General features: G+C 60.0%; 110 protein-coding genes and 1 tRNA gene (2 of these 111 running past the window's edge). 56 read left to right on the top strand and 55 right to left on the bottom strand.

Features of this window, described 5'->3' with window-relative positions:
• A protein-coding gene (trmB, locus tag HW554_RS00250; protein WP_176906343.1) for a tRNA (guanosine(46)-N7)-methyltransferase TrmB crosses the window boundary here: on the top strand, positions 1 to 98 show its end. Its footprint begins 571 nt before the window's first position; the window shows 98 of its 669 coding nt (coding positions 572–669); the start codon falls outside the window, past its left edge; the stop codon is at positions 96 to 98.
• Between the two features lie 118 nt (positions 99 to 216).
• Here trmB and HW554_RS00255 read toward each other — a convergent pair whose 3' ends face one another.
• Positions 217 to 792, bottom strand: coding sequence for a beta/alpha barrel domain-containing protein (locus HW554_RS00255; protein ID WP_176906344.1), 576 nt, complete (start codon positions 790 to 792; stop codon positions 217 to 219).
• Positions 793 to 1048: 256 nt separating this feature from the next.
• On the opposite strand from HW554_RS00255, the gene mnmA reads away from it, so the two are divergent.
• From mnmA to HW554_RS00270, 3 genes are all read left to right on the top strand, one after another.
• Positions 1049 to 2191 (top strand): tRNA 2-thiouridine(34) synthase MnmA, encoded by a 1143-nt coding sequence (gene mnmA / locus HW554_RS00260; protein WP_176906345.1) that lies wholly within the window; start codon positions 1049 to 1051, stop codon positions 2189 to 2191.
• A gap of 69 nt (positions 2192 to 2260) precedes the next feature.
• On the top strand, positions 2261 to 3004 hold the full coding sequence (locus HW554_RS00265; protein WP_176906346.1) for a hypothetical protein: 744 nt from the start codon (positions 2261 to 2263) through the stop codon (positions 3002 to 3004).
• 104 nt (positions 3005 to 3108) lie between these two features.
• Positions 3109 to 4821, top strand: a complete 1713-nt coding sequence (locus HW554_RS00270) for a S8 family serine peptidase (protein WP_176906347.1) — start codon at positions 3109 to 3111, stop codon at positions 4819 to 4821.
• Between the two features lie 378 nt (positions 4822 to 5199).
• Here the strand turns inward: HW554_RS00270 and HW554_RS00275 are convergent, their stop codons facing one another.
• Positions 5200 to 6180: a PorP/SprF family type IX secretion system membrane protein gene (locus HW554_RS00275; RefSeq protein WP_176906348.1), complete on the bottom strand. Its 981-nt coding sequence runs from the start codon at positions 6178 to 6180 to the stop codon at positions 5200 to 5202.
• Between HW554_RS00275 and HW554_RS21055 the strand changes: the two genes are divergently transcribed.
• On the top strand, positions 6089 to 6313 hold the full coding sequence (locus HW554_RS21055) for a (2Fe-2S)-binding protein (RefSeq protein ID WP_394354297.1): 225 nt from the start codon (positions 6089 to 6091) through the stop codon (positions 6311 to 6313). The genes HW554_RS00275 and HW554_RS21055 overlap by 92 nt on opposite strands.
• Here the strand turns inward: HW554_RS21055 and HW554_RS00280 are convergent.
• Positions 6261 to 10295 (bottom strand): T9SS type B sorting domain-containing protein, encoded by a 4035-nt coding sequence (locus HW554_RS00280; RefSeq protein ID WP_176906349.1) that lies wholly within the window; start codon positions 10293 to 10295, stop codon positions 6261 to 6263. The genes HW554_RS21055 and HW554_RS00280 overlap by 53 nt on opposite strands.
• A 494-nt stretch (positions 10296 to 10789) precedes the next feature.
• On the opposite strand from HW554_RS00280, the gene HW554_RS00285 reads away from it, so the two are divergent.
• The 3 genes from HW554_RS00285 to HW554_RS00295 all read left to right on the top strand — a co-directional run bounded on the left by HW554_RS00285 (position 10790) and on the right by HW554_RS00295 (position 14560).
• Positions 10790 to 11101 carry a hypothetical protein gene (locus tag HW554_RS00285; RefSeq protein ID WP_176906350.1) on the top strand — a complete coding sequence of 104 codons (312 nt, stop codon included), beginning with the start codon at positions 10790 to 10792 and terminating at the stop codon, positions 11099 to 11101.
• A gap of 177 nt (positions 11102 to 11278) precedes the next feature.
• On the top strand, positions 11279 to 11977 hold the full coding sequence (gene rpe, locus HW554_RS00290) for a ribulose-phosphate 3-epimerase (protein WP_176906351.1): 699 nt from the start codon (positions 11279 to 11281) through the stop codon (positions 11975 to 11977).
• Positions 11978 to 11986: 9 nt separating this feature from the next.
• Complete coding sequence (locus HW554_RS00295) at positions 11987 to 14560, top strand: TonB-dependent receptor (protein ID WP_176906352.1); 2574 nt, start codon at positions 11987 to 11989, stop codon at positions 14558 to 14560.
• Positions 14561 to 14707: 147 nt separating this feature from the next.
• Here HW554_RS00295 and HW554_RS00300 read toward each other — a convergent pair whose 3' ends face one another.
• The 3 genes from HW554_RS00300 to HW554_RS00310 all read right to left on the bottom strand — a co-directional run bounded on the left by HW554_RS00300 (position 14708) and on the right by HW554_RS00310 (position 17242).
• Positions 14708 to 15436, bottom strand: a complete 729-nt coding sequence (locus tag HW554_RS00300) for a sterol desaturase family protein (protein WP_176906510.1) — start codon at positions 15434 to 15436, stop codon at positions 14708 to 14710.
• 167 nt (positions 15437 to 15603) lie between these two features.
• Positions 15604 to 16173 (bottom strand): Crp/Fnr family transcriptional regulator, encoded by a 570-nt coding sequence (locus HW554_RS00305; protein ID WP_176906353.1) that lies wholly within the window; start codon positions 16171 to 16173, stop codon positions 15604 to 15606.
• A 79-nt stretch (positions 16174 to 16252) separates the two neighbouring features.
• Positions 16253 to 17242: a DUF2911 domain-containing protein gene (locus tag HW554_RS00310; protein WP_176906354.1), complete on the bottom strand. Its 990-nt coding sequence runs from the start codon at positions 17240 to 17242 to the stop codon at positions 16253 to 16255.
• Positions 17243 to 17811: 569 nt separating this feature from the next.
• Here HW554_RS00310 and hisG point away from each other — a divergent pair.
• From hisG to hisIE, 9 genes are all read left to right on the top strand, one after another.
• Positions 17812 to 18663: an ATP phosphoribosyltransferase gene (gene hisG / locus HW554_RS00315; protein ID WP_176906355.1), complete on the top strand. Its 852-nt coding sequence runs from the start codon at positions 17812 to 17814 to the stop codon at positions 18661 to 18663.
• Between the two features lie 92 nt (positions 18664 to 18755).
• Entirely contained in the window at positions 18756 to 20063 is a 1308-nt protein-coding gene (gene hisD, locus HW554_RS00320) for a histidinol dehydrogenase (RefSeq protein ID WP_176906356.1), read from the top strand.
• Positions 20064 to 20230: 167 nt separating this feature from the next.
• On the top strand, positions 20231 to 21283 hold the full coding sequence (hisC, locus tag HW554_RS00325) for a histidinol-phosphate transaminase (protein ID WP_176906357.1): 1053 nt from the start codon (positions 20231 to 20233) through the stop codon (positions 21281 to 21283).
• Between the two features lie 4 nt (positions 21284 to 21287).
• Positions 21288 to 21716 carry an Imm50 family immunity protein gene (locus tag HW554_RS00330; protein ID WP_176906358.1) on the top strand — a complete coding sequence of 143 codons (429 nt, stop codon included), beginning with the start codon at positions 21288 to 21290 and terminating at the stop codon, positions 21714 to 21716.
• A 19-nt stretch (positions 21717 to 21735) separates the two neighbouring features.
• A complete protein-coding gene (gene hisB / locus HW554_RS00335) occupies positions 21736 to 22854 on the top strand; it encodes a bifunctional histidinol-phosphatase/imidazoleglycerol-phosphate dehydratase HisB (RefSeq protein WP_176906359.1) in 1119 nt (372 codons plus the stop codon).
• Between the two features lie 240 nt (positions 22855 to 23094).
• Positions 23095 to 23688 carry an imidazole glycerol phosphate synthase subunit HisH gene (gene hisH, locus HW554_RS00340; RefSeq protein WP_176906360.1) on the top strand — a complete coding sequence of 198 codons (594 nt, stop codon included), beginning with the start codon at positions 23095 to 23097 and terminating at the stop codon, positions 23686 to 23688.
• A gap of 138 nt (positions 23689 to 23826) precedes the next feature.
• Positions 23827 to 24543 (top strand): 1-(5-phosphoribosyl)-5-[(5-phosphoribosylamino)methylideneamino]imidazole-4-carboxamide isomerase, encoded by a 717-nt coding sequence (gene hisA / locus HW554_RS00345; protein WP_176906361.1) that lies wholly within the window; start codon positions 23827 to 23829, stop codon positions 24541 to 24543.
• Between the two features lie 173 nt (positions 24544 to 24716).
• Positions 24717 to 25475, top strand: a complete 759-nt coding sequence (gene hisF / locus HW554_RS00350) for an imidazole glycerol phosphate synthase subunit HisF (RefSeq protein ID WP_176906362.1) — start codon at positions 24717 to 24719, stop codon at positions 25473 to 25475.
• Positions 25476 to 25567: 92 nt separating this feature from the next.
• Complete coding sequence (gene hisIE / locus HW554_RS00355; RefSeq protein WP_176906363.1) at positions 25568 to 26206, top strand: bifunctional phosphoribosyl-AMP cyclohydrolase/phosphoribosyl-ATP diphosphatase HisIE; 639 nt, start codon at positions 25568 to 25570, stop codon at positions 26204 to 26206.
• A 60-nt stretch (positions 26207 to 26266) separates the two neighbouring features.
• Here the strand turns inward: hisIE and HW554_RS00360 are convergent, their stop codons facing one another.
• Positions 26267 to 26893, bottom strand: a complete 627-nt coding sequence (locus HW554_RS00360; RefSeq protein ID WP_176906364.1) for a hypothetical protein — start codon at positions 26891 to 26893, stop codon at positions 26267 to 26269.
• Positions 26894 to 27095: 202 nt separating this feature from the next.
• On the opposite strand from HW554_RS00360, the gene HW554_RS00365 reads away from it, so the two are divergent.
• Both HW554_RS00365 and HW554_RS00370 read left to right on the top strand, forming a co-directional pair.
• Positions 27096 to 27887, top strand: a complete 792-nt coding sequence (locus HW554_RS00365; RefSeq protein ID WP_176906365.1) for a glycosyltransferase — start codon at positions 27096 to 27098, stop codon at positions 27885 to 27887.
• A gap of 17 nt (positions 27888 to 27904) precedes the next feature.
• Entirely contained in the window at positions 27905 to 28597 is a 693-nt protein-coding gene (locus HW554_RS00370) for a lipid-A-disaccharide synthase N-terminal domain-containing protein (RefSeq protein ID WP_176906366.1), read from the top strand.
• A gap of 162 nt (positions 28598 to 28759) precedes the next feature.
• Here HW554_RS00370 and HW554_RS00375 read toward each other — a convergent pair whose 3' ends face one another.
• Entirely contained in the window at positions 28760 to 29737 is a 978-nt protein-coding gene (locus HW554_RS00375) for a GDP-mannose 4,6-dehydratase (RefSeq protein ID WP_176906367.1), read from the bottom strand.
• 341 nt (positions 29738 to 30078) lie between these two features.
• Between HW554_RS00375 and HW554_RS00380 the strand changes: the two genes are divergently transcribed.
• From HW554_RS00380 to HW554_RS00395, 4 genes are all read left to right on the top strand, one after another.
• Positions 30079 to 30975, top strand: a complete 897-nt coding sequence (locus tag HW554_RS00380; RefSeq protein WP_176906368.1) for a glycerophosphodiester phosphodiesterase — start codon at positions 30079 to 30081, stop codon at positions 30973 to 30975.
• A 76-nt stretch (positions 30976 to 31051) separates the two neighbouring features.
• Entirely contained in the window at positions 31052 to 31669 is a 618-nt protein-coding gene (locus tag HW554_RS00385) for an ArnT family glycosyltransferase (RefSeq protein ID WP_176906369.1), read from the top strand.
• A gap of 1316 nt (positions 31670 to 32985) precedes the next feature.
• The gene (locus HW554_RS00390) at positions 32986 to 33273 is read left to right on the top strand and encodes a transposase (RefSeq protein WP_176906370.1); all 288 of its coding nucleotides are present in this window, start codon (positions 32986 to 32988) and stop codon (positions 33271 to 33273) included.
• Positions 33273 to 33686 carry an IS3 family transposase gene (locus HW554_RS00395; RefSeq protein ID WP_176906371.1) on the top strand — a complete coding sequence of 138 codons (414 nt, stop codon included), beginning with the start codon at positions 33273 to 33275 and terminating at the stop codon, positions 33684 to 33686. Before HW554_RS00390 ends, HW554_RS00395 begins: the two co-directional genes overlap by 1 nt.
• A gap of 131 nt (positions 33687 to 33817) precedes the next feature.
• Here the strand turns inward: HW554_RS00395 and HW554_RS00400 are convergent, their stop codons facing one another.
• The 6 genes from HW554_RS00400 to HW554_RS00425 all read right to left on the bottom strand — a co-directional run bounded on the left by HW554_RS00400 (position 33818) and on the right by HW554_RS00425 (position 41948).
• The gene (locus HW554_RS00400; protein ID WP_176906372.1) at positions 33818 to 34837 is read right to left on the bottom strand and encodes a hypothetical protein; all 1020 of its coding nucleotides are present in this window, start codon (positions 34835 to 34837) and stop codon (positions 33818 to 33820) included.
• A 1285-nt stretch (positions 34838 to 36122) separates the two neighbouring features.
• Positions 36123 to 37262, bottom strand: a complete 1140-nt coding sequence (locus HW554_RS00405) for a tetratricopeptide repeat protein (RefSeq protein WP_176906373.1) — start codon at positions 37260 to 37262, stop codon at positions 36123 to 36125.
• Between the two features lie 96 nt (positions 37263 to 37358).
• Entirely contained in the window at positions 37359 to 39956 is a 2598-nt protein-coding gene (gene gyrA / locus HW554_RS00410) for a DNA gyrase subunit A (RefSeq protein WP_176906374.1), read from the bottom strand.
• A gap of 215 nt (positions 39957 to 40171) precedes the next feature.
• Entirely contained in the window at positions 40172 to 40423 is a 252-nt protein-coding gene (locus HW554_RS00415; RefSeq protein WP_176906375.1) for a hypothetical protein, read from the bottom strand.
• Between the two features lie 50 nt (positions 40424 to 40473).
• Positions 40474 to 41181, bottom strand: coding sequence for an HAD family hydrolase (locus HW554_RS00420; RefSeq protein ID WP_176906376.1), 708 nt, complete (start codon positions 41179 to 41181; stop codon positions 40474 to 40476).
• Between the two features lie 89 nt (positions 41182 to 41270).
• A complete protein-coding gene (locus tag HW554_RS00425; protein ID WP_176906377.1) occupies positions 41271 to 41948 on the bottom strand; it encodes an HD domain-containing protein in 678 nt (225 codons plus the stop codon).
• A gap of 143 nt (positions 41949 to 42091) precedes the next feature.
• On the opposite strand from HW554_RS00425, the gene parS reads away from it, so the two are divergent.
• The 4 genes from parS to HW554_RS00445 all read left to right on the top strand — a co-directional run bounded on the left by parS (position 42092) and on the right by HW554_RS00445 (position 44910).
• On the top strand, positions 42092 to 42538 hold the full coding sequence (gene parS / locus HW554_RS00430) for a type II RES/Xre toxin-antitoxin system antitoxin (RefSeq protein WP_246285016.1): 447 nt from the start codon (positions 42092 to 42094) through the stop codon (positions 42536 to 42538).
• A gap of 124 nt (positions 42539 to 42662) precedes the next feature.
• Entirely contained in the window at positions 42663 to 43115 is a 453-nt protein-coding gene (locus HW554_RS00435; RefSeq protein WP_176906379.1) for an RES family NAD+ phosphorylase, read from the top strand.
• A 389-nt stretch (positions 43116 to 43504) separates the two neighbouring features.
• Positions 43505 to 44077: a fasciclin domain-containing protein gene (locus HW554_RS00440; protein WP_176906380.1), complete on the top strand. Its 573-nt coding sequence runs from the start codon at positions 43505 to 43507 to the stop codon at positions 44075 to 44077.
• Positions 44078 to 44265: 188 nt separating this feature from the next.
• Positions 44266 to 44910 carry a flavin reductase family protein gene (locus HW554_RS00445; RefSeq protein ID WP_176906381.1) on the top strand — a complete coding sequence of 215 codons (645 nt, stop codon included), beginning with the start codon at positions 44266 to 44268 and terminating at the stop codon, positions 44908 to 44910.
• Positions 44911 to 44977: 67 nt separating this feature from the next.
• Here HW554_RS00445 and HW554_RS00450 read toward each other — a convergent pair whose 3' ends face one another.
• The 3 genes from HW554_RS00450 to pdxH all read right to left on the bottom strand — a co-directional run bounded on the left by HW554_RS00450 (position 44978) and on the right by pdxH (position 47721).
• Complete coding sequence (locus HW554_RS00450) at positions 44978 to 45586, bottom strand: Maf family nucleotide pyrophosphatase (protein WP_317170811.1); 609 nt, start codon at positions 45584 to 45586, stop codon at positions 44978 to 44980.
• Positions 45579 to 46901 (bottom strand): DUF1015 domain-containing protein, encoded by a 1323-nt coding sequence (locus tag HW554_RS00455; RefSeq protein ID WP_176906382.1) that lies wholly within the window; start codon positions 46899 to 46901, stop codon positions 45579 to 45581. Before HW554_RS00455 ends, HW554_RS00450 begins: the two co-directional genes overlap by 8 nt.
• Positions 46902 to 47067: 166 nt before the next feature.
• Positions 47068 to 47721, bottom strand: a complete 654-nt coding sequence (pdxH, locus tag HW554_RS00460; RefSeq protein WP_176906383.1) for a pyridoxamine 5'-phosphate oxidase — start codon at positions 47719 to 47721, stop codon at positions 47068 to 47070.
• A 172-nt stretch (positions 47722 to 47893) separates the two neighbouring features.
• Between pdxH and HW554_RS00465 the strand changes: the two genes are divergently transcribed.
• From HW554_RS00465 to HW554_RS00510, 10 genes are all read left to right on the top strand, one after another.
• Entirely contained in the window at positions 47894 to 48460 is a 567-nt protein-coding gene (locus tag HW554_RS00465; RefSeq protein ID WP_176906384.1) for a YqgE/AlgH family protein, read from the top strand.
• Positions 48461 to 48641: 181 nt separating this feature from the next.
• Positions 48642 to 50966 (top strand): DUF349 domain-containing protein, encoded by a 2325-nt coding sequence (locus tag HW554_RS00470; RefSeq protein WP_176906385.1) that lies wholly within the window; start codon positions 48642 to 48644, stop codon positions 50964 to 50966.
• 158 nt (positions 50967 to 51124) lie between these two features.
• Positions 51125 to 51197, top strand: a tRNA-Thr gene (locus HW554_RS00475).
• Between the two features lie 150 nt (positions 51198 to 51347).
• The gene (locus tag HW554_RS00480) at positions 51348 to 52661 is read left to right on the top strand and encodes a site-specific integrase (RefSeq protein ID WP_176906386.1); all 1314 of its coding nucleotides are present in this window, start codon (positions 51348 to 51350) and stop codon (positions 52659 to 52661) included.
• Positions 52662 to 52821: 160 nt separating this feature from the next.
• Positions 52822 to 53430 carry a thermonuclease family protein gene (locus HW554_RS00485; protein ID WP_246285017.1) on the top strand — a complete coding sequence of 203 codons (609 nt, stop codon included), beginning with the start codon at positions 52822 to 52824 and terminating at the stop codon, positions 53428 to 53430.
• A 50-nt stretch (positions 53431 to 53480) separates the two neighbouring features.
• The gene (locus tag HW554_RS00490) at positions 53481 to 54116 is read left to right on the top strand and encodes a DUF6266 family protein (protein ID WP_246285019.1); all 636 of its coding nucleotides are present in this window, start codon (positions 53481 to 53483) and stop codon (positions 54114 to 54116) included.
• Positions 54117 to 54291: 175 nt separating this feature from the next.
• Complete coding sequence (locus tag HW554_RS00495; RefSeq protein WP_176906387.1) at positions 54292 to 54963, top strand: hypothetical protein; 672 nt, start codon at positions 54292 to 54294, stop codon at positions 54961 to 54963.
• Between the two features lie 238 nt (positions 54964 to 55201).
• Positions 55202 to 56224 (top strand): hypothetical protein, encoded by a 1023-nt coding sequence (locus HW554_RS00500; protein ID WP_176906388.1) that lies wholly within the window; start codon positions 55202 to 55204, stop codon positions 56222 to 56224.
• Positions 56225 to 56319: 95 nt separating this feature from the next.
• A complete protein-coding gene (locus tag HW554_RS00505; RefSeq protein ID WP_176906389.1) occupies positions 56320 to 57036 on the top strand; it encodes an agmatine deiminase family protein in 717 nt (238 codons plus the stop codon).
• Between the two features lie 115 nt (positions 57037 to 57151).
• Positions 57152 to 58126, top strand: coding sequence for a GIY-YIG nuclease family protein (locus HW554_RS00510; protein WP_176906390.1), 975 nt, complete (start codon positions 57152 to 57154; stop codon positions 58124 to 58126).
• 66 nt (positions 58127 to 58192) lie between these two features.
• Here the strand turns inward: HW554_RS00510 and HW554_RS00515 are convergent, their stop codons facing one another.
• The 6 genes from HW554_RS00515 to HW554_RS00540 form a co-directional block, all read right to left on the bottom strand.
• On the bottom strand, positions 58193 to 58828 hold the full coding sequence (locus HW554_RS00515; RefSeq protein WP_176906391.1) for a hypothetical protein: 636 nt from the start codon (positions 58826 to 58828) through the stop codon (positions 58193 to 58195).
• Between the two features lie 114 nt (positions 58829 to 58942).
• Positions 58943 to 59647 (bottom strand): hypothetical protein, encoded by a 705-nt coding sequence (locus tag HW554_RS00520; protein WP_176906392.1) that lies wholly within the window; start codon positions 59645 to 59647, stop codon positions 58943 to 58945.
• Between the two features lie 116 nt (positions 59648 to 59763).
• Positions 59764 to 59994 carry a hypothetical protein gene (locus HW554_RS00525; protein WP_176906393.1) on the bottom strand — a complete coding sequence of 77 codons (231 nt, stop codon included), beginning with the start codon at positions 59992 to 59994 and terminating at the stop codon, positions 59764 to 59766.
• Positions 59995 to 60115: 121 nt separating this feature from the next.
• Positions 60116 to 60274 (bottom strand): hypothetical protein, encoded by a 159-nt coding sequence (locus tag HW554_RS00530; protein ID WP_176906394.1) that lies wholly within the window; start codon positions 60272 to 60274, stop codon positions 60116 to 60118.
• Between the two features lie 172 nt (positions 60275 to 60446).
• Positions 60447 to 60932 (bottom strand): hypothetical protein, encoded by a 486-nt coding sequence (locus HW554_RS00535; RefSeq protein ID WP_176906395.1) that lies wholly within the window; start codon positions 60930 to 60932, stop codon positions 60447 to 60449.
• A 78-nt stretch (positions 60933 to 61010) separates the two neighbouring features.
• The gene (locus HW554_RS00540) at positions 61011 to 61700 is read right to left on the bottom strand and encodes a hypothetical protein (RefSeq protein WP_176906396.1); all 690 of its coding nucleotides are present in this window, start codon (positions 61698 to 61700) and stop codon (positions 61011 to 61013) included.
• A 187-nt stretch (positions 61701 to 61887) separates the two neighbouring features.
• On the opposite strand from HW554_RS00540, the gene HW554_RS00545 reads away from it, so the two are divergent.
• Entirely contained in the window at positions 61888 to 62319 is a 432-nt protein-coding gene (locus HW554_RS00545; RefSeq protein WP_176906397.1) for a hypothetical protein, read from the top strand.
• Positions 62320 to 62530: 211 nt separating this feature from the next.
• Here HW554_RS00545 and HW554_RS00550 read toward each other — a convergent pair whose 3' ends face one another.
• Genes HW554_RS00550 through HW554_RS00580 form a run of 7 tightly spaced genes read right to left on the bottom strand, consistent with a single transcriptional unit; the run spans position 62531 to position 65458 of the window.
• Positions 62531 to 63217: a PD-(D/E)XK nuclease-like domain-containing protein gene (locus HW554_RS00550; protein ID WP_176906398.1), complete on the bottom strand. Its 687-nt coding sequence runs from the start codon at positions 63215 to 63217 to the stop codon at positions 62531 to 62533.
• A 54-nt stretch (positions 63218 to 63271) separates the two neighbouring features.
• Positions 63272 to 63988, bottom strand: coding sequence for a hypothetical protein (locus HW554_RS00555; protein WP_176906399.1), 717 nt, complete (start codon positions 63986 to 63988; stop codon positions 63272 to 63274).
• Positions 63989 to 64046: 58 nt separating this feature from the next.
• Positions 64047 to 64253 (bottom strand): hypothetical protein, encoded by a 207-nt coding sequence (locus HW554_RS00560; RefSeq protein WP_176906400.1) that lies wholly within the window; start codon positions 64251 to 64253, stop codon positions 64047 to 64049.
• Positions 64254 to 64301: 48 nt separating this feature from the next.
• Positions 64302 to 64610 carry a DUF3846 domain-containing protein gene (locus HW554_RS00565; RefSeq protein ID WP_176906401.1) on the bottom strand — a complete coding sequence of 103 codons (309 nt, stop codon included), beginning with the start codon at positions 64608 to 64610 and terminating at the stop codon, positions 64302 to 64304.
• 49 nt (positions 64611 to 64659) lie between these two features.
• On the bottom strand, positions 64660 to 64839 hold the full coding sequence (locus tag HW554_RS00570; RefSeq protein WP_176906402.1) for a SymE family type I addiction module toxin: 180 nt from the start codon (positions 64837 to 64839) through the stop codon (positions 64660 to 64662).
• Positions 64840 to 64848: 9 nt separating this feature from the next.
• A complete protein-coding gene (locus HW554_RS00575; RefSeq protein WP_176906403.1) occupies positions 64849 to 65112 on the bottom strand; it encodes a hypothetical protein in 264 nt (87 codons plus the stop codon).
• On the bottom strand, positions 65105 to 65458 hold the full coding sequence (locus HW554_RS00580) for a hypothetical protein (RefSeq protein WP_176906404.1): 354 nt from the start codon (positions 65456 to 65458) through the stop codon (positions 65105 to 65107). The genes HW554_RS00575 and HW554_RS00580 overlap by 8 nt, the downstream gene beginning before the upstream one ends.
• 189 nt (positions 65459 to 65647) lie before the next feature.
• Here HW554_RS00580 and HW554_RS00585 point away from each other — a divergent pair, with 189 nt between their 5' ends.
• The 5 genes from HW554_RS00585 to HW554_RS00605 all read left to right on the top strand — a co-directional run bounded on the left by HW554_RS00585 (position 65648) and on the right by HW554_RS00605 (position 68545).
• Complete coding sequence (locus HW554_RS00585) at positions 65648 to 66043, top strand: SLOG family protein (RefSeq protein ID WP_176906405.1); 396 nt, start codon at positions 65648 to 65650, stop codon at positions 66041 to 66043.
• 956 nt (positions 66044 to 66999) lie between these two features.
• Positions 67000 to 67488 (top strand): M15 family metallopeptidase, encoded by a 489-nt coding sequence (locus HW554_RS00590; protein WP_176906406.1) that lies wholly within the window; start codon positions 67000 to 67002, stop codon positions 67486 to 67488.
• Entirely contained in the window at positions 67475 to 67933 is a 459-nt protein-coding gene (locus HW554_RS00595) for a hypothetical protein (protein WP_176906407.1), read from the top strand. The genes HW554_RS00590 and HW554_RS00595 overlap by 14 nt, the downstream gene beginning before the upstream one ends.
• Positions 67934 to 68015: 82 nt before the next feature.
• Positions 68016 to 68318: a hypothetical protein gene (locus HW554_RS00600; RefSeq protein ID WP_176906408.1), complete on the top strand. Its 303-nt coding sequence runs from the start codon at positions 68016 to 68018 to the stop codon at positions 68316 to 68318.
• A 26-nt stretch (positions 68319 to 68344) separates the two neighbouring features.
• On the top strand, positions 68345 to 68545 hold the full coding sequence (locus HW554_RS00605) for a hypothetical protein (RefSeq protein WP_176906409.1): 201 nt from the start codon (positions 68345 to 68347) through the stop codon (positions 68543 to 68545).
• Positions 68546 to 68634: 89 nt separating this feature from the next.
• Here HW554_RS00605 and HW554_RS00610 read toward each other — a convergent pair whose 3' ends face one another.
• The 4 genes from HW554_RS00610 to HW554_RS00625 all read right to left on the bottom strand — a co-directional run bounded on the left by HW554_RS00610 (position 68635) and on the right by HW554_RS00625 (position 72141).
• Complete coding sequence (locus HW554_RS00610) at positions 68635 to 69807, bottom strand: serine hydrolase domain-containing protein (protein WP_176906410.1); 1173 nt, start codon at positions 69805 to 69807, stop codon at positions 68635 to 68637.
• 162 nt (positions 69808 to 69969) lie between these two features.
• Positions 69970 to 70164, bottom strand: a complete 195-nt coding sequence (locus HW554_RS00615) for a hypothetical protein (RefSeq protein ID WP_176906411.1) — start codon at positions 70162 to 70164, stop codon at positions 69970 to 69972.
• 18 nt (positions 70165 to 70182) lie between these two features.
• Entirely contained in the window at positions 70183 to 71262 is a 1080-nt protein-coding gene (locus HW554_RS00620; protein WP_176906412.1) for a nucleotidyltransferase domain-containing protein, read from the bottom strand.
• Between the two features lie 108 nt (positions 71263 to 71370).
• Positions 71371 to 72141 carry a nucleotidyltransferase domain-containing protein gene (locus HW554_RS00625; RefSeq protein WP_176906413.1) on the bottom strand — a complete coding sequence of 257 codons (771 nt, stop codon included), beginning with the start codon at positions 72139 to 72141 and terminating at the stop codon, positions 71371 to 71373.
• 46 nt (positions 72142 to 72187) lie between these two features.
• Between HW554_RS00625 and HW554_RS00630 the strand changes: the two genes are divergently transcribed.
• Together HW554_RS00630 and HW554_RS00635 are read left to right on the top strand one after the other, a co-directional pair.
• A complete protein-coding gene (locus HW554_RS00630; protein WP_176906414.1) occupies positions 72188 to 72529 on the top strand; it encodes a type II toxin-antitoxin system RelE/ParE family toxin in 342 nt (113 codons plus the stop codon).
• A 2-nt stretch (positions 72530 to 72531) separates the two neighbouring features.
• Positions 72532 to 72861: a helix-turn-helix transcriptional regulator gene (locus HW554_RS00635; RefSeq protein WP_176906415.1), complete on the top strand. Its 330-nt coding sequence runs from the start codon at positions 72532 to 72534 to the stop codon at positions 72859 to 72861.
• Between the two features lie 133 nt (positions 72862 to 72994).
• On the opposite strand, the gene HW554_RS00640 is transcribed toward HW554_RS00635, so the two are convergent.
• Positions 72995 to 75613, bottom strand: coding sequence for a polynucleotide kinase-phosphatase (locus tag HW554_RS00640; protein ID WP_176906416.1), 2619 nt, complete (start codon positions 75611 to 75613; stop codon positions 72995 to 72997).
• Positions 75614 to 75683: 70 nt separating this feature from the next.
• Here HW554_RS00640 and HW554_RS00645 point away from each other — a divergent pair, with 70 nt between their 5' ends.
• Positions 75684 to 76235: a hypothetical protein gene (locus HW554_RS00645; protein WP_176906417.1), complete on the top strand. Its 552-nt coding sequence runs from the start codon at positions 75684 to 75686 to the stop codon at positions 76233 to 76235.
• A gap of 12 nt (positions 76236 to 76247) precedes the next feature.
• Here the strand turns inward: HW554_RS00645 and HW554_RS00650 are convergent, their stop codons facing one another.
• From HW554_RS00650 to HW554_RS00685, 8 genes are all read right to left on the bottom strand, one after another.
• Positions 76248 to 77693 carry a 3' terminal RNA ribose 2'-O-methyltransferase Hen1 gene (locus HW554_RS00650; protein WP_176906418.1) on the bottom strand — a complete coding sequence of 482 codons (1446 nt, stop codon included), beginning with the start codon at positions 77691 to 77693 and terminating at the stop codon, positions 76248 to 76250.
• A gap of 358 nt (positions 77694 to 78051) precedes the next feature.
• Positions 78052 to 78882, bottom strand: a complete 831-nt coding sequence (locus tag HW554_RS00655) for an aldo/keto reductase (RefSeq protein ID WP_176906419.1) — start codon at positions 78880 to 78882, stop codon at positions 78052 to 78054.
• Between the two features lie 102 nt (positions 78883 to 78984).
• Positions 78985 to 79827 carry a DNA/RNA non-specific endonuclease gene (locus HW554_RS00660; protein ID WP_176906420.1) on the bottom strand — a complete coding sequence of 281 codons (843 nt, stop codon included), beginning with the start codon at positions 79825 to 79827 and terminating at the stop codon, positions 78985 to 78987.
• Between the two features lie 299 nt (positions 79828 to 80126).
• Positions 80127 to 81629, bottom strand: coding sequence for a T9SS type A sorting domain-containing protein (locus HW554_RS00665; protein WP_176906421.1), 1503 nt, complete (start codon positions 81627 to 81629; stop codon positions 80127 to 80129).
• Between the two features lie 155 nt (positions 81630 to 81784).
• On the bottom strand, positions 81785 to 81928 hold the full coding sequence (locus tag HW554_RS00670; protein ID WP_176906422.1) for a DUF4113 domain-containing protein: 144 nt from the start codon (positions 81926 to 81928) through the stop codon (positions 81785 to 81787).
• 141 nt (positions 81929 to 82069) lie between these two features.
• On the bottom strand, positions 82070 to 84736 hold the full coding sequence (locus HW554_RS00675; RefSeq protein WP_176906423.1) for a gliding motility-associated C-terminal domain-containing protein: 2667 nt from the start codon (positions 84734 to 84736) through the stop codon (positions 82070 to 82072).
• A 266-nt stretch (positions 84737 to 85002) separates the two neighbouring features.
• Complete coding sequence (locus HW554_RS00680; protein WP_176906424.1) at positions 85003 to 86325, bottom strand: Y-family DNA polymerase; 1323 nt, start codon at positions 86323 to 86325, stop codon at positions 85003 to 85005.
• Between the two features lie 108 nt (positions 86326 to 86433).
• On the bottom strand, positions 86434 to 86901 hold the full coding sequence (locus HW554_RS00685; RefSeq protein ID WP_176906425.1) for a LexA family protein: 468 nt from the start codon (positions 86899 to 86901) through the stop codon (positions 86434 to 86436).
• Positions 86902 to 87090: 189 nt separating this feature from the next.
• On the opposite strand from HW554_RS00685, the gene HW554_RS00690 reads away from it, so the two are divergent.
• Positions 87091 to 87423 carry a hypothetical protein gene (locus tag HW554_RS00690; RefSeq protein ID WP_246285020.1) on the top strand — a complete coding sequence of 111 codons (333 nt, stop codon included), beginning with the start codon at positions 87091 to 87093 and terminating at the stop codon, positions 87421 to 87423.
• Positions 87424 to 88235: 812 nt separating this feature from the next.
• Here HW554_RS00690 and HW554_RS00695 read toward each other — a convergent pair.
• The 3 genes from HW554_RS00695 to HW554_RS00705 form a co-directional block, all read right to left on the bottom strand.
• A complete protein-coding gene (locus HW554_RS00695) occupies positions 88236 to 89516 on the bottom strand; it encodes a hypothetical protein (RefSeq protein ID WP_176906426.1) in 1281 nt (426 codons plus the stop codon).
• Between the two features lie 168 nt (positions 89517 to 89684).
• Positions 89685 to 91727, bottom strand: a complete 2043-nt coding sequence (locus tag HW554_RS00700) for a hypothetical protein (protein WP_176906427.1) — start codon at positions 91725 to 91727, stop codon at positions 89685 to 89687.
• Between the two features lie 114 nt (positions 91728 to 91841).
• Positions 91842 to 93161 carry a hypothetical protein gene (locus HW554_RS00705; RefSeq protein WP_176906428.1) on the bottom strand — a complete coding sequence of 440 codons (1320 nt, stop codon included), beginning with the start codon at positions 93159 to 93161 and terminating at the stop codon, positions 91842 to 91844.
• 252 nt (positions 93162 to 93413) lie between these two features.
• Between HW554_RS00705 and HW554_RS00710 the strand changes: the two genes are divergently transcribed.
• The 6 genes from HW554_RS00710 (at position 93414) to HW554_RS00735 (ending at position 104148) form a co-directional block, all read left to right on the top strand.
• The gene (locus HW554_RS00710) at positions 93414 to 95537 is read left to right on the top strand and encodes a type I restriction-modification system subunit M (RefSeq protein ID WP_176906429.1); all 2124 of its coding nucleotides are present in this window, start codon (positions 93414 to 93416) and stop codon (positions 95535 to 95537) included.
• Positions 95534 to 96766, top strand: a complete 1233-nt coding sequence (locus tag HW554_RS00715; protein ID WP_176906430.1) for a restriction endonuclease subunit S — start codon at positions 95534 to 95536, stop codon at positions 96764 to 96766. Before HW554_RS00710 ends, HW554_RS00715 begins: the two co-directional genes overlap by 4 nt.
• An 18-nt stretch (positions 96767 to 96784) precedes the next feature.
• Positions 96785 to 100099, top strand: coding sequence for a type I restriction endonuclease subunit R (locus tag HW554_RS00720; protein WP_176906431.1), 3315 nt, complete (start codon positions 96785 to 96787; stop codon positions 100097 to 100099).
• A 70-nt stretch (positions 100100 to 100169) separates the two neighbouring features.
• Positions 100170 to 101054, top strand: a complete 885-nt coding sequence (locus HW554_RS00725; protein ID WP_176906432.1) for a hypothetical protein — start codon at positions 100170 to 100172, stop codon at positions 101052 to 101054.
• 7 nt (positions 101055 to 101061) lie between these two features.
• The gene (locus tag HW554_RS00730) at positions 101062 to 103275 is read left to right on the top strand and encodes a UvrD-helicase domain-containing protein (RefSeq protein WP_176906433.1); all 2214 of its coding nucleotides are present in this window, start codon (positions 101062 to 101064) and stop codon (positions 103273 to 103275) included.
• A gap of 87 nt (positions 103276 to 103362) precedes the next feature.
• Complete coding sequence (locus HW554_RS00735; RefSeq protein ID WP_176906434.1) at positions 103363 to 104148, top strand: hypothetical protein; 786 nt, start codon at positions 103363 to 103365, stop codon at positions 104146 to 104148.
• Here HW554_RS00735 and HW554_RS21060 read toward each other — a convergent pair.
• From HW554_RS21060 to HW554_RS00770, 7 genes are all read right to left on the bottom strand, one after another.
• Positions 104102 to 104674: a DUF488 domain-containing protein gene (locus HW554_RS21060; RefSeq protein WP_394354299.1), complete on the bottom strand. Its 573-nt coding sequence runs from the start codon at positions 104672 to 104674 to the stop codon at positions 104102 to 104104. The two genes, HW554_RS00735 and HW554_RS21060, sit on opposite strands and share 47 nt — an antisense overlap.
• Positions 104675 to 104740: 66 nt before the next feature.
• Complete coding sequence (locus HW554_RS00745) at positions 104741 to 105076, bottom strand: hypothetical protein (protein ID WP_176906436.1); 336 nt, start codon at positions 105074 to 105076, stop codon at positions 104741 to 104743.
• A 15-nt stretch (positions 105077 to 105091) separates the two neighbouring features.
• Entirely contained in the window at positions 105092 to 105835 is a 744-nt protein-coding gene (locus tag HW554_RS00750) for a hypothetical protein (RefSeq protein ID WP_176906437.1), read from the bottom strand.
• Positions 105828 to 106946 (bottom strand): hypothetical protein, encoded by a 1119-nt coding sequence (locus HW554_RS00755; RefSeq protein ID WP_176906438.1) that lies wholly within the window; start codon positions 106944 to 106946, stop codon positions 105828 to 105830. Before HW554_RS00755 ends, HW554_RS00750 begins: the two co-directional genes overlap by 8 nt.
• Positions 106943 to 107554: a hypothetical protein gene (locus HW554_RS00760; RefSeq protein ID WP_176906439.1), complete on the bottom strand. Its 612-nt coding sequence runs from the start codon at positions 107552 to 107554 to the stop codon at positions 106943 to 106945. The genes HW554_RS00755 and HW554_RS00760 overlap by 4 nt, the downstream gene beginning before the upstream one ends.
• A gap of 14 nt (positions 107555 to 107568) precedes the next feature.
• Positions 107569 to 107859 carry a DNA-binding protein gene (locus tag HW554_RS00765; protein ID WP_176906440.1) on the bottom strand — a complete coding sequence of 97 codons (291 nt, stop codon included), beginning with the start codon at positions 107857 to 107859 and terminating at the stop codon, positions 107569 to 107571.
• 2 nt (positions 107860 to 107861) lie between these two features.
• Complete coding sequence (locus HW554_RS00770; RefSeq protein ID WP_176906441.1) at positions 107862 to 108119, bottom strand: hypothetical protein; 258 nt, start codon at positions 108117 to 108119, stop codon at positions 107862 to 107864.
• A gap of 108 nt (positions 108120 to 108227) precedes the next feature.
• On the opposite strand from HW554_RS00770, the gene HW554_RS00775 reads away from it, so the two are divergent.
• Positions 108228 to 109094 carry a helix-turn-helix transcriptional regulator gene (locus HW554_RS00775; protein ID WP_176906442.1) on the top strand — a complete coding sequence of 289 codons (867 nt, stop codon included), beginning with the start codon at positions 108228 to 108230 and terminating at the stop codon, positions 109092 to 109094.
• A 431-nt stretch (positions 109095 to 109525) separates the two neighbouring features.
• Here the strand turns inward: HW554_RS00775 and HW554_RS00780 are convergent, their stop codons facing one another.
• A complete protein-coding gene (locus tag HW554_RS00780) occupies positions 109526 to 109990 on the bottom strand; it encodes a YybH family protein (RefSeq protein ID WP_176906443.1) in 465 nt (154 codons plus the stop codon).
• A gap of 48 nt (positions 109991 to 110038) precedes the next feature.
• Complete coding sequence (mtgA, locus tag HW554_RS00785) at positions 110039 to 110782, bottom strand: monofunctional biosynthetic peptidoglycan transglycosylase (RefSeq protein WP_176906444.1); 744 nt, start codon at positions 110780 to 110782, stop codon at positions 110039 to 110041.
• Positions 110783 to 110989: 207 nt separating this feature from the next.
• On the opposite strand from mtgA, the gene HW554_RS00790 reads away from it, so the two are divergent.
• Together HW554_RS00790 and HW554_RS00795 are read left to right on the top strand one after the other, a co-directional pair.
• The gene (locus HW554_RS00790; protein ID WP_176906445.1) at positions 110990 to 111622 is read left to right on the top strand and encodes an LON peptidase substrate-binding domain-containing protein; all 633 of its coding nucleotides are present in this window, start codon (positions 110990 to 110992) and stop codon (positions 111620 to 111622) included.
• 82 nt (positions 111623 to 111704) lie between these two features.
• Positions 111705 to 111867, top strand: the 5' end (the start) of a protein-coding gene (locus HW554_RS00795) for a metallophosphoesterase (RefSeq protein WP_176906446.1). 1061 nt of this gene lie beyond the right edge of the window; only the first 163 of its 1224 coding nucleotides appear in the window; the start codon lies at positions 111705 to 111707; its stop codon lies beyond the right edge, outside the window.

Consider the following 111867-nt stretch of genomic DNA (forward strand, 5'->3'; position numbering starts at 1 on the left):
TGCCCCACGCCGAGGACATTCAGACCACTTTCGAGCGTAAATACCGCGAGCAGGGCGTACCCATCAAGTACGTGCAGTTCGAGTTGGGAGAAAAATAAGTAGGGTGTAAACTATCTGTCATCCTGAGCAGCGCGAAGGACCTATAATGAAGCTATTATCCCTTGGGATTAGCTTCATTATAGGTCCTTCGCGCTGCTCAGGATGACATGCGAGCCGTTATTCCTCCAACGCTTCGAAAATAGCTTCCAGCTCGTCGAAGTCACGAATGCCGGGTTTGATTTCGTCGCCGCCCTGCAGGATGAGGCCGGCGGGCTGTAGCCGGGCAATCAGGTCTGCTACTTGGGCAGGAGCCGGGTTGCCACTCAGCCACAGCGGCTGCGGGCTGCCGGCAGCTCCGTCCAGCGGGCTGATCAGCTCGAAGCCGGCGGTCAGCACGGTACGCAATCGAACCAGGGTATCAGCGGCGGCGGCCGACACCTCCACCAGCGCCGGAACGGCTACGGGACCCTCGGGGAACGGGGCGGCGGCCGGCAGGTTGAGGACAATTCGGGTGAGGCCACACTCCTCTACCAGTCGGTTGATTTCTGAAACGGGTATTTCGCCGCCGAACTCGCCGATGATTTCCACTCCTGCTACCCAGCCAGCCAGCTCCTTTACTGTGGCCACGTCCACTGCTCCGGGCAGGGCAGGGTCGAGAGTGAAGATGAGGCCGTCGGCGCCCATGCCAGCGCAGTAGCGGGCATCGGATAGGTTATTGATACCACGGACGAGGACGGGCAGAAGCAGGGGCATAGAAGGGGGCTTGGGGATTTGCAAACGGTAGTTAGGGGCAAATATACTGTCATCCTCTATCTGTCATCCTGAGCGCAGCGAAGGACCTTCTTACGGTAGCACTGTCATCGTAACGATTAGTGCTACCGTAAGAAGGTCCTTCGCTGCGCTCAGGATGACAGCGTTTCTTGAGTCGCTCAGTTCTCCAATCCTCCAAAGCCGTATCTTTGCGCATTCGGCCGGAACCTTTCACGCTCCGGGCGCAATTACAACTTGTATGAACACAACGAAAGGACGGGTGCTGGTCGCTATGAGCGGCGGCATCGACAGCTCGGTAGCGGCCGTGATGCTGCACGAGCAGGGGTATGAGGTGGTCGGCATGACCATGAAAACCTGGGATTACGCCTCGGCGGGCGGCTCCAAAAAGGAAACCGGCTGCTGCTCGCTCGATTCCATCAACGACGCCCGCCAGATTGCCGTGGAGCTGGGTTTCCCGCACTACATCATCGACATCCGCGACGAGTTCGGCGAGGCCGTCATCGACAACTTCACCGACGAGTACCTGGCTGGGCGCACGCCCAACCCCTGCGTGCTCTGCAACACCCACATCAAGTGGGATGCGCTGCTGCGCCGCGCCGACCAGCTTGGCTGCGAGTTCATCGCCACCGGTCACTACGCCCAAGTGCGCGAAGAAAACGGCCGCTACGTTATCACGAAGGGCATCGACGACAACAAGGACCAGAGCTACGCCATATGGGGCGTGAGCCAGGCCAGCCTCTCGCGCACGCTGTTCCCGCTGGGCGAGCTGCGCAAGTCGGCCATCTACGACTTCGCCCGCGAGCGGGGCTTCACCGAGCTGGTAAACAAGCCCGAGAGCTACGAAATCTGCTTTATTCCCGACAACGACTACCGCGGCTTTCTGCGGCGGCGGGTGCCGGGCCTGGAGGAGCGCGTGGCCGGTGGCGAGTTTGTGCTGCGCGACGGTACGGTGGTGGGCACCCACGAGGGCTATCCGTTCTATACCATTGGGCAGCGCAAGGGGCTGGGCATTGCGCTGGGCTTTCCGGCCTATGTTACGGCCATCGACCCCGACTCGAACCGCGTGGTGCTGGGCAACTTCGAGGAGCTGGCCAGCTCGCGCACGCTGGTCGGGAAGCTGAACATGGGCAAGTTTGCCTCGCTCGAAGGGCGCGGCCTGGTGCCGAGCACCGTGAAAATTCGCTACAACCACGACGGCGCGGCGGCTTTTCTGGAGCAGCGGGGTGAGAAAATCTACGTGTACTTCGAGGAGCCGGTGCACGCCGTAACGCCCGGCCAGGCCGCCGTGTTTTATGATGGCGACGACGTGCTGGGTGGCGGCTGGATCGAGCGCCACACCATTGGCGAAATGCCCGAGCCGCTGGCCGAGCTGAGCGCTTAGTGCTTCGTTTTAGTGCTGTCCAGTTAACAACTTTTCAAACGCTACCTTCCGCTTATCAATTACTACCTAATGAATAAGAGTTATTTGCGCCGGAATGGATTAGTTGGGCTGCTGGGTCTGTCGGTGGCAACACTGCTGCTGGCCGGCTGCGGCGACAACGCCGAGATACAGCCACAGCTGCTGCCCGACTACTACCCGCTGAGTGTGGGTAGCTTCCGCATCTACGACGTGGCCGATACTGTGTGGCGCGACAACGTGCCCACCGCCAGCCGGTTCCAGTTCCGGGAGCAGGTGCTGGCTGCCCCCGAGCCTGATGCAGCCGGCAAGCTGGTGTATCAGGTGGTCCGGTCGCGCCGTGCTACGGCCGCCGGAGTCTGGCAGCCCGATTCGGTGCTGACCGTAACGGTGGCCCCGCTGAACGTAACGGAGCAGTTCAACAACCGACGCACGGTGGCGCTGGTGCTGCCGGCCGTAGAGGGCAAAAGCTGGAACTACAACGCCTTCAACTCCCTCGATACGGTGGTGGCTGTCACCCGCTTTTATCAGCAGGTCAATCAGCCTTTCGCTGTTACGCGCGACGGCAAAGTCTATACCTACCCCAATACCATTACCACGGTAAACGACCTGGTGAATTCCATCAATGCGGTGGAAATTACCATTCAGCGTACCACCTTCGCGCTGGGCGTAGGGCCGGTAAACCGCGTCAGCCGCCGCTACAAAAACGACTGCTCGGGGGCTGAGGGCTGCCGGAGTCCTTTCGTCCGGAAGCTCGGCCAGTCGCGCAATGAGGTGCTGATTGAGAGCAGTAACTAGCGGGCGCCGCCAGGCAACGCGTTAGTACGTTTGACGTTCGGGGGATCTGGCGGTTCAAACGGCAAAGCAGGGTCCCCTGAACGTTCAACTTACTTTGCCAGCGCATGCGTCGTTTGCTACTGATTGGATTGCTGGTGGGCTTGAGCCTACCGACCCTGGCCGCCCGCCCAACGCCGCCCACCAGGGCTACGGATGTGGCCAAAAACACGGTGCGCCGGCACCTGATTTACTTCCGTGACAAAACCGGCACGCCCTTCAGCACAAGCCGGCCCGAGGAATTTCTGTCGGGGCGGGCGCTGCAGCGGCGCCAGCGCCAGCAGATTACCGTGCTACCCCGCGATTTGCCGGTTAGCCCCGGCTACGTGCAGCAGGTAAAGTCGGTGCCCGGCGTGCAGCTATGGTACACTTCGCGCTGGTTCAACGCCGCCATAGTCGCCTGCGACTCGGTTACGCTGGCGCAGGTGCAGGCGCTGCCTTTCGTGCTGAGCGCCCGCACCCTCAATCGTGGGCAGGCCGGCGGTAGCCCCCAGCCCAAAACGGCCCCTGCGGCTCCAGCTCCTGCCGAGCAAACGACGGCCGACCGCAGCCAGTACGGCCGGGCCTACGCGCAGGTAAAGCAGGTTGGGGCCGAGCGCATGCACGCGGCCGGCTTCCGGGGCGAAGGCCTGCAGATTGCCGTGTTCGATGCCGGCTTTACGGGCGTGAACACGGCCTCGGTGTTTGCCTCCATGTTCACCGAAAACCGCCTGCTCAGCACGTTTAACGTGGTAGAGAAATCGCCCTCCGTTTTCCAGCGTAACAGCCACGGCACCCAGTGCTTGAGTATCCTGGCCGCCGACGAGCCGGGGCGCTTCGTGGGGACGGCTCCAAAAGCCTCGTTCCTGCTTTTTATCACCGAAGATGACGTGAACCGTAGCGAACACCCCATTGAGGAAGTGAACTGGCTGGTAGCGGCTGAGTACGCCGACTCGGCCGGGGTAGACATCATTAGCTCCTCACTGGGTTATAATACATTCGATGCGCCCTCGCCCAGCTATAGCTACGCCGACATGAACGGCCGGACGGCCCTCTCGACGCGGGCGGCTGCGGTGGCGGCTCGTGTGGGCATGCTGGTAGTCAATTCTGCCGGTAATGAGGGCAACCGGTCGTGGCGCCATGTGCTGGCCCCGGCCGACGCCGACTCCATCATGACGGTAGGCGCGGCCGACTCGCTGGGTGTGGTTGGCAGCCTCAGCTCGCGCGGACCCACTGCCGATGGCCGCCTCAAGCCCAACCTGTCGGCCATGGGCGTGGCCACGGCCATTGTAAATCCGAGCGGCTCCATCTCGCGGGGCGACGGTACCTCGTTTGCCTGTCCGGTGCTGGCAGGTATGGCGGCCGGTTTCTGGCAGGCCAACCCCCGCCTCACGGCTCAGCAGGTTATCACGCTGCTGCAACGCTCCGGCTCGCAGGCCACGGCCCCCGATAACAACCTGGGCTACGGCATCCCCGACTTTGTACGGGCCTACAACCTGGCTAACCCCGGCACGCCGCTATCCACTGCTGCGGCCCGCGGGTTGGCCGGCGGCATGTATGCGTATCCCAATCCGGTCGAGGCGGGCGAGCCGCTGTATCTGCAGCTACCCGCCGGACTAGGCACGGGTGGCCTTGAAATCCGGATTTATGATGCCCGCGGGGCGCTGGTAGCCAGCCAGCAGGTGGCGCCGGCCGTTACCGGCGTGGTACGGCTCGAAACGGCGGCGTTGCGGTCGGGCGTCTTCACCTGCCTGATCGGGCAGGGGCTGCAGCAGCAGGCAGTACGCTTCGTGAAGCGGTAGCAGAGTAAACAGCCATCAATTGGATAGACACTAAAAAAAGCAGGCCCGTTCGGGCCTGCTTTTTTGTTTTACAAGGAAGCTGTTTAGAAAGTCAAAAGGACGTCATGCTGAGCGAAGTCGAAGCATCTCTACCGCTTCGTTAAACGACTGCTACGAAGCGGTAGAGATGCTTCGACTTCGCTCAGCATGACGTCCTAACTGATTCCTGGCACTTCCTAAACAGCTTCAAAGTTAAAAGGCAGTCATGCTGAGCTTGCCGAAGCATCTCTACCGCTTCGTTCAACGACTGCTACGAAGCGGTAGAGATGCTTCGGCAAGCTCAGCATGACCGTTTCGGGACCATTGCCGGCTTTGCAAATAGCTTCACGGGTTGCGTGGCTACCAGAAACGGTTGGTGCAGACCACCTGCGCCTTCTTCTTGAGCCGCAGGCCCAGTAGTATTTCGTGGGTGCCGTTGTGGTAGGGCGACAGCCGCGAATGGCCTATGTCGTAGGAGTAGCCCAGCGCAAACTGCTCGTAGTTAACGCCGGCCATTGCCACGGCCGCATCGGAAGTGCGCCACGATATGCCGGCCCACAGCAAATCCTGATACTTGAGTTTGGCATTGACATCGACAGAAATTGGGGCCGGGCTAACGGCCTTGACCAGCACGGAGGGTACCAGAGACCAATCATCGGTCAGCGGCAGCATCACGCCACCCGTGAAAAAGTAGTGCCGCCGGAGTGAGTTGCCCGAGCCGGACGCCAATTGGTTGGGACCGTAGGAGAAATCGAGCTTATTGGCCAGCAGCTGGGTACTGGATACGCCCACGAAAAAATTCGAGCTGTACACCCACAGGCCAACCGAGCCGTCGAGCACCCGCGAGGATTCGTTGGGGGCCAGTACCAGCGGGTCGGGGCCGGGGTCGAAGAACCGCAGTTTGCTGCCATCGACGGCGAACTGCTGCAGGCCCGCCGACATGCCCAGCGCAGCCCGCAGGTTGGGCCTGAGTACCACGTTATAGGCGTACGAAACGTAGGCACTGGTGCGGCTGATGGGCCCCGTTGCGTCGCGGTATACCATGCCGCCGATAGCATGAAACGGCCGACGCAGGTCGCGGCGGGTGCGCTTATCAGTGGTAAGCCACTTGCCCAGCGACGAGTTGACGCTGGCGTAGTAGGTTCTCGGGCCGCCCTCCAGCCCCACCCATTGGGTCCGGTAGCTGAACTTCACATCGATATAGTCCTCTGCACCCGTTGCGCCGGGGTTGATGAGGTAGTTGTTGTTCATGTACTGGCTGTACTGGGCCTCCTGCTGGGCCAAGGCCGGCGCAGCAATTAGCAGCAATAGCAGCGACAGGAAGGGAAAAGATGTTTTCATAACAGCAGGAGTATTAATTATCAGGTGCCATCTGCCAGTGCGCGGCTGCCAGCTAGCAGCAGCCGCGCACTGCTGCCAACTCAATAAAGTACCGTCAGCGACCCGCTGTAGGACTTGCCCAAGGGGCCTTTGATGACGACCACGTAGTAGTAGGTGCCGACCGGCGCGGGCTTGCCGTTGATGTCGCCGCGCCATTCGTTGGCCCGGCTATAGTTCTGGGCCGAGAAAACCTGGGCTCCCCATCGGTTGAACACGGTGACGGTGTTGTCGGGGAATTGCTCGATGAACTCAATCTGCCAGGTGTCGTTGCGGCCGTCGCCGTTGGGCGTGAAGGCGTTAGGAATCCGGATGGCCTCGCGCACCGTTACCGTTACCTGGTCGGTGGCGGCGCAGCCACCGACTCCGGCCGAGAGCGTGTAGGTGGTGGTGGTAGTCGGGGAGGCCCGGGGGCGTAGTGGGTCGTTGCCCGAGAAATCGAGGCCTGCTGTTGGGGTCCACGTGACGGGGTAAGTGCCATCGGCGGTTCCTTCCAGCACCACCGAGTTGCCAAGGATAACCTCCTTATCGGGGCCGGCGCTTATTTTAACCGTCGGCTGCACGCGCACCACTACCGCATTGGAAGTAGCCGTTACCGGCCCGCAGCTGTTGGCCGTACTCAGGCGCAGCGTCACGGTTTGGCCGTCGCGCAGCGTGCTGCTGGTGAATACCGGGTTTGTGGCCCCGGGTACGTCGTTGCCATCTATCCGCCATTGGTAAGCGGGGTTCGTGCCGCCGTCCGTTACGCTGGTGGCCCGGAAGGTCTGGGGCTCGCCCGCGCAGGCGGCCTGCCCAGCTTCTTGGGCAATAACCAGGGTAGGAGTGGGGGTAGGCGTGCGCGTAACGGTAACGGTGGCCGTAGCCGGCCCGGTGCTGCACAGGCCCGCACTGGCAGTTACTTCTACCCGCACCCGGTCGCCGGTAACCAGCGTGCTGCTGGTAAAGGTCGGCCCGCTGGCTACGGGAATGTCATTCACAAACCACTGGTAAGCCGGCGTGGCTCCCGCGTCGGTGGCCACGGCCGTGAAGGTGAGCGGCGTGCCGGGGCACGAAGCGGGCAGCGGGGCCACGGTGACGGTGGGCGTTATTGAGGGCAGCACCCGGATGGTTACCACGTTGGAAACCTGGGTGGAGCAAGTGCCGGTGCCCGACGTAACGCGCCGGCGGAAGTACGTAGTGGCGCTTAGGGCTGCTGGCTGGTAAGTGGGGCCAGTGGCCCCGCCCACGGCCGTCCAGGTGCTGTTGTTCAGCGACGATTCCCACTGGTAGGCGAACGTGCCGGTTCCGCCGGTGGCCGGGCCGGCGCTGCTCAGCGGCGCGGGGGGCGTACCCGCGCAGATGTCCTGGTCGGCGGCAATGGTGCCGGCCAGCAGGTCGGGCAGCACCGTCAGCGTCACCACATTCGATAGCACCGGGGCGCAGGCCGCCGTCAGGGCCTGGCGGCGGAAGAAGGTGGTAACCGTAAGCGGGCCCGGCGTATAGTCGGCGCTGGTGGCCCCACTCACGGGCGTCCAGGTGGTGTTGTCAGTCGAAATCTCCCACTGGTAGGTCAAGGCACCCAGGCCGCCGGTAGCGTCGCCGGTGCTGGTCAGGCGGGCGGGCGTGGCGCCTCGGCACAGCGTCTGGTCGGCAGCAATGGTGCCGGCCACCACTGCCGGGGCCACCGTAATTGTCACCGCATTAGACACGGCCGGGGCGCAACCCGCACCCGAGCTGGCCCGGCGACGGAAGAAGGTAGTAACCGTGAGGGCAACCGGCTGGTACGTGGCGTTGGTAGCGCCGGTAATGGGCGTCCAGGTAGTGTTATCACCCGACGACTCCCACTGGTAAGTGATAGGGCCGCTGCCGCCCGTGGCGACCGTCGGGCTGGTGAGCAGGGCCGGCACCGCCCCGGTGCAAACGGCCTGGCTGGCTGCAATGGTGCCAGCCGTCAGGGTCGGTGTAACCGTGATGGTGACGACGTTGGAGGCAATGCTGTCGCAGGGGCCGGAGCTAACCTGGCGGCGGAAGGAGGTCGTAACCGTGAGCGGGCCCGGCGCATACGTCTCGCCCGTGCCGTTTGCTACGGCCGTCCAGGTGGCGTTGTCGAGCGAAGACTCCCACTGAAAAGTGAACGAGCCGGTACCCCCGCTAGGCGGCGTCGTGCTGGTAAGCGGGGCCGGCGCGGTACCCACGCATACGGTCTGGTTGGCGGCAATGGTGCCGGGCACTACGGCCGGCGTCACAGTAATCTTAATGGAAGGTGTCGGCGTACGCGGCGCGCAGAAGCCCGAGGTAACCAGCCGCCGGTAGAAAACGTCGGCATTGGCGGCTACTGGCTGATACGTTTCGCTGGTTGCGCCCGTAATGTCGGCCCAGGTGTTACCGTCGGCCGAACGCTGCCACTGGTAGTCAAACTGCCCGGTGCCTTCTGTTGCCGGGGTGGCGCTGGTGAGTAAAGCCGGGATGTCGCCGGCGCACACAGCCTGGTTGGCGGCAATGGTGCCCGGGGTAGGAGGGCCGAAAATCCGGACCACGCTCTTACTCTCCCGGCAAAAGCACTCCGTTGTAATACGCAGCGTCACCTCGTAGTCGCCGGGGCGGGGGTAGGTGTGTGGGGGTGGGTTTTGCGCCGTTGAGGTGGTGCCGTCGCCAAAATCCCAGGCGTACTGGGGGGTGTCAAACTCAACCTGAGGAGCCTCGAAAGTATACTGGAGGCACCCCGTCGGTTCTCCGCTGAAGCCAAAGCGCAACAGGGAGCTTTGGTTGAAGTTGACCAGGCCCAGGCCGCTGAGGCGTCCGCCCAGCTGCAGGCTGTCGTCGGCGTAGGCAATGGCGGCACCCAGCGAATCGGGGTAGGGAATGAAGCCCAGGGCCGGCTGGTTTTCGCGGGCCACGTAAATCTTTCCGTCGGGGGCCGTTTGCATCGAGCCCAGGTTTACCGGGGTAGTTTGCCCAAGCGGAATAACCTCGCGGCCTACCGGGCCATTCCCGGCGCCGGTGCCAATGGTGCTGATGTCGAATTGCAGCAACTGTGGCAGCCGGGGCGCCGCGCCCAGCACGGTGGCGTATAGCCGGCTGCGGCCCGGCGAAAACGCCACGCCATAGTAGCCACCCTGGTCGGCATCGATGATCCGGGGGTTGCTGACCGCGCCCGTCCCGGTGTCGAAGCTGAACAGCTCCACGGTACTGCTGCTGTCGGTGGTTACGTCGCTGTAGCGGGCCAGGGCCAGCTGCTGGCCGTCGGGCGTCACCTTCATCTGCCCGCGGTAGCCCACCGGCGACACGCTCGGCGCATGCAACGCGCCCACGGCGGAAGGAATGGGTGCATCAATGTTCACCGGACCCGTACCCAGGCCGCCGGTAGGAGGCTTCACGCGGTAGGCCAGAAAAGCGTCGCCGCGGTTGGCGGTGCCGGAAGTCGCGCTGCCCCAGCCGTGCACGATGAGCCAGATGTCGCAGCCGTTTTTATGGAATACGGCCGTCATTTTTTCGGCGGTACCCGTGGTAAGGAGTGTGTTTTTGGTGGCCGCTACCACCGTGCCGGCTCCGCCGCCGGCCGGAATAACGATTTCGGAATAACGGAGGCCCTGGGCCCCGCCCGCCGCGTCCTGCGTGAAGAGCAGGTAGCGCGTTGCCACACCCATTGAACCCGGGGGCGGGCTGCCGGGCATCCGGATAGGCAGAGGGCCGTCGGTAACGAGCCGGCTGCCGGCCAGGCCGGTACCGTTGGTCATCACAGTGCCGTCGCCGTTCCAAACGGTTTCGCCGTTGCTGTAAAAGAGAATCTTGCCGCTACCGTCCGACATGACCCCGGCCCCGGCCGGCGCGTCCATGGCGCCATTAGTAAGCACCGTGGGCTTGATGGAATCGGTGGCCATGTTGAAATCGAGCCCGGCCTTGAAGCCGAAATACCAGGTGTTGGCAAACTTCTCGTCCTCGCTGCATTTCGGCGGGCCCGTTGGGCCGGTTTGGGCGCTTGCGGTGGTAGCTGACAGCAACACCAGCAGTGGGAGCAGCCAGGCCGCTACTACCTGTGGCCACCTGCTTAAATATCGGCGGAGCCGGCCCGCTGGCCGGCTAAAAGCAGACTCAGGCATAGCAGGTGTATAAAAGGTAGTTGGGGCAGAGCGTTGAGGATTTGCGGGCATAGTGGGGCAGGCAAGTAAGCAGGCACTCAAAAGCAGGCTGACGGCAATTCAAAACGGGCGCATTCTGCCATGTTGCTGGCAGATACACTTGCTATATAATACACATATTCTGCATAAACTACCAATAGTACTTAGGAAAGCTATATCCTGCTGGCCAGACTCGCCGACCGTTGATACAAAATGAGGTAGAAAGCCTTGGAAGCGCAATTTCTGAGGCAATTGTAGCTATATCAATAGTTTACAAGAAACCAGATAAAGCTTTTTTGGTTGTCGGTACTGATGATAAGTTTGCTAAATAAGTTGGCTTTTAAAATGCAAAAATTATTAGTAATTTGGCATTGTTTTCCAGTTGAAGTAGGTTGCCGGCGGCATCCCGGTTTTGGGGTAAGTCCTCGCGCCGCCGTTTACCAAGTCATCTTCTTTTCTCTTTCGTTATGCTGCAAATGATGGTTACCAGGCGCCTCGGCCGCCGCCAGTTTCACTTCACGGTCCAGGGGGCCAACTTCCACGAAACGGTGGCCGAGTACGACCGGCTTAGCTTCCCCGATGTGGCCAAGTGCGGCCTCTGCGGCTCCGACAACCTCGACCTGACGGCCCGTGAGGCGCAGGGTAAGTTCAAATACACCAGTCTCAAGTGCCTAGACTGCCGCGGCGACGTAACCTTCGGTAAGCGCCAGGACGACGACCAGACCGTGTTCCTGCGCAAAACCGAAGACGGCAAGCTCGACTGGCGCGCCTTCGAAAAGCCGGCTTAGGTAATTCAGGTTGCACAGAACAGTGTAGGGGCGGGGATTGTCCCCGCCCGCCGTTAGCACGTGCTTTGCAGGGCTTGAGAATAGTCATTCAAAGCATCATTTGACGGCGGGCGAAGCCAAGCTCCGCCCCTACACTGTTCTGCCCAACTTGAGTTGAGTAATGACTACTTTCGTGGCATGAACCCGACTCGTCGCCAGGCCCCGCTGCTGGCCCCCTCGCTTCTTTCCGCCGACTTCGGCAACCTGCAGGCCGAAACCGAAATGCTGGCCGCCTCGGCCGCCGACTGGCTGCACTTCGATGTGATGGATGGCCGCTTTGTGCCTAATATCTCGTTCGGCATTCCGGTGCTCGAAGCCGTGCATCGCTACGCCAAGCAACCCATCGATGTACACCTGATGATTGAAGAGCCCCAGCACTACCTGAGCGCCTTCCGCGACGCCGGGGCCGCGGTGATAACGGTGCATTACGAGGCCTGCACCCACCTGCACCGCGTGGTGCAGCAAATCAAGCAGCTGGGCTGCCGGGCCGGCGTAGCCCTCAATCCGCACTCGCCTGTGAGCTTGCTCGAAGACATTGCCGCCGACCTGGATGTGGTACTAATTATGTCAGTTAATCCCGGTTTCGGGGGGCAGGCCTTCATTCCGAACACGTTGCGCAAAGTGGCCCAGCTAAAAGAGTTGCTGGTGGACAGCGGCTCGTCGGCGCTGATTGAGGTGGACGGCGGCGTAACGCTCGATAACGCGCCCGCCCTGGTGGCGGCCGGCGCCGATGTGCTGGTGGCCGGCTCGTTTGTGTTCAAAGACGGCGACCCCGTGGGCACCCTGGCCCGGATGCGGGCCGAGCTGGCCCCTGAAGCCCTCGAAACCAACGACTAAGCCCTGCGGATGCTGCCTGATTTCCGCGTTTTTTTCGGTGTTCCTACTCGGTTGTGGCTCCGGCTGCTGACGGCTCCCGCTGCCCGCCCGGGCACTGCGGCGGTGTTGCTACTGGCCGGCCTGGCCACGCCGGTGCTGGCCCAAACCAGCCGCGTAACGGTAACCGGCGTAGTGCGCGACGGCAGCGGCCGGCCCTTGGAGGACGTAACAGTAGGTGTGGAGGGCCAGACGGGCAGCACCAGTACCAACGAGCAGGGCCGCTTTTCGCTGAGCGTAGCGCGGCCGGTGGCCGGTGGTGCGGCCCCGGTGCTGGTACTGCGCCGCATTGGCTACCGTCTCGAACGCCTGAAACTCGATCTGGCCCAGAACCCGGAGCTACGCCCGGTACTGGCCGATGATGGCCGGGCCCTCGACAACGTAACCGTGCGCGGCCGCCAGGACGGCACCGATACCCGCGAGCAGGTGAGTATTATGCAGCTGGAGCCGCGCGCCGCCAAGGAAATTCCTTCGCCCTTCGGCGACTTTTCGGCCATCCTTAAAACGCTGCCCGGTGTAACCAGCACCAACGAGCTGACCAGCACGTATTCGGTGCGGGGCGGCAATTACGAGGAAAACCTGATTTACGTCAACGGCTTCGAGTTGTACCGGCCGTTTCTGGTGACGACGGCCCAGCAAGAGGGCCTGAGCTTCGTGAACCCCGATCTGGTAAATACGATTGAGTTTTCGAGCGGGGGCTGGCAGCCCAAATTCGGCGACAAGCTCTCGTCGGTGCTCAACATTGAGTACAAGCGGCCCCTCAAGTTCGGGGCCTCGGCTACGGGCAGCCTGGTGGGCGGCACGGCCCACGTAGAGGCCGCTTCGCCCAACCGCCGCGTCAGCTACCTGGCCGGGATACGTTACAAAAACGCCTCCTACGTCTTCAACTCGCTCCAGCAGCAGCAGGGCGGCTACAACCCCACTTTCTACGACGGCCAAAGCCTGATTACGCTGGCCCTGGGACCTAAGGACAACCTCGACCGCACTACGATAAGCGTGCTGAACACGTTTGCCCACAACGATTTTCGCTTCAACCCCGAAAGCGGCGAAAGCACGTTCAGCACCGGTGTCAACCAGTTTTCGCGCCTCATTATCGGTTACGAAGGGCGGGAGCGGATGCAGTATGATACCTACCAGGGCGGGTTGAGCCTGAGTCATCAGCTGCGAAACAACCTGCGCCTGGAGCTGCTGGGTGGACTGCTGTACTCGCGCGAGTTCGAGTACCGCGACGTCGAAGCGGATTACAAAATTGCCGAAATCAACCGCGACCCAAACTCGCCCGATTTTGGCACAGACTTGAATCGGCGTGGGGTGGGCAAACTTTTCAAGAACTCGCGCAACTCCCTCGAAGCCCGTATAGCCTCGCTGGAAACCCGCGGCACCTGGACGCCAGGCCTACGCCACACCGTGCGCTGGGGCCTGAAAGCCGGCCGCGAGCAGATAAACGACGTGCTCAACGAGTACAGCTTCGTCGATTCGGCCGACTTTGTGCCCGACTTTCGTCGTACCCGCCTGCGCTCCGACCTTAGCCTGAACAGTACCCGCACCCAGGGATACGCCCAGCACACCATCCGCTTCGATTCGCTACGCACGCTCACCTACGGCGCCCGCCTCAACTACTGGACTGTGAATGGGCAGACCACCCTCAGCCCGCGGGTGCAGTACGCTTTCCGGAGTACCCGCAACCCGCGGCTGGCCTGGAAAGCGGCGGCCGGCGTGTACGTGCAGCCGCCCTTCTACCGTGAGCTGCGCTTTCAGTCCGGCGCTCCGCAAAGCCAGGAGGGCGCCCTCAACCTCGATCTGCGGGCCCAACGCTCGCTCCATTTTATCGTGGGCAACGAGCTGCGCTTCCGGAGTTGGGGCCGGCCGTTTCGCTTCACCGGCGAGGCCTACTACAAGTACCTCACCGATGTGGTGCCCTACGACATCGACAACGTGCGCCTGCGCTACCAGGCCAACAACAACGCCAAGGCCTACGCCGCCGGTTTCGATGCGCGGGTGAGCGGAGAGTTCATTCCCGGCACCGAGTCGTGGTTCAGCCTGGGCGTGCTCACAACCCGCGAAAATCTGGTCGGCGACTCGCTCAACGTCTTCGATTCCAGAGGCCAGGTTATCGGCCGCCAGTCCAAGGGCTACATCCGCCGGCCGTCTGATCAGCGCCTGAACCTGGGTATTTTCCTGCAGGACAACCTGCCGAACGACCCCTCGGTGAAAGGCTACGTGAACTTCGTGTTTGGCACCGGCCTGCCCTTCAGCCCCCCCGACGCGCCCGATTTGCGCGGCACCAGCAAACTCACCCGCGCCTACCGGCGGGCCGATCTGGGCTTCACTAAAGTAGTGAGCCTGCGCAGTGCCGCCGAATTGGCTGCCAGTGGCCGCAGCGTACAGCTGCAAACCCTGTGGCTGAGCCTGGAAGTGCTCAACGTGCTCGGGGCCAGCAACCTGGCCGGCTATAACTACGTGCAGGACCTCAACGGCCTGACATACAGCGTACCCAACTTCCTTTCGCGCCGCCTGGTAAATCTGCGGGTAATTGCCCGTTTTTAGCGGTAGGTGCCAGTAGATAAAAGCACGTCATGCTGAGCGCAGTCGAAGCATCTCTACCGCTTCGTTGTGGTAGTAATCCAACGAAGTGGTAGAGATGCTTCGACTGCGCTCAGCATGACGTGCTATCAAGCTCTTAAACACAACTCACTATCTCACCTCCTCCGCATGTACGTCTTTGAAGCGTAGCATATCGGTGAGGCGCTCTTCCATTTCGGGGTCGAAGCCGCAGGTGGCCTCGAAGGTGGCGGGGTTGCGGTAGGTGCCGAAGAGGTAGTCCCAGATAACCAGGTCGCCGTAGTTGTGGCTGTGCTGCTGGTACTGATGATGAACGCGGTGCATTTCGGGGCGCTGGAAAATGTAACCTACCCAGCGGGGCGTGCGCACATTAGTATGGTAGAAGAACTCGCCCAGCGCCGTGCAAAGCGTGTATATGGCCCCGGCCGCTGGGCTCAGCCCCAGCACGGTGAACACCAGCAGCCCGCCCAGCAGCGAATTGACGGTCATTTCGAGTGGGTGCTTGTAGAAGGACGTGATGACTTCGAGGCGGCGGGGGCTGTGATGAATCTGGTGGAAGTGCAGCCACAGAAAGTCCTGGGTGTGGCGCCAGCGGTGCCACCAGTAGAAAACGAACGTGGCCACCACGTAGGCCAGCAGCCCGCCCGCCACCGGCCCCAGGTAGCGCGAAACGTGCAGCAGCGAGTAGGCCGAAAACCATTTCTCCCAGGTGAGGCCCGCCACCACTACCACCAGCAGCTGAGCGCCGTTGATGACCAGCACCCGGAAGGGCCAGGTAGCCACCCGCGGCAGCTTCCAGCCCGGCACCACGCGCTCCAGCACAAAGCAGAACGCGAAGGCCGCGAAAATAACAACCAGCATGGGTGGGGCGCCCCATTCGAGCAGGTGGGTCAAGCTAATGACAAAGTCGCAGCTTAGCAGCAGCGTCCAAAACAACGGATTCATCGGAGCAGGGTTAGGGGGTAAAACCATGCTCCAAAGGTGCGGGCCGCGCCGCCCGCAACCCTTGACATTTGTCAAGATCGTAGCTAGCCGGCGCGGCGGGCGCGCAGGCGGCTCAGGGTTTCGGGGGTAATGCCCAGGTGCGAGGCCAGCATGTGCAGCGGCACTTGTTGGGCCAGGGCCGGAAAGTCGTGCAGCAGCCGGGTGTAGCGTTCGGCGGCGGGTAGCATGCGCAGGTCGAGGGCGCGCTGCTCGCTGAGCACGTAGTAGCGCTCGGTGAGCACCCGGCCGATGAAGTTGAACTCGGGAAACTGCCGGTACAGCGCCTGCACCTGCTCGTGGGTGAGCGACCAAGCCCGGCACTCGGCCAGCGCCTGCAGGTACTCGTGGGAGGGCTGGCGCGAAAAGAAGCTCAGAATCGAAATCACGAAGTTGCCTGCTGGCATAAACCACGACGTAACCTCCTTGCCTTCCTTCAGATAAAAGCCCCGGACCAGGCCCGATTCCAGGAAATACAGCCGCTGCGCCACAGTGCCGGGTTCGAGTAGCAGGGTGCGGGCCGGCACCGTCTCGGACCGCGCCAGCCGGTGCAATTCGGCCTCCAGGCTTGGGGAAAGCGGATGAATGGCGCGGCACACCGCAAGCAAAGCGTCCATGCCGCGCAAGATAAACCACAAAAAATCGGCCGCTGCAACTAGCAGCGGCCGTTCCATAATTCTATGGTTTCCCTAATATCTAATACGCCCGGGCCTGCCACTCGGTGAGCGAAAGGCGCATGTTGGGCAGGCGCGATTTAAACGCCTCGTCGTCTTTGTCGCCCATTTTGATGGCCTTTCGGGCGTACACGATGGCCGTGCCGTAGTCCTGCTGCTGGGCCAGCAAGCGGGCCTTTATCCAGTTGTTGCTCACCTCGCTCTGCAGCCGGATCGACTCGTTGATCCAGGTTAGGGCCCGCTCGGGCTGCAGGTTGTTCTGCACGAGGTAGTCGGCGGCCTGGGCCAGCAGCTCCCAGTCGTTGGGCTGTTGCAGCAGCGCCCGCTCGACGCCCGCCAGCACCTGTTTGTGTACTTCTACCTCGAACAGCAGTACCACGGTACGCTTTTCCCAGGTCAGGTTGAGGTGGGCCCCGTTGGGCCGCACGTTGGAAAACCAATAAAGCAGGCTTTCCTGAAACTGGGCCTGCTCAGTCTGGGCCGGCACCCGGATAATGTCCTGCTGCGGGTCGTAGCCATCGGTGCCCCAGTGGGTAGTTACACGGTTGAGCGCCACTTCCCAGTCGCGGTCCTGGTGAGGGATGACGTAATAGGAGTACTGGCCGGCGGGCACGCGCTGCCCATTCAGCAGCACCGGGGTCGAGAAGCGGATAAGCGTGTTTTCGTTGGCCCCGGCGCGCCACACCTGCTCGTAGGGCACCAGCCCACCCCACACGGTACGGCCCCGCACCGAGGGCGAGTGGTACTCCACCGTCACGTCGGTAAGGCCCACGGTCTGGGCTACCAGGGCCCGGGGGCTGGCCTGGGGCAGCAGCAGCTCAATGCCAGTCGGCACGCCCGTACTGGGCGGCGGCAGCGCCGCCGGTGCCGGCTCGCCAGCCAGAGGAGACGGGGTAGCCGCCGATGCGGGCGCCGGCGCCGGGGTGGTCTGGGCGCGGGCCGCCAGCGAGCTACCGGTGCTTAGGGCAAGCAGAAGTCCGAAACGAAGAGCGAGAGAGCGGGCAATAGGCATAAGTCAGCAAACAAAGCGGGGCGGGAAACTGTAACATAGCCGGCACGACAACCGCACCGCCGGTTATGCAGTAACAATGGTGCCAAAAGTAGGTTGACCTGTTACGGGAAACGTGAAGTTCTCGGTTTTTTGATAATTTTTTTAGAGAAAAGTTTTCATCCTGTTGGTCTGCTCGTACATTTGCCCCGCTACTTAGCCCTTATGATTTTCTCCGCGCCTCGTTTTACTGCCCTGAGCCACCCGGCCGCCCCCGTAGCGGGCCGCCCGGCCGGGGCCGGCGCGTCTGAGTCTGCCACCTGGCATCATCACGGGCACCATTCCTCTTTCTAGAGGAATGAACGCATCATATTGACCCGTTGGGCGAGTTGCATCAGGCTCCCCGGCCCCCGGAAAAACGGTGGCCCGGTCGGCCTCTGGCCTTACCAAACCGTTGTGGGTCTCCCTTTCTGTTCTGCTTTTCCACTTTCCCGTCGCCGTTTCGGCCACCCGGGCCAGCTGTCAACTCTTCCCTAATCATCAATTGAGCCCAAACGGCCAATTTGTGATTCTTACTTCTTAATCAAAAAAGAATGCTCCGTCTGGCTATCCAGAAATCCGGCCGCTTAAGCGAAGACTCCCTGAACCTGATTCGGGAGTGCGGTATCAGCTTCCTCGCGGCTTCCAACAAGCTCAAAACCGAAGCCACCAACTTTCCGCTCGAAATCCTGTACCTGCGCGACGACGACATTCCTGGCTACGTGCAGGACGGCGTGGCCGACCTGGGCATTGTGGGCCAGAACGTGCTGGTGGAAGCCGGCTTTCCGGAGCTGGAAGTGGAAGGGCTGGGCTTCAGCAAGTGCCGCCTGAGCCTGGCCGTGCCCCGCGCCGCCGCCTACGACTCCATCCAGAGTCTGCAAGGCGTGAGCATTGCCACCTCGTACCCCAAAATCCTGGGCGATTACCTGGCCGGGCAGGGCGTGCAGGCCCACCTGCACACCATCAGCGGCTCGGTGGAAATTGCCCCCAGCATCGGGCTGGCCGAGGCCATCTGCGACATCGTGAGCAGTGGCTCGACGCTGCTTGGCAACGGTCTGCGCGAAGTGGAAACCGTGTTCCGCTCCGAAGCCGTGCTCATTGCCAACCAAAACCTGAACGCCGAGAAGAAGGAGCTGCTCGAGCAACTGCTGTTCCGGATGCAGGCCGTGCGCCGAGCCCGCCGCAATAAGTATATCATTCTGAACGCGCCCGTTGCGGCCCTGGACGCAGTAAAGCAGCTGCTGCCCGGTATTAAGTCGCCCACTATTACCCCGCTGGCCGAAGAAGGCTGGGTGTCGGTGCAGTCGGTGGTGAACGAAGACGACTTCTGGCATATCACCAGCCAGCTCAAGGCCGTCGGCGCCGAAGGCATCCTGGTGCTCCCGATTGAGAAAATGATCAGCTAACTCAGCTGTTAGCTGTTAGCTATTGGCTGTTAGCTTCCGATAGGGAAGCCCGACCAGAAGACTATCAGCTAACGGCTATCAGCTAACAGCTTATGAACGTAGTTCAATATCCTTTGCGGGCAGAGTGGGCCGCATTGCAGCAGCGGGCGGCCCAGCAGCAGGGTGCCGATGTGGCGCAACGCGTGCAGCAGATTTTTGAGGACGTGCGCCAGCGTGGCGACGCGGCCCTGCTCGATTACGCCCAACAGTTCGATGGGGCCGATTTGGCTGCTGCGGGCGGTCTGCGCGTCTCGGTTCAGGAGTTAGCCGCGGCCGAAGCCCAGGTTCCGGCCGCGCTCCAGGCGGCTATCCGGCAGGCTTACGCCAATATTCTGCGCTTCCACGAAGCTCAGGTGCCAACCGAGGAGCGGGTAGAAACCATGCCGGGCGTACTCTGCTGGCGGCGGGCGGTGCCCGTGCAGCGGGTGGGCCTGTATATTCCGGGCGGCACGGCGCCGCTGTTTAGCACCTTGCTGATGCTGGGTGTGCCGGCCAAGCTGGCGGGCTGCCCGAACATCGTGCTCTGCACGCCGCCCCAGAAGGATGGCGCGGTGAACCCAATCATCCTGTTCACGGCCCAGCTACTCGGGATTGATACGATAGTAAAAGCCGGCGGGGCCCAGGCCGTGGCTGCGCTCAGCGGCGGAACGGAGTCGGTGCCGGCCGTAGACAAGATTTTCGGTCCCGGCAACCGCTACGTGACGGCCGCCAAGCAGCTGGCCACCCGCTACGGCGTGGCCATCGATATGCCGGCCGGCCCCTCGGAAGTGCTGGTGATGGCCGACGCCACGGCCAACCCCGCCTTCGTGGCGGCCGACCTGCTCAGCCAGGCCGAGCACGGCCCCGACTCGCAGGTGATTCTGCTTTCCGACTCCTTATCTATACTAGAGCAGACCAAAGCCGAAGTGGAACGCCAGCTGCGCGAACTGCCCCGGGCCGAAGTAGCGGCTCAGGCCCTGACTGAAAGCCGGGCCATTCTGCTGCGCGATGCCCAGGAAATGCTGGACTTCTCGAACGAGTACGCGCCCGAACACCTGATTCTGGCCGTGGAGAACCCCGAGCCGCTGGCCGCGGGCGTATCCAACGCGGGCTCGGTTTTTCTGGGTCACCTGACGCCCGAAGCTGTGGGCGACTACGCCTCGGGCACTAATCACACGCTGCCCACCAACGGCTACGCCCGCAACTACAGCGGCGTATCGCTCGACTCGTTCTTCAAGAAAATTACCTTCCAGCGCCTGACTCCCGAAGGCCTGCGCAACGTGGGCCCCGTGGTGGAAACGATGGCCGAAGCCGAAGGCCTCCGTGCCCACGCCCGCGCCGTCACATTGCGGCTGGAGGCGTTAGCCGGGAGTGAGGAGTAGGAATGAATATACACCGTCATGGTGAGCGAAGTCGAAGCATCTCCACCGCAGTAGTAATTGATGCCATTGCAGCGAAGCGGTAGAGATGCTTCGACTACGCTCAGCATGACGGTTAACCTAAAATGAATCAGCGCAATCAGCTGATAAATCCGCAAAATCTCTGATTTATGTTCAACCTTGATAGCCTCGTGCGGCCCAACCTGCGGGACATGAAACCTTACTCCTCGGCCCGCGACGAATTTCAGGGCGAGGCCCAGGTGATGCTCGACGCCAACGAGAACAGCCTCGGCAGCGCCGGCCCCGAGCGGTTCAACCGCTACCCCGACCCGCAGCAGCGGGCCGTGAAAGCCGAGCTGGCGAAGCTAAAAGGCATGAGCCCAGCACAGATTTTCCTCGGTAACGGTTCCGATGAGGCCATCGACCTGCTGGTGCGCCTCACCTGCGTGCCCGGCCAGGACAGCCTGCTCATTCTGCCGCCCACCTACGGTATGTACGAGGTGGCCGCCAACCTTAATGATGTGGCCGTGGAGCGCCTGCAACTCACGCCCGATTTCCAGCTCTCGCCCGAAATTGTGGCCGGAGTGCTGGCTTCGAAGTCGAAACTCGTGTGGGTGTGTTCGCCCAATAACCCCAGCGGCAACCTGCTGCACACCGAGTACATCGAGCAGATTCTGCGCGGTTTCGGTGGGCTGGTGGTGGTGGATGAGGCTTATGCCGATTTCGCGCCGGCCGTCAGCTGGATCAACTGCCTCGCCGAGTTTCCGAATCTGGTGGTGCTGCAAACCTTCTCCAAGGCCTGGGGCCTGGCCGGGCTGCGCCTGGGTATGGCCTTCGCCTCGCCGGCCGTCATCGGCTACCTCAATAAAATCAAGCCGCCCTACAATATCTCCGAAGCCACTCAGCAGCACGCGCTGGCCGCCCTGCACGACGCGCCCCGCGCCGAACAGTTGCGCCAGCAGCTGTTGGTGGGTCGCGACTGGCTGGCCGAGCGCCTGCCCGCGCTACCCATCGTGGAGCAGGTGTTTCCGTCGGATGCCAACTTCCTGCTGGTTCGTTTCAAGCCCGACGCCACGGCCCTCTACAATTTCCTGGTAGCCCGGGGCATTATTGTGCGTAACCGCACCACCCAGCCCGGCTGTGCCGGCACGCTCCGCCTCACCGTGGGCACGCCCGCCGAGAACGAGCAGTTGCTGCGGGCGCTGGGGGAGTTTGCGGAGTAACGTTATGATCGAAAACCCGGTGATTCATCGAATAGCCAATTCGGAGGTGGTCATTCAGCATTTCGGGTATTGGCCAGGTTTTCACGATGCAGAAATCAGAAAAGTAACGTTTGAAGCCAATCCAGGCTATTATCCGGCGGTTGTTTTTCTAATTGAAGCTTTCGAGACAACGCGCGACACGGATGAGCGCGGTTATTATCGACTAGCAAAGCAATGCGAAATCGAACTTCGGTTTACGGGCATCAAGGAAATCGACTTTGATGGATTTGGTCATCAAAATGTCATCTTGAAAATGGAATTTGACGAACAGGACGGTGACCTCACCTGCACGATTGATTCGTCGGTGGGCCTAGATGCATTTATTGTTACTCAAGCCGTCGAGGTCGTGAGTTTGATGTTAACGACAACTACAACCCTTACAGCGCCTGAGTGACCAACACTTTTACTTACTCATGAAAAAAGTACTCTTCATTGACCGCGACGGTACAATACTCGTCGAGCCGCCGACGGATTTTCAGGTAGACGCGCTGACGCGGGAGAAATTCCAGTTTGTACCCGGCGCTATTACCGGTCTGGCGCGCATTGCCCGCGAGCTGGACTACGAGCTGGTGCTGGTGAGCAACCAGGATGGCTTGGGCACCGCCAGCTACCCCGAGGACACCTTCTGGCCGGCCCATACGATGATGCTCGACGTGCTGCGCTCGGAAGGCGTGGAGTTCGTGCGCGAACATATTGACCGGAGCTTCCCCCACGAGGACCAGCCCACCCGTAAGCCGGGTACCGGCATGCTGCAGCAGTACTTGGGCGAAGCCAGTGGTTACGACCTGCCGGGCTCCTTCGTCATCGGCGACCGGCTGACCGACGTGGAGCTGGCCCATAACCTGGGCTGCCAGTCTATCCTGCTGCAGCCAGAGGAAGGGGAGGGGGCTGATGAGCGCGCCGCCCTCACGACGATGAGCTGGGAGAAAATATACCAGTTCCTGCGCCTGCCCGCCCGTACCGCCGTGGTGCAGCGCGACACGAACGAAACCAAAATCCGTATCGAGCTCAACCTCGACGGTCAGGGCCGCCCGCAGATGCATACCGGTCTGGGCTTCTTCGACCACATGCTCGACCAACTCAGTAAGCACTCGGGCGTGGATATGAAGATTGAGGTGCAGGGCGACCTGCATATCGACGAGCACCACACCATCGAGGACGCGGCCATTGCCTTGGGCGAAGCCTTCAGCCAGGCGCTGGGCGACAAGCGCGGACTGGCCCGCTATGGCTTCCTGCTACCTATGGACGATGTGTTGGCCCAGGCGGCCATTGACTTTTCGGGCCGGCCCTGGCTGGTGTGGGATGCCGAGTTCAAGCGCGAGAAAATAGGAGACATGCCCTGCGAAATGTTCTACCATTTCTTTAAGAGCTTCGCCGATGCTGCTCGTTGCAACCTCAACATTAAGGCCGAAGGGCAGAACGAGCATCATAAGATTGAAGCTATTTTTAAGGCCGTAGCCAAGGCCATCAAAATGGCGCTGGTGCGTGATGCGGGCCGCATGGAAATTCCAAGCACTAAAGGTATTTTGTAGGTTATTCATTTGTATAAACAAATGAATAAACAGGTGGATGGTATTTGTTGTGCCCTGAAGGAGAGTAGCTGATGTGACGACCTCCCGTTATAGCCATCATCTTGTTATAGCCATCATCTTGCTGGCTCTGCAAACCAACGCGTGTGTGGCTTACTTAAAACAAGAATCTGAGGCGTTATACTGATGTATTCAAATGTTAAAACAAGTGAATAAACCCCTTTCTGAATCGAAGACATTCAAATGGAAATAGCCATAGTTGACTACAAGGGCGGTAACGTGCAGTCGGTGCTGTTTGCCCTGGAGCGCCTGGGCGTGCAGGCCACCCTCACGGCCGACCACGACGTGCTGCGCCGGGCCGACAAGGTGCTGTTCCCCGGTGAAGGCGAAGCGGCCTCAGCCATGCGGGAGCTGCGGGCCCAGGGCCTGCACGAGCTGCTGCCGACACTCACGCAACCCTTCCTCGGTATCTGCCTGGGCATGCAGTTGCTGGGCCGGCATACCGAAGAAGGAGGAGGCACCGACATGTTGGGAATCCTGCCCTTCGATGTGGTGCGCTTTACGGCGGCCGCGCCGGAGCATAAAATTCCGCATATGGGTTGGAACAACCTGCAGCAGCTGCGCAGCCCGTTGTTTGAGGGCCTGCAGGCCGACGACTTCGTGTACTTCGTGCACAGCTACTACGCGCCGGTGGGCAACTATACTATTGCCGAGGCTGAGTATCCCGCACCCTTCAGCGCCGCGGTGCAGCATGAGAACTTCTACGCCGTACAGTTCCACACCGAAAAGAGTGGCCCGGTAGGTACCCGTATCCTGGAAAACTTCCTCAAGCTGTAAGAGCGTCATGCTGAGCGCAGCCGAAGCATCTCTACCGCTTCGTTGCATTTAGCAGGATTAGCATTGCAGTAAAGATGCTTCGGCTGCGCTCAGCATGACGCTCTTAATAATAGACAACCAGTACCTGATAACCAACCAATGGAAATCATTCCCGCCATCGACCTTATTAACGGACAGTGCGTGCGCCTGACGGAGGGCGACTTTACCCAGCAGACCACCTACGACTCCGACCCGCTGGCCGTGGCCCAGCGCTTCGAAGCCGCCGGCGTCAAGCGCCTGCACCTCGTCGACCTGGATGGGGCCCGCGCCCGGCAGCCGGTGAACCTGCCGGTGCTCGAACGCATCGCCCGCCACACCAGCCTGCACATCGACTTCGGGGGCGGCCTGCAGAGCGAGGAGGCCGTGCGCCAGGCCTTCGACGCCGGGGCCCGGCAGATTACGGCCGGCAGCATTGCCGTGCGCGAACCTGAAACGGTGAGCGGCTGGCTGACCACATTCGGGGCCGGCCGCATCATCATCGGGGCCGATTACCGCGACAACTACATTTCTATCAATGCCTGGGCCGAGCAAAGCGAGCGGACCCTGCGTGAGTTCGTGGAGAACTACCTGGCCGCCGGGGCCACCACCTTCATTTGCACCGATGTGAGTAAGGATGGCAAGCTTCAGGGGCCTTCGCTGGACACGTACACCGAGTTGCGCCAGCAGCTGCCCGCCGCCGAGCTCATTGCCAGCGGCGGCGTTACGACCATTGCTGACGTGGAGGCGCTGGCTGCCGTAGGCATGCATGGCGCCATAATCGGCAAGGCTATCTACGAAGGTACTATCACGCTGGAGCAGCTGCGGCCCTGGCTGTAAGTTTACCGAACGGTTCTTCTGTCCATCCTGCGCATGTTGCGCTTGGAGCAAGGACGAAGGACCTGGTAACATCTAAAGGAAATGGATCAATGGCATTGTGCTGCCGGGACAAGGCCCTTTGTCCTTGCTCCAAGCGCAACATGCGCAGGATGACAGTTTAACTCAATTCGTAAATGCTGACCAAACGAATCATTCCCTGCCTCGATATTAAGGATGGCCGCACCGTGAAGGGCGTGCAGTTCGAGGGGCTGCGCGACGCCGGCGACCCGGTGGCGCTGGCCGCCCGCTACGCCCGCGAAGGCGCCGATGAGTTAGTGTTTCTCGACATCACGGCCACCAACCAGAAGAGGGCCACGCTCATTGCCCTGGTACGTGAGGTGGCCCGCGAGTTGGATATCCCGTTCACGGTGGGCGGCGGCATTGGCTCGGTGGCCGATGTGGAGGCGCTGCTGCTAAATGGCGCCGACAAGGTGAGTATCAACTCGGCCGCCCTGGCCCGCCCCGAGCTCATCAACGAGCTGGCCGCCCGCTTCGGGAGCCAGTGCATTGTGGTGGCCGCCGATACCCGCTACAACGATGCCGATGGCTGGCAGGTGTACACCCGCGCCGGCACCAACAACACCGGCCGCAACGCCGTGGACTGGTGCCGCGAGGCCGCCGACCGGGGCGCGGGCGAAATCCTGCTGACTTCGATGAGCAACGATGGCACCAAGGACGGCTTCGCCCTCGATATCACCGGGGCCGTGAGCCGGGCCGTGCCCATCCCGGTTATCGCCTCGGGCGGCGCCGGCTCAAAGCAGGATTTCACCAACGTGTTCCAGCTAGCCAGCGCCGACGCCGGTTTGGCCGCCAGCATCTTTCACTTCGGCGAAATCGGCATCCGTGAGTTGAAAGAACACCTGCGCCAGGACGGCATTCCGGTTCGGCTGTAAAGGCGTTGTCAGTTGGCAGTTGTTCGTTGTCAGGATTGATAAGCGAAAACACCACCACTGACAACGAACAACTATCAACTGACAACTACCAAATGGACTTTGCTAAAATGCCCGATGGGCTGATTCCCGTAATTGTGCAGGATGCTGCCACGGGCCAGGTGCTGATGCTGGGCTACCAGAACGAGGAGGCGCAGCGCGTAACCCGCGAAACGGGCCGCGTCACGTTCTTCTCGCGCTCCAAGCAGCGCCTCTGGACCAAGGGCGAAACCTCCGGCAACTACCTCACCGTAGTGAGCGAGCACGAAGACTGCGACCAGGACGCGCTGCTCATCCGGGCCATTCCGGACGGCCCCACCTGCCACCGCGGCACCACCAGCTGCTTCGAGCAGCCCGACCAGACGGCCTACCCGGCCCCGGCCGTGGGTTTCATTGCCGAGCTGGAGCGGTTGGTACAGCGCCGCCATCAGTTTCCCGATGAGGACCCCAACTCGTACACCGCCTCGCTCTTCCGCAAGGGCATGCCCAAAATCGCCCAGAAAGTAGGGGAGGAGGCTGTGGAAACTGTTATCGACGCCGTGGGTGGCAACGTGGCGGGCCTCAAAGGCGAGGCCGCTGACCTGTTATACCATTTGGTGGTACTACTGACAGCTTCGGGCCTGTCGCTGGAAGACGTGGTAGCCGTTTTGCGTGAGCGGCACAGCACTATTTCGGGGGGCGTGCGCCGGGAGTAAGCAGTGGCAGTAGCAGGATCAAAACACTGGGGCGGCCTTTTACGGCCGCCCCAGTGCTGGTTAAAAAGCGTAGCCGACCTGTAAATCCGCGCCTGTGGTAACGTGCACATCCATGCCGCCCTTGCGCGGGCGGCCGGGCACTACATACGACTCGCGGCGGGCTGTGAAGTCGTAACCGGAACTGCCGCTCAGCAGCCAGCGGCCTTTGCGCAGCTGGTAGCCCACACGGGCCGTAACCGGAGCGTGCACCTGAATGTCGCTCACGTAGCCGCCGGGGCTGTTGCTGTCCTGTTGAAATTCCTCGGCTACCACCTGCAGACCGCCGCCCACGAACAGGCCCGCGGCGGCTTTGCGCTGGGGCCAGAGAAAATACCGCAGCTGGGTGCTTACCAGAGCGCTGTTGAAGAGGCCTCGGCTGAGCCTGACCCGTTCGTATTCCCCGGTAAACGAGTTCAGTAGTACGGTGTACGTGCTGGCATCTCGATGCACGCCGCCAATTCCCACACGCATTGCCCACCGGTCGGTCAGCAGCCACTCGTAGCTGAGGCTGGGATAGTGCGTGGCTCCGCCGTATTCTGCGCGGTGCACGCCCAGGTACAGGGCGCGGCGCGCGGTGGGCGGAGTGAGGGCAGTCGAGTCGGCCGGTGCCGGTAGCAGCAGGCTGATAATACTGGTTAACAGTAACATTGGATAAAGACAAAAGTGGGGAAAGATGCGGTGGTAACGGTAGAAAACGCTGGAAATTATATGCTCCGCTGAGGGAAATCCGGCTCATATAATACAGTTGTTGGATAGCTGGGGTAAGATACTCCCGATAGCATGACGGTTGCATGGATGCCCCTTCTACATTCCTTCCGTACCTTGCCGCCCCTCTTCTCAGCCGCTCTATATGTCCGCTTCCAACCCTTCCTATCTGTCCGAGCAAAGCCTAACGGTGCTTGTACCCGTTTATAATGAGGAGGAGAGCCTGGGGCAGTTTGTGGTGGAGATGGACAAGTTTCTGGCCCTCACGCCGGTGCCCACCACGGTGCTGTTCGTGAACGATGGCTCGACGGACGGCTCGCTGGCGCTGCTGCGGGAGGTGTGCGGCAGTAAGTCGGGCTATGAGTTTATCAGCCTGAGCCAGAATCGGGGCCTGAGCACGGCCATTAAGGCGGGTATCGACCACGTCCGCACCACGCTTATCGGCTATATCGACTCTGACATTCAAACCACACCGCTTGATTTTTTGGGCTTCTTCGAGTTCTTTCCCGAGTTCGATATGGTGAACGGTATTCGGGCCAAGCGGCAGGATACGTTGGTGAAAAAGCTTTCCTCGAAAATAGCTAACGGGGTGCGCCGCACGCTCATCAACGACGGCATTCAGGACACGGGCTGCCCGCTGAAAATTATCAAGGCCGACTATGCCCGCCGGCTGCCGCTGTTCCATGGCATGCACCGCTTTCTGGGGGCGTTGGTGCAGTTGCAGGGCGGCCGCGTGAAGCAGCTGCCGGTGCGCCACTTCCCGCGGTTTGCGGGCACGGCCAAGTACAACCTCTGGAACCGGGCCTGGAAACCACTGGTCGACACGTTCGGCTTTCGCTGGATTCGTTCGCGCTGGAAGAACTATGAAATAGGGGAGCAGCACGTCGGCGCTCCGGCGGCCCCTGCCTTGGTGGGGCAGTCAGGTAATACCTACTAAGCCGGTCGGAGGTGGGGATGCTGAAGATCCAAACGCTGCTGACGACGGCCAACGTGGCGCTGGTTATTGGGCTGGTGTCGCAGCTGTTGTTTTCAAGCCGCATCGTGCTGCAATGGATTCAGAGCGAGCGGGCCCGGCGGGTGCTGGTGCCCACGCTGTTCTGGCAAATCAGCCTGGTTTCGTCGTTTCTGATGCTGGTATACGGCCTGCTGCGCCACGACCCGGTGATTTTGGGCGCCCAGCTCATCAGCTACGCCATTTATGTGCGCAATCTGCAGCTGCTGGGTGAGTGGGGCAAACTGCCGGCCTGGTTCCGGGCCGCGGCCTACGGGCTGCCGGTGGCGTTGCTGAGCTGGTTTGTGGCCGGCAACCGCCATTTCAGCCTGCGGGCCATGTTGGGCACCGAAATACCCGGTGGCCTGCTGGTATTGGGCACCGTGGGCCAGGCTATTTTCCTGCTGCGCTTCGTGTATCAGTGGATTTATTCCGAGCGCCGGGGCGAGTCGAGCCTGCCGCTGAGCTTCTGGGTTATCAGCCTGGTTGGTTCACTGCTGATTCTGGCCTATGCCATTATGCGCCGCGACCTGGTGCTGTTTATTGGCAATATCTTCGGCACGGTGGTGTATGCCCGCAATATTGTGCTGCTGCGCCGGCAGCTCCAGCAGGAACCGGTCCCCCTCAGCTCCGAAACCCCGCCGCTGGGCCGCTAGGTTTACGGCGAACAACGTAGGGGCGGGACTTCGCTTCGCGGTCCTGCGGCTGCCCCCGCCCGCCATTGAACGGGACCACCGGAACGGCCGGGCTTGCGTACCGTTGTGCCGGCGGGGGCAACCGCAGGACTGCGAAGCGAAGTCCCGCCCCACGTCGTGCTGTTAAAGGTCTATCGGCTGTTCTGCCAGCCAGTCAACGAAAGCCCGGAGGCCCTCGTTTAGGTTGGTTTGGGGAGCATAGCCCAATAGCTGCCGGGCTTTACTGATGTCAGCGTAAGTTATGTCCACGTCGCCGGGCTGCATGGGCCGGAACTCCAGGCGCGGCTCTATGCCTACGGCCCGGCCCACGGCGGCAATGAGGTCGAGCAGGGGCACGGGCTGGTGGTTGCCCAGGTTCAAGGTTTCGTACACGCCGTGGTGCGCCAGCAGATACTCCACGCCCCGGGCAATGCCGTCCACTGTATCAAGTACAAAGGTGTAGTCGCGGGCTGTGCTGCCGTCGCCGAATACCGGAATGGCTTCCCCGGCCTGTAGCAGCCGCACGAACTTGTGGATGGCCAGATCGGGCCGCTGCCGGGGGCCATACACGGTGAAGAAGCGGGCATTGAGGATATCGAACCTGTGGAGGTGATGGTAGGTGGCCGTAAGCTGCTCGCCGCTGAGCTTGGAGGCCGCATAGGGCGAGATGCAGCTGGCCAGCAGGTTCATGTCCTCGCGGAAGGGCTGCTCGGGGGCGTTGCCGTACACTGAGGAGGAAGAGGCGAAAAACAGTTTCGTAATGTCGCACTGGCGCATCCACTCCAGCAGGTGCGCCGTGCCGAGCACATTATTATCGAGGTAGGCAACGGGTTCCCGCACCGAGGGGCCCACGCCGGCCTTGGCGGCCAGGTGCACCACAACGTCTACCGGGTCGGCTGGCAGTGCGTCTACCAAGGCGTCGGTGCCGCGGCGCAGGTCGGTTTCGTGGAAGCTGAAGCGTGGGTGAGCCCGGCAGACCACTAGGTTACGCTCTTTCAAGGTACGGTTGTAGAAAGGGTCGAAGTTATCGAGGCCGATAACGCGGTGACCGTCGTGGAGCAGGCGCTCGGCCAGGTGCGAGCCGATAAAGCCCGCGCAGCCCGTAATCAGAATAGAAGCCATGAAAAGAGGCAGAGCAAAGGTCAATCGGAGCCCGTAGGGGCAGCTGAGCAAATGTAGCTCGATTTCGGCGTCCGTCGGTTGGTAGTTGTTTGCCGTCGGTACTGCCAACTGCGCTGTAAGTAGTAAGCGGCGTAATACCTGTAGCTTTCAGCAGTACTGTAATCAACCCTGAAATTGTGCCGGTTGCTGCCCGTATTGCAGTACCCGTGTTCCAGCAGCTACCAGTAGTTTGTTTGTGCCACCGCCGTATTTACTACGCTATGTTCCTGAGTTTGCATAAGCGGCCGTTATCGGTCAGTTCCGGCTTACGGCGGCGCCTGTATAGGGCCACATGGTCTGCAGTGCTACTCCTGCTGCTGAGCAACTGCCCAGCCCTGAGTCAAGTTCCGACCAGCAGACAGGTGCCCGTATCGGTGGCTTCGGGTGAGGGGCCGTTGGCTATTGGGCATGCAGGGTCGGGCTTCCTGACGCTGTTTCGACCTTTCAACCCGTTGCCACCCAGCAGCAGGCAGAGTATTTGGCAGGCCCTGGCTCGTGGGGCCGATGGGGTAGAGGTGGACGTGCGCCTGAGCCAGGATAGCGTGGCCATCCTTTACCACGATTCTCAGCTCCAATCGATGACGACCGGCACGGGCTGCGTAAGTCAGACCCCCGCCCGCGTCCTTACCCAACTGCACTATCGGGTCCGCTGGCCTTATCGGTGGTTCCAGCCGCACGAGCAGGTCGGCCGACTCGACAGCCTGCTGGCCTACCTAGGGGAACGGCCCACGTTTCCTTACCTGCACCTCGACCTGCACGAAGACGACCCCTGCGCAACTGACAACCCGGCCCGCGACGCGGCCCTGGCCCGGCAGTTACACCAACTGGTGCAGCGCTACCGGGTACCGCCCGCCCGGGTTACCATTATCAGCCGTAGTCCGGCCATGCTCCGGCAACTGGCCCGGCTGCTACCAACTGTGGGTCTGGGCCTGGAAGTTGGAGAGGCCGCTTATCCGGCTGCTATTGCCGGGCTCGATGGCCTGCCTGGAGTGGGGGCCGTAGTGTTGCATAAAAATTCTTTTACTCCCGAGCGGCTTGCCCAACTGCATGCGCTGGGGCGCCAGGTGGTGGTGTTTGGGGGGCGCTCGGCCCGGGCAGTGGGCCGGGTGGTAGCCATCGGCCCCGATGCCTATGAAGTTGACAACCTGCGGCAGCTGCAACGCACATTACGCCGTCTGTACCCAGCAAAGCGCAGGTAGCCGTCCCGCTACCTGGTATGCGTCAGTTAAGCGCTGCTATAACCTTACTTTTCCTGTTTCCCTCGCCACATTCTACATGTCGGATCAAGCCGCACGCCCTCAGCCCCACGCCTCTTTCATTACCCGTTTGCTGGCCTCCCAATGGGGACGGGCGCTTTTGCTGGGGTTGGTGTGCGGAGTGAGTTTTTTCCTGCACAGCGGCGCATCGGCCGTCAGCCTGATGGATAGCCGCAACTTTGTGGCCGCCCGCGAGATGGTCGCCGGGGGCTCATGGCTGATTCCGACGATGAACCAGGAACTGCGGCTGGCCAAGCCTCCACTGCCTACCTGGGCCGTGGCAGGCCTGCAGCAACTAACCGGGCCTACCGACAACCTGGCGCTACTGCGAATACCTGCGGGACTGGCCGCCACGCTGCTTGTATTCTTTTTCTGGGGTTTATGTTGTGAGCTGACCCGCCGCCAGCCCTTCGAGAATACTGCCCCGGGCCGTACTGCCTGGCTCGCGGCGCTGGTGCTGGCCACCAGCCTGCTCGTTATTACTACAGGGCGCGAAGGGCAGTGGGATATATTCGCCAGCAGTCTGGCAATGGGGGGGGCTATGTATGGCTGCTGGTTGGCGGCTGGCAGCGGCCGGTGCGGCAAGCGTATCTGTGGCTGGCAGGGGCAGGGTTTCTGCTGGGGTTGGCCGTGCTAAGCAAAGGTCCGGTGCCTCTCTATGCGCTGGTTCTTCTTTTTGTGCTCGCTTATTTAGTTGGTCAGCCCAACCATCGGCGGGCGGTACGGAGCCTTACTGGTGCCACGTTATTGGGGGGCGTGCTGGCCGTTATAATCGGGGGTAGTTGGCCGCTCTACGTCTGGTTGAAAGTGGCCCCGGCTGCACGTGCCGTGGCCCGGATCGAAATAGCATCGTGGGCAGATCGGCATGTGCAGCCTTTCTGGTATTACTGGCCTTTTTTCGCTTTCACCGGCTTGTGGGCGCTGGTGGCGCTGGCCGCCCTGGCGTGGCCCTATGTCCGCCCGAGGCTGCGGGGCTTTATCCCGTAGCCCGTATGCCGTAGTCTTGGGTTGGGGGCTCATTGGTCTGCTGCTGCTGAGCATCGTGCCCGAAAAGAAGGAACGCTACATGTTGCCGCTCATGTCCCCATTGGCCTTGCTGGTGGCCGGCCTGCTACGCTACTGGCAATCCGCAGACCCAGCCCGTCCCGCTAGTGTCCTCGACGCCTTCCTTCCCCGGATTTGGGCCACTCTGCTACTAGTGCTACTTTTGGCGCTGCCCGTCGCCATGGCGGTCGTCGGGTTTCCCGGTTTCGGGGTTGGTTCGCTCCGGTTTGGGCTGATGGTGGCGTTGTCCGCAGTATTGGGCTTAGGGCTGATCAGGGAAGGGGTTTTGCGGGGCCGGGTGAGTTTCCTTATCAGTAGCACGTTGGCTATGGTGTTGAGTATTATCGGGCTGGCAATGCCGGCTTTTCCGCGTTGGGAAGCCCGTCGTGATGTAGCCGGTCGGCAGCATATGCGGGAGGTAAAGCATTTGCCGGGGTTTCGAGGGGTGGGGGAGTGGTATAGCCTCGATACACTACACGTTAAGCAGGTTTGGGCCGCCGGTCAGACGGTACCCATCTGGCATCCTACTATTATCCAACTGTCCGTCTTGACTCATCCGATAGTTGCCGTATCGGGACAGCCAGCGGAGGAAAGGCTACCGGCAGGCTGGGCTGGGTTTATCCGCATTTCCCGGCAGGATTCGTTTTATCTGGATAGGAGCCGGAATTCGGGCGTATGGTTTTTTTCTAAGTTAGAGCCTATTGATAGAACTTCTCGGTGAATCTCAATAGGCTGATGACAAGATAGTTGGGCTATAAATTACTTAACATAATTATTAACTAAGATAGAATGTCTGCTCTAGATGGTAGGAGTAGAGCGTCTTTATTGATTGCAGTCTTCAGAATTTACTGCATCTTGTAGTACTCCCCAAAGTTTGGACAGTTTGTGGTGGCTATCTTAGTCAACGCCATGAACCCAAAACGTACCCGTCGCCGCTTCACTGCCGAGTTCAAAGCAGAAGTGGCCTTAGCCGCGCTGACAGAGCGGCAGCCGCTGGCCGAACTGGCTGCCCGCTATCAGCTGTCGGTGCCCCAGATTAGTCGCTGGAAGCTGCACTTGCGCCAGCAGGCGGCGCAGGTGTTCACCGACGCCGGGGCTAGCCCCGCGGCCCCGCCCGACGTCGAGCCCTTGTATGCCGCCATCGGACGGCTGGAAATGGAAAACCAGCTGCTAAAAAAAACGCTGCCCACCTGGTAGTGGCCCAACAACGCGCCCTGGTGCAGGCCAGTGAGGCGGGCTCGGTGCAGGCCCGCTGTCAGGCCCTGGGCCTGGCGCGCAGCAGCTACTATTACCAGCCCCGGGGCGAAACGGATCTGAACCTGACGCTCATGCGCCTGCTCGATGAGGAGTTCACGCGCCACAATTTCAAGGGCGTACTCGGCCTACGCGACCATCTCCGCCTACTGGGCCACCAGGTCAATGAAAAGCGGGTGCGCCGGCTCGTGCGGCTTATGGGCCAGGAGCCGGTCTACCCCAAACCGCGCCTGAGTGTGCCGGGGCAAGGCGTGACGCGCTATCCGTATCTGTTGCGCGAACGGGTGCTGAGTGCTCCCAATGAGGTGTGGAGTTCGCTCAAAATCCTACCTTCAGCCCCCAACCCATTTGCTTAACAAACGCCTCCTAAACTGTCCAGTTTTTGGGGAGTAGTACAGATGGGAATAGAGCGTAACAGCAGTTCGGGCTTACACTATCCACAAATTACGTGTGATAGTGTAAGCCCGAACTGCTTGTTATTACCCGACTATTCGCTTAGCTGACGCTTGATCTTGTTCAATAGGGCCTGCACTAGTTCCAGGTCATCAACGTGCTCAATAGTCAGTTGTGTGTTTAGCCCAGGGCCGTGCAGATGGATAGCAAACGTATTTATAGGTACAGCAAGCTCCTGTGTTACTGTTGCTGCTTCAGTAGTACCCATAGCGGCCACGGTTGGGCTAGCAGTAGCCCTCAGCGTCTCTATAGGTTCTGGTTGGTCTTGAGGTCCGGCCGGTACAAAGCCCGAAGATTGCAGAATGCCTGACGTATCAATGGTCCCAGCAGAAACGGTGGTTTTAGGCTGATCATCTATATCATCCGTGTCGAGCCCAAACAGGCTGGATACAGCATCCGAGAGGCGTTGTACGGGGGGGGGCTGAGGTACAAATGCTGGTTTCGCAGACATACCGGATACTGTGGGTGTGGTATGTTCATTATGAGCATTATTGTCAGGGCCACCCACCACCGATTTAAACCGGCTGAGTGGTAGTTCTGTACTGGCCAGTTCCCGGCGTGGCTGTTGCTGGGCAGTCAGCTGGTCGATATCGGCAATGACGTTCTGCTCATCAAGCACACCAACCATACGTGCACCATCGATAAATGCTTTGGTAACGGCCTGAGCATTGATTTCCTCCACGCCAAACTCACGCACCAGCATTACGTCGAACATATGCACAGGTAGCTCGCGGTTCCTGAACTTACGGCAGATCTGCGTGAACAGGGGCGGGTGCAGGAAAGCCTCGCGCTCATAGATTCGTTCTTCCTGCTTATCGTAGGCGTTCTTAATACGACGAAACAGGTTCGTAGTAGTCAGCAACTCCCGCTTGCTAGTCAAGAGACCAAATTTAACGGCTGAGCCTATGATGGCCTTGAAAGAGCCACTTACCTTGCGGTTAAGCTTACGGGCAGCTGTTTCGATAGCACACTTGCCACCCGTGTCATCAACAACTTCAGCAACTTCCCAAGCACTCTGATATGATGTGCGGGGATAATCTATTGTCTTTGGCATAAGAAGAGATAATGAGTGGTACTACAACTACCCAGAAACAATAATAGTCAAAAATAGAGTAAATAGTAATAATAAGTAGTATATAGTACATAAAAGTAATACTTTATTATACTTTTTATACTTTTTTTTACTATTATAGAAGTCTATCCCCATAACTATATAAACTATATAAATACCTTCTTATGTATGGGCGAGCGGAGCAGGAGCACGGGTTAATTCACTGCTACAAAGCTTGCTTTATACATCACAGCCGCTCCACAGCAATAGTTGCCAAGTCAACATCATCGAAAGCCAGCTATCAGTAGAAGCCTACCAGAAGCGCTGAAACTGATGCCTTATCAGATGCTGATGAAATTTCACACCTTAAATAGGAGTGAGGAACAATTTTCTTCAGGAAGATTTGCGATATAGTGTGCATCCAACTGTCCGCTAAGGCCCAAGCCACCTGAAAAAGCCGATCCGCGAAGACGGTCGATAATAGCGCATTCAAATTCTCTATACAAAGGCGTTAGAGTATCATGTACGATTTTGCAAGCTATTTAACCAGCCGCGTCACGTATGGAAAAACGCATAGCTCATAACGAGAACTATAGCGGTTTCGTGAACCGTAGACACAGGCTGTAGACACAGGCTGTAGACACAGGCTGTAGACACAGGCTGTAGACACAGGCTGTAGACACAGGCTGAGAGAAGCATCTTTGCGTCTTATCGTCCGCACCGTTAAACGGGCCGTTTATTGTGTCCGTTTTTAACGGTGCGGACGATAAGACGCAAAGATGCTTCTCCACATCGAGCTGGATGCACCGTTCGCGAAACCGCTATATACACAACTCATAAGCAGCTCACACACCTTCAGCCACATTAGATTCTATCCGTTTCTATTCTGCCTCATGACCCAACTAGAAATGCACCAAGCATATCCATCTAGTTCAGAAAAGCTCGGGTGGCGTATCGGTAGCGGCTGTTACTCATCAATATTAGCAAACGCTAAAAGGAGCCATTTCAGAAATAGCTGGGGTGGCACTCTGAAGCACCGGATTAGCCTGTGCGATATAGTAGTTACAAAACTATGTCTGACTCTTATTATAAGAAGGCACACTACAAACAAGACTTAGCAAGAGTGTCCGGACATAACTTTCGTAGTGCGTAAACCTATATTATCTTTTGTCTTATAATTTATATTATGTTAAGTAATGTATAGATAAATACGGCCGACTACATAGCCGGCCGTATTTTGGAGCTCCCCTACGCTCACTAATTGAGCTGGAGAAAAATGCAGAGAATCTTACTTAGCTGCATCCAGTTTATCCATCATGCGCTGCGAATCTGCTTTACGGTCCAAGCGCAGATACACTTTCTGGAGCGCGCTCATTGTGCCACGGTCATTAGGCTGCACTTCAAGAGCCTTCTCGAAATACGGCAGCGAATCCTGGAAGTATTTTCTGCCTTCTGAATCCAATTTCTTTCCTGATTTCTGGTATTCCGCCAGACTCATCTTGCTAGCCCGGGTATAGAAATCAGCGGCCTTATTATAGTTGTAAATGCCAATATTGAAGTTGGCATCAAAATTATTCGGGTCTATTTCCACAGCTTTCCGGTAAGCGGTCAGTGCTTCAACCGGCTTCTTATCGGTATCCAGCAACGAACCCTTCACAGCATACAGATTCGAATTGGTTGGGTCGGCAGCAATAGCACGGTCAATCTTAGCCAGCGCCTCCTTGCCGCGGCCGGCGCTCAGGTCCATGTTCAGGTCTTCGAGCATGAAGCCTTTATTGTTCGGATATGCCTTCAGCGCATCCTGCACCACTTTCATTGCGGCAGCATCATCTTTCTGCTGACGAGCAATCTGCAGCATCCGGCCGTACATCTGGGTCGACTGATAGCCGATGCCCTGTAGCTTGCCATACATTTCCTTGGCACCAGCGAAATTCTCATTCGCTTCGGCAGCATAAGCAGCGTACAGATACGCTGTCGTGTCCTGGGGCTTGATCTGCTGGGCCATCCGATAGGCGTCCATAGCCTTTGCGAAGTCTTTGCTATTATAGCTTTCGACGCCGGCGTTCAGGGCCATACCGTACAGTCCGTCGAGCTTGGCCTCGGCCTGCTTGCCATACTCACCGTCCTTACCGTCCAGGCTCAAGGCCTTGGTGTAAGATTCGAAGGCAATTTTGGCTCCGTCTTCGGTACCGAGGCTTTTCTTATAGATAGGGCTATTTACCATGTCCCCGTAGATTTCGCCCCGGGTAAACCAGGTTTTAGCCTTACCCGACGTTTTTTCGTTGGTAACTGCCTTATCGATTTCTGTCTTGGCCTTGTCCAGGGTACCCTGGCGCTGGTAAAGAATGGCGTTGGTAACAGCCGAGTTCTGGGCCGAAGCCGTGTGTAGGGCGGCAGCGGCCACAAGCGTTAAAAGAACTTTCTTCATGGGAGTTGAGTGAAGAATCTGCAGGTTAGTGGAAGGAATTATAGCGCAAACGGCAGAACTTCCGGGGAAGTTCTGCCGTCGCAAGTTAACAACTGCTTAGTTAGCGCTAAGCGTGTCCGGGTCGGTCAGCTCCGTCAGGTCGTCGTCCGGGGCAGCGGCGGCCGGCAATTCGGCCGGTGCGCTACCGTTGGGCTCCGCTCCTTCCACCAGCGTTACATCTGCCTCAAGCTCCTCGATTTTCTCTTCGGCTGCCACTTTGGCCACCGACGAAATTTCGTCGCCGTTGCTGATTTTCAGCAGCCGCACGCCCTGGGTGGCACGACCGATGCTGCGTAGCTCGCTCATCCGCAGGCGAATGGTGATGCCCGACTTGTTGATAATCATCAGGTCGTCGGTGTCATCCACGGCCTTGATGGACACGAGCTGACCGGTTTTATCGGTCAGCTTCATGGCCCGCACGCCTTTGCCGCCGCGGTTGGTGATGCGGTATTCGTCGAGCGGGCTGCGCTTACCGTAGCCGTTTTCCGATACCACCAGCAGCTCCTGCTCGCTCTCGTTGTTGAGGCAGACCATGCCCACTACCCGGTCGCCGCCGGCCAGCGTTTCATCCAGCGTGATACCGCGCACGCCGGCGGCGGTGCGGCCCATCGAACGGACTTTGTGCTCGGGGAAACGAACGGCCCGACCGGAGCGCAACGCCAGCACTACTTCATCATTGCCATTGAGCAGCTGCACGTCGAGCAGCCGGTCGCCCTCGTTGATGCTGATGGCATTGATGCCGGCCGTACGGGGACGCGAGTAGGCTTCGAGCGGGGTTTTCTTTACCGTACCCTGCTCGGTGCAGAACATCAGGAACGTGTTGTCGAGGTAGTCGGGGTCGCGCAGGCCGCGCACGTTGAGCACCGAGCGGATGTTATCCTCGCGCGGAATCTCAATCAGGTTCTGAATCGGACGACCCTTGGTATTCTTGCCACCTTCGGGTACTTCGTACACTTTCAGCCAGAACACCCGGCCGGCTTCGGTAAAGAAGAGCAGGTACTCGTGGGTAGTGGCCACAAACAGGTGCTCCGTAAAGTCGTCCTGCTTGGAAGCGGCCCCGCGGGCTCCTACCCCACCGCGGCCCTGGCTGCGGTATTCATCGAGGGCGGTGCGCTTGATATAGCCTTCGCGCGAAATGGTGATAACCATGGCCTCGTCGGCAATCATGTCCTCCATCGAGAAGTCGCCGCCGGCGTACTCAATCATGGTGCGACGGGCGTCGCCGTAGCGCTCCTTTATTTCGGCCAGCTCGGTGCGGATGATATCGCGCTGCATATCCTCGGAGGCCAGCACGGCCTTGAGGTGGTCTACCAGCGCCATCAACTCGTTGTACTCGGCCACAATCTTGTCGCGCTCCAGACCGGTAAGGCGCTGCAGACGCAGATCGAGAATAGCGCGGGCCTGCACTTCGCTCAGCGAGAAACGCTCGATGAGCTGCCCACGGGCTACTTCGCCGTCGCGCGAGCTGCGGATGAGGGCAATGACTTCGTCCAGATGGTCAAGCGCAATCAGCAGACCTTCCAGAATGTGGGCACGCTTCTGGGCTTCGGCCAGCTCGTAGCGGGTGCGGCGCACCACCACGTCGGCGCGATGCTCCACGAAGTAATGAATCAGCTCCTTGAGGTTGAGCGTCATCGGGCGGCCCTTCACCAGGCACACGTTGTTGACGCCGAACGAGCTTTGCAGCTGGGTGTACTTGTACAGGTTGTTGAGCACCACGGTAGGCATGGCGTCGCGCTTGAGGTCGTACACGATGCGCATACCGTCGCGGTCCGACTCATCGCGCAGGTCGGATATGCCCTCAATCTTTTTGTCGTTGATGAGCGCGGCCGTTTTCTCGATCATCGAGGCCTTGTTCACCATGTAGGGAATCTCGGTGATGACAACCTGCTCCTTACCAGTGCTGGTAGTTTCGAAGTGGGCCTTGGCCCGCATCACCACCCGGCCGCGGCCGGTTTCGAAGGCCTGCTTTACTCCCTCGTAGCCGTAGATGGTACCGCCGGTCGGGAAGTCGGGGGCCGTCACGTGCTCCATGAGCTCGGCAATCGTGATATCGGGGTTGGCCAGGTAGGCCACGATGCCGTCAATCACTTCGGTCAGGTTGTGGGGGGCCATGTTGGTAGCCATGCCCACAGCAATACCGGTAGTGCCGTTGACGAGCAGGTTGGGGAACTTAGCCGGCAGCACCGACGGCTCCTCCAGGGAGTCATCGAAGTTGGGCTGGAAGTCCACCGTATCCTTGTCGAGGTCACCGAGCAGCTCATCGGCGAGGCGCTTGAGGCGGGCCTCGGTGTAACGCATAGCGGCCGGCGAGTCGCCGTCGATGGAACCGAAGTTACCTTGGCCATCGACGAGCGGGTAGCGCAGGCTCCACTCCTGGGCCATGCGCACCATGGTGTCGTACACCGAGGAGTCGCCGTGCGGGTGGTACTTACCCAGTACTTCGCCCACAATACGGGCACTTTTCTTGTGTGCTTTATTGTACGAAACGCCCAGATCGGACATGCCGTAGAGCACGCGGCGGTGCACGGGCTTGAGGCCGTCGCGCACATCGGGCAGCGCCCGGGAGATGATAACCGACATCGAGTAATCGATGTAGGCTCCGCGCATCTCATCTTCGATATTAATCGGAATGATTTTTTCGCCTTCCGCCATAGGGAGCTTATAGTCGGCCGGTAAATCTCCAGGGTACTAGAGGAGCTTACAGGCCCGTGAAAATGAACTTCGTTGAAGCCTGCAAGATACGCAAAAAAGCCCGTTTTATCTAGCCAGAACGACTATTACAACCACCACCGGGAGCCCCCTTACCGACCCGGCCGCAATGCCTGGCGCGGCCGGGTTCGGGGCGCTGTGCGCATCCGCCAATGTGCTTAGTCGTTGATGGTCCGGCTCCGGTCGTTTTTGCGTTTCACCGCATCGGGCTTATACACCTTGATTTTCTCGCCGATGGCCGGATTCTGCTTTTTCCAGAGCGGCTGTCCACGGAACTTGGTACCGTTGTGCATATGCGCCTTACGGGTGTGACAGGATTCCATGGGGCAGGTGCGGCACGACGAAACGGCCAAAAGGCAACCCACAGCCAGCAGGCCCAGACGGGAGGAAAACGAACGGGGAGTATTCATTGGCGTAAAGGTACCAAATATGACGAAGCGAAGAAGACGCCCGGTTGCTCTTAGCAGGGGGCGGCTGTTGTCAGCAACGCGTAGACTAGCTCCAACGGCTCCAGACTACTCAGCTCGGCCACTGCCGGCGTCGGCGCCACGCTCCCCCCACGGTTGAGCCACACCGGCCGGATACCCACGGCTTGTGCCCCCACCACGTCGGCAATCCAGTTGTCGCCCACCATCACGGTTTCGGCCGGCCGGGCCCGCAGGCGCTGCAAGGCCACGTGGTAAATGGCGGGGTCGGGTTTGAGCACGCCCACGGCCTCCGACGTAATCAGCGCATCCACCAACCCGCTCATACCCAGAAAATCGAGCTTCTCTTCCTGCTCGCTCGTGCGGTTGTTGGTGACTACGCCTATCCGAAAATCGGGCTTGAGCCGCTGCAGCAGTGCCAGCGCGCCGGCCACCGGCTGCCGGAACTGCCGGTAATGGCCGTAGTGCTCCTCGGCCAACTGCGCCAAGCTACCGGCCGTCGGGGCCGACTCGTAGGGTGCCAGCAACTGCCGGAACCGCAGCTCCCGCGCCGTCAGGTAGTCCAGTTCGCCGCGCATCACTCGCGGGTGCATCTCCTCCAACAGGTCGCTATAGCGCTGGTACAGCACATCGGCCGGCACCCCGCGCAGACTGGCCCACCCGGCCGCCGTGGCCGCCAGCGCCGTCCGGGCCGTAGCGGTGTGGTCGTAGAGCGTATCGTCGAGGTCGAAGAGGACGGTCATGATTTTTAGCTGAGAGCTGTAAGCTTTTAGCTTTTAGCTTTTTCGTTTAACGGCAGCCAATAGCTCACAGCTAATAGCTAATAGCTTTTTTAAACGTCCTCCCCTTCCCACTCGCGCAGAAACTGCCCCAGAAACTGCTCCATATACGCGTGGCGCTCCTCGGCTACCCGGCGGGCGGCAGGCGTGTTCATCCGCTCCCGCAGGTGCAGCAGCTTTTCATAGAAGTGGTTGACGGTGGGTGCCGTGTTCTGCTTGTAGCTCTCGAACGTGTCGTGGCTGACGGGCGGCACGGCGGGGTCGTGCAACTGGCGGTTTTTGTGGCCCCCATAGGCAAAGGCCCGGGCCACCCCGATGGCCCCGATGGCGTCGAGCCGGTCGGCATCCTGCACCAGCGCGCCTTCTACCGAACTCATGGGCGTGGGTACGCCGAGGCCCTTAAAGCTGATTTCGCGGATGATGGCCTCCACCCTATCCATTACGGCCGGATCGGCGTGCTGGCTGGTCAGCCAGGCGCGGGCGGCGCGGGGGCCGGCCTCTTCGTCGCCGTCGTGAAATTTCCAGTCGGCCACATCGTGCAGCAGCGCGCCCAGCTCGGTTACCAGCATGTTGGCTTCGGGAGTTTGGGCGGCCAGGCGGCGGGCTACCTGCCACACCCGGCGGATGTGCTCCCAGTCGTGGCCCGAGCCCTCGTGCAGGAATTTTTCACGGATGAAGTCGGCCGTACGACTGATAAGGAGCAGATCGGGGGAAGCAGAGGAAAGGGACATAGTAGAGGCGATAAAGCGGATTGCCGACAAAAGTAGGCCGAACCAGCGGGCCCGGCCACAAGGGTTACCGGGAATTATTAGTCAGCTCCCGGAGTTTCTCGTATATTGCCTTCAGATGACGCTTAAAAATTCCGCAAATGACAATGGCTCGTAGTACTTCCGTGGCCGACATGGTAGCCCTGATGGGTGGCCCGGCCGTAATTCCGCAGCTCGTACGCAACGAGATGGATCTGCTGGGCGTGGCCATCAAGGGCCTGTCGGTGCAGGCCGTGCGGGCGTTGCAGCGCCATCTGGGCTTTTCCAACAAGGAAATGAGCGCCGTGCTGGGCGTGTCGGAAAGCACCCTGACGCGGCGCGAGCAGAACCAGAAACCCCTCACGCTCGACGAAAGCGAGAAGGCCATTCAGCTCTCGGCCGTACTGGCCAAAGGCATGGAGGTATTCGAGGAGGAAGCCGACCTGCATTTCTGGCTCAACTCCCCTATCCCTGCCCTGGGTGGTCAGAAACCCAAAGACCTGCTCTACTCCGTTATAGGCCGCGGCCAGGTACACGACATCCTGGGCCGCATCGAGCACGGACATTTTTCTTAGACGCTAGAAGTTAGGAGCCAGGAGCTAGAATCAGGAAGCTTAGCAGACAGACTTGCTCCTAACAGCCAGCCACTTCTGACTTCCAGCTTCTAGCTTCTGACTCCTAGCTCCTAGCTCCTCGAAAATGAAGCTTTACCGTTTGGGGAAGGCCCCTTATATATCGGATACCTCGGGCAAGGGCGGGCTATACTATGGGGGGCGCTGGCATCCGGTGGGCCGGCAGATTCTGTACACGGCGGAGCATTTGTCGCTGGCGAAGCTGGAAGTACTGGCCAACTCGCCGGTACTGCCGCGCCGCTACTTCGCCCTCACGCTGGAAATACCCGACGATATGCCCTTCCTGGAGTACGCCCCGGCCGATTTGCCTGTCAACTGGCAGCAGGTGCCCTACCCGGCCGAGCTAACCGAACTGGGCCGGGCCTGGCTGGATGCTGGTACGCACTGGGTGTTGCGCGTGCCCTCGGCCCACGCCCCGGCCGAGTGGAACTACCTGCTCAACCCGCTGCACCCCGACCACGGCCGACACCTGCGCGTACTGAGCATGGAGCCACACCCGTTTGACGAGCGGCTGAAGTAAGCTCAGCGTTATGCTACCAGCGCGGCGGCCCACACGTCAACTAAGCGTCTGCTTCACGTAAGCTATTCCAACGCTGCCCCGACTTTATTAAACTGTACGTTTCGTTGTCCCGTGGGTCGCGTTACAGGCCTGTAGCGTCCTATAAAACGGGCGCTATTTTTCTTTTCTTTACTTCAGACTATACATTTTTTATAACCATCCAACTAACTTTCTCCAGCCTTATCAATTATTGTTATTCGCGTTAAGTCAAGTACATATACTCCTTTGTAAACCAGCTATAGATTGTCTTATATATTATTTTTGATTGCGGTAAATCCAGAGTGCAGCAAAGGGGCGTAAGTGGGGTCAGATTGTTTCAATCGTCTCTTCTACACTTCCTTTTATTTCCGATGAAAAAGCAACTTCTTTCCCTCGCTTTCGTGGCCCTGCTGGGCGGCGCTTCCGCTACCACCGCTTCGGCCCAGGCCAAGATGACGCCCAACACCGTAATGGTGGGTGGCATGGCGATGTACCCTAACAAGAACATCGTTGAAAACGCGGTAAACTCCAAAGACCACACTACCCTGGTAGCCGCTGTAAAGGCCGCCGGCTTAGTAGAAACCCTGCAGGGCAAAGGTCCCTTCACGGTTTTCGCCCCCACCAATGCCGCTTTCAACGCCCTGCCCGCCGGTACCGTTGAAACCCTGGTAAAGCCGGAGAACAAGGCTACGCTCACCAAAATCCTGACCTACCACGTGGTAGCCGGCAACATGACGACCGAAAAAATCATGGCCGCCATCAAGGCCGGCAAGGGTACGGCCACCATCAAAACCGTAAGCGGCGGCACGCTTAAAGCCATGATGAATGGCCCCAAGAACGTAGTACTGCAGGATGAGAAAGGCAACGTGTCCAGCATCTCTACTTACGACGTGATGCAGAGCAACGGCGTAATTCACGTAATCGACAAAGTACTGATGCCCTAACCGGCACAAGAGTCAAAATAAATAAGCCCGCCCCGATATAATTTATATCGGGGCGGGCTTATTTATTTTGATTAAAATTGGCTTGAAAATCAGCTAATTTATTACAGAAGGCCCAGCTGGCAACCTATGCTGCCGGTGACTTTTAGGGGCCGTTGTGGTTACCCTCACTCCTACCATCTCCCCGCCGCATGCGCCACTTTACCGCCGCCGACCTCGGCCAGCTCGAAAAGGTTTACCGCCTCAACCTCATCAACGCCATCACGGGCTTCAAGCCGGCCAACCTGCTGGGAACGGCCGATGCCAACGGGCGCACCAACCTGGCCATCATCAGCTCGGTAGTACACCTGGGTTCCAACCCGGCCCTGCTGGGGCTCATCATGCGCCCGCCCTCCGTCGAGCGTCACTCCTACGACAACATTCGGGCAACGGGCTGCTACACGCTCAACCATGTGCACGAGGGCATCATCAAGGCCGCTCACTACACCTCGGCCAACTTCCCACGGGAGGTTTCGGAGTTTGATACCTGCGGCCTCACGCCCGCGTACCACGACGATTTTTCGGCGCCCTACGTGCAGGAAAGCCGACTGCAAATCGGTCTGGAACTGCTCCAGGAATTACCCATCGAGGCCAACGGCACCATTATGCTGATAGGCCGGGTGCAGCACCTGTACCTACCCGACACGCCCGGCGTACTCCGCCCCGATGGCTCGCTCGACCTGGCCGCCGCCGGCACCGTGGCCCTCAGCGGCCTCGACACCTATTACACAGCCCAACCCGTGGCCCGCTACGGGTATGCCCGGCCCAACCAGAATCTGGAAGAGCTGGATATGTAGCGCAGGGCAAACCCGGTTGTCATCCTGCGCACGCGCAGGATGACAACCGGGTGCACCGTAGCCCGCATTAAATCAGTCCGAAGTCCGCTAACGCCTCCCAGACGCGGTGCACCGGCAGGCCCATTACGTTGAAGTAGGATCCTTCGAGGCGGGTGATGGCCACCATACCAATCCAGTCCTGAGCCCCGTAGGAGCCGGCCTTATCGAAGGGCTGGTAATGACGGACGTAGTGCTCGATTTCGGCGATGGAAAGCGCGCGGAAATGCACCCGGGTTTCGTCGGCGAAAACCACCTGGCGGCCGTCGGCGGCCAGCAGGCAGACGCCGGTGTACACCTCGTGGGCGCGGCCCTGCAGGCGCTGCAGCATAGCTACGGCCTCGGCTTCGTCGGCGGGTTTATTGAGCACGTCGTCGTCGAGGCAGACGATGGTATCGGCCGTGAGTACGATTTCACCGGCGGCCAGATCGGGGGCATAGGCGGCGGCTTTGTGAGCGGCCAGGTACTCGGCAATTTCGGCCCGGCGCAGATGCGCGGGGAAGCTTTCATCCACTTCCCGCAGGCGGATTTCGTAGTCCAGACCCAGATCGGAGAGCAGCTGGCGGCGGCGCGGCGAACCAGAAGCCAGCACCAGCCGTGGCCGGGCAATCGAAGCAGTATTCAGCACAGAATCAGACACGGAAAACGTCGGTAAACGGAGCGGTAGTTTCCGCCTCGGCAATGCTGCTGAACAGGAAGCCGCCGATGGTTTTGGGGAAGAAGAACGTGGATTTGGCCGGCATAACGGCCCCCGAGTGGCATACGCGTTCCACTTCGGCCATGCTCACCTCGTTGGTGATGAAGGCGGCCCGGGCCTCGCCCTTGTTTACGCGGGTGAGGCACTCGGGGAAATTGCGCACGTAGGCCACGCTGGGCCACTGCCGCTGCGCCTCCGAGCCCGCAATACCCAGCACTTTTTCAAGTACGAAGTAGTGTAGTACCGTCAGGTCGAGGTTTTTGATTTCCGTGGTCGTGGGCCAGTCGAGCTGGGCATGAACTTCGGGGCGCAGGCGGATTTTGTACACCTCACCTTCGCCCAGATACAGCCCAAACGCCCACTGCTTGCCGGCAATTCGCTCGGGCAGGTCGTAGGGGTCGTCGAGGGTGAGGACGGTGAAGTAGGGCTCCAAGCGGGCCAGCAGGTCGGCCACGCCGGCAATGCCGGGCAGGTCCAGCAGCAGCCGGTGCGTGGGCAGAATCCGCAGGTCGTCGGCCGCCGCGTTGGTGAGGTACATGAGGTGGAAATTCCAGGCCTCATGGCCCGTGTAAGCGTCGCCGGCCGCCGCCCGACGCGCCTGGCGGTAAGCCAGCGAGCCTTCGTAGCGGTGGTGCCCGTCGGCCAGAATTACCTCGCGCGCTGCCAGCACGCGCTGGAAATGGCGGATTACGTCGGCATCCTGAATAACGGCCAGCACGTCGCGGGCGCCCTGGTAGTCCTCCTCGGTTTCGTAGAGCGGGCTGCGCATGGCCTCGTCCAGGTAGGGTTCCAGGTCGAAGTCCTCGTCGCGGTACAGGCCGTGGGTGGCGCTGGACTGAAACTCGGTGCGGGCCAGCAGCTCGGCCCGGTCGTTCACGGCGGCGGGCAGGGTGCTTTCGTGGCGCAACACCACGTTCTCGGCCCAATCGGTGGCCCTAATGTGGCACATGAAGCCCTTGCGGCAATACTCGCGGGGGCTGCCCGGCAGCCGGAAGTACTGGTAGTACACGTAGATGCCCGGCAGCTCATCCTGCTGCAGCACCCCGGCATGCTCCCATTCGCGCAGCCGCGCCAGGGCCTGCCCGGCGGGGTCGTCGCCGCGGGGCACCGAGAGGTGAATACTGTTGAGCGGGTTCTGATAGAGCGCCTCGCGCTGCCGGGGCGACACCACATCAAAAAGCGGCGACACGAGCCGGTCAATCTGAGAACGTAGTCCGGGCCCGTAGCGCCAGCCCCGGATAGGTTGAATTTCAGCCAAACCTGTTGGGTAATGAGGTACTAAAAAGATAAGGTAAAACACTGTCATGCTGAGCGCAGCGCAGTCGAGTCGGAGCATCTCTACTGCAATGCTAACTCCTGCTAACTGCAACGAAGCGGTAGACATACTTCAACTGCGCTCAGCATGACAGTGTTACTTTTCCTACTCAGGGAGCCAGGCGATTCAGGTGCCACTGGCCGGCGGCCGTGCGCTCGTACACGATGCGGTCGTGCAGACGCGAGGGGCGGCCCTGCCAGAACTCGACGCGGTGGGGCCGCAGCAGGTAACCGCCCCAGTGCGCGGGACGCGGCAGCGGCTCCTGGCCGGCAAACCGGGCTTCCACGTCGTGCTCGCGCTGTTCCAGGGCTTCGCGGCTGGCAATGGGCTGGCTCTGGGGCGAGGCCCAGGCCCCGATCTGACTGCTACGCGGGCGGCTTTGGAAGTACTCAGTCGAGTCGGCGTCGGAGGCCTTTTCCACCCGGCCTTCGATGCGGACCTGCCGCTCCAAGCCCGGCCAGAAAAAGGTGAGGGCCGCCAACGGGCTCCCGGCCAGCTCCCGACCCTTGCGCGAGTCGTAGTTGGTGAAAAAGAGAAAGCCTTCGTCGGCGGGCAGGCCCTTGAGCAGCACGATGCGGGCGGCGGGCTGGCCGGCGGCATCCACGGTGGCCAGGTTCATAGCCGTGGGCTCGTCGAGGCGGGCGGCCAGGGCCTCATCGAGCCAGGCCCGGAACTGGGCCACCGGCTCGGGCAATACGTCGGCCTCGGTGAGGGTACGCTGGGAATAGGTCTGGCGCAAATCGGCCAGTTGCGGATCAGTCATTTATGTTGAGCTGTTAGCGTAAAGCTAGAGAGGAACAAAGGTACTACAATGGGCCGGGGCCGGAACCCTGCGCCCCCCGCCGGCCGTAAGAACAATTCCAGCCGCCACTGTTCCCGGTATCTTTCCCAAAAAAAGCTGACAGCTATCTGCTAGAGGCTAACAGCTTATCACAATGGCCCGACTTCGCCCTGGCAACCTGCTTATTTCCCAGCCCTTTCTGGGCGACCCCAACTTCGAGCGCAGCGTAGTGCTGCTCTGCGCGCACTCCGAAACCGAAGGCTCGTTCGGGCTCGTGCTCAACCGCCCAGCCAACCTGCAGCTCTCCGACGTGCTGACGCTACCCGGCGGGGAGGCGCTGCCCGCTGCGGCTACGCCCTTGGGTGTGGGCGGCCCCGTCGAGCCCGACACGTTGCATTTTGTACACCAGCGGCCCGACCTGCCCGATGCCGTTGCGCTGGGCGGGGGCGTGTACTGGGGCGGCGACTTTGCCCGGCTGCTGAAACTGCTTATCAATGGCGAACTGACACCCGCCGAAGTGCGCCTGTTTGTAGGCTATTCGGGCTGGACCAACGGGCAGCTAGCCGACGAGGTGCGCGAGAAAGTATGGATTGTGGAGCCTGATGCTGCCGCGAAAGTGTTTACTTTGACTAACGATGCCTTTTGGCAGGCCATTTTACGCGAAAAAGGCGGCCACTACCGGATGCTGTCCAACTACCCCACCGACCCGCGCTTAAATTGAGCTGGTAGCGGCAAGCCGTTAACTTTTTGTTCAATGACCAATGATAAGCGCCCGTTAAAGCCCATATTTCTGTAAATCCAGCCATAGAGCGCCAACCAGAGCTAACGGCTGTCAGTTAATGGCTAACAGCTAAATCCACCCACTGTGCCCCGCCCGCTGCGGGGAGTTTTCGCCGACCCTTATGCATCCCGACCAACCGACCCCCAACAGCGCTTCCGGCGCTGACGCCAACTCCGAATCGCCCCAGCAGATTCTGGACCGCCGCCTGGCTGAACTCGCCGCTGACAAGCCCGCAGTGACTGGCACGGCCCCAGAAGACATTACCGAGCAGCCCGCTCAGGGAACTACGCCTCTGCCCGCCAACCAGCCCGCCGGTGCCGGCACGGCCGAGCCCTCGGCCGCCGCCACCGAAACGGCGGAAGCCACGCACGCCGCCGCCGACCAGCCTAACACGCCCCCGGCCACCGACACCCCGCAGCCAACCAGCGTGCCGGCGCCCCCCGCTCCTACTGCCACCGAGCCCCCGGCCGAAATGCCCGAGACAGGCAACGCGCCAGACCAGGCGGCAGGACCCACTAGTACTGAAGCGCCGCACGTTACCCCCGTAGTAGACGTACCGACCGGCGAAACCATAGCCGAAGCCCTGGAAGCCACGCCCGGCGTTGGCTCGCTGCCCACTTCTTCTGACTCCCCGGCCAGCCCCGGCACTACCACTACGGCCCACCAGCCCGCCGCTCCGGCCCTGCCCGACCCGGCCGCTTCTGCAGCCGACGCGAAGGCCCAGCCAGAAACTCCCGCCGTCGATTTCGATAGCCTCGACCTGGCCGCCCAGGCCGCCCACCTGCGCGGGCTGCTGGGCCAGTCCAACGCCGGCAAGAAGCGCCAGAGCATTACCGACCTCTACCGCCGCTACGAAACCGGCCTGAAAGCCGACCGCGCCGAGCAACGCCGGCAGTTTGTGGAAGCTGGTGGCACGGCCGAGGATTTCGCCTCGAACGACCCTGCGGGCCATCAGGAGCTGCAGCAGTCCTATCAGGAGTTTCGCGCCAGCAAGGTGCGCGACGCCAAAGCCGAGGACGAGCAGCGTGGCAAGAACCTGGCCCACAAGCAGGAGCTGCTCACGCAACTGCGCCAGCTGGTGGAGTCGGCCGAAACGGAAGACAGCTCGGCCCGCATCAAAAGCCTGCAAAGTGACTGGAAGAACACTGGGCCGGTACCCCAGACCGACTCGCAGGAGCTCTGGAGCAGTTATCACGCGCTGCTCGACATCTACTACAACAACCGGGGCCTGTTCTTCGAGATGAAGGAGCTGGACCGCCGCCGCAACCAGGAAGCCAAGGAGGCCCTGATTGTGCGGGCCGAGGCCCTGGCCGATCAGTCCAACATCAACAAGGCCACGCAGGAGCTACGCCAGCTGCACGAAGAGTGGAAGCACATCGGGCCGGTGCCCAACGAGCAGCGCGAGCCGCTGTGGCAGCGCTTCCTGCAGGCGTCGGAGTTGGTACACGGCCGTCGGCAGGAGGCTTCAACTGCCCGCAACGCTGAAGAAACCGCCAACCTGGAGCGCAAAACGGCTCTGCTGGAGCAGCTTATGCCCTTCGGCGAGTTCGAAACGGAGCGCGTAAACGAGTGGCGCAGCAAAACCGATGAGCTGCAGCAGCTGAAGCAGGATTGGGATGCTGCCGGCCTGGTGCCACGCAAGCAGGCCGAACAGGTTAACAAGCAATTCTGGAGCGCCTACAAGGGTTTCTTCCAGAAGAAGAATCAGTTCTTTAAGGCCCTCGACGAGGAGAAGAGCACCAACCTGAAGCGCAAGCTCGAAATGTGTGAGCAGGCCGAGGCTGCCCTGCAAAGCCCCGACTGGGAAGCCAGCCGCCAGACCGTTATTCAGCTGCAAAAGGAGTGGAAGCTGGTAGGCCGGGTACCCGAGAAGCAGTCGGACAAGGTGTGGAAGCGTTTCCGCACTGCCTGCGACGCCTTCTTCGACCGCAAGAAAGAGGAAGGCCGCCAGCGCGAGCAGCAGGTGCAGCAGCTCAGTGAAGACCAGACCAACCACTTGGCCGCCGTGGCCGAAGCCGTTGCCGGCCTCTCGGCCGAGCAGCCCGGCTCGCTCGAAGGCTTCCGCGAGCAGATAGCCGGCTGGCGCGCCTTCGACGGGGCCACCCGGCCCCAGGCCGAGGAGCGGTTCCAGAAACTGATGGCCCAGTACCTCACCCAAGTACCCGAGCTGGCTTACCAGGACCGCACCGACCTGCTCTTCAGCCTGCAGGTAGAGCGCCTCAAGGCCTCGCCTGATTCCCAGCAGCTGCTCTACAAGAAAGAGCAGGCCCTGCGTCGGGAAATCAGCGAGCTGGAAAACGACATCTCGACCCTACAAACCAACCTGGAGTTCTTCGCCCGCTCGAAAAACGCCGCCCAGCTCCGCCAGGAGTACCAGGGCCGCGTAGATGAAGCACAGACCCGCATCGAGAACCTAAAGCGCCAACTCAAGGCTGTACGTAGCTAACCCATAGCGCCACTGAATTCAGTTGAAACACCCCGCAGCCCAGGCCGCGGGGTGTTTTTATTTTTCGGGCAGTTAGATAGTTAGTGCGACAGAGGAGGAAATTTTAACTGATTACTTGGCAGGTTCACGTCCAAAGCCTACTTTTGTGCCACTTCCCTGCCTCCTTAGCTCAGCTGGTAGAGCAACTGACTTGTAATCAGTAGGTCGTTGGTTCGATCCCGACAGGAGGCTCATTTTAGCACACCCGGAACGCCCGGAAACTTGCTTCTCGCACCGCGAAGGCACGTTTCCGGGTTTTTTGCGTTCGGGGGAAATGGCACTCCTGGGCGCGAAACTTTCACTTAACGGCGGAAGCGACGCTACCCTACACGCTACCCTCTTATGGTAACCCAATTCACGCTGCGCAGGCAGAAGCAAAACAAGGCGGGAGAATGTCCCGTGTACCTGATGGTGTACTTCGACGGGGCCCGGCTGGCCTGCTCGACGGGTGAGAAGTGCCGGCCGGCCGACTGGAACGAGGACCGTCAGCAGTTCCGCCGCTCCTATCCTCTCTTTGAGGACGCCAACGCCCTGCTGGCGCGCATGGCTACCGACGTGCTTACCTGGTGGCGGGCGGTGCGGGCTGCGGGCGACGTGCCCACGGTGGCCGGGCTAAAAGCCGCGCTGCGCCCGGCGGAAGCCGCTCCGGCCCCGGCCGAGCTGCTGGTGGTCGAGGAAATCATGAAGTTTCGGGAGCTAATGCGCGGGCGCGGGCTGATGTGGAACACGCTGCGCCACTACCTGGTGGTGGGTAACTGGCTGCGCGACTACCAGACCCTGCTGGGCCGGCCTCTGACAGTGGCGGGTTATGACCTGGCGACGCATGATTCGTTTCTGGCCTACCTGCGGACGGTGCGCGGGCTGGCGCCGAACTCGCTCTACACGGTGGGGAAGGATTTGCGCCGGCTGTTCGGCTACCTGCGGGAAGAACGGGGCTGCACGCTGGCCGTGGAGCCGCACAAGCTGCGGATTTCGAGTGAAGAAACTGACAAGGTGTACCTGACGGCCGGCGAGCTGGAGCAGCTGCGGGTGGCCGTGCTGCCCTCGACGCTGGTACCGGTGCGGGACGTGTTCCTGTTCTGCTGCTATACCGGGCTGCGCTACTCCGACGTGCTGCAGCTGCACGGCGGCAACGTGGAGGCGCTGCCCGATGGCACCGGGCAGGTGCTGCGGCTGATTCAGACCAAGACCCGCACCAGGGTGAGCGTGTACCTGACGCGGGTGGCCGGGGCGCTGCTGGCCAAGTATGCCGGGGCAGAACGCTCGGGCAAGGGGGCGCGGCTGCTGCCGGTGTATCAGAACCAGGTGATGAACCGCTATTTAAAGCGGATTTGCCGGCTGGCCGGCCTGGAGCGGGAGGTGGAACAGTCGGCGGTGGTGAGCGGGCTGGTGTGCAAGCGGCCGGTAAGCCTGCACGAGCTGGTGACCATGCACACGGCCCGGCACACCTTCGCTACGCAGAGCCTGCTGAGGGGCATGCCGGTGGAGGTGCTGCAGAAAGTGATGGGCCATGCCAACATCAAGACGACGCTGGTCTACGCGAAGGTGGTGGAAGACTTCCAGCACCAGACCATGCGGCGCATCTGGGATGGCGCAGAATATGATAATGGACCGCAAACAATCGGCAGCGTCTGCGCGGTGGAACCTGCGGCCTGATACACTTCTTACCTGATGGATGAATGCCAATAGCCCGTTCTACTTAGTAGGACGGGCTATTTTTTAGGGCCTGATGATACAGCAAGTCGCCAAAAGCCTACATCCTTACGCATTACACTATTATTGATAAATGATATAAAACTTTACTATGTTTGTTTCTATGAAATACACATCTCTCCTACTAGTGCTCTCCTGCTCAACGCTCACCCGGGTGGAGGGGCAGACGGTGCGGGCCTCTCGGGCTGTGCGACCAAGCGTGGTTGCGCCGGTGGTTTTGGGCCCGACTGGTTGCTGGCAGCTGATGCGGGTGCGGCGGGTGGTGGACGCCGATACATATGAGGTGGATTCGCCAACGGGGGCCGTGGCCCGCGTGCGGCTGCTGGGGGTAGATGCTCCGGAAAGCAGCCAGCCGTACGGCCGGCAGGCGACGCAGCAATTGGCGGCCCTGGTGCAGGGCCGGGTGGTGTGGGTGCGGGTATTGGGCGGAGATGCTTACGGGCGCAACCTGGTGGCCGTGAAGCTGCGACCGGCGGCGTTCGATACACGGCCGGCCGTGGCGCTGGATAGCCTACTGGTAGTGCGGGGCTGGGCCTGGGCCTACGACCCCGGCCATGTGGTGGCCGGCCGGGCTGCCGAGCAGCAGCAGGCCCAAGCGGCCCGGCGCGGGCTCTGGAAGTGCGGCCTGACGGCCCCGGTTCGGCCGGGGGTGTGGCGGGCCTTCAACAAGCAGGAAAAAGCGCGGGCCTGGGTTGGCTGCCCTGGGTTTTAGCGCGATTAGTCAGCCATTTCTTTTCTCTCACTCTTTTTCTCTTTTCACTTATGGCACGAATTCGTAGTCTGCTCGGCGACATTGAAGGGTCGGCAGGGCAAATCACGTTCACCAAACAAAACGGGGTGAACGTGCTCAAGCAGAAAGTGGGCCCCAACAGCAGCAACACGACGGCCCAGCAGAACACGCGCAGCCGCTTCAAGCGGCTGGCCGAACTGTTCCGGGCGCTGAGCATTCCGGTGCGACAGGGCCTCAAGCCCCAGGGCGGGGTATCGGCCTACAACCGCTTCGTACAGCAGAACTTCGCCAACACCCAGGCCGACGCGCTGGGCGTGGCCTCGGTGGACTACTCGAAGCTGGTGCTCTCGGGCGGGGGCGTGGAGCCGCTGGCCCGCGTAACGGCCGTGCTGGACGCGGGGGCCGGCAAGGTGACGGTGAGCTTCTTCGACAACAGCAACGGCAACGTAGCCCTGGACACCGACGGGGTGAAGGCTCTGGTGGTCAACAAGGCTACCGGCCGGGTGGTATCGGCCGCCGACGAGGACGCAACCCGCGGGGACGGCAGCCTCGACATCGAGGATGATGCGCTGCTGGGCGCCTCGGCCGCCGATTTGATGGTGCTGGCTTTCGCCTACCGGGCGGACGGCACGGACGCCTCGTCTACGACGCAGGCGCAGGTGGCTTAGCGGCCGCCATGCAGTGCCGCCCCGGTCCGCGTCTGTCTGGCCGGGGCGGTTTTGCACTCAGGCCAGTCAGGGATGACGGGAGCTGGCTAGGAGCTTCTCAGGAGTCACCTACCAGAAGCCCCGGCCGTCTGGCACTGGCAGTTTATTGTATTTTTCCACGTCAACTTTTACGCTCATGCCTGCAAAAACTGCTTACCAAAAACAAGCCGACAAGCGCACCAAAGACGCTATCCGGCTCCGGGCCCGCTTTGATGCCCGCGCCCGCAAGGCGGCCACCCAGCTCACGGTCGCCCTGGCCGGTGCCCTCGATGCTCGTGAACGGACCAACCGCATTAACCTGCTTTACGGGGTCGATATTTCCACCGAAACGCTGCTGGTTCACTCGCTCCGCGTGGCCGGGCTGGGCCAGCAACTGAATGCGTTCCTGGGCGAGAGTACGCCGGGCGAGGAACTGCAGCTCTTCAACCCCACGCCCGACGGCAACGGCGGGGCGGTGCTGCCGCTGGAAGAACTGTTCGGCGAAACGGTGACCGGGCCGCCAGTGGTCTTTCAGCCTCTTCCCCCGGCGGCCGCGCAACCGGCCGAAACCGGGTCGGGCATTGCCATCAATCAGCTGCGGGCCCAGGACGTGGGCGGCGGCAACTGGAACATTACGGTGCAGGCCAGTGCCCCGTCGGGCGGCTACCACCTGGTCAACGACTTCGCGCCCTACCCCTACGACTTCCGCAACGGGGATGAGATGTCGTTCACGTTCAACAACGCTTCGGCCGGGCAGCGGGTGCAATTTGTCTTTACTGACTCGGCCAACGAGCAGGTCCGGGTGGAACGCACGCTGGTGTTGGGGTAAGAGCACTGGGTTTACCACTTGGCAAAAGGCCGGCTCCGGAAACGGGGCCGGCCTTTTTTGGCACTGTGAAATGCACAAATGCAAACTACCGGATTGCTGCAATAGCAATTATATAAATTATAACTATTTCATATTCAACAGCATCACGCCTTTTATAAAAAGGCTTCAAACGAGTTGTATAAGCCATATCAATTGTACTCCTTGCCCTCCCAAAATTGACCTTAACGCCCCATTCCCTATGACTGATTTAGAACGCTATCGTACCACACTGGAGACGAGCAAAGCGCTTGGTTTATCCGGGCAAGAGGCGATGTCGGCACTACCCTATATCGTTCCGCGGTACCTGCATTACTACTGGGATACCCATTGGATGAACAGTTCGCAAAGCTGGGCGGCCCATCGGTTGGACAGCTTGCAAAGCTGGAATGAATTTGCAGTGGTCTGGGAGGCGGCCAGAATCCAGGGGGATGAGTTGCAAAAGCTGCACAAGCGCTCGGTTGTTGAAACCGTGGCTATTGCTGACCGACTCGTTGCCGCCGGCCTTCCGCACGTGTACGATTATGTGATGTTTGTACTAAACCAGAAGCTGCGCCAGGAAAACCCCTTGCCATTGTTGGTAAGCCTGATCGGGCAGTTGCATATGGCAGAGGGGCGAGCCTTCGGCATGCTGGTGGATGCTATTGCGTACCTGCTGCTGAACCGGCTGGTGCTGCATGCCGGAAACCAACAGTATCGGCTGACGGATATTGAGCTCTATTATCGGCGGGCGCCCTACCACGATGACCCCTACGTGCATGGGGGGCCGGAGCAGGAGGAAACCGGTTCCTGGTTCTATAACCTGGCCGGGGGGCTTGATTTCACGTGCGGCGACCGGAAAAGCGGCGCGGTGGGCGGAATTCTGCTGCGCGGCCTGCGTCGGTTAGACCGGGAAGGCTATGTATCGGGGGTACAGTTGGTGCTGCGCGAGTTGGTATCGGCGTTGCGGGGGCCACTGCTTGATGGCCCCGGCTGGTCGCTGCGGGCCGCTGAGCGGGAAGTGGATGTGCCGGTCTGGCACACCACGCGGCAAGGATTGGTGGAAAAGCAGGAGCCTCTGGCCATGGACTTTCACCAGCGTCGTTACCGCTTCCTGGCGGATAGCGATTATGTGCGCACCCTGGGGGGTAAGGAAAAGCTTGTCTGGGAGTTGTTGGAAACCAACCAGGTTGGCGGAGACGAAGTAGTCGGCCTGTTGGGCTATAAGCCGAAATGGCTGGCATAAGGCCGGTTTACGTGGCCGACGCACTGCCGGGGGCCTATCGGCCAACGCACGATGCGCTGGCAAGGGCACTGCGAACCAGTGGCTATTCGCTGCATATGTTACCGGGTACGCGGGATATCTGGGTACGGGACTTTATGCCTGTGGTGCGGCCTGGGGGCAGCCACGTGCTGTTCCGGTACGCTCCCTCCTACCTGCGAACCCGCCGGGAGCGGCGCACCATCACCGACGCCGCTCCTATCTGCGCCGAACTGGGCATTGCAGCCTACCAGTCGGAGTTAGTGGTGGACGGCGGCAATGTGGTGTTCGTGGGCAAAACGGCCGTGGTGACAGACCGGGTATACCGGGATAACCCAACCGTTGAGGCAGCTAACTTGCGCCGGCGGCTAACCGAGGAGCTGCAGGCGGAAAAACTGGTGGTGGTACCGGCCCACCCGGATGATTTTACCGGGCATGCGGACGGAATGCTGCTGCCAGCGGATGAGCGGACGGTTTTGGTGAGTGCCTACCGCAAAGAGAAAACGGAGTTTATTGCGCTATTCCGAACGACGCTGGTAAAAGCGGGCCTGAGCCTTATTGAACTTCCTTACAATCCCTATGGCAACCGGACGTATACCGATGCTGCAGGAGACTATGTAAACGCGCTGCGATTACCGGGGCTGGTGCTGGTTCCCACCTTTGGCATGCGCGAAGACTGCATGGCCCTGCGGGCGTATGAGGGCGCTTTTGCTACGGAGCGGGTGGTTGGTGTCAGGGCCGTGGATGTGGCGCGTCAGGGGGGCGCGTTGCACTGCATCAGCTGGACTAGCTATTGATGCCAGGGTTGGGAAGGCAATGTGCTCAGTACTTTCAGTATCATTGAGGTAGCTTGCTGAACTGGTTATATTACCTTACAAGGCCGGCGGAAGGCATTATCCCGTTCAGTCGCACATGAGTTTGACCATTATTGATTCGCTGGGATTTAAGGCGAGAGCCGGGTACGATGTGACAGGCCGGGTTTCCATTGCCGACCGGTTCCCGGCCTCGAAGAACCGCTGCGGAATTTATCTGCTGAAGTTCAGCGACAACACGTTTTACATTGGCCAGGCGGTGGATGCCGTCCGGCGGTTTGCCCAACACCGGAAGAACTACGATACCATTGTTCGCTACTGGTTCCAACCCATTACCAAGGGGCAACTAGACCAAGTGGAGCAGCGGCTGATTCAGCAGGCGGAGGCAACGGGCTTGCTGCTGACCAACAAGACCTTCGTGACAAACGTGGTGGGCGATACTGACCTGGATTTGCTCGTGTCGCCGGTTGAGCAGGCGACCTGGGTGGCGGACGGGCACCCGCTGGATAACGAGGGAGTAGATTTAAGCCAGTCAGTTGAGGAGCGGTTCAAGGTGAAGTACCGGCAGAATTTCCTGCAGCTGCAGCGGCTGCCGGCCTACGCCCGCGTGCAGGCTTTGCTGCGCGCTTACATCACGCTGGGCATCCCGGCTTACAGGAAAACCGAGCAATCCTTCTGGGCGCTGAGCTGCCTACCTTCCACCAGTGGGGGCAGCCGCTACTTTACGTTGAACCTGAATGGCATGGAAGTGCTGGTGGCGGGCCGCGAAAAGGCCACCAACCAGAGCTTTGTTTTTGCCATCGTCACGGGCAGCTTCTACTCAACTCCGGCAGAGAAGGCCCGCTTTCTGCGCGCTTACGCCTATGCTATCGAGCCCTCCACTTATCAGGCCGCCGGAACAGACCAATATCGAATTGGTTTCAAGGGGCTGAGCTTTCTGCTGACGGCACTGCAACAGGAACCAGCTTTTCGGCAGAGTGTGCGGGAAATGAGCCTGCGGCTGATGCGCAGAGGCGGGACTATCTACTCGCCTTATCACTGCTTTGATTTAGCAGAAGATGTACTACGTGGCTAATCGAAAATCGGGGCGGGTTCCGGCAGAGCTGCCCTCCCCACTGCAGGCAGGTCTGTGAGAGCCTGTCTAGCGGCTGGCGATTTGCTGCCAATTGTTGAAAAAAGGCGTCATGTTCAGTTCCGCATATTCCTGGGTATTCAATGAGGATGGGTCTTTAAGCAGGGCCAGTCGATTGGCAGTTGACAGAGGTTGAGCCGCAAAGCAGAAGCCGGCTTTAGCTATAAAGAGGCTGAATTTTTCGGGATTGGGAGCCTGATTCAATAGCTGCTTCAATTTCGGGGTCGGCAGAACGAGGTACTGCGGAGTAGCGGTACCAGAGCGCAACATCAGAACCCAGAGGTCCTCGGTTTCTGAGTCGACGTGCTCTTCTATGCGCCAGTAGCCATAATGGGCCAGGTACTCGCGGATTTCGCTGTCCGGCCGGGTAAACTTGTCAATGGAGTCGTCACCCGCGGCAATTCGGATGCGCAGCGGCTGGTGCCCGGGCTGAACGAGCAGCAGCGGATAATAGAACGGGTATCCGCCGGGGTAAGCCAGCGAAATACTATTGTAGTCAACGCCTTCCTCCTTCCGTTCACTGTAGTAGGTGCGCGCCACAAAATCAGGTCGGTGCCCCACGGCTATCTCGCAATCAGGTTCGACGCTGGCGCCTGGAAAGTGGGTAAGCAGCTGGTTTGCAACGAACTCGTAGGGAGTGGCCATTTTTGAAACGTAAGGATGAAGTATGCAATGATTGCTGGATGAGCGGGGCTGTTTGCCTGCTCCGGCATTGGCTCACTGCCTGCCTTATCCCAGCAAAGGGAACCGGCTTCCATATCACTGCCAGGGCAGTGGTATGGGGGCGGGCAGGCCCAGCGCCTGGCGTAGTTGCCAAGCCAGGCGACCCAGCGAGCCGGCATCAAGCGAGTGCGCATTTCCGCTGAAATCATCGGCGAAAAAGAACGGGGTGCCAGCCGCCTGGTCGCGGTAGGTGCCCAGGGCCTCATCCCAGGACAGGGGCCAATGGAGCCAGCAATAGCTCCTGATAAGGATGCTGGCCAGCCGACTGCAGACGACCACCGCGGATGGTTCGAGCGCGCGCACTGTCGATTGGAACAGGGTTAGCTGGCTCCGGAGAAAATGTCGCCCGGCCTCGGTGCTTACCACTATCGGGAAGTAGCCGTCGGGGCTTTCCCGGTGAAAGAGGACTGGCAGATAGGTAGCCCTCACGCCCAGTTGCAGGGTGAGGCGGTGCATGGAGTAGGTGGCAGACACCTGCCGGCCGCTCAGCACATCGTAGTGCCGCTGCTGGTGGGGCTGTCCGGCAAAAGGCGACTGCAGCCCCACGAAAAGCAGCGCGCCGGAGTTGCCGGAAGCGGGCAGCGTGAAATCCTGGCCGCAGTAGGCCGCAAAGGCGGGCGTCTGCCAGATGGCCGCCAGGGGCTCGTCGAGCAGCGGCGGCAGGGCCAGCGCCCTATTGCTGTCGGCCTGGTCTGAGCTGTCGTCGCTGAACAAATCGTCCTGCTCCAGTTGCGCGCTCATGCGGGCAACGAGATTAGCGGCGGGATAGTCCTGGCACATGGGGCAAAAGTCTATCATCGTCAGTCCGGACAGGTCGGTGAAGCAACGGCCGCATTCGGAAGTGGGCGCCGGCAACGTCATGGCTGCGGCGTTGGGGTGTCGCGAGTGCCCACCGCGTGGCGCGGTTGTTTGCTTGACAGGCTGAATAGGCAGTTCATCTGGTCGTTTTGGGCTCGGAAGGCCTGATAGCGGTCCACATCGAGGCGTGGGCGCTTGTGGGCCGGGATGGAATAAAGCTTCAGTCGTCCGATGATATCATGGGTTTCGCCGGCAGGGAGGGTGATACCATTGGGTCGGTGGGTGAGCATAACAGACGAAAGAAGGCAGAAATTAATAGTGGACGTCGATGTAGGCCAGGGCTATGGCGGCGGCGAAAGCCAGCACCAACAGCGAGAAGACCAGTTTTACCAGTAGCCGGAACATAAATCTTTACTTTGAGCGGCTGAAGATGGCGCGCAGCACATCGATTATGAGCGCGAAGAAGAGCAGGCTACCCAATAGCAGCAGATAGGAAAGTGGCTTATCGTGCCGGAAAGCGTCGCGGAAAAGCGCGAAGGTGATAATGAGGCTGCCAATGATGCGGGACATGGACCACGGAATAAAGGGAAACGGAGGTATGGTGGAGCAAGAGCCCGTGGTGTAAAGCCCCTGCTTCGGTGGGGTTGTCGCTATTCGGTTATTGGCCGGTAAATGAACAAGACATGGCCAGGCCACTTGATGCAGCACTAAAAAACACATTGGCCAGACTGCTTTCTGAGGTTTAGAGCGTATTGCTCAACGTTTCCGATGCTAACTCAATGCCGGCCGCTTGCAGTCGACAGCCACCATCGGCCGGCAAGGACGATTTAAGCCCCATTCCTCCTTTCGCACAGGAGCGGTCGATATACCCAGCCTCTTCTTTGGTGAGTAGCACCACTTCATTTTCCCGCAACAGACGTAATACAGTGGCTTCGCTACGGTCTGAAGCTAGTATCTTTTTAATCGAGCAGGAAATAGGCACGAGGTGTTCACCGTAGAGCTCTTTGGCCGGCAAACCGCTCGTATAAGCCGCAACAGAAGCACGGTAGTGACGCTTAGCAGCTTCGCGGCGGTAGAGAGGCACCCCCTCAGCCGAAAATTCTGTAAATGAGCGAATTAACTTATCTGCTGGATTGCCCTTGCAGAATGCCTGTACTGTTTCTTCATCGAGGGCCAAAATTGCTGCCAGGCAACGGGCTATTTTCTCTTGATGGCTTTGCTTTGTCATTTGGCCTGAGGTATAGTGTCTACTTATATCCTTAATCAAAAGATAACGAAAAATAGTTCCATCTTATTTTAAGATAATCTATTCCTCTAGCAGCTCCTTCCACCTATCGGAGTAGGGGTTTTCACCCTTCATTTTTAATGGAATGCCGAGGTGACGGGATAGATAACGTAGAAGAGCGGGGAAGTTCTTTATGCCAAACTGATTGGACACCACCAGCACTTTGCCGTCTCTGGTGATGATTTCCTCATCCTTATGAAAGCGCGTTTCGTCTTTCACCTCGTGGGCCAGCTGGTACAGGGTCCGGTTACCTACAACAGCTTGGCCGGCGAATACCTTGTCAGCGTCAAAAAAGCTCTCAACTTCTTTCATATCCATTTTTCCGGCCACTCGACTTTTGAATACTGCCAATAAGAACCTGCCTTTGGGATAGTCCTCACCATCCAGTTCCCAGCGGCTGGTATCACGAGTTGTTTTCTGCTCAGGCGAATCAGCAGCAACTATCTTAGAAGGTGCTACAGACAGTGAATCAACTACGGCGTTAGCACTCTCAAGCTGCTTTTGCAACAGCTCTAGAGTGGCAGTTGCGGAAGCCAGCATTAGTTTCAATTGCTCTACAGTAGCGGTGGCATGTTGTGTCTTCATAGCAAATATCTTTTTTACTAAGATATGAAAGAAGTTGATGATATTTGTAACACAAGTCATCCACAACTCATTATAGACCGTGGCAGGTGTACCTACGGCTGCCGAGATGAACTGGCCATGAAGCACATCAGGAGCTGAATAGACGCCATTAGCTCCTTAGACCGTTTTTGGTACATCAGTGTGTTTTCCGATAATGCACATACCGATTCGGAACGCCGCAAGACGCCTTTTTTTCGAGAGTACGTCTAGAAGCACTCCACTTTAGCTTGATTCTGACTTTCCAGCACTTTCACCTACATCACTTTGATTCTTTATGACACCGACTTACCAGATTCCCGGATTTCCACTCACATTCAAACGGGTGCTTCGCTTAACACATGTAGATGGTGTTTTTGATGGCCAACCGATTGTCTGGTACGCAGATTACGACGAGGATTTAGGCCGAGAGCGTGGTATTGCCATTGTCGTACAGGGCGGCAAAAAAGTGCTGTACTGTGACGCCTTTAATAATAAGGCGTTTGCACAGATCTGGTTGTATGCAAGCAAGGGATACTTATACAAACAGCGTAAAAAAGCGGCTGAAGCGTTGAAAAATGATGCCCCGCTCGAAATCTATATGGCGAGCTTCACTGATCCGGGAAGTGCAAAAAGCATAGCAGCGGATATCATTAACACTTTAGGGCCCAAGCTTTCTTGGAACAGTTTATATAAACAAAAGCAATTACTCAGCATAGGCACGCAATAGGCGCTGGCGCTTCTAGCGGCCCTGAGCCATGGTATCGGCGTCGGGCGGCAGTACCAGTACCGCCGTCCGGACTTACGAGTTGCTGGACGCGCAGCCGCTACGGGCCCTGACCTATTACCGGCTCCGGCAGACATACCGGAATAGCCTGAACGGCCTGCTTCATACACATGAGGCAGGTCGTTGGGCTTATAGACTATGGTTGATGAGCCGTCTACGCCGCCAGCGCAGGGGATTGCTCGGCGGCGCACCGGAGCAGCTTGCCGTACTTCTTTCGGCCCTGCTGCAACTGTTCGGCGGTCAGCTCGTGGACCCATACGGCGGGCTCCTGGCCTTTCGGGGCCCGCTTCTGCACGGCAATCAGGACGACGCGCTGGGCGCCGAGCACGTCGGCGTAAAATGCGCCCTGGCGGTCGTAGCCGTACTTCTCGACCGTCTGCAGGAACTGGCCCAGGTCTTTGCAGCTGGTGGTTTTGAAGTCTACCACTGTTCGCCGGAGCCGCTTGGGGCTGTCGATGAGCAAATCGGGACGGACTTTGACGAGCAGGCCGGTGGGCTCGTGGGTGGCGGTGTACGTCTGCTCGGCCTGGCCGCGGCTGGAGTAGATGACGTGGCGGGGGTAGCGGCGTCGGCGGATAGCGGTGGCCAGCTGGGCGGCCTGCTGGCGCTGCTGCTCGTCGCGGGCGTCATCGGGGTTGATGGGGCTGAAGGTGTCGGGCTCCAGCGTGGCGCTGTGGAAGTAGGCGCCGAAGTTGAGGGCGGCGCTGCGGTACTGATTGACTACTCGCGGGCAGCCCAGCAGCTCGTCGGCCAAGTTGCTCAGGTCGGTATTACTGACGGCGGCCAGGGCGCGGTGGCCGGCCTGGGTGGTCCCTGGGTGGTGTTGCAGGTTCTGGAACATGGGGAAATAGAAAAGTGGCCCCCTCCCCTGCTAGTGGGTCGGGGGCCGGGTGAATTATTGAGTATCGGTAGCTTCTTGGGTGGCGGGTGCGGCGGCCAGTTGCGCCTGGAGCTGCTCGGGCTGGTAGCGGGCCGGGAGGCGGTAACCCTGCACGATGCGCGTTTCGGCGGTGCCGGTCAGGGTTTCCTCGCGGTACAAATCAAAGTCCTCGGCGAACTCGCGACGGGCCTGCACCTCGGCGGGCTCGGCGGGTACGTAGCTGAACTCAGCGATGTAGTAGGTGGCGGGCTTGCCGTCCTTCTCCGTCTGCTTCTTGGCGGGCGTAATGGTCAGCAGCACCTCGCTCAGGGCCAAATCATCATAGAACAGCTCGGCATTGAGCTTCTGCAGGTTCTCGACGCTGTAGCCGTGGAAGAGCACGGCGCAGACGTGGCCGGCGGGGTCGGTGAAATAGATTTCGGCCCACGTCTTGCGGCCCATGTTGAGAATGTTGTCGGTGAAAATGCGCAGCGCCATCGGGATAAAGCTGATGGTTTTGCCGAGCACCGTCTGGCCGTTGACGTTGAACACGCCGGCTTTGAGGTCGGCCCGGATTTGCTTGGGGTGGCCGGGCAGGTAGCGGAAGCGGGGCGTCTCGGTGAGGTCGCCGGTTTCCTCGTCTACCGACTGCACCATATAGGCGCGGCTGGGCTGGTGGGGGTTGGCCGTTTCCGTGGTTGGGGTAGCGGCGGGTGCGGCCTTCACGGCGGCGGTTTTGGTGGCAGTGGCCATAGCGGTGGGGGTTGGGGTTGGTGGTGGGGCCCCTTGTCGGCGGGGTCCCTGAGCCGTTTTAGTGGGCGTCTTCGGCATTGCGGAACATCAGCTCCCAGCCGGCGGCGCGCAGCTCGTGCAGCACTTCGACGGCGAAGAAGCGGGGGCCGCGGTCGTTGAACCCTCTATCCTGGAGGTACTCGGCCGCCGTGGCGAACCCGGCAAACCCGGCCGCGTTGCCGATGGCCGTTTCCAGGGCTTCGGCGTGTTCTTTCACGTTTGACATGGTGGTGGGAAATGCGGGGCCGGCGTGGTGGGGCCGGCCCCTGGTGGATTACTTGAATTGCTTGTCGTGGCAGAGCAGAGCACGGCCGACGATGGAATCCTGGCCGCGGGCGGCGGGCTGGTGCTGGTACCAGAGGTAGGTGGCCAGTAGGTTGAGGTAGGCCGGGTTGCGGAACTTGCCCTCCTCGTCGATGATGAGGATGAGTTCCGCCGAGAGGCGCACGACCTCGACGGTCTGGCAGTCGAGCAGCTGGTAGAGTTCAGCCAGCCGGAAGTTGCGGCCGTTGGCGGGGCAGACGGGTTGCGGGTCGGCGCTGTGCGGGTCGAGCAGCTGGGGCTGGTAGGCGGTGGCGGGCATGATGCGGGGCGTTATGGCCCGCGCCGCCGTGGAGGGCGCGGGCCGGTGGTTACTGGACTGCTGCGGGGGTGATGATGAGCCGGCCGGCCTGCACCTCGACCTGGGCGACGGTACCGGGCTGGAAGCCGGCGGCCTGGAGCCAATGGCCGGAAAGCAGGAGTTTGGCGGTGGCCACAAAGCCCCAGCGACGGGCCCGGTTGCGGTACTCGATTTTGATGTGGCGTTGCATGGCGGGGCGCTAACGGGCGGAGGATGCGGCGGCCCGGTCGAGGGCGGCGCGGGGGCTGGCGTGGTACACGCGGGCAGCGGTGGTGAGCAGGGCGCGGGCGGCCTGCCGCAGCAGCTTGGCGCAGTGCTTATGGCCGGTGCATTGCTGGCGGTGGTGCAGGTGCCGGTCGCGGGCATCGGCGTGGGCGGCCTGGGCGCGGGCCAGCAACCAAAGGGCCGGCAGCGCAGCCGCCCAGCTGGGGGCGGCTGCTACTGGGGTGGGCTGGCTACACATAGAAGCGGCGGGCTACACAGCGGCGGCGGGCGCGGCTGGCGAAGGTGGGCCGGATGGAAGGCAGCCCACAAAGGGCGGCAGCCGTGCGGGCAATGGCCCGGTGGGCCTTGTGGCGCGAAACCGGAATGCCGGCGGCGGCCGCGGCGGCCACGGCGGTAGCCACGGCCTCGAAAGGGCACTGGGCGTTACCGTAATACATGGCCCCGCCGAGGTGGTAGCTGATGCTGAAACCGTGCGCCGAGTTGCCGCAAGTGGCGACGTAGTGGGTGGCGCTGACGCTGATGTTGGCGGCGGGCCCGGACCAGGCGGCGGCGGCAAGCTGCGAGAATTGTAAGGCAGTGAACATGGCTGTAAGTGTTAGCCGTGGGGTGCGCTACCGGGGGCCCGCCGGGGTGCGCGTGGCGTCCGGGCCTCTCCCGAACTACTACCTAAATATACGCTATTTATTTGAATATAATACACTAATAGGTAACAATATTTACCTTGTTTTTACATTTAAATACGCTAATAATTTGTATATTGTGATATGAGTAGGATGCAAAAAATGATAGCCGTGGTAGGCAGCCGCGACCTGGCGCACTGCCCGGCGCTACTGGCCCGCCTGGATGCGCTACACGGAGCCGACGAGGTGGCGGCAGTGGTGAGCGGTGGGGCGCGGGGCGTGGATGAGCTGGCCGCTGGCTGGGCCAGACGCAACCGGGTGCCAATGACCGAGTACCGGCCCGACTACCGCGCCCACGGGCCCGCCGCGCCGCTGGTGCGCAACGGGCAGCTGGTAGCGGCGGCTGACCTGGTGCTGGTGTGCTGGGACGGCGTGAGCCGGGGCACGCTGGACGCGGCCCGCCGGGCGGCCCGCCTGGGCAAGCCGATGGAGTGGCTGGCCGCACCCGCGCCCGGTGCGGGGCCGGTAGCCGGCGGGCTGGGGCTGTGAGGCTGGCTGCCGGAGCCGCTACAAGCCCGGCACTGTGCCCCTAACCGGCGGCACCGCCCCGCGCGCCACCCCCTGCCAGTAGCCTGACGCGGCCCCGCTGATGTTGTGGCGGGCTGCCGACCGGGCGGCCGACCACCCAACCCTTAAATGATTGGGGGTCTGGGGGGCCGCCCCCGGAAAAACTACGCGCGAAGCGCACCTTGAACCTAGATGCTGGGCGAAGCCTGAGCATGAAAGCGCCGCCAGGAATCGGCAAGTGGCTGTGGGGGCTTTGGGGTCGGTAGCTGCGGGCGGTGTGGAGCTGGCAGCGGCAAACACCTGAGTCGCCCCTGTTGCCGGGCTACTGGGTGCGCCGCTGTTGCCGCTTCTGAGCCGCTTCAAGCTGCAATCTTATGTGACTGTTATGTGATTTTGCCCCTGTATTTCTGCCTGCGTTGGCTGGAATCGGGGGTTTCTTGTGTGACTGGAATCCGGCTGGTGAGGGGCGGGAGCCGGCTGACCAGCGGGAGGCGGGCGGTGGGGATGTATCGGGGGGCTGGTGGCTGAGCGAAGGGAAGCGGCCGGCACCTGGAGCTGGAAAGACTGAGGCAGGTGCGTTGGGGAGAGGGCGGCCGAGTGGAGCGACGCAGGAGCGCAAGGAGGCGGGCCGGGGCGGTGGGTTTCGGTAGCGGAGGTTGGGGGCCTTTTTTTGGGCCCCGGACCGGAGCGTGGAACGGCACCGGAGCGGCCGAATCGACGGGAACCGGGAGGATGTGCTAGGGATGGGAAGGGAGCGACCAACGGGAGCTGTGCTCAGCACCGCAGCGCAGCGAAGCCCTGGACAGCCCGGGCCGAAGGCAGCGCCCACATAAGAATAAGTCAATAGTATACATTTCGCTTTAGCCATTCATTATTACATAGTAGTATAAATTATGCATCTTTACTTTACCTATTATACTAATAAACAACTCATGCGCATGGCAGCCTCCTCCCGCCCCGCTCAACCGCCGCTGCTATCGGGGAAGCAGACGACTCTTCAGGCCCAGCGACTGGGCGAGGCATTGCCCTGTTTGCGGGCGGCTTATGAGCAGGCTTTGGGGCGGTGGCTGGGCGACCCGGTGCTGCGGCTGGTGGGGGTGCCGTTTATAACGGAGTGCTACCGGAGTGCGGAGCGGCAGAATGAGCTGTACGCGCAGGGGCGCACCAAGCCAGGGCTGGTGGTGACCTATAAGCGCGGGGGGCAGTCGAAGCACAACCTGGGGCCTCCTACCCCGGCGCTGGACGTGGCGTTTCGGCTGGCCGATGGGTCGGTGTCGTGGTCGGGGCTGCTGCTGAGCAAGTTTGCCCGGCTGATGAAGTACGCCGATGCCCGGGTGGTGTGGGGCGGCGACTGGCCTTCATTCAAAGACCGGCCGCACTTTGAGGTATTGGGCTACGAGGCGAAAGGAGGTGATGAGCGTGGATAGTCTGGTGGACAACTGGGGCGTGGTGACGTCGGTGGTGGCCGGGGCGGTGGCCGTGCTGCTGTACTTCGTGAAGAACTGGCGGGCGGTGGAGGAGCTCAAGGTGGCCTGCCAGAAGCAGGAGCAGCAGGCGGCCGCGCTGGCCGTGAAGGTGGACGACTACCACATATCGGCCGTGGCGCGGGAGGGCAAGCTGCGCGAGGAAATGAAGCTGCATTCCGAACAGGTACGCATTGAGGCGTTGCAGCAGCGGGCCGAGCTGCGCAAGGAGATGACCGACCTGGTGCTCAAGCTGACCGAGCGGCTGGCGCATATCGACAAGACCATGGCTTTGGTGGAGGAGCGCACCAAGGTGCTGACCGAGGCCAGCAAGGAGCAGGATTCGCGCAACAAGTGGGCCGACCGGATTCTGGCTCGGCTGGACGGGGGGGACGGGGGAACGAGGTAAACGAGAATCGGGGGACAGGTTGGTCTTTGGGGCCGCCTCTCCCCTGCTGACAACTGACAACTACTCACTAACAACTACTACCATGAATCAGAAACTGACAGTGCTTGACCGGGTGACGCTGCCCACGCCCCGGTTTTTTCGGAAGGTGCGCACGATTGGGGCCGCGCTGGCGGCGGTGGGCGGCATCATTGCCACGGCGCCGGTGGCCTTGCCGGCGGCGCTGGTGACGCTGGGCAGCTACCTGGTGCTGGCGGGCAGCGTGGCGGTGGCGGTGGCGTCGGCGGCGGTAGACCCGAACGGGGCCCTGCAGCCGGGGGCGGATGAGCCGGGTCTGGTAACTGACCGGCAGCCGGTGGTGGGGCGCGGGGACGCGGCTTCGCTTTAATGTTTCATTCTTTAATTCTCTTTCAGATGGCAACCAACCCTCCTACCGGCGACAACGCCCGCAAAGGGGCCGTGCGCAAACGGTCGCAAACGTTCAACCCGGTTACGAAGCAGTACGTGAAGCGTGATGCGGAGACGGGGCGCTTTATGGATGTCAAAGAAGACGGCAATCCGTTCAAGGGGGTGCGGCGCGAGCGGAAACGCAAGCCGCCGGAGCCGGGCGCGTAGCTGGATGGAACAAGAATGGCCACCTTTAGCAAGGTGGCCGTTTCTGTTTTTAGAGGTGTGTGGTATAGCGTGCGATTAGCAGCGGGCCTTTAGGGGTTGAGGGCCCCAAGCACCCGCTTTATCAACTCGTTGGGGCTGCCGTTGTGCCAGCGCCATACGATAACCAAGTCGTGTTCGGGGTCGACCCATACGGTATTGGAGCCCGCGCCCAGAGCGGCATAGCTAGTGGCCGGGGCGTCGGGCCAGGCTTTCTTTTCGGTGTTGAGCCACCACAGGTAGCCGTAGTCGGGCCCAACGGGGCCACGCGCGGTGGCCTGCCGTACCCAGTCGGACGACACAATCTGGCGGCCATTCCAGCGGCCCTGGCGCAGCATCAGGTAGCCAAAACGGGCCTCGTCGCGGGCGCTGATGCGCAGTCCGCCGCCCCAGCGCGTGCCCCCACTCACCGAGGGCAGGGCCTGGCCGTTGACGGTGGCCACGGCGTTGGGATACGGCACCCACTGCCAGGAATTAGAGGCGCCGATAGGGTCCATCACTTCCTGTTTGAATACGACCGGCAGCGGCTTTTGCCACAGGCGCAGCAGTGAGAGGGCAAACCGGTTGATGCGTACGTCGTTGTATTCGTAGTACGTGCCCGGCGCCTGCAAGGTGCGGGGCTTACGCTCGCCCTTGCCAAAGGCGGCAGCACCGATAAAATCAGCGTTTTTACCCCAGAGCTCTCCCTCCCACTCGCTGGTCTGGCGGGCATGGTGCTCCCAGGTGATGAGGCCGTTGTGGGCCGAGTCGTACCCGCCGTCATTCACGTACCGGGCTACGGGGTCGTGCACGTCCTTGATGAGGCCGCGGTCAAGCGTGATACCCAGCAGGGTGGACAGCGCGCTTTTGGCCACGCTGTACGTGGGGTCGGCCCGCTCGGTATCACCCCACTCGGCCACGATATAGCCGTGCCGGATTACCAGGCCGTTGGTGGTGGCCCGGCTGGCGGGCATGGGCCCGAGCAGCTTGCCGAAAATCTCCTCCTGGGTGGAGAAATCGGGCGTCATCTGGGTGGTTTCCTGGGTTTGGGCGAAGGCAATGGCCTCGGCCAGGCGGGCCCCATCGAAGCCGGCTGCCGCCGGGCTCTGCCGCAGCCAGGCAGGGCCGGCCGCCGGAAAATACGTGCTGGTCGCCATGGCGGCGGTGCGGCCGGCGCCGGGCGCGGCCGGGCGGGTGCAGGCCGCCATTGCTGGCAGGGCCAGACAGATAAGTAGTTTTCTAAACATAGGAAGCAGCAGCGAAGGAGAAGAGCCAGCCACCCGGGCCGGAAGTAAGGGCGGGGCCAGGGGACTACCCGCGGCCAAACTGTGCGGGCATTGCCTCATGCCCCGTCCCGAAGATAGCCGCAAAAACTAAGGCAACGGCCACCCTGACAAGGGCGGCCGTTGCTAGTTCAGTTGCAGGGCCTGGTTGGCGCGGCCGGTGAGCGTGAGCGTTAACTGGCGGCCGGGCTCGGACGGGTTGGGGGCCACGGTGAGCGTGGCGGCCTGCGGGTTAGCGCTCTTTGGTGAAGAGAGCGTAACGACGCGGCGCAGGGAGGCCGTGCCGGTGAGGTCGAGCTGGCGTAGGAACCGCCTTGCCATTGTCCCAGGTATCACTGCTCACGCGGCCCGTTGTTCATAGAACGCCTTGCGTAGCCGGATGAGCAGCTGCTCGGCCGCTTCTTTGTTGGGGGCCTCAGGTAGCGTCGAGGTGGCGAAACTGGCTTCTACCTGCGTTACCAGTTGCTCGGCATTGGTCACCAGCTCATCGTACTCGAATTCACCGCGGCGGATTTGCAGCAGGAACTCCCGGTTGGGGCGGCGCACGTGGAGCTGGCCGGTTTCGGCAATCTCGCCCGCCATTTGCAGCAGCCGGAATACGTGCAGCATGTTTTTGGCGTCGTAGTTTTTGCCGTGCTGCACGGTGTTCTGGTACCGCTCGGCGTTGCGCTTGGCCACCCAGTCGTGGTACTCCCGGAAAACGCGGCAGTAGGTGCTGTAGCCGTTGCGGTTGAAGGACAGATAGGCGACGGGCACCTCCCCTTTGGGTACGGCCGATAGCAGCACGTCCTGGGAGGCCTCCGGGTCGCGCACCAGCCCGCGGTAGCCGTGCTGGTGGTCGGGTGTGGCGTCTGTGAACAAGGCGTACAGGTCGGTTAGGTGGGGCACTTTGGCCAGGCCGCACTGCGCGGCCTCATGCCCTTGGCGGGCCAGCCAGGTCGCGACGGGCTGGGCTCCGGCGCCCACGGTCACGTAGCAGAAGTCGAGCACCGATTTACGGGCCGGCGGCTCGGGGTGGTTGATTTTCTTGTTCAGGCCCTTGGCCTTGCGGATTTGCGCGACGGCATATTCGGCAAAGCTCTGGCGGCAGAGCTTGGAGAGGAAGTCGCGCGCCTGAAACCGGGCAAACAGCGGGTGCTGGTACACAATGCAGTCGGCCGGCGTGCCCAGCAGCTCCAGCACCGTGGGGTTGTTTTTGAGCAGTAGTTCCACGAAACGGCGCAACTCATAGAAGACCTCATCGTTGGTTTCGTTGGCCACCTGCGGCACGTAGTCCAGGCCAAAGAACCGGTCTTCCGGCAGGACAAACACGCCTTTTAGGTCGATATCCGAATGAGGCAGGTTGGTGCCGTAGGCCCGGCTGCCGCTCACGGCTTCGAAGAGAATCAGGTGCTGCTCGCGCAGGTCGGCAATGGTCATGAGCGAAGGTAGCGCGGATTGGCGTCTCCCCCTTCCCTACCCCAGCAACTTCCACGGTTGCCCCGCCGGGTGGCAACCGGTGCTCAAGTCAGCAAAACCAGCCGCCCCTTATCCCAGGAAAGCGGCGGGTAGCATCTGCTGAAACAAGGCATCCAGCTCGCTGGCCGCGCTGCCTGCCCGAATCACCGGCAACGACTCCTTTGCTACCTGGCCCGCCGCCAGCTCGGCCCGCAAAAATGCCGTCACGGCTTCCGGCCGCGCCACCGTGGTTTTCTCATTTGCCCCGGCCTTGCGCTGCAGCAGCTCGTCCACCTCGGCCTCCAGGGCCGGGGGCAACAGCGCCCGCAGCGGCGCAAACTCCATGGGCGGCATGGTCTGCCGCTCCCGAATCCAGTGCGCCGCTAGGGCCGAGCGCAGGGCGTAGAACAGCCGCTTCAGCCGCACGTCCTCCCCCGTCAGGTCCTGCTCCACGCCCCGCCGCAGCTGGCCCAGGTAGTGGTGCAGGCCGGCCTTGAGGTTGAAGGTGGCCGGGAGCAGCGGGGCCAGTTGGGCCCGGAAATCCAGGGCCTCGTGGTAGACTACCGGCGACTGCAGCCACTCGAACAGGGCGGCATTGGAGCCGCGCAGCAGCCGCAGGGCCTTACGCAGCTCCCAGCCGGCCAGGTCCAGCTCGTCGTCTACCGGGAAGTTGAGCGTGTCGGGCCCCTCGTCCAGCGTGAGGTACCAGGCGGCCGGGTGGCAGTAGATGAAGCGCACGTCGTAGTCCGAATCGGGCGAGGGAAAGCCCCAGGCCCGGCTGCCCGACTCGCAGGCGTAGAGGATGCGGACGTTGTGTGTGGCTTCGAGCTTGGTGAGGGCGGTTTGGATGCGGGCCAGCATGGAGTTTCTTAAACAGGAAACCTTATCTTGGCTGAAAGTGTCCCTCATGAAAGAGAAATTCCAGGTTCAGCTCTCCGGCGAAGTACGGGAGTTTATCGGAGGTTTAGATGCGAAGGCCCGCGAGAAGGTGCTCTACAACATCCGGAAGGCCCAACTGGTCAACGACCAGGAGTTGTTCAAAAAGCTGACCGATAGCATATGGGAATTCAGAACCTTATTCAACAAAACCCACTACCGGATTTTTGCCTTTTGGGACAAAACCGGACCGATGGACACGCTGGTGCTGACCACGCACGGCCTCATCAAGAAAACCGGCAAAACGCCCCAGGCAGACCTGGACAAAGCCGAAAGAATCCGCAGAATCTATTTCGAACAGAAAACCAACTAGCCATGAAACCCGACGAGCCGCTGCAGTTTTATTCCCTGGACGAAGTCGTGAACGAGCACATTGGCCCTCTTGGCACCCCCAGGCGTGAAGCGTTCGAGGAGGAGCTCCGCCTCGACCTGCTGGGCAAAGCCATCAAGGAAGCCCGCCTGCAACGCCACCTGACCCAGCAGCAGCTCGGGGAACTGGTGGGCGTGCAGAAAGCCCAGATTTCCAAGCTGGAAAACAACCTGACCGACGCGCGTTTCGACACGGTGATGAAGGTGTTCAAGGCGCTGAATGCGAAGGTTAATTTCAGCGTGGAGCTGCTGAATCAGGGCGCAGCTATACGCTAAAGGATTACCTGTATTTGTAGAGACCCACAAGTAACAGCGCCATGTGCTTCAGCAGTAGCTGAAGCACATGGCGCTGTTTCGCTTGACAGGGAGTAAAACGCATTAACACTGGCTTAAATCCTGACGCTGTAGCCTACAGCCGCGGGTCGACGGCCTCGCTCTCCAGGGCCAGCACGCCAAACACGCACTGGTGCACCCGGCGCAGCGGCTCGCCGGCCACGAAGCGCTCCAGGCCTTCTACTCCCAGGGCGAACTCGCGCAGGGCCAGGTTGCGCTTGGCTTTCACATTGCGCTGCTTGAGCCGTTCGAGGTTGCCGGGCAGCAGGTAGTCGGGGCCATAGATGATGCGCAGGTACTCGCGGCCCCGGCACTTGAGCGCCGGCTGCAGCAGGCCCTTACGGTTGTTGGCTATGAAGTCGTAGGGCTTTACTACCATGCCTTCGCCGCCGGACGCGGTCAGCTCGGTCCACCACTGGATAGCGGCTTCCACTTCGGCCGGGTCGTTTAGTGGCACTACCCGGTAGGGCGTGGCGCGCAATAAACCCGGGTCGGCGAGGCTGAGCGTGCGCAGCGTTTCCATGTGCCAGGCATGGTCGCGGTCGAAGTAGGTCTGGCCCTCAGTGGCCAGCAGATGGAACGGGGCCAGGCGCAGGTCGTCGAGCCCATTAACGGGCCAGCAGTAGCGGCGGTAGGCCTCGGCGTAATCGGTGGCCGCTGTGCGGCGGGCCATGGTGCGGGCCAGCAGCGCCTCCACCCCGTCCAGCTCGCGGGTCGCGGCTTCCGTCAGCACGGCCTCTACCTGGGGCAGGGCCGCGTTGGCGGCGGCCGCTACGGCCGCGTACTGGTTTTTGATTAGCTCCTGGGCCTTGGCCGACCAGGGCAGCAGCTCCGCATCGAGGCACACCCAATCGGTGTTGAACTTGTCCCAGAAGCCGGCCGTGGTCAGCGCATCGCGCAGCCGGGCTAGGAAGGCCGTTTCCAGTTCGGGGTCGGTGAAGAAGTTGCGGCCGGTGCGGGTATAACACTTGCCGATGCCTTCGCCCACCAGTCCCAGCCGGCGCCGAATGGCTTCCTCATCCTGGCCAATGACCACGACTACGCGGCTGCCCATGTGCTTTTCCTCGCACACCACGCGCTCCACGCCCAACTGCTGGTAGTAGGCCAGCGCCTCGGCGGGGTGCTCCAGCAGGTCGGGCAGATCGGACGTTTCGGTGGGCGACATGGTGGGCGGCAGGTAGAGCAGCCACTTGGGGTGCAGGGCGAAGCGCGACATCACTTCCAGGGCGGCCACTGCGTTTTCCTCCCGGATGGTAACGCCGCGCAGCAGCCGGGTTTCGATGAACTGCTTGCCCGTGACGTCGCGGATATCGAGCAGGTCATCGTGCTGCTGCTGGGCACTCAGGTCGCCTTCGCCGGCAAGCGCCTCGGGCTGCAGCGCGGCCGCGCGGTAGTTGAGGGGGCGCGCCGGCTCGCAGTACACCTGGGCGGCGGGCACGGTTACCAACTCCCGCTCGGGGTAACGCAGGGCCGTCAGGCGGCCGCCGAACACGCAGCCCGTGTCGATATCAATGGTGTTGTTGAGCCATTCGGCGTCGGGCACCGGCGTGTGGCCGTAGACCACCAGGGCCCGGCCCCGGTACTCACGGGCCCACTCGTAGCGCACGGGCAGGCCGAACTCGTCAATCTCGCCGGTGCTTTCGCCAAACAGGGCAAACGCCCGCACGGCCCCCGAGCCGCGGCCCTGCATGTCTTCGGTCAGGCCGGCGTGGGCGACGACCAGCTTGCCGCCGTCGAGCACGTAGTGGCTGACCAGCCCGTCGAGGAACTGGCGCACCTGCCCCTTGAAGGCGGTGGGCTCGCTTTCGAGCTGGGCCAGCGTTTCGGCCAGGCCGTGGTTGACTGTTACTTTCTTGCCGTTGAGGTGGCGCAGCAGCTTGATGTCGTGGTTGCCGGGCACGCACAGCGCCGAGCCATCGCGCACCATGCTCATCACCAGCCGCAGCACCTGTGGCGAGGCGGGGCCGCGGTCCACCAAATCGCCCAGGAACACAGCCCGCCGCCCCGCCGGGGCGGTTACCCGCACGCCCAGGTCGCGGGTGTCTGCCATGGGCTCAGTTTCGACCTGGTAGTCGAGCTGTCCGAGCAGCGTCAGCAGCTCGTCGTAGCAGCCGTGCACGTCGCCGATGATATCGAAGGGGCCGGTTTCCTCCTTGCGGTTGTTGTAGAGCCGGTCGCGCACGATGCTTTGGACGGCCTCGACTTCTTCCACCCCACGCAGGTGATGGATGTGCCGGAAGCCTTCCTGCTTGAGGTTGCGCAGGCTTTTGCGCAGGTCCTGGCGGTGCCGGGCCACGACGTGCGGCCCCAGGTGCCGGCGCTCGGGGCGGTCGGCATTGCGCCCGTGGGCCACGGCGTCGGGCACGTCGAGCACGATGGCGACGGGCAGCACGTGGTACTGGCGGGCCAGCGCGATGAGCGGCTTGCGGCCCTCGGCCTGCACGTTGGTGGCGTCGACGACGGTGAGCAGCCCGCGCTTGAGGCGCTTGGCCACCAGGTAATGGAGCAGCTCAAAGGCATCCTGGCTGGCCGACTGGTCGTTCTCATCATCGGCCACCAGCCCCCGGCAGGCATCCGACGAGACGATTTCGGTGGGCTTGAACAGGCGCCGCGCAAACGTGGACTTGCCGGCACCGGTGCTGCCGATGAGGATGATGAGGGAGAGTTCGGGGAGCTTGATGGTATCTTGGGGCATTGGAAAGGGCACAGTATAGTATAGCTGAACACAAGATTAGGTACAACCACCCACTATTTAACGCTTTACTATGAAGGTCGGTAAGCAATTCAACACCCTTACGCAGGAGGAATACCTGCACTTGATTGGGAACTACAAGAAGTTCACCGATTTCAATACGCTCGGCCTGTTTCGCTCCATCGTGGAAAACACGAAGCTGAGCCTTGAGCAGAAGCTGGAGCTGCGGCAAGTCGCGGTTGCCGCCTTTGCGAAATCGTTTGATTTTCTGCAACTGAAAGATCCTCAGACTTTTTTTGAGGTAAGTACGTTGGGCGAAACATTGACCAAAGCCGATGAAATGCAGGCTTGGGAGAATATCAAGCGAAATCAGCAGCGGATTTTGGATAGCAAGCAGTTGAACCACCGAAATTTCGGCACATACTCAAAGCACATTTGCGACTACGCTACTTGTCACCTAAACGGGCTGATGATTAAAACGGGTTCTCATTTGGCTTATGGCGGGCCGATGCGTTTCCATTCGGATAATCACCATAGCTGGTCTGGTTATGTGAGAGCGGAGCGGCACAAACAGGACAGAAAAGCAAAGCGGCGACTAATCACACAGCAGCTTGACAGTGAATAGTTAGAACAGCTCCTAACTGCTAATTCCAAACACCGCCATCTGCGACGGGGCTCCTACGCCTTCCACTTCCTCGCCCATGCTTTCCAGCCGCAGTTGGTAGCCGTGGCGCTGGGCCACACCGGCGGCCCAGGCGGCAAACTCGGCGCGGGTCCATTCGAAACGGTGGTCGGTGTGGCGGAACTCGCCGGCGTTGAGCTTCTCGAAGAGCTGGTTGTAGTCGGCGTTGGGGCTCGTGACGAATACGTGCGCCGGCCGGGCCTGCCCGAACACGACGGCCTCCAGTGCCACCAAGCGGTTTTCGTCGAGGTGCTCAATCACTTCCACCAGCGCCGCCGCATCGAAGCCGATGAGGCGCTCGTCGCGGTAGAGCAACGAGCCCTGGATTAGGTCGAGGCGGGCGCGCTGGCGCGGGGGCATCTCGTCGAGGTGCAGGCGCTGGGCGGCCCGGCTCAGGGCCTGGTGGGATACGTCCATGCCCAGGATGAACTCGATTTTGGGCTGGCGCAGTAAGAGGCGCAGGAGCTTACCCTCGCCGCAGCCCAGGTCGAGCACGCGCTTGGGACCGAGCTGGTAGATTTCGTCGGCCACTTGCTGCAGCCGCTGGTCGTGCAGGGAGAGTTTGAGCTCCTGACTATCGGCAGCCACTGTATCGGCCGTTACGGGTGCGGTTATGGTGCTGGCATCGACCGGCCCCGCTTCCAGGGTGGGCTCTGCTCCTTCTTCATCTTTAAGCAGCTGCTTGAGCGTGGGGTTCACATAGGCGGCCAGGTAGCGCAGGTAGCGGCGGGTGATGAAGTCGCGCTCGGGATGCTGGGGCAGCCAGTCGGCGCCCTTGCGCAGCAGCTTTTCGGCCTCGTTTTCGCCGACGTAGTAGTGCTTGTCGTTGTCGAGCACCGGCAGCAGCACGTAGAGGTGAGTCAGCACGTCCTGCAGGCGCAGGCCCTCGTGACGCAGGTGCAGGGTGTAGTAGCGGCTGTCGCCCCACTCGGGCATGGTGGGGTCGAGCGGGGTGGTTTCAATTTGTACCTCATAGCCCAGGGGCTCGAATAGACGACGGGGCCAGTCGGGGCCGGGGGCCGATACCACGGCCACCTTTACCTCCAGGGGCAGGGCCTGCTCGGGTAGGTTCGGGCGGTCTTTGCAGGTGCCGTTCATGGCCGTACTGAAGGCTTTACTCAGCGCGCCGCTCAGAAAGGACGAAGCCACGTAGGGCCGGTCGTTGACGTACTGCTCGAGCGCGAATCCTTCGCCGGAGGAGCCGGCCCGGCCGCGCACCAGGCCCACGGGGTCGAGGTCGAGCAGCAGCGCCGCCGTGCAGCGCTCGGCGGTGGCTTCGGGGTAGAAAATGTGGGCCTGCCCACCGGCTATTTCCAGGCTTTGCAACCGGGCCGGGTTCTTATGCAGCAAATAGCCCAGGTCGGTAGCGGGCGAATAAGTAGTGGTGATGGTTAACAGCATCGGGTAAAATAAACGGCGACGGGAAAGTCAAATGTAGGCTTGCTGGCTGGTTATACAACCTGGCGCATCTACCGGAACTGAACTAGAAACGGCCAGTGCCTGACCGGGGCGTAGGCAGCGGGGCGGTGTCTTCGGCTGCGGTGGAGCCGGAAGGGGAATTGCGGCAGGGGGAGGATAAGCTGGGGCCACCCGGCCAGCATCGGGAGGTGAAGCGCGAGCCACCGGGGCCGGGAGCGTAATTGCAGCGAGTAGATTCTGTAACTAGAAACGGCCACCCAGGGGGTGGCCGTTTTGGTTTTAGGGCCGCGCTGCCCAGCTAAGGGAGGCTTTGGCTTCTTCCTGCCCGTGGGCCCGCTGGCTACAGCATCTCCAACGGCCGACGCTCGGCCGGGCGGGGAAAGCAGGCATCGAGCGCGGCAAGGTCGCTGGTCGACAAGTGCAGGTCGGCGGCGGCCCGGTTATCCTGTACGTGGGCAACGTGGCCGGCTTTGGGGATGGCCATCACCTGGTCGTGGCGCATAACCCAGGCCAGGGCCACCTGCGCTGGCGTCGCGCCCAGGTCATTGGCAAGCTGCTGGAGCTGCCGGTTGGCCAGCAGCCGTCCCTGTTCGACGGGGCTGTACGCCATCACGGGCATGGCCTGCCCGGTGAGCCACGGCAGCAACTCGTGCTCGGGGCCGCGCCGGGTCAGGTTGTAGAGCACCTGATCGGTCGCGCAGGCCTCACCCCCAGCGGCCACCAGCTCCTGCATATCGGTGGTGTCGAGGTTGCTGACACCCCAGCGGCGGATCTTGCCGGCCACCACCAGCTTCTCCATGGCCTCCACCGTTTCGGCCAGCGGCACGCGCCCGCGCCAGTGCAACAGATACAGGTCGAGCCGGTCGGTACCCAGCCGCTTCAGGCTGGCCTCGCAGGCCTGAGGCAGGCGGTCGCGCGAGGCATTCTGGGGGTAGGCTTTGCTTACCAGAAACACCTGTTCGCGCAGGCCGCGGAGCGCTTCGCCCACCAGCCGCTCGGACTCTCCCTCGGCGTACATTTCAGCCGTGTCGATCAGCGTGAGGCCCAGGTCAATGCCCGCGCGCAGGGCGGCCAGCTCGGCGGCGCGCTGCGCAGGCTTTTCGGCCATGTTCCAGGTGCCCTGGCCAAGCGCCGGCACCTGGGTGCCGTCAGGAAAACGAATTGATTTCATGCCCCTTCCCAACGCAGGCAGGGCCGCGCTGGTTACGGAAGCGCACCGGAGTGGCAGTCGGCAGGTTCAACAACCGAACTGCCAGCACTGCCAGCACTGGACTTACTGCGTGGGGCCCTCATCCACCCGGGTTTCCAGTACCTGCTGCACCGCCACGGGTACGGCGGAAAGCAGATCGAGGCCGGTGGCGGCTTCGATGGCATCGACGCTGACGCGGTACTGGCCCCAGTCGGTGTTGATGGTGTTGTCGTTGGGCGTATCGATGGCAATGATACGCGTGCTACTGCTGACGCGGGTGGCGTCGTTGTCGCCGGTGGGTAACACGACCACGACTTTCCAGAGGCGGGCGGGGACGGTGACGCGGCCCTGGTCGAGCGTAGTCTGGAAGCTGTTAGAGCCGGTGCCGCCCTGGCCGTAAGCGCCGCAAATGATGTAGATCTCGTTGCCGGAGCTGAGGAAGGTGCGGGTATAGTTTTCGAGGTTGGCCCAGGTCTGCTGGTTGTTGCGTGGGGCCTGGGGCACCATGTTGGTCATCAGGAAGGTGGCCGAGTTGTCGGGCACGGTGTTGGTGCGGTCGGCGCTGGGGCACTGGTGGCCGCGGTCGAAACCGGAGCCGGAGTAGCTGCTCCCTCCTACCTGGTACCAGCCGGCGGGCAGGGTGTTATCGGCCCGGAAGTCATCCTGGCGGGCAGCGGAGCCGCGCCAGCTGGCGTCGAGGTGCCAGCTGACCCAGGTGGGGATGCCCCGGTCGCGGTGGTAGCTGAGCGCGTACTGGGGCTTGCTGAGCAGGTAGTTGGTAGGCTGGCTGACGTCGGCAGTGGCGCCGCTGGGGTTGCCGAGGGTTAAGTGCTCGGTAAGCGGCTGAGTGGGGACTGGGTCGTTGGTGGTGGAGCAGGCGGTAGCCAGCAGCAGGGCCACTGCAGCGGGCAGGTTAAATTTGTTCATTACGGAAAGGCAGGCTGGTAAGCTCGGTGGAGGCAATCCAAGGTATGGCAATATCAGACCCAAGAAACGTCACTTGCGGATGAGTGGCGTTACTTTGGTCTGTCAGATGGGGCTAGTGCGGGGCTGGTCAGTAGGCTTTTAAGGCGGGTGGTGGGGGAGCCACGCTGGCGGTGGGGCGCACGGGCGGTTGATTACTTAAGCGAGTGCGCTGGGAAAAGCCGCGCAAAACCACTTAATGCGGAAGCAATAAGACCACAACACCCTGGCCGGAGCGAATGCACGCTCGTCGTAAGCAGGGCTTACTCCACGACGACGCGTAGGGTTTGTGGGGGGGCGTTGTCAGTCTCTATGGTGAGCAGGTAGCTGCCTGCGGCCACATTGCCCAGGTTGAGGCGGGTCAGGCGGCTGGCCGACTGCGTCAGCACCGGTTGGCCGAGGGTGGTCGTGAGTTTGAGCGTGGCGCGAACTGGCAGCCCCTCGACGGCCAGCCACTGGCCGGCGGGGTTGGGGTAGACCTGATAGGCAGTCTGGTAGGCCTTGCGCCGGCCCAGCGTAACGGCTAACGTTCGACGCAGCACCAGGGACCCATTGTACGAACCGTTGCCCAGTTGGCCCAGGTTATAATAATTGGTCGGGTCAGGCCCTGGTGCGCGCTCCGCTCCTCCGGCGTACACACTGCCGTCGGCCCCAATAGCCAGCGTATGCACATGACCGCCGGATACCTGCGCCCAGACACCGTTAGTGGCCTCACGTGTGGGGGCGAGGGGTACGGTCTGCGTGTTATTTACCAGCTGGCCGTACACATTTTCACCCCAGGTCCACAACGAACCGTCGGTCAGGATGGCGGTAGCGTGCGCCACGCCGGCATGCACCTGCCGCCAGCCAGTGCCGGGGGCGGCATTGGCCGGCAACGGCAGCGGCACTGGCTGCAGCGTCGACGTATGCTGGCCCAGCACGCCGTCCACGTTCCAGCCCCAACCGTAAAGCGTACCAGTGGAAAGCAGCCCCAGCGAAAATATCCGGCCCGCCGTTGCCTGGACCCAGTATGCTCCCGCGGGAGCGTCAGCCGGCACGGGCACCGCAACGGGGCTGTAGCGGCGCGTCTGCGTTCCATCGCCGACTTCTCCTTCCTGGTTTACCCCCCAGCCCCATAGGGTCCCGTCGGAGCGGAGCGCTAGTATGTGGTAGTGCCCGATACTCACCTGGGTCCAGCGGGTACCAGGGCCATCGCCGGGAGCTACCACTTGTTGGGGCGTATCGTACCAAGTACCACTTATGCTGGCCGGGTTCCTGCCCCACTGCCAGAGCGTGCCATCGGTCTGAATACCCAGCGAGGACAGGCTCCCGGCCGCGCATTGCAGCCAGCGGGTGCCGGCTGGTGCCACCACCGGTACCGGGCGCGACGAGGAATTCCGGCCGACGTCTGACCCTAACTGGCCGTAGCCGTTGTTGCCCCAGGCCCACATACTGCCATTAGAGGCAATGGCCAACGTGTGCGAGCCACCGGATGCTACCTGAGTCCAGGTGCTGCCTGGGGGCAATCCGTTGGGTAGCGCGACTTGCCGGGGAGTAGCAATACGGGGCGATGTTGGGTCGCCGATGCCTAGCTCCCCATCCCAGTTGGAGCCCCAGGCCCATAAGGTGCCATCGGCCCGAAGGGCCATCGACCTAAACCCGCCAGCACTTACCTGAATATAGGGCACGGTCTGCTGCGCAAAGGCACTGCTCGTTAGCACGCTGATGGGCATGACCAAGGCAAGGCGGCCCAGTAGGCGGATCATCAGCGGAATAAACGGACGCATAGCGGCAGGAGTGGATTAAGCCGCCAAAAATAAGAATTATCCAATCTGTATGGTATTATTTTTTCAGTCTGTGAAACGCGCTCAAGTGGTTGGCCAGCTTAAATGTAGTCTCCTTGAAGCCAAGAGGTGGGAAAGAGCCTTTTTCGTCATCCCGTTTAGCTAACAATGAGCAATTCTTCCAGCCGGGTGGTGAATGCCAGGCTGCGGTGCTGGGCTTTGCCCTGCCAGGGGGCGGGTTGGCCGGCAGTCACGGCCGCGGCCAGGCTGCCGCGGCCAAACTCGCGGTTAAGGGCGTGCATGAGCTTTGGGCGCTAGCGGCCTAGTAGACGGGTAAAGCAACTCTTATCCGGTGTTTTCGTGCCCAGTGCTACTGTGTCTAGCAGTGGGCGGCCAGATTGCCGCCGAAAAAGCAGGCCGCCAGCGGGGCTATTTTGAAGGTGTTACCGGATTACCTGGAGCCACCCCTTGTAGCTCAAAGGGGAACCGGCCTGGCGGAAAACGTAATAATAGGTACCCGCAACAGCATTTTGGCCCCAGTCGTGTTGATAATCGGCGCTCTCAAATACCAGTACCCCCCAACGGGAATAGACGCGCAGCTGCCATATCCCGGTCGGCAAGCCTTTCGCAACAAATTGTTCATTGAGCGCGTCGCCATTGGGGGTAATGACATTGGGAATGAACAGGCAACTGCGGTAAGCAATCTGGCGGCTAACAGTACGCTCCCCGCAGGCAGAGCGAAGTTGGAGCGAATAGGTGCCGGGGGACTGCACGGAAAGTGTGGCTCCGGTAGAGCCGTCCGACCACTGGCGGACCGTTCCGGGCAGCGTTGGCGCGTAGAGCACCAGCGACTCGCCCTCGCAGAGGGTGGTGTCCTGGCCCAGCGAAAAGACGGGCACGGCCTCTGCCGCACGAACCAGCCATTGCGCCTCGCTGGTGCAACCGTTGCCGTAGCTGGCGCTCACGCGGTAGAGCCCCGGCTGGTTGACGGTGATACTGGCCGTGGTGGCCCCGTTGTTCCAGCGGTAAGCCGTAGCGGCCGGCAGATTGGCCGTCAGGCGAACCCCGGTTCCGGTGCAGAGTACCGAATCGCCCACAATGACGGTGGTTGGCACTGCGACGACCTCGCTGACCGTTAGCTGGCAGCCGTTGGCGTAGGTAGCCGTGAGCGTATAGGTGCCGGGGCCCGGCACCAGCAGCATGGCAGTGGTGGCCCCGGTATTCCAGCGCAGGCGCGTAGCACCCGGCGCTATGGCCGTTAGCGTGGGCGGACTGGCCGGGCACCAGGGCCCGCCGCCGGTAATTTGCAGCCCTGGTGAGCGAACCAAACGGCTGGCCGTGGCACTGCAGCCACTGCTAAACCGGGCCGTGACGGTGTAGAGGCCGGGCTGGGAAACGGAAAGCGTCGGGGTGGTGGCCCCCGTATTCCACCGGTAGTCCAGCGCCCCGGGGGCCGTGGCAGTCAGTTGCAGGGGCTGGCCGGGACACAGCAGCGTATCGCCGAGAAGCTGCACGGCAGGACTCAGCGATGTGACGTGGAAGGTGGCTGTACTCGTCTGGCCCCCGGGAAAGGTGACCTGCACGCTGTAGGTCCCGGGTTGAGAAACGATAATGGTGGCCGTCGTCGCGCCGGTATTCCAGCGGTAGGCCGTGGGCGCAACCGAGGTAACGGCCTGCAGCTGGACTTGTCCCGCGTTACAGAGGAGCGAATCGCCCGTGATACGCACTGTCTGGGGCAGGCCCACGCGGGCCACGAAGCCGGTTGTGCTCCCGGGGTTGCCGGCGATGGTGAAGGGCCCAAACCGGGCCGGACTGACCGGGCTGGCGAAGGTGCCGGCGAAGGAGACATTGCCGAACGCATCCACCCCGACGCCTGGGCAGGTTTCGTCTGATGGACTGCCCCCGGCAAGAGCCCATTGCCAGGTGCCAGTGGCACTGATGGCCGCCACAAAGGCATCCCGCCCACCCACCGGGGTTACCGTTACCGGCCCAAAAGCGGCGGGGCCGGGCCCGAAAACACCCGCCACGTACGCCGTGCCGGCCCGGTCAACGACCAGCCCCTGGCCGGAATCCCCGCCGGTGCCGCCGGCCCGCGTGGCCCATGCAAAGGCACCAGCGGCCGTGAGACGGGCCACGAAAAGGTCGCCATTGCGGCTGGCATTGGTCAGCGTTACGGAACCCAGGGTCAGCACCGGGCTGAGAAAGTAGCCCGTGATATACGGGTTTCCGGCTCCATCGACGGCAATAGCCAGCCCCCGGTCTTCATCCGTCCCGTCGGCTCGCACGGCCCATTGCCAGTTGCCGGCCGGGCTGAGGCGGGCCACGAATATAGCGTTGAAGTCGCCGCTCCGCAGCGTCGTGCTGCCGAAAGTGGCCAGGATGCCATAGCTCCCGGTTACGTAAGCCCCGCCACTGCCGTCGCAGGCAATGGCCGTGGCCTGGCCCCCGCTGGCCTGACCCCCACCCGGGCCGCTGCTCCCCGTGGCCCAGGTCCAGGCGCCGGTAGCGGCGGAGAGCTGCGCGGCCACCACGAAGCCAGAGGGCGGGGAGGCGTTGAGCAGCGTCGTTGGGCCAAACACGGGACGGTCGCTGTTGGAGTAGCCGGCCAGAAACACATGCGTACCGTCGCAGGCCACGCCCTGGCCTACCTCATCATCCGTGCCGCCGGCCCGGACCGCCCACACCCAGCTGCCTTGGGCCGTGAGTTTGGCCACGAACATATCCTTGTCGCCGTTGCCCGTGCTGATACTGGCGGCGCCGAAGGTGGCGGGCTGGCTGCGAAAGCTGCCGACCACGTACACGTTTCCCACCGGGTCTAGGCTAATGTTCACGCCCTGCTCTTCACTGCCCCCCCCGCCCGAAATGGCCCACAGGTAGTTGCCGGAGCCGTCCAGCTTAGCCACAAAGACATCGGTGGCCCCGGCACTGGTAAGCGTGAAAGCCCCAAAGCGGGCCACTCCGGAGAAACTCCCCACCAGGTACGTATTGCCCGCCGGGTCGACTGCTACCTTCCCGCCGACTACCCCTCCGGCCGTCTGACCGCTGGTAGAGCGCAGGAACGGCTGGGCCCATAGGTAGGCTGGGGTCTGGGCCTGCGTGCGGTTGGGCAAGCATAAGACGAGCCAGACAATAAGCAGGCAGGATAAACGCACTGGAACGCGAAACATAGAGATACGACTTAGCAGCTACGAAAACGGGGCTTTCGCATTCGCCCGGTGAAGGTAGGTAGTTGGTCGCAGTCAGGAAAGTAAACAGCACGCTAGCTACTTCCTGGTTAGTTCACCACCGGTCTGCAATTGATTTTCGAAGAAAATTACTAGTAGAACCAGCCCTAAAAAAACGGTTGCCCTCTCCCCCCAAAAACGATCGACCAGACCTAGCCCACCACCATTAAGTCCTCCAGTCGGGTAGTGTAAGCTTGGCTTTTGTGCTGGGCTTTGCCCTGCCAGGGGGCGGGTTGGCCGGCCGCCGCCACGGTAGCGGCCGGGCGCACGGTGCCGCGGCCGAACTGGCGGTTGAGGGCGTCGAGGGTGTGCATGAGCTGCTGGGTGCGGCCGGTATCGGGGGCGGGTAGGATGGCGGCCGGAGCCGCCGCGAACAAGCTCAGCTGCTGACCGCGGCCGGGGGGCTCGAGGCCGTCGAGCACCACGCCGGCCTTCGCGTAGAAGCGGCCGGGCTCGTAGAGGCGTTCCAGCATTCGGCGGGCGTAAGTCAGCAGTTGGAGGGTGTTGCTGGTGGGGCCGCCGGGCAGCGTGAGGGTCGCCGAGCGGGTGTAGGGCGGCGGCACATGGGTATCGTAGCGGTCCTGGCTGATGTAGACGGTGAGCAGGTGGGCCTGGTCGCCCTGGGCGCGCAGCTTTTCGGCGGCGCGGCTGAGGTAGGTGGACAGGGCGCCCCAGAGGTGGTCGAGGCTGGACAGGCGTTGGCCGAAGGAACGGGAGCAGCTGATGCTTTTGCGGGCGAGGGTGCCGTCTTCGGAGGGCAGCAGGCCCTGGCAGGGCTGGCCCAGCAGCTCCTGCACCAGCCGCCAGCCGACCACCCCACCGAGGTATTTGCGGGCCCAGGCCTCGGATACCTGGCTTAGCTCCCAGGCCGTGCGGATGCCGTGGGTGGCGAGCTTGCCGGCATACTGGTAGCCGATGCCCCAGACGTCGGCCACGGGCAGGGCGCGCAGGGCCCGCTCGCGGCGGCTGGCGGTGTCGAGGCGGAGGATGCCGCCGAGCTCGGGGTGTTTCTTGGCCAGGCGGTTGGCCACCTTGGCCAGCGTTTTGGTGGGCGCGACGCCCACGCAGGTGGGGATGCCAGTGCAGGCCAGCACGTCGCGGCGGATGGAGTGGACGCGGGCGTCGAGGGTACCGCACCAGGTGGTAAGGCCGTGCAGGTCGAGGAAGGCCTCGTCGATGCTGTAGACTTCCACGGCGGGGGCGTGGGCCGCCAGCCGGGCCATGACGCGGCGGGACATGTCGCCGTAGAGGGCGTAGTTGGAACTGAGAGCATGGCCCTGGTGGTGGCGCAGCAGCTCGCGCACCTGGAAGAAGGGCGCGCCCATGGCAATGCCGAGCTGCTTGGCCTCGGCGGAGCGGCTGACCACGTTACCGTCGTTGTTGCTGAGCACCACCACGGGGCGGTCGTCGAGGCGGGGCTGAAAAACCCGCTCGCAGGAGACGTAGAAGTTATTGCAGTCGACGAGGCCGTACATTCTTTGGGGAGCTATCAGCTGACAGCTGTTAGCTATTAGCTTTCGTTCTGGGTGGTGGCTTACTGAATAAGCTATCAGCTAATAGCTGTCAGCTAACAGCTAAAAAAGCTAGTCGCGGCTACGGAGCAGGGCGGTGAGGCGGCCGGGGATGAGCTCGTGGACGACGTGGGTGACGACGCCCCAGATGCGCAGGTTTTCCTGGTCGGTGATTTGGTAGTCGGGGTAGTCGGGGTTTTCGGCCTGCAGCCACCAGGTGGTGCCGCGCCGCACGAGGCGCTTAACGGTGCAGTCGCCCTCGACGACAGCCACCACGATGCTGTTGTGGTCGGCTTCGAGGTGCTTGTCGACTGCCAGCAGGTCGCCGGGATGGATTTCCGCGTTCTTCATGCTTTCGCCGGACACCCGGATGAGGTAGGTGGCTTCGGGGTGGCGGAAGAGCAGGCGGTTGAGGTCGAATAGTTCTTCGAGCTCGTCGGAGGCTGGTGAAGGAAAGCCGCAGGGGACCAGCGAGGCGTAGAGCGGCAGCCACAGGGTAGTGGTGGGCGTGCCCACGTCGATAAGTTCAACAGTTGTCATGGCGCAAAACCGGCTAAGCCAGCTTTGCAATACTACTAATTTATTTAGTATAATTAGGTATTCATTTGAGAATTGATTTCGCGGTGTATTGCTGTATATGCATCATTAAGCACCCTGTCGATTTATTTAAGTGGCCCCTCCCCTATTCTGCTGGGCGAAAACCCAGCTAAAATAAATAGCAAAAACACTATGCCTTACTATCTACCGGACGCTGAATCGTTGCAGGAAATATTTGGGGAGTACATGGCCCGGGGGCTGCAGTTTGACGTGCTGCGCGTGAAGTCTTACCAGTGCTACGGATTGCGGGTGCAGTTTGGACCGGGCCGGCTGGTGGCGCCGCTGTTCTGGCTGCAGCCGCAACACATGCGGACGCCGAAGATGGCGCAGCAGTGGCTGGAGCAGGTACGGGATACGCAGCTGGCAGCGGTGTATCCGCTGGGAGAAATCACCCCACCGGGCCAGGGGCCAGCAACCCCGCGCCGGTCGCCACCAAGCGCTGGCCGACGCACGCCCCTTTGCTGATTCTGTCTGACCGCCTGACTTATGCCCTGGTGCCTACCAGCCCGATATTTTAGTTGCATGCCAGTATTGGCCTGCTCTACGAGAATGGCGGCGCCACGTGCTACGTGGTTTCTAAACGTGTTGCGCTACTGCCAGCTGCTGCGCCTGCGCCACGGCTGGCCTATTAGCCAGCACGAGCTGGAACAGGGAATACAACGCGAGTTAGCCCGAGCGGGCGAGAGGCAATAGGCCAACCGGGCATGATGGTTTTAGCAGCCGTTGAGTTTAGTGGCCAATGCTCGGGGCAGCGCAGGTGAGCTTAGCTAAGCTGCCGGGCTATGGCCGATACTCCGGTCAGTCAGTTGCCAATTGGGCCAGGGGCAGTCTTCGGCGCGGTGGTGGTGTCAAGTACGGCGGTGCAGCCGGCGCACCAGGCCAAGGAAGTACAGGCGCGAAAGGAGTGGATGTGCGGGTCGTCGGCCGAGTCATTGTGGAGTTCGACGGGTATGCGTATAGACGAGCAGCCACTGCCAGTGAGGCGTATTTTTACCAGAACTCAAACGCCCCTCTGGCTAGACTGCTAGAAAGGCATTTTTTATAGCGTCCTTTCTTAATGAGGCGGGCGTCGGCGACGGCGACGGCGACGGCGACGGCGACGGCGATGGGGAGGATGACGACTCATTTCCAGAAGCGGGCGGGCACATGGCCGCGGCCGTTGTCGAGCGTGGTCTTGTAGCGGCTTGCACCGGGGCCGCTGCAGAGGCCCATTGCTCCAATACTCTAAAATCTTGCTCGTTGCCAAGCTAGCAAGCGGCCGTTAACATTTTTTCCCTTTATAAACACGAGTCATTGCCCTGCACGGTCTTATTCGTGAGCCACGCATCGAGAAATTGTGAGAACACCTGCTGATTATTCATAAAAACCACTACGCCGTGGCCCAACCCAAACCACGAAATACCTTCAGTGAAATCGTACAAGAAGGATTCTGTCGAACTGCCCGTACTGCGCAACTGCGGCACCACTCCATAAGGCGTTACTTGGCCGTAGCCGCAGTATTCACTTTTTTTGGTTCCTAGCCGGGTAGAACCGAAGAATTTAGTCGGAAATGGTCCCTTTCCTGTTACCTTATCATACCGGTTGTGGGCCACCACAAACCGCTGCGGGGACGATGGCGGTGGGGTCATATTATGGCGACCAACTGCGGTTGTGCGGTTGCCGAAATCTTTAAAATGCGACCCTGGCATAGCGGGTGCTACGAACGCTACCCGCAACTTGGACAAGGTGGGAGTAGCATAGCGAGGTAATTTTAGTATATCTAAATATTTCTCGCCTTGATGCACCTCGTATGTACTGCTATCAGCCAGCGCTGAGGTACAGTTCCATAAGGCAGCGCACAGCACGGGAGCCCCCGTGCTGTGTCCTAGCGCATACACGGGCATGTTGGGGTCGAGGCGGGCCAGAATCTGCCGCAGCCCTAGCCCTACCGGATACAGCGAGCCCTGCGCCCACGTCCACATGGGCAAGACAGAGGTACCTGCCCGTCCGTCCCAATACACGTGTAGAAAGTGTACCTTTTTGCCGGTAAAGTAATTGGCTTGAATTTGACGCTTGAGCGGCGCAAACCAATTAATCTCGCCTACATCGTTGTTGTAGCCATGAACGAGCACAACCAGGGCGTCGGTTTGGGAGGCCCGAAGTTGGCGCCTGAAGTTCCGAACAAACTGCGTTTGTACAGAGTCCTGTAGCTGAAGCCACGATGCTTTTACCGCCGTTTGTTTTGCCGGCGGCTCCAACTTGACACCGTAGTATTGACCTAACAGAGAGGCTTGCTCTTGTTGGCTAGTCAACCACGCCGGTTTGGTTGAAACCTGGAAATAATGCTGTAGCGCGGCCCCATGATAGTTCAAGCGGTCATCGTATACAACCACTTTGCTGGTAACCGACGGGTACATGTCGCCTTGACGGTCAAAATAAACGAACGTACTATCATTCTGCACCGAGGCACTGTAGCGGCTGGCTTCGGACCCGTACAGCACGTATTTCATGCTACAGCTGGAAGTAGTGAATGCACCAATGATGGCCAGCATCCAAAAAACACTCAGAGAAGTTTTCATGGCAAGAAGGCGGATTAGATGGTTAGAATATTCCTTGAAATTTCTCAAAATCTAAAACTCATAATTCTTTGCAAATCTGAAATATCATATGGCTTTCAGAGAAAGATTGAAAAGCCGCTTATAAAAATGATAAAGCAGAATATTACACGCCTAGCACTTGCTTAGGGCTCATTGTCGAGGGTAGTATTTTTTTACAAATTCGATTCCGTTAGCAGAAAACACTAGGCGTAGATTTTGAGACATTGGGCGGCCAGCTAAGTTGAACTTCAAACCGTACACGTCCTCAAATGCCTGGTAATAGTCGTTGATGAAGCTTTCCAGATTGGGCAGGCGGCCAGAGGTTGCGAATGAATCCATAGGGTCGGCAATGCCGTCGTAGTCGGAGCCAATGGTGAGGTGTTGCCAAACGTCAACGTCAGGCTTGCTGAGGTTGGTAAAATACCACAGGTTGCGCATGAATGGGGCCGCGTCAAAGAACTGCTTTTCCAGAACTGCGCGCTGGATATTGGTAAGGCCTGGTTGGTTGCTGGTGAGCCAGTTCCTTAAGCGTACCCGGGAATTAGCACGAGTAGTTCGGTATTGCTTCATGCTACCCCCAAGACCTCTTTGTTCGACTGTGAGGCCCATGAGTCCACCACTGCGGGTGATGTATTCAATTTCTTCGTCGGCCAAGTTATTGCTGGTTGGGTGAAACCAGCCACTGCCTCCCTTTTGGGGTAAATCTTGGACTTTCAAGATAGTATCATGGTCGGAAAAATATTTTGAAAAAGGCCATTGGTTGAACATACGAAATGACTCTCCTGTCAACTTGGGATAAAACGTGGCTGGATTATTAAACTCGGGATACATATCGGAATAAGGTCGCAGTCCTGTAGCTATGGCTAGCCGCAAAGATTCGCCACTTGCGGCACAGTGGGAAACAAGGGGGGGAACGTCTTGATACAGACTATCTCGGAGGTGGTAGAATTGCAGCCGAGTCTTAATTCCTGAGTGGCGCAAGTCTACTAAAATTCGCCTGCCGTTCTTTTGGCTAAGGAGCGCATCGAGTGCTACTAGGCCCAACTTATGGTTGTCTGCGCGGGTACTATCTACTTCGCCGTTATCATATTCTTTTCTGGTGCCTTCGCCAAAAATAGATTTCGAAATGCCAGCTATACCTGAATTAGGTTGGGTAAAAATTGCCTCACGAAAACTCTGTGCTTTGGATAGAACAGTTAATGCATTCCGCTTGAATCCGTCGGCGTCGGTTCCTTTGGATTGACCGGCTAATTTGTTCCAGATGAGGTGGCTGAATGTGACAAAGAAAACTGGGTACTGCCAAGATTTGATAACCGCTACCCGGTCGCGGATATCTTGGACATCCTGGGAAGTGGTACTATCTTCCAGCAAACGATTATACTTTAATGCATCAGGACCGAGCAATACGTGGCCTCCCTCGATACTAATGACAACGGCGGTAGTGTTTGGAGCTATTAGAAGGCTATCTATGGTCCGGGGCTCGGCTAGGACGACGCGTTGGGAACTGCCGGGAGATGCCGACGGCGCTTGGTGCTTCAAAAACTCGTACTCTGCTTGTATCTCAAGAAACGGTTCTAGCTCTAAATCATATACGACATTTTGCAGCCGCTTTTTATCTAAACCAGTGACCATCTTGATGGCAAATCGTTTAAGCCCTTTATTATTTATAACTCCTAAGGTTCTACTCCCCTCATTGGTTGTAAGGCCTTTTTCGAAAGAGTAGAGCGAGGTACAGACCACTTTATAACTGGCTAGTTCGGGCCAAACGGATTGTCGATAACGAGCAAAATCGGAAAATTTACCATAGGCCTGATAGCTCAGTTCCTGTGGAGTATTTAGCTGCCAAGCCGCGTAACTCAGCTTTCCTGATGGGTCCCATTGCGCAGGAGAATTTATTGCATAGTGGGGTGTAGGGAGCAAGATTAAGTTGGGGTTAACTATCTGGACTGGAGACTCGATAAGCTGATAATAAGGCTTCTGGGTTATGTGATTATGATAGTCGGCATAATCGTTATTCAGTGGGGCTTTACCTTGGTAAGGGGCTGGTAGCTGGCTGGCTTGGTATTTAGGCTCGAGAGTCCTACAGGAGACGAGGGCGAACAAGACCGCATAAAGTAGAAATCCGGTCAAAGCACTGGCAGATTTATGACGGGCGGATACCCCGGGCTGAAAGCAGTAGTAGTTGTAACTCATGGCAGTAATAATTGCAGAAGATTAGCAGCGGATGGACACGAAAGTGTCTGTAGTATTCTTCGAAATCAGTGACAAGCGTTCGTGCGAACGGCCGAAAATGAGAATGGTGATGGGCTATTGCGCGTCAGTCAACTCGGCGCGCACTTTGACTTCATCCTTCTCTTTGGGCCGGTCGGCGGTGAGCATATAAATAAGCTTGAAGCCTACACTGAGAACAGTGCGCGAAACGAAGTAATTATCGTCGCTTGGATTAAGGCTCGTCAGGAAGGTATTGGTCTTATAATCGGGCACTGGATTACTCAGGAACTGCAGGTAGTAGTCCCGGAGAAATCTCTGGCTTGTTCCTTCTAGGAAAACGCCTAACTGAAAGTGTTCATCGAAACGAATTCCCACGCCTATTCCCAAATCAAGCTTGCGATTGAACCCTTCGCCGGCGGCTGTGAAATCGGCAAGGTTTACAGCTAGTAATGCCGATAGCCAATAGGGGTCTGGCTCAGGCTCGCCAATCGGATTTCCTTCCGAATCAAATTTTCGGAAATAGTACGCTGTTTTGTTGTAGGCCACGATGCCGGAGACAACACCCGCATAAGGGGTAAGCCGCTCGCGGGTCAGGGCATAGTTTGTAGCGGCATTTGAGGACGCCCCCAGCGAGTAGCTGTAGGTTTGGTTCATGTTATAGCTCCCTCCAAAACCTATCCCAAATTTTATATTTCGGCTTCCTATCAATTTGGGAACTCCTATCGAGCTGTTCGCAGCTCCCTTGGGGCTATCCGCAATAGTGGTGGCGGCACCGGCGGCGGCATCAACTAATTTGTTGGCCGCCTGCTCAGTAGCTACTGTTTGTTCGGATGCGGTGACTGCCAATGCCATTTTGGTCTTACGTTCGCCGGCATCGGTAGCCACTCTCACTTCTTCGAGATGCTGAACAACTTGTTGGGCCTGGGCAATAACTGTGTCGTTTTTAAGCACTGCTTGCGCCGCTCTCAACTGCGTTTGACCGGCGGCATCCTTGCTGCTTTCGGCAATTTTTCTGGTGGCTTCTAAGCGCACTTTTTCGATGGGGTCCTCTGATGTTTCGGTATTATTTACTGCACCTCTCACTTTATCGTACGCCTCGACAGAAGCATGAAAGGCGGCCACTGCCGCAACATTAGCTTCTTTGGCGGCTGCAAGGGCCGCTTTTGCCTGGTCGGTGGCTTCAGTCAGGTCGCTCTTGTCTTTGCTATTTAATGTCCCTTTGGTTGTCAACGACTTAGACAAGGCCTTGATGGTCTTGCTGGTAGATTTGACGGCCTCTAATGCCTTGGCGCTTTTGCCAGCGGCTTGCGTTGTGGTCTCTGCTGCTGCGGTCAGGGCATCATGGGTGGTGGATTGCGCTAATCCGAACAGGGGTAGCGCTAAAGCCAATAGGCTGGTTAGTAAGATTAATTTCATGAGAGCAGCACACTTGGTATTGAATAAAGATAAATATATAACTAAATAAGTAAATTCAATGCTTTTAATATTAGGTAGTGAAATAGGCTTTTTGCAGTCCTACTTTGACTGTCTATGAATGTGCTTTGGTGTAGCCTATTGGCAAATTCTTGTACCTGATTCGTAGCTTACTACATTTACAATCCTTCCCACCGCCATTTATCTGGATGAGCTTGGGCGAGCTATTGGTACTATCTACTGGACTGTTTGATTTTGAGTACACTACTGTTTGACCGGGTGCCGCGCCCGAAAGTGTTTGAAGACAACTTGTGGGCCGCTGCCGACCGGTTGCGGGCCAAGAGTAATTTGAAAGCCAGCGAGTACGCGGCCCCATTGCTGGGGCTGTTCTTTCTGCGCTACGCTACCAACCGGTTTGAGAAGCTGCGGACCGACGCGGACGCGCAGAACGTGGCCAAGCAGACGGGCCGCAACGTGGAAGAGCCGGAGCAGACCTACGTGCGGGTAATTGGCTTCGTGGTGCCCGCGGCGGCCCACTACGACAACACGCTGCTACAGCTGGGGCCCAACGACAGCGCGCCGGAGATGGTGATTGCGGCCATGGAGGCCTTCGAGGAGGCCAACCCCGACGCGGGCATCGTGCTGCCCAAGGCCGACTACCGGAAGATACCGGATGATGTGCTGCGCGGGATTCTGCGGGAAATTGCCGGGCTCAAGATTACCGAGGGCGACGTGTTCGGCAAGATTTACGAGTATTTCCTGGGCAAATTCGCGCTGAGCGAGGGGCAGAAGGGCGGCGAGTTCTACACGCCTACTTCGGTGGTGCGGCTGATTGTGGAGATACTGGAGCCGCACACGGGGCGCATTCTGGACCCGGCCTGCGGGACGGGCGGCATGTTTGTGCAGTCGGCCAAGTTTGTGCGCAGCCACGAGGAGGCGGGGCACCTGTCGATTTACGGGCAGGAGCAGAAGGCCGAGACCAGCATGCTGGCGCGGCTGAACCTGTTTGTGAACGGGTTGAAGAGCGACATTCGGAATGTAAATTCGTCGTTGGCGGCCGGGGCATACGCGGACGACTACGCCGACACGGCGGGCAAGTTTGACTTCGTGATGGCCAACCCGCCCTTTAATGTGGACGGGGTGAGTGCGGCCGACATTGACGGGCACTCGCTGTTTACGACCTACGGACCGGCGCTGGCGGCGAAGGGCAAGGGCAAAACCGCCGAAACCTACGGCAACGCCAACTACCTGTGGGTGTCGCTGTTTGCCATGGCCCTGAATGAAACGGGCCGGGCGGGCTTCGTGATGGCCAACTCGGCCTCGGATGCGCGCGGGGCGGAAGCCGAGGCGCGGGCCAAGCTGGTGCAGGACGGCATGGTGGACGTGATGGTGACCATTGCCTCCAACTTCTTTTATACCGTGACGCTGCCCGTGACGCTGTGGTTTCTGGACCGGGCCAAGACCAACGAGGCCCACCCCCGCCACGACCAGACGCTGTTTATTGATGCCCGGCGCGTTTACAACCAGGTAACGCGAAAGCTGCGCGAGTTTACTGATGCCCAGCAGCAGAACCTGGCCGCCATTGTGTGGCTGTACCGGGGCGAAACGGACAAATTTACGGCGCTGCGGCAGCAGTACGCGGCGGCGCTGGCCACCTGGCGCGACACGACGGTAACCGACCCGGACTTTGAGCCGGCGCGCACCTATTATGGCCTGGCCCAGCACCGGGCCACCTACGCTACCGCCCTGGCGGAGCTGGCCCAGCAAACCGCCGACTGGCTGGAAAACGCCCAACTGCTGCTGAGCCCGGAGGCCCAGGCGGCGCTGGCGGCCAATGCCACGTGGGAGAAGAACATAGTTGCCCTGGCGGAGCTGACGGCCGACACGCTGCCGACCGATAAGGCCGGGCTGATGGCCCTGAGCCAGCAGGCCGAGGCGCTGGTGACCTTTGCCGATAAGGAGCTGCGGCCCGCCAAAGACAAGAGCTGGACCGCGGCCAACCTGCGCGGGGGCCTGCGGCAGCTAAGCGAAGAGCGGGACTTGCTGCTGTTCGTGCTGGAACGGGTGAACTACTTTACCGCGCAGCTGGCGTGGCTGGATGACCACTTCCCCGACGGTGAGTACCGCGACGTGGAGGGCCTGTGTTACCTGGCCAGCCGGGCCGACATTGCGGAGCAGCAGTACTCGCTGAACCCCGGCCGCTACGTGGGCGTGGCCCTGGAAGACGATGGCCGCACGCCGGAAGAATTCAAGGAGTTTGTGCAGACCCAGGCCGAGCAGCTGGCCAGCCTACACGCGGAAGCCGACGCCCTGCAAGGCCAGATTGCGCAGGATGTGCGGGTGTTATTTATGGACGTAGTATGGGAGGAAGCAGTATGACTTTTCAGACGCGCAGAATTGGAGAAATATGTCAAGTCAAAGGTGGAAAAAGACTCCCTTTAGGACATGAATTAATTGATGAAATTACAGAACACCCCTATATCAGGGCTCGTGATATTAAAGACGGAAAAATCATTCAAGACGACTTGCAATTCTTAACAAATGAAACACACTTTCTAATCAAACGATACATTGTATCTAAGGACGATATATGTATAACTATTGTAGGAGCTAATGTTGGTGATGTAGGCATAGTACCTAGCTCACTTATTGGCGCAAATCTTACAGAAAACGCAGTTAAACTGACTAGTTTTTCGTCTGAATGTGACCCTATCTATTTGGCTCTGTTATTAAGCCAAAGCTCGTATAAATATATAATGCAGCTAATGGCAGGCGGAGCCGCCCAACCCAAGTTAGGAATCTACAAAGTTGAAGAATTAAAAGTCCAACTCCCCTCTCTCCCTCTGCAACGCCAGATAGCCGCCGTGCTAGGCCGCTACGATGCGCTGCTGGAGAACTACCAGACGCAGGTAGCGACGCTGGAAGGGCTGGCGCAGGAGCTATACCAAGAGTGGTTTGTGCGCGGGCGCTGCCCCGGCGCGGCGGCCGGGCCGAATGGAGAGTTGCCAGCGGGATGGGAAGCTATAGAACTCAGTACTATCTCGGCAGTAATTCAACGTGGTATTACTCCTTCTTATGATGATGAAGGGGAAATACTATGTTTGAATCAGCGCTGTATCAGAGAAAAGAAAATCGACTACGCAACTGGCAGATTACAGGTAAAAAATCCTGGTAAAAAAGTTATTCAATTCGGGGACGTACTTATCAACTCAACAGGAGAAGGAACACTGGGCCGGACAGCCCAAGTATATAACTTGCTTGAGGAGCCAACAACCGTAGATACGCACGTGACAATTGCGCGGCCCTTACCTGAAATTCCAGTTGAGTATTACGGCTATGTAGTTACTGAGCAAGAGGAGTACTTCGTCTCAATGGCGCTAGGTGCGACTGGTCAAACTGAATTGTCAAGAGAAGCAATTGGGCAAGCTAAAGTTGTACTTCCAACGGCTGAGGCTATGCAACGCTTCTCACAACTGGTCAATTCAATGAAAAAGAAGGCCATCGTTCTGCTAGACCAGATGGTAACTCTCCGCGCCACCCGCGATGCGCTACTGCCACGGCTGCTGAGCGGGCAGCTACTCCCTGCTCCTATTCCTCCTACTGCTTAATCCCACTGCTACGCTATTATGGCCTTTATTACCGAAGATGATATAGAACGCGCCTGCGTGCAGGTGCTGATGAAGGAATTAGGATACGACGAACACCTCAACCTCCACCACAAAACCGAAACGGACGCCAATAAGCTATTCGGGCGGGCCGATACGCGGGGCGTGGTGCGGCTGGACCAGCTGGCCGCCAGCCTGCGCAAGCTGAACCCCCACGCCCCCGAGGCCATTCTGCACGATGCGCTGAAGCTGCTGACGGAGCCGCGGCCGGGCATGAACCGCTTCGAGGCCAACCGGGCCGTTACGCAGCTGCTCCAGAAAGGCCAGGACCTGCCGGGGGCCAAGAACGCCAAGGGCGAGGCCGTGCTAACGCGGGTGCGGTACGTGGATTTCGAGCACCCCGCCAACAACCACTTCGCGGTGGTGCAGCAGCTCACCATCCGGGGCAAGGCTACGCGCCGGCCCGATTTGCTGGTGTTCGTGAACGGGCTACCGCTGGTGTTCGTGGAGCTGAAAAATGCCGTGGAAGACACCCGGCAGGCCTACGACAAGAACCTGACCGACTACCGCCGCGACATCGGGCAGCTGTTCGACTACAACCTGGTGGCGGTGCTGAGCAACGCCTACGTGACCAAAGTAGGCAGCCACACGGCCGACTGGGAGCAGTTTTTCAACTGGGAGAAGATAGCCGACGAGAACGAGGCGGTAGTGCCCCAGGACGAAACCGACATTGAGCGGGTGATGCGGGCGCTGTTTCGGAAGGAAACGCTGCTGGACCTGCTGGAAAACTTCGTGCTCTTCTACGCCAACCGGGCCAAGATTGTAGCCAAGAACCACCAGTACCTGGGCGTGAACAACGCGGTGGCGGCCCTGGCAAAGCGGCAGGAGCTGGCCGGGAAGCTGGGGGTGTTCTGGCACACCCAGGGCTCGGGCAAGAGCTTTTCGATGGCCCTGTTCATTCAGAAAGTCCGCAAACGATTGCGCGGCGGCGACAACCTGAAGTTCGTGCTGGTAACCGACCGCGACGACTTGGAAGACCAGCTCTGGAAGACGTTTGTGCGCTCGGGTCTGCTGGACGAAAAGCAGCCGGCGCGGGCCACAAGCGCCGCCCACCTGGGCCAGCTGGTGAAGGCGGGCGCGCCCATCATCTTCACCCTGATTCAGAAATTCAAGAACCCCACCGGCAAGGGCGGCGGGCTGTTTCCGGAGCTGACGGCCCAGGGCGAGGACTACGTGATACTGGTGGATGAGGCCCACCGGAGCCAGTACAAGGACTTGGGCGACAACATGCGCCGGGCATTCCGGGGCGCGTCGTACCTGGCCTTTACGGGCACGCCCCTGCTCGATGCGGTGGAGACGACCAAGGAGTGGTTCGGGGGCTACGTGAGCCAGTACAACTTCCAGGAGAGCGTGCTCGACGGCTCGACGGTGCCGCTATACTACCACAACCGGGTGCCGCAGATGCAGCTGCAGAATGATGCGCTGAACGAGGAGTTTGCCGAAATCATGGCCGATGAAAACCTGAGCGACGAGCAGAAGGAACGGCTGACCCGCAAGTACGCCAATGTGGTGACGGTGATAACCGACAACGACCGGCTGGACACGGTAGCGCAGGATATAGTGGGCCACTTCCCGCACCGGGGCTACCTGGGCAAGGGCATGGTGGTGAGCTTGGACAAGCCCACGGCCGTGAAGATGTACGACAAGGTGGTGACCAGCTGGAAACAGCGGCTGAAAGAGCTGCAAGGCCAGATAAACTCGGCCGCACCGAACAGCCCGGAGTGGGTGGCGCTGAAGCGTACCCAGCAATGGATGAAGGCCACGGAAATGGCCGTGGTAGTGAGTGAGGAAGCCGAGGAAGAGCAGAAGTTCGACAAGCTGGGCCTCAACATCCGGCCCCACCGGGCGCTGATGAACAAGACCTGGGGCGACGACCACGCCACGATTGAAGACCGGTTCCGGGAGCCCACTAGTCCGTTGCGGCTGGTATTCGTGTGCGCCAAATGGCTGACGGGCTTCGACGCGCCCACCGTGTCGACGCTCTACCTGGACAAGCCCCTGCAGAACCACACCCTGATGCAGACCATTGCGCGGGCCAACCGCGTAGCCGTGGCGCTGGATGAGGCCGGCGCCGTGGCCACCGAGGCCACGCTGATGCCCATTGCCAAGACCAACGGGCTGATTGTGGACTACTACGGGCTGATGGCCGGGGGCCGGCTGGAAAAGGCCCTGGCCAAGTACGCCAAGGACAAGAACACCGAGGAGGGCGAGAAAAAAGACTACCCCGCCGAGGACTTCGAGGCCCTGTTGGGCCACCTGGATGCCTCCATTGGCGAGGCCGTGAAGTTTCTGGACAAGCAGGGCCTGTCGCTGGCCGAGGTGCTGGACAGCAAGGCCACGTTCGACAAGCTGAGCCAGCTGGACGACATGGCCGACGCGCTGTCGAAAACCGACGAGCTGAAGAAGGAATTTGGGGTGTACCAGACGGCGGTTACCTCGTTTTACCAGGCCTGCAAGCCCGATATTCTGACCGAGGAGCTGCTGAAAGGCGGCGGGCCCTACCTGGGGCGCTACCGGCGCACGAAGGACGCGCTGGAATACGTGCGCCGCATCATGGGCCGGCAGACGGACGACAGCGGCAACTTCGACGGGGCCCGCGCCAAGGCCGACTCGCTGATTGACGAGGCCATCGTGGCCCAGGGCGGCGGCAAGGGCTACTCGATTAATACGAGCGGGCAGGAAATCAACCTGAGCAGCATTGACCTGGAGAAGCTGCAAACGCGCTTCCAGGAGCGCCCGCATAAGAACCTGGCTATTACGGACATGGTGGCCTTCCTGCAGGACCGCACCCAGCAGCTGCTAAACCGCAACGTGGGCCGGGTGGACCTGGCGCAGAAGCTGCACGAAATCATCCAGCAGTACAACACGGCCAGCTCGGACGTGGAGGCCTTCTTCGCGGCGTTGAAAGACTACCTGAGCAAGCTGCAGGAGGAGGATAAGCGGTCGGCCGCCGAAGGGCTGAGCGAGGAGGAGCTGGAGATATTCGACCTGCTATTCGTGGGCGAGCTCAAGCAGGCCGAGAAGGACCGGGTGAAGCTGGCGGCCCAGCACCTGCTGGCCAAGCTGGAGGACAACGCCACCAAGAAGCACGTGCTCACGCCCGACTGGCACAAGAACCCGCAGCTGCAAATGAAGGTGCGGGATATGATTGGCGGGGTGCTGGATGCGGAGCTACCCGAGGAGGGCTACACGAAGCCGGTGTTTCTGGAGAAGCGGGATGCGGTGTACGAGCATCTGCTGAACCAGGCGACGCTGGGGGCGCGGTATTGGGCGTAGCAAATATATATCCTACTAAACACGATTTAAATCGCTCAAATACACTTTTCCAAAATCGATTTCAGAAACAATGGCAAAGAAACCATTTACCGAATATCTAACACGTGAACTTTTTGAGCCACTCTCGCAAGGTGACGTTTTTTACTGGAAAACTACAGATACTGACCCTTGGAAACAGCTTGGGATTGTAATAACTGCTGACTGTGACCTTGCTCATGGGAAATTCGGCGGCAGTCTTTCATACTGTCCTATTCTAAAGTTCAAGGATTTTCTTCAGCTCTTTTGGCTTTCCAAAGACTTAGCCAATTTAGTCCAAAAACAAGCAGAGAAGTCTGCGCTAAGTATAACCAAGTCCAGAAGGATAAACCGTCCAGAATACACAGAACCCATACAAAATCAGAGTTTGATTAAATGGCTAGAGCGTAGGGGAATTGAAGGAATTCTTGACGATATACAAGAACCAATTGGTAAAAGCAGAGCAATACTTCAAAACGATTTAGAACTACTTAATGAACTTATTGAGGCAACAAATAGCCGAGATATTGTACTGCAAATCACTACGATTGCGAAAGCCAGGGCACCTAAGCCTCCAATGACGCCTGAAGAAACTAATAAGAGCATGAATGCTGCTTGGAAATTGTATCTGGGCAAGTTAAAACAATTGCCAGGTGACTTATTCTTTTTAAATGAATTGTCACCTACACATAAAGAAGGGTATATCGTCTACCTTCGCAGAATTGCTGAAATGAACCCGAATGACATTGCGACCAATGTAATTGAGCAGCGAGTCAGTAAAGCGGTGCGAGTTAGCCAGCTCAGGGGTGCATTTAAGTATAGAATCACCCAAAAGCTTGCTGCTGTATTCTCTGATATTGGGTTACCCACAGACTATGAAGAAATGTGCCTAAGCACAATGAATTCCATTGCTGCTCAATTGAATATTACCAGTAATTAAATTCGCCATGTCTCCCAAATCTCTCGTATTCTCGCTTGCTTCTTTGGATTTATGTTGCCGTCAGCCTTTGACTGATGAATGGTTTAATGACTTTCCTGTACCAGACGACGGTTCTTGGGGAGTCCTAAAGCGCGAACTGAACGAAAATATTTACATTCTGGAACAATCCGCAATAATGACGTCAACGAAGATTATTGTTGACTTAGAAAGTTCCGGTTTTTTTGAAAGATTGAATCCTGCTGGCAGGCTTCAGGCCTTGAGAAGAATGTATCACATAGCTGATTCAATCAAGCACCCGAAAGCTTGGTTTCCTGAAACGTGGAGTCAATATGTCGCAACAAACCTTGTCTCCGTCTTTGCTTACCCAATGGGCATTGGCAGAGAAAGACTAGTTGTCAACATGATGCGTGCGGAAAACAAAGTCTTTTTCTGCGAGGTGACTTCGAAGGACCATCCGATTGAGCTTGAATCTTACGAACCTAAAATCGCGAATTACGAAACGGCAGTTGCTTCGCTAAAGCAAGCTGTTGAAGAAATATCTGCATCGCTCAAAAAGATTAATAAGCCTGTTCGGGACGGCGTTTTTGATTTATCAGATGTTGCTTATGGAGCGGTATCTCAAGGCCTCACCTACACTCCTTGGCTTTCGCGCCTATCTGAGGAGCAAAGTAGCTTTGTTCATGCTATTCCTAATCGTTCCCAAAAGCTAAGGGGACCAGCTGGTACAGGAAAAACGCTGGCCATGACTATGAAAGCAATTCATGAGTGCTATCGGGCACAGGAATCAGAATCGGAGGCACGCATACTTTATATAACGCACAGCTGGGGTGTCGCTGACCAAGTTCAAAGCATATTTGACCAAATTGATGAGCGTGGCATCACAAGACAAATTGATGTACTTCCGTTACTCACTTTAGCTCAATTCCGGTTGGACCATAAGAATGTACGGGTGCTTGGCGATGACAGCCATGAAGGCAAAGAAGCTCAGTTAAAGGCACTGGCAAACTTATTAGAGAAAGCCCGCAAAGGTGATTGGAATGCTTATGAAGCTACTTGCTCCGAAGCATTTGCAAACCGTGTTAGAACTGAGCCAGGTACCGTAGAAGCAAATCGACTTTTGTGGGATTTAATGCTTGAATTTGCGTGCGTGATAAGTGCAAATGGCATTCTCCCTGGCTTCAATGCGGACCAAAGGTATAAGCAAATTGAGAGGCGGCCCTGGATGATGCCTCTTGAAAATGATGCTGACAAAGATTTTGTTTTCGAGATTTACACTTCCTTCATCAATGAGTTAATTAGTCACGAAGAAATGACTACTGACCAAGTCATCAGTGACTTTTTAAATCACCTAGCTACATTCCGCTGGTATTCAGAGCGTGTTAAAGCGGGTTACGATATAATATTTGTTGATGAATTTCATTTATTCAATGAGCAAGAGAGAATGGTTTTCCATAATCTTACGAAGAACCCCAATAAAGCCCCTGTAATCTTCATGGCGATGGACCCTCGTCAATCTCCAGCTGAAACATATGCAGAATTTGCGGCACCAGGACTTATACTGAATGGCAATGGCGAATCGGATAAAGCATTAGGAACTGTAGACAACATTGACTTGAATGTTGTCTACAGGTATACTCCACAAATTCTAGCTTTCTTAAAGCTTCTTGACCGCTATTTTCCAACCCTTGACTTAGGGGCAGACTGGAACATAAGCATTTCTACTGCAGTCACAGATAAAGCAGATGGCTCAAAGCCTGAAATCTCGTTTTTGCCAAGCGAAACACAAGAGATAGAAAAAGCTATTTCAGATGCAATCTCATTGGCCAGTGATGGGCGGCGCGTTGCGCTACTGTGTCTGGATTCTAGTTCCTATTCTGCTTATAAAGCTTACCTTCTCGACCAAAATATTACGAGATTTGAGAACATTGAATCACGCGATGATGTCGACCCTTTACGATATAAAAAACGTGTCATTGTATTGTCGCAACCCCATTATGTTGCTGGTCTTCAGTTTGATGCAGTAGTAATAGGCGGATTCCGCGCTAAGTTCAGGCAGTACGACGCTAACCAAGCTTATGGATTGAGAAGGTTCCTATCCGACTTCTATTTAGGTGCAAGTCGTGCTCAAGACATTTTGCACATATTTAGCAGTGGCAACCAAGCCGATTTTCCGCATGTTTTGCAAGCAGCAAGGGATGAGGAAATAGTTGTGGTTAAATAATGGCGCATCACTGCTGCTCAAGCTAATCCTGCGCTAATTGCTATGCCAGTTGAACGTATTCTGATTTGGGGTAAAACCTACCCGGAGTTGAGCAAAAAGTACGGAGAGGTGGTTTGCACAGCCGGGTGCAGGGAGGATGGGACACCCATCCGCCTGTACCCGGTACCGCTACGCTATCTGCCAGCATTCGGAAAATACAGCCTCTATAACTGGATAGAAGTCAATGTAGAGCGCAATACCACCGACGTACGCCCGGAAAGCTACAAAGTAGTGGGCATGCCCCGGGTGGTGGGCGAGATGGACAGCAAGCAAAACTGGGCAGCTCGCCGCGAGCTGCTGTTTAAAGACCCGACCTGGCATTACCCCTGCGCAGTTGATTTGCGGGCGGCCCAGCAGGCGGCGAAGACTTCGCTCGGGGTGATAAAGGTGGGGCGGGTAGAACGAATCTGGGTGGTAGAGCGGCCCGCTGATGAGTTGCGCAAGCATCGGGCGCTGATGCAGGCACTGAAAAGCCGGTTGAAACTATTTGACGAGCCCCAGATGCGCGATTTGGACCCGCAGGAGTTTAAAGTACACCTCCAGTGGCGGTGCGCGCACCCCGATTGTCCAGGGGGCCACACTGCCGGCATTATGGATTGGGGGCTGGCGCAACTGGGCCGTAAAAAGGGGCGAGAGGCTGCTCTGAGTCGGATGCGTGAACTCTCTGACCTCACAAAGCATGACTTGCATTTGCTGATGGGCAACTTCGCCAAGCACCAAGGCAACTTTGGAATAGTTGGAATGTGGTACCCTCAGACGGCGGAATACTTGGCAAGTAAAGCCTCGCCTAAGCGCAAACCAGGGCCTGCACAGCAGTTAGGTCTTGACTTGTAAAGCGGGGTGCTCCTTCGGGGTCCAGGTGGATGATGGACACATCGTGACCGGTTATGGTTTGCCAGCGGTATAACAGATATGCCCGGTGACAGTCAGCGGGGTGGCGTTCGTAACAGAGCAGGCACACATTGGTCTGTTGAGCAAGGTGGGGCTGTATCCACTGGTCGAATTGCGTTACGATATCGGGGTACTGCTCTAAGTGGTCGGCGTATAATTCCAGGCAATGCTGGTGAGAATCAGCTTGTTTACGGATAGTCTTAGGGTTACCCGCGTAACGAGCATGCTCGTAACCAATTCCCTCGGCAGCTAGTCCTTCGCGGAGTGGCTTGGCTGAAAACCCAGGCCGGTAACTCCAAGGCGTTTCACGTACATCTAACACAACTTTTACATTGGCCTGCTTAAGATGCTCAATAAAGCTGGGTAGTGTCCGCAATTGGTAGCCACAGGAGAAAATAGAGGCTGTAGAAGCGCTTTTCATAAGATGCAAAGAACGGAAGTAAAAGTGTAGGAGGCTTGGGGATACCATTACTGGCTGTGTCAGATTACAACAATGTGGCTGCGGCGATAACCGGGTAGTCCAAAGCGGGTCCAGTTACAAGTCGACGTGGGAGCTGTCGGAGCCCTTGATGAGGAAGGAGCAAAACAGGCCTATCACGATGCCCATTTCGGAGCAAAGCATGGCGTCGTAGGAGAAGTCACCGGCGATTAGGCCGGAAGCGAATTTGCCGTTGGTGCGGGCGTCGCGTATGCAGTTGACCAGGTACTGCAGGGCATTGTCGCGCAGCTCGCCGGCGCTGGGGGTGCGGCCGGGCGTAGCGTAGTGTTTCGAATCCAGCTCGTGCATGATGCGGGCGATGCTGGCCCACTTGGTATCGAGCATGATGCCGGCTAGGTGGGAGTGTTCGTTAGCGGTGAGGGGTGCGGACATGGCGGGCATGACGGGTCAGGCGGCGGGGTTGGGGCGGTATAGCTGGGCCAAGCGGCGGTCTTCGGCACGGTGACGGGCGTCGATGACCTTCTGGGCGGCGGGGCTAGGTTGCCAGTCGGGGCGGGTATTGCGCTGGGTGAGCAGTTGCAGCTGGTGGCGCTGCTGCTCGGCTTCAGCGGGCGGGAGCAGGCCGTGCTTTTGGCGTTGGTTAATGAGCGTGAGGCGCTGGCGCAGGTGCTCGGCGTTGGGGTGGTCGGTCGGAATGCGGCGGCCGATGGCGGCTACCAGCTGGGGGGCGGCTTGCTGGAGCTGGGTGAGGGTGGCGGTGGCCTCGCCGGCGGCCTGGGCTTTGCAGTCGAGGTGCTGGGTTTCGAGGTAGGTGGCTTTGCGCTGGAAGTAGTCGGCCAGCAGGGCGTAGATGCGCGAGACGTCGAGCGAGGTGAAGAACTTGCTGCCGCGGGTGCGGGCTTCTTTCAGGGCCAGGATGATGTCTTTGACGCTCTCGTGGGTGTAGGTGTGGGTGAGCGTGTCGGCCAGCTCCAGGATGTCGGCCGCGTCGGGCTTGTCGGGTACGCGGAGCGAGTCGAGGAAGGCGCGCAGGATGACGACCAGCAGCTTGATGAGGACCACCTCGCCGAGCTGGCGGCGCAGCTGGAACAGCTTGGGCGCGGAGGCGGCCTGGGCCATGGTCAGGCCCACGGATAGCTCGGCCAGCAGGGCGCGGGCTTCGGGATTGGGCGTGGCGGCCAGCTCACGCATCGTACTTGGAGCGGTAGCCAGTGCGAGCAAAGAGTGCTCCGGGGCTAGCGTCGTTGGCGTGAGGGCCGAGGGCGAGCTTGAGGCGGTTATCGTGCGCATCGTTGAGCATGAATTGGGTGGCGGTGGCTTTCCAGTCGCGGCGGCGGGGTGGCTCGCCGTTTTTGCGCCAGTTGGCGACCTGCGCATGGTAGAAGCGCAGGTCAGCCAGTTGGTAATCGGTGCCGGCGAAGGCGGCGGCGAAGTCCTCGTAGCGGGCCAGCGCGGACTCGGCGAACGGGACTTCGGGGAGGTGAGGCCGGCCGCGTTTGGTGGGCGGGTTAGCGTCGGCATCCTGGGCCCGGGAGGCCTCACGGATGGTAGCCCCTCCTACCCCTTTTTTCTTTGGCGCAACTTCCTTTTTTGGGGCCGGGGCCGCGCCATTTGGTGGGTTGGGCTCGTCGAGCAATTCCGCACTTGAAAGCCCTTCGCCTTCGAGCACTTCTATTTTTTTTTGGGAGCCGCTACCACCCCCGTTTACTACTACACTGTTTAAACCTTTTGTTTTACCATATAAGGTGTCTTCGGGCACAAGTGCCCCCGATGAAGCCTGCATCGAGGGCACTTGTGCCCGAAGTGCTTGAGGCAGAACTGCCCCCGATACGCCTTTTTCATGCAGGGCACTTGTGCCCCCGATAGGCGGGTTCATGGGGGGCAGTTCTGCCTCCGATGGCTGGACTGCATCGGGGGCACAAGTGCCCGTGGTGCTGGGGTTTACCGGGGCCACTTTCGGGCCTGGTACAGCGGGTTCATCGGGGGCAGTAGTGCCCCCGATGGCGGGCGGCTGGGACAGGTCGGTGAGGTAGCAGCGGCTGCGGCCGTAGCGCGACTGGCTGGGCTGGTAAGCGAGCAACTGCCAGGTATCGAGGTCGTAGAGGGCGGCGCGGTAAGTGCGCTCGTTGCCGATGCGGGCGGCGCGCATGGTGGCAGGGTGGTCAAGGTCGAGGCCGGCAGGGAAGCGGGCGGCGTTCCACTCGAAGAACAGGGCCCAATACAGGCTGACATGATGAGGCCGGGCCTGGGCCTGTTGGCTCAGGTGCTGATGGGCGGCGCGGGTGTGAGCCACATAGTTCATGCCCTCACCACCAAGGGAATAAAAGGCTCGTCGATGGCCGTGAAGCCGGCGGCGGGCTCGAACAGGTCGAGCTGGCGGTAATCAGTGCATTTGCCGCGCAGGGCGGCCTCGATTTCGGCCACGGCGGCCTGGACGGCGGTTTCGAGCAGGCCAGCATAGGTGTAGGGTTCGAGCTCCTGGTCGAGGGCCACGTAGGGGCTGGTCAGATTAAGGACCTTACCGCCGGCGAGCTGGCGCTGGCCGATGAGCGTGACCCCGCTCCCACCGCCGCCGAGAACCAAGCCGGTGACGGTGAAGGGCGTGAGGTGGTCGGGTAGCAGGCCGGTATTGTCGTCGGGCCAGAAGTCGGGCGTTTCGCGCAGCTGCTCGCAGAGCAGGCACAGGTGGGGCACGAGCTGGGCCAGGCAGGTGAGCAGGTCGGGGTGTACCAGCTCCTGGGCCGTGAGCGTGAAGGTGCGGAGCGGGGCCTCGTCGGAGCGCTGCTCGGTGAAGTCACAGGTGAGCTGCTGGTTTTTGAGGCGGGCCTTCTGCACGCGCAGGATGGAGCGCGAGGCGAGGGCGGCAGTAGGGTCGGTGGGGCCGACCAGGGGATAGAGTTGGGTAGTCATAGCGAGAAGGGCAATCAGGCGGCCTGGGCGGCGCGGTGGTAGCGGCGGGGATACTTGTCGAGCACGGAGCGGCGGAAGCCCCAGTCTTTTTCGTTGAGGCGCACGCCCTGCAGGCGGCCGGCGCGGCGAGCCCGCAGCAGGGCGTCGACGGACAAGCCGATATAGACCGAGGCCTGGGCGGTGGATAGCACCTCATCGGGCGGCGGTGGCGGGGCCTGACGGGCGGCTTCGGCCTGCTCCAGCTTGTCGAGGCGGGCCAAGTGCTGCCGCCACTCCGTTTCGGGAATGATGATGACGGCCTGCATGACTATTCGCTTAGGGCCTGGCGGCGGGCATCGAGGTCGGCCCGCTGTTTTTTCTCGGCCGCCACGGCATCCAGCAGCGCGGCCTCGATGACGGCGTTGTTGGAGCCGTTGCGCTGAATCGTGCTGTAGATGGTACTGCGGGCAAAGGCGTGGCCCTGGTCGGCGAGAATCTGCTGGGCCTTGCCGACGATATCGGTCTTGTTGCCCAGCGACCTGATCAGGCCCTGGAGAGTGGGTGTTTCAGAAAAAGATTTCGGCATGTTTTCCATTATCTTATGCATTTAGTACATTTGAGTGTATTACTACTGTAATTAGCACACAAAACGGTAATTCCTCCGCAAAATGTGTAGCAAAAACGGCGCACAACAATGGAAAGCACTGAGAATCAGAAGAAAAAAGTTCCGGCCGGTGTCGACGGTGATACGGGTGGACGCATCAAGCAACTTTTTGAGCATCACGGCATAACGACCTATGAGGCCAACCAGCGTATGGGCTACACGCGCACGAGCAAGCTCTACAAGGTGCTTTCGGGCGACGTGCGGCCTTCGTATGAGACGCTGGTTGATATTCTCTCTGAATTTCCGGACGTGTCGCCCGACTGGTTGCTGATGGGCAAGGGCGAAATGCAGCGGCCCCAGGTGGCCAAGCCGGCGGCCGGGCCAACGGGCGACAACACGCAGGTGCTGACGCTGACCATGGGGCTGGACGGAGTACCGAATGTCGAGCTGGTGCCTATCCTGGCCCAGGCCGGCTACTCACTCCAGCACAACGAGGCGGTGTATCTGGAGGACTTGCCCAAGTACCGGATTCCGGGCTTTGAACAGGGCACGTTCCGGGCCTTCGAGGTGGCGGGCGACTCCATGGAGCCCACCATTCGCCACGCCGACGTGGTGCTAGTGTCGTGGGTGGAAAACCCGCGACTGCTGGAGCTGGGCGAAGTGTACGTGGTGGTGACGGATGAGAGCGTGATGCTCAAGCGCATCAAGCAACGCATCACCAGCGGAACGAAAGAAGTGCTACTGTTTTCGGACAATCCGCACCGCAGGCCCTATGACATGGACATGGCCGATATCCGGCAGCTGTGGCGGGTGCGCGGCTACGTGTCGCGCTACATCCCGAGCGCGCCGGACCTGACGACTGAGCGGCTGTGGGAGGTTATTGAGGTGTTGGGCTTAGACCGGAACGAGGTTCGGCGGCATCTGGACGAAGATGCTACCTCTGACGCTACCCTATAAAATAAACAGCCGGCTAAATAACTGTAGCCGACTGTGATACAGATACTTGCCTGGCGTTCCGCGCCGTGCAATGAGCCCCGACAGGAGGCTCATTTTAGCACACCCGGAACGCCCGGAAACTTGCTTCTCGCACTGCGAAGGCACGTTTCCGGGTTTTTTGCGTTTGGTCTAATCCCCTTTGTGAGCCGATGTAATCCTTGGTTTCAGCCACTATAGATTAGACTTGTTCCTCAATAAGAAATCAGTGGTTTTCCAGGCGGTATTTGAAGCCAGAAACCACGGCTCCTCAGAGAACCAGCAGATACCGGTTTCGCTAGGTAAAAAAGCCGGTTCGATTGACAACAGCAGCAGAAGTTTTCCGCCGTTTCTTATTCGGGAACAAGTCTATTCACTTTTCAATGGATTGTGCAGCCAACGCCTCTGATCAAGCCCTAACTCGAATGGTCGGCTACGACTACCCACTTACCTGCAATGCGACGCATCACCAGCAGGAAATGCCCCTGCAAGTCGCCGGCTACGGGGCGGGCCAAGTGCCAGCGGCCGATGACTTGGGCTACATCGGGGCTGAGTGGGTGGATTTGCAGGCGGCTAAAGTCTAGCTGGCCCATGGCGGCTTGGTTGGGGTAGCTGCGGCGGTAGTTATCAAGCGTGGGCTGCCAGCCGTAGGTGAGACCACTTTTACCGATAAACACCAGCGAATCATTTTGCCAGTAGCCCTGCATAAAGCCGGCCACATCGCCGCGGTTCCAGGCGTCCGTTTGAGTGCTCAGTACCGCCAGAATATCGTGGCGGGCAGCGGCCTCAGTGGCTGGTGTCAGCACCGCAGACAAGCGCGGCGAGCAGGCAGGCAGTACGGCCATGGAGGCCAGCAGCAGTGGTAGTAGCAGACGTTTCATATAAAAAAGGGAACATTGGGGTAGAACACTGTCATACACCCATTCAACTTACTTACCCATCAACTCCCGCACGTACTCGGTGCCACGCAGGGCGCGCATGCGGCGTAGCACCCGGCGCTGCTTGGAGCGGGCCACGGGGCCTGGGTTACTCGCCCGGAAACGGAGCGGGTTGGGTAGCACACCGGCAAGCAAGGCGGCCTCGGCGGCACTTAGCCTGGCGGCCGGCTTGCCAAAATAAGCCTGCGAGGCAGCTTCGGCTCCGAAAATACAGTCACCCATTTCGGCCACGTTCAGGTACATTTCCATAATGCGGCGCTTGTCCCAGAGCAGCTCGATAAGCAGGGTAAAGTAGGCCTCGGCGGCCTTGCGCACGTAGCTGCGGCCCTGCCACAGAAATACATTTTTGGCCACCTGCTGCGTAATGGTGCTGCCGCCGCGCAGCTGCTTGGTGCCGCTCAGGTTCGATTTGGCAGCCTTCAGCAGCGCGTCGCCATCGAAGCCGTAGTGCAACAGAAACCGCTGGTCTTCGGCCGCCACCAGGGCCAGCGGCAACTCCGGCGATACTTCGGCCAGGCTTTTGAAGTCGTATTGGATGTAGCGGTTGTCTTCGCGGATGCCTTGGTAGCCCAGGCCCACCGGGGCGTGGGCCCGGCGGTCAAGCATCAGCCAGGTGGCGGGCGGGCGCACCCAACGGTAGAGCAGCACCCAGGCCACCGAGGTCAGAAAGGCCACGGCCAGCACCTGAAGGGCAATCCGGCCCGTCCGGCGGGCAATCTGTTTAAAATCTCTCACACACGCAACAGCTTGAAAAAGGCTTGCACTCCAACTCCAGAGCACGGACAAAAATAGCGGCTCTTTGCGCCAACCTCACACCCCAGCCGCTTCAAGCTGTCAAAAAAGCGCCGGCCGGGCCGGGAGTATTTGGGTGCCAACGTTGTTATTACGCCCAGGGGCCCGTAGCTTCCTGCCTCTGCACTGCCTCCTCTCCCCGCTTACTTTATGCGCCAACTCGCTCTTTTTCCGCTCAATCTGGTCGTATTTCCGGGCGAAAAGCTCAACCTGCACATCTTCGAGCCTCGCTACCGCCAGCTGGTGCGTGATTGCCTGCTGGAGGGCATCACGTTTGGCATTACGCCTTACCTGAACGGGGGCGTAAGCCGCCGCGGCACTGAGGTACGCCTTCTGGATGTGGAAAAAAACTACCCTTCAGGCGAGCTCGACATCCGGACCAAGGCTATTGGGGTGTTTGAAATGGACGATTTTCAGCGTGAGCTGCCCGGTAAGCTCTATGCCGGCGCTACCGTGCGCGACCTAGCCGATGACAGGGAAGCCGACCCCGCCCTGCACACCCAAACCCGCGTGCTGATTGAGCAGCTTTACAGTATTCTCGGCCTGCGCCGCCTGTTTCTCGATTTGCCCGACGGCTTCCGTATTTACGATGTAGCTCATCAGCTGGGCATGAGCACCGAGCAGGAGTACGAGCTGCTGGAGGCCGATACCGAAGCCGAACGGCAGATACTGGCGCTACGCCACCTCGAACGAATTCTGCCCATACTCCAGGAAACCGAGCGCCTCAAGGAGCGGGTACGCCTTAACGGCCACTTCAAAAACCTCACGCCACCTACTTTTTAAGGCTTGCTACGTAGTTGATAACAGCAGCCACCGAAAGCGGCACCGGCTCCCGTGTGCGGCTCCGCTTTTCAGGCATAACCTGATGACTATCGACTACTTCTTTTACGCCTTACTTGTACTAGCCGGGCTGCTAACCTTGTGGCTGGCTCGGCGCTACATGCAGGAGCGAAACTACCGCCGCCGCCCCTATGTGGCCCCCACCGCCCACAACTGGGCAAGCCAGCCCCAGCCCAGCCGCCCGCCCT

The sequence above is a fragment of the Hymenobacter lapidiphilus genome (assembly GCF_013377885.1).
Taxonomy (GTDB): domain Bacteria; phylum Bacteroidota; class Bacteroidia; order Cytophagales; family Hymenobacteraceae; genus Hymenobacter; species Hymenobacter lapidiphilus.

What these genes read in the sequence shown, in the direction of transcription:
- HW554_RS00255 (WP_176906344.1), bottom strand. Translation starts at nt 792, where the DNA reads ATGCCCCTGCTTCTGCCCGTCCTCGTCCGTGGTATCAATAACCTATCC.
- mnmA (WP_176906345.1), top strand. Translation starts at nt 1,049, where the DNA reads ATGAACACAACGAAAGGACGGGTGCTGGTCGCTATGAGCGGCGGCATC.
- HW554_RS00265 (WP_176906346.1), top strand. Translation starts at nt 2,261, where the DNA reads ATGAATAAGAGTTATTTGCGCCGGAATGGATTAGTTGGGCTGCTGGGT.
- HW554_RS00270 (WP_176906347.1), top strand. Translation starts at nt 3,109, where the DNA reads ATGCGTCGTTTGCTACTGATTGGATTGCTGGTGGGCTTGAGCCTACCG.
- HW554_RS21055 (WP_394354297.1), top strand. Translation starts at nt 6,089, where the DNA reads ATGTACTGGCTGTACTGGGCCTCCTGCTGGGCCAAGGCCGGCGCAGCA.
- HW554_RS00275 (WP_176906348.1), bottom strand. Translation starts at nt 6,180, where the DNA reads ATGAAAACATCTTTTCCCTTCCTGTCGCTGCTATTGCTGCTAATTGCT.
- HW554_RS00280 (WP_176906349.1), bottom strand. Translation starts at nt 10,295, where the DNA reads ATGCCTGAGTCTGCTTTTAGCCGGCCAGCGGGCCGGCTCCGCCGATAT.
- HW554_RS00285 (WP_176906350.1), top strand. Translation starts at nt 10,790, where the DNA reads ATGATGGTTACCAGGCGCCTCGGCCGCCGCCAGTTTCACTTCACGGTC.
- rpe (WP_176906351.1), top strand. Translation starts at nt 11,279, where the DNA reads ATGAACCCGACTCGTCGCCAGGCCCCGCTGCTGGCCCCCTCGCTTCTT.
- HW554_RS00295 (WP_176906352.1), top strand. Translation starts at nt 11,987, where the DNA reads ATGCTGCCTGATTTCCGCGTTTTTTTCGGTGTTCCTACTCGGTTGTGG.
- HW554_RS00300 (WP_176906510.1), bottom strand. Translation starts at nt 15,436, where the DNA reads ATGCTGGTTGTTATTTTCGCGGCCTTCGCGTTCTGCTTTGTGCTGGAG.
- HW554_RS00305 (WP_176906353.1), bottom strand. Translation starts at nt 16,173, where the DNA reads ATGGACGCTTTGCTTGCGGTGTGCCGCGCCATTCATCCGCTTTCCCCA.
- HW554_RS00310 (WP_176906354.1), bottom strand. Translation starts at nt 17,242, where the DNA reads ATGCCTATTGCCCGCTCTCTCGCTCTTCGTTTCGGACTTCTGCTTGCC.
- hisG (WP_176906355.1), top strand. Translation starts at nt 17,812, where the DNA reads ATGCTCCGTCTGGCTATCCAGAAATCCGGCCGCTTAAGCGAAGACTCC.
- hisD (WP_176906356.1), top strand. Translation starts at nt 18,756, where the DNA reads ATGAACGTAGTTCAATATCCTTTGCGGGCAGAGTGGGCCGCATTGCAG.
- hisC (WP_176906357.1), top strand. Translation starts at nt 20,231, where the DNA reads ATGTTCAACCTTGATAGCCTCGTGCGGCCCAACCTGCGGGACATGAAA.
- HW554_RS00330 (WP_176906358.1), top strand. Translation starts at nt 21,288, where the DNA reads ATGATCGAAAACCCGGTGATTCATCGAATAGCCAATTCGGAGGTGGTC.
- hisB (WP_176906359.1), top strand. Translation starts at nt 21,736, where the DNA reads ATGAAAAAAGTACTCTTCATTGACCGCGACGGTACAATACTCGTCGAG.
- hisH (WP_176906360.1), top strand. Translation starts at nt 23,095, where the DNA reads ATGGAAATAGCCATAGTTGACTACAAGGGCGGTAACGTGCAGTCGGTG.
- hisA (WP_176906361.1), top strand. Translation starts at nt 23,827, where the DNA reads ATGGAAATCATTCCCGCCATCGACCTTATTAACGGACAGTGCGTGCGC.
- hisF (WP_176906362.1), top strand. Translation starts at nt 24,717, where the DNA reads ATGCTGACCAAACGAATCATTCCCTGCCTCGATATTAAGGATGGCCGC.
- hisIE (WP_176906363.1), top strand. Translation starts at nt 25,568, where the DNA reads ATGGACTTTGCTAAAATGCCCGATGGGCTGATTCCCGTAATTGTGCAG.
- HW554_RS00360 (WP_176906364.1), bottom strand. Translation starts at nt 26,893, where the DNA reads ATGTTACTGTTAACCAGTATTATCAGCCTGCTGCTACCGGCACCGGCC.
- HW554_RS00365 (WP_176906365.1), top strand. Translation starts at nt 27,096, where the DNA reads ATGTCCGCTTCCAACCCTTCCTATCTGTCCGAGCAAAGCCTAACGGTG.
- HW554_RS00370 (WP_176906366.1), top strand. Translation starts at nt 27,905, where the DNA reads ATGCTGAAGATCCAAACGCTGCTGACGACGGCCAACGTGGCGCTGGTT.
- HW554_RS00375 (WP_176906367.1), bottom strand. Translation starts at nt 29,737, where the DNA reads ATGGCTTCTATTCTGATTACGGGCTGCGCGGGCTTTATCGGCTCGCAC.
- HW554_RS00385 (WP_176906369.1), top strand. Translation starts at nt 31,052, where the DNA reads ATGTCGGATCAAGCCGCACGCCCTCAGCCCCACGCCTCTTTCATTACC.
- HW554_RS00390 (WP_176906370.1), top strand. Translation starts at nt 32,986, where the DNA reads ATGAACCCAAAACGTACCCGTCGCCGCTTCACTGCCGAGTTCAAAGCA.
- HW554_RS00400 (WP_176906372.1), bottom strand. Translation starts at nt 34,837, where the DNA reads ATGCCAAAGACAATAGATTATCCCCGCACATCATATCAGAGTGCTTGG.
- HW554_RS00405 (WP_176906373.1), bottom strand. Translation starts at nt 37,262, where the DNA reads ATGAAGAAAGTTCTTTTAACGCTTGTGGCCGCTGCCGCCCTACACACG.
- gyrA (WP_176906374.1), bottom strand. Translation starts at nt 39,956, where the DNA reads ATGGCGGAAGGCGAAAAAATCATTCCGATTAATATCGAAGATGAGATG.
- HW554_RS00415 (WP_176906375.1), bottom strand. Translation starts at nt 40,423, where the DNA reads ATGAATACTCCCCGTTCGTTTTCCTCCCGTCTGGGCCTGCTGGCTGTG.
- HW554_RS00420 (WP_176906376.1), bottom strand. Translation starts at nt 41,181, where the DNA reads ATGACCGTCCTCTTCGACCTCGACGATACGCTCTACGACCACACCGCT.
- HW554_RS00425 (WP_176906377.1), bottom strand. Translation starts at nt 41,948, where the DNA reads ATGTCCCTTTCCTCTGCTTCCCCCGATCTGCTCCTTATCAGTCGTACG.
- parS (WP_246285016.1), top strand. Translation starts at nt 42,092, where the DNA reads ATGGCTCGTAGTACTTCCGTGGCCGACATGGTAGCCCTGATGGGTGGC.
- HW554_RS00435 (WP_176906379.1), top strand. Translation starts at nt 42,663, where the DNA reads ATGAAGCTTTACCGTTTGGGGAAGGCCCCTTATATATCGGATACCTCG.
- HW554_RS00440 (WP_176906380.1), top strand. Translation starts at nt 43,505, where the DNA reads ATGAAAAAGCAACTTCTTTCCCTCGCTTTCGTGGCCCTGCTGGGCGGC.
- HW554_RS00445 (WP_176906381.1), top strand. Translation starts at nt 44,266, where the DNA reads ATGCGCCACTTTACCGCCGCCGACCTCGGCCAGCTCGAAAAGGTTTAC.
- pdxH (WP_176906383.1), bottom strand. Translation starts at nt 47,721, where the DNA reads ATGACTGATCCGCAACTGGCCGATTTGCGCCAGACCTATTCCCAGCGT.
- HW554_RS00465 (WP_176906384.1), top strand. Translation starts at nt 47,894, where the DNA reads ATGGCCCGACTTCGCCCTGGCAACCTGCTTATTTCCCAGCCCTTTCTG.
- HW554_RS00470 (WP_176906385.1), top strand. Translation starts at nt 48,642, where the DNA reads ATGCATCCCGACCAACCGACCCCCAACAGCGCTTCCGGCGCTGACGCC.
- HW554_RS00480 (WP_176906386.1), top strand. Translation starts at nt 51,348, where the DNA reads ATGGTAACCCAATTCACGCTGCGCAGGCAGAAGCAAAACAAGGCGGGA.
- HW554_RS00485 (WP_246285017.1), top strand. Translation starts at nt 52,822, where the DNA reads ATGAAATACACATCTCTCCTACTAGTGCTCTCCTGCTCAACGCTCACC.
- HW554_RS00490 (WP_246285019.1), top strand. Translation starts at nt 53,481, where the DNA reads ATGGCACGAATTCGTAGTCTGCTCGGCGACATTGAAGGGTCGGCAGGG.
- HW554_RS00495 (WP_176906387.1), top strand. Translation starts at nt 54,292, where the DNA reads ATGCCTGCAAAAACTGCTTACCAAAAACAAGCCGACAAGCGCACCAAA.
- HW554_RS00500 (WP_176906388.1), top strand. Translation starts at nt 55,202, where the DNA reads ATGACTGATTTAGAACGCTATCGTACCACACTGGAGACGAGCAAAGCG.
- HW554_RS00505 (WP_176906389.1), top strand. Translation starts at nt 56,320, where the DNA reads ATGTTACCGGGTACGCGGGATATCTGGGTACGGGACTTTATGCCTGTG.
- HW554_RS00510 (WP_176906390.1), top strand. Translation starts at nt 57,152, where the DNA reads ATGAGTTTGACCATTATTGATTCGCTGGGATTTAAGGCGAGAGCCGGG.
- HW554_RS00515 (WP_176906391.1), bottom strand. Translation starts at nt 58,828, where the DNA reads ATGGCCACTCCCTACGAGTTCGTTGCAAACCAGCTGCTTACCCACTTT.
- HW554_RS00520 (WP_176906392.1), bottom strand. Translation starts at nt 59,647, where the DNA reads ATGAGCGCGCAACTGGAGCAGGACGATTTGTTCAGCGACGACAGCTCA.
- HW554_RS00525 (WP_176906393.1), bottom strand. Translation starts at nt 59,994, where the DNA reads ATGCTCACCCACCGACCCAATGGTATCACCCTCCCTGCCGGCGAAACC.
- HW554_RS00530 (WP_176906394.1), bottom strand. Translation starts at nt 60,274, where the DNA reads ATGTCCCGCATCATTGGCAGCCTCATTATCACCTTCGCGCTTTTCCGC.
- HW554_RS00535 (WP_176906395.1), bottom strand. Translation starts at nt 60,932, where the DNA reads ATGACAAAGCAAAGCCATCAAGAGAAAATAGCCCGTTGCCTGGCAGCA.
- HW554_RS00545 (WP_176906397.1), top strand. Translation starts at nt 61,888, where the DNA reads ATGACACCGACTTACCAGATTCCCGGATTTCCACTCACATTCAAACGG.
- HW554_RS00550 (WP_176906398.1), bottom strand. Translation starts at nt 63,217, where the DNA reads ATGTTCCAGAACCTGCAACACCACCCAGGGACCACCCAGGCCGGCCAC.
- HW554_RS00555 (WP_176906399.1), bottom strand. Translation starts at nt 63,988, where the DNA reads ATGGCCACTGCCACCAAAACCGCCGCCGTGAAGGCCGCACCCGCCGCT.
- HW554_RS00560 (WP_176906400.1), bottom strand. Translation starts at nt 64,253, where the DNA reads ATGTCAAACGTGAAAGAACACGCCGAAGCCCTGGAAACGGCCATCGGC.
- HW554_RS00565 (WP_176906401.1), bottom strand. Translation starts at nt 64,610, where the DNA reads ATGCCCGCCACCGCCTACCAGCCCCAGCTGCTCGACCCGCACAGCGCC.
- HW554_RS00570 (WP_176906402.1), bottom strand. Translation starts at nt 64,839, where the DNA reads ATGCAACGCCACATCAAAATCGAGTACCGCAACCGGGCCCGTCGCTGG.
- HW554_RS00575 (WP_176906403.1), bottom strand. Translation starts at nt 65,112, where the DNA reads ATGTGTAGCCAGCCCACCCCAGTAGCAGCCGCCCCCAGCTGGGCGGCT.
- HW554_RS00580 (WP_176906404.1), bottom strand. Translation starts at nt 65,458, where the DNA reads ATGTTCACTGCCTTACAATTCTCGCAGCTTGCCGCCGCCGCCTGGTCC.
- HW554_RS00585 (WP_176906405.1), top strand. Translation starts at nt 65,648, where the DNA reads ATGCAAAAAATGATAGCCGTGGTAGGCAGCCGCGACCTGGCGCACTGC.
- HW554_RS00590 (WP_176906406.1), top strand. Translation starts at nt 67,000, where the DNA reads ATGGCAGCCTCCTCCCGCCCCGCTCAACCGCCGCTGCTATCGGGGAAG.
- HW554_RS00595 (WP_176906407.1), top strand. Translation starts at nt 67,475, where the DNA reads ATGAGCGTGGATAGTCTGGTGGACAACTGGGGCGTGGTGACGTCGGTG.
- HW554_RS00600 (WP_176906408.1), top strand. Translation starts at nt 68,016, where the DNA reads ATGAATCAGAAACTGACAGTGCTTGACCGGGTGACGCTGCCCACGCCC.
- HW554_RS00605 (WP_176906409.1), top strand. Translation starts at nt 68,345, where the DNA reads ATGGCAACCAACCCTCCTACCGGCGACAACGCCCGCAAAGGGGCCGTG.
- HW554_RS00610 (WP_176906410.1), bottom strand. Translation starts at nt 69,807, where the DNA reads ATGTTTAGAAAACTACTTATCTGTCTGGCCCTGCCAGCAATGGCGGCC.
- HW554_RS00615 (WP_176906411.1), bottom strand. Translation starts at nt 70,164, where the DNA reads ATGGCAAGGCGGTTCCTACGCCAGCTCGACCTCACCGGCACGGCCTCC.
- HW554_RS00620 (WP_176906412.1), bottom strand. Translation starts at nt 71,262, where the DNA reads ATGACCATTGCCGACCTGCGCGAGCAGCACCTGATTCTCTTCGAAGCC.
- HW554_RS00625 (WP_176906413.1), bottom strand. Translation starts at nt 72,141, where the DNA reads ATGCTGGCCCGCATCCAAACCGCCCTCACCAAGCTCGAAGCCACACAC.
- HW554_RS00630 (WP_176906414.1), top strand. Translation starts at nt 72,188, where the DNA reads ATGAAAGAGAAATTCCAGGTTCAGCTCTCCGGCGAAGTACGGGAGTTT.
- HW554_RS00635 (WP_176906415.1), top strand. Translation starts at nt 72,532, where the DNA reads ATGAAACCCGACGAGCCGCTGCAGTTTTATTCCCTGGACGAAGTCGTG.
- HW554_RS00640 (WP_176906416.1), bottom strand. Translation starts at nt 75,613, where the DNA reads ATGCCCCAAGATACCATCAAGCTCCCCGAACTCTCCCTCATCATCCTC.
- HW554_RS00645 (WP_176906417.1), top strand. Translation starts at nt 75,684, where the DNA reads ATGAAGGTCGGTAAGCAATTCAACACCCTTACGCAGGAGGAATACCTG.
- HW554_RS00650 (WP_176906418.1), bottom strand. Translation starts at nt 77,693, where the DNA reads ATGCTGTTAACCATCACCACTACTTATTCGCCCGCTACCGACCTGGGC.
- HW554_RS00655 (WP_176906419.1), bottom strand. Translation starts at nt 78,882, where the DNA reads ATGAAATCAATTCGTTTTCCTGACGGCACCCAGGTGCCGGCGCTTGGC.
- HW554_RS00660 (WP_176906420.1), bottom strand. Translation starts at nt 79,827, where the DNA reads ATGAACAAATTTAACCTGCCCGCTGCAGTGGCCCTGCTGCTGGCTACC.
- HW554_RS00665 (WP_176906421.1), bottom strand. Translation starts at nt 81,629, where the DNA reads ATGCGTCCGTTTATTCCGCTGATGATCCGCCTACTGGGCCGCCTTGCC.
- HW554_RS00670 (WP_176906422.1), bottom strand. Translation starts at nt 81,928, where the DNA reads ATGCACGCCCTTAACCGCGAGTTTGGCCGCGGCAGCCTGGCCGCGGCC.
- HW554_RS00680 (WP_176906424.1), bottom strand. Translation starts at nt 86,325, where the DNA reads ATGTACGGCCTCGTCGACTGCAATAACTTCTACGTCTCCTGCGAGCGG.
- HW554_RS00685 (WP_176906425.1), bottom strand. Translation starts at nt 86,901, where the DNA reads ATGACAACTGTTGAACTTATCGACGTGGGCACGCCCACCACTACCCTG.
- HW554_RS00690 (WP_246285020.1), top strand. Translation starts at nt 87,091, where the DNA reads ATGCCTTACTATCTACCGGACGCTGAATCGTTGCAGGAAATATTTGGG.
- HW554_RS00695 (WP_176906426.1), bottom strand. Translation starts at nt 89,516, where the DNA reads ATGAAAACTTCTCTGAGTGTTTTTTGGATGCTGGCCATCATTGGTGCA.
- HW554_RS00700 (WP_176906427.1), bottom strand. Translation starts at nt 91,727, where the DNA reads ATGAGTTACAACTACTACTGCTTTCAGCCCGGGGTATCCGCCCGTCAT.
- HW554_RS00705 (WP_176906428.1), bottom strand. Translation starts at nt 93,161, where the DNA reads ATGAAATTAATCTTACTAACCAGCCTATTGGCTTTAGCGCTACCCCTG.
- HW554_RS00715 (WP_176906430.1), top strand. Translation starts at nt 95,534, where the DNA reads ATGACTTTTCAGACGCGCAGAATTGGAGAAATATGTCAAGTCAAAGGT.
- HW554_RS00720 (WP_176906431.1), top strand. Translation starts at nt 96,785, where the DNA reads ATGGCCTTTATTACCGAAGATGATATAGAACGCGCCTGCGTGCAGGTG.
- HW554_RS00725 (WP_176906432.1), top strand. Translation starts at nt 100,170, where the DNA reads ATGGCAAAGAAACCATTTACCGAATATCTAACACGTGAACTTTTTGAG.
- HW554_RS00730 (WP_176906433.1), top strand. Translation starts at nt 101,062, where the DNA reads ATGTCTCCCAAATCTCTCGTATTCTCGCTTGCTTCTTTGGATTTATGT.
- HW554_RS21060 (WP_394354299.1), bottom strand. Translation starts at nt 104,674, where the DNA reads ATGGTATCCCCAAGCCTCCTACACTTTTACTTCCGTTCTTTGCATCTT.
- HW554_RS00745 (WP_176906436.1), bottom strand. Translation starts at nt 105,076, where the DNA reads ATGTCCGCACCCCTCACCGCTAACGAACACTCCCACCTAGCCGGCATC.
- HW554_RS00750 (WP_176906437.1), bottom strand. Translation starts at nt 105,835, where the DNA reads ATGCGTGAGCTGGCCGCCACGCCCAATCCCGAAGCCCGCGCCCTGCTG.
- HW554_RS00755 (WP_176906438.1), bottom strand. Translation starts at nt 106,946, where the DNA reads ATGAACTATGTGGCTCACACCCGCGCCGCCCATCAGCACCTGAGCCAA.
- HW554_RS00760 (WP_176906439.1), bottom strand. Translation starts at nt 107,554, where the DNA reads ATGACTACCCAACTCTATCCCCTGGTCGGCCCCACCGACCCTACTGCC.
- HW554_RS00765 (WP_176906440.1), bottom strand. Translation starts at nt 107,859, where the DNA reads ATGCAGGCCGTCATCATCATTCCCGAAACGGAGTGGCGGCAGCACTTG.
- HW554_RS00770 (WP_176906441.1), bottom strand. Translation starts at nt 108,119, where the DNA reads ATGCCGAAATCTTTTTCTGAAACACCCACTCTCCAGGGCCTGATCAGG.
- HW554_RS00775 (WP_176906442.1), top strand. Translation starts at nt 108,228, where the DNA reads ATGGAAAGCACTGAGAATCAGAAGAAAAAAGTTCCGGCCGGTGTCGAC.
- HW554_RS00780 (WP_176906443.1), bottom strand. Translation starts at nt 109,990, where the DNA reads ATGAAACGTCTGCTACTACCACTGCTGCTGGCCTCCATGGCCGTACTG.
- HW554_RS00790 (WP_176906445.1), top strand. Translation starts at nt 110,990, where the DNA reads ATGCGCCAACTCGCTCTTTTTCCGCTCAATCTGGTCGTATTTCCGGGC.